General features: G+C 72.1%; 67 protein-coding genes and 3 pseudogenes. 29 read left to right on the plus strand and 41 right to left on the minus strand.

What is annotated here, in order from left to right:
• From DMB66_RS43685 to DMB66_RS43720, 8 genes and pseudogenes are all read right to left on the minus strand, one after another.
• Positions 1 to 490 (minus strand): annotated as a pseudogene (locus DMB66_RS43685) (sulfotransferase); the annotation flags it as partial.
• Entirely contained in the window at positions 487 to 1947 is a 1461-nt protein-coding gene (locus DMB66_RS43690) for a lipopolysaccharide biosynthesis protein (RefSeq protein WP_125810012.1), read from the minus strand. The pseudogene DMB66_RS43685 and the gene DMB66_RS43690, both read right to left, overlap by 4 nt.
• On the minus strand, positions 1944 to 3317 hold the full coding sequence (locus DMB66_RS43695) for an O-antigen ligase (protein ID WP_233625267.1): 1374 nt from the start codon (positions 3315 to 3317) through the stop codon (positions 1944 to 1946). The genes DMB66_RS43690 and DMB66_RS43695 overlap by 4 nt, the downstream gene beginning before the upstream one ends.
• On the minus strand, positions 3310 to 4302 hold the full coding sequence (locus DMB66_RS43700) for a glycosyltransferase family 2 protein (RefSeq protein WP_125810013.1): 993 nt from the start codon (positions 4300 to 4302) through the stop codon (positions 3310 to 3312). Before DMB66_RS43700 ends, DMB66_RS43695 begins: the two co-directional genes overlap by 8 nt.
• Positions 4295 to 5959 carry a hypothetical protein gene (locus tag DMB66_RS43705; protein ID WP_125810014.1) on the minus strand — a complete coding sequence of 555 codons (1665 nt, stop codon included), beginning with the start codon at positions 5957 to 5959 and terminating at the stop codon, positions 4295 to 4297. Before DMB66_RS43705 ends, DMB66_RS43700 begins: the two co-directional genes overlap by 8 nt.
• A gap of 115 nt (positions 5960 to 6074) precedes the next feature.
• On the minus strand, positions 6075 to 7016 hold the full coding sequence (locus DMB66_RS43710; RefSeq protein WP_125810015.1) for a glycosyltransferase: 942 nt from the start codon (positions 7014 to 7016) through the stop codon (positions 6075 to 6077).
• The gene (locus DMB66_RS43715) at positions 7013 to 7831 is read right to left on the minus strand and encodes a phosphatase PAP2 family protein (RefSeq protein WP_125810016.1); all 819 of its coding nucleotides are present in this window, start codon (positions 7829 to 7831) and stop codon (positions 7013 to 7015) included. Before DMB66_RS43715 ends, DMB66_RS43710 begins: the two co-directional genes overlap by 4 nt.
• A 50-nt stretch (positions 7832 to 7881) precedes the next feature.
• Positions 7882 to 8115 carry a hypothetical protein gene (locus DMB66_RS43720; protein ID WP_125810017.1) on the minus strand — a complete coding sequence of 78 codons (234 nt, stop codon included), beginning with the start codon at positions 8113 to 8115 and terminating at the stop codon, positions 7882 to 7884.
• Between the two features lie 687 nt (positions 8116 to 8802).
• Between DMB66_RS43720 and DMB66_RS43725 the strand changes: the two genes are divergently transcribed.
• The 4 genes from DMB66_RS43725 (at position 8803) to DMB66_RS43740 (ending at position 12714) form a co-directional block, all read left to right on the plus strand.
• The gene (locus DMB66_RS43725) at positions 8803 to 9996 is read left to right on the plus strand and encodes a serine hydrolase (protein ID WP_233625268.1); all 1194 of its coding nucleotides are present in this window, start codon (positions 8803 to 8805) and stop codon (positions 9994 to 9996) included.
• Between the two features lie 96 nt (positions 9997 to 10092).
• Positions 10093 to 11217: an FAD-dependent monooxygenase gene (locus DMB66_RS43730; RefSeq protein WP_125810018.1), complete on the plus strand. Its 1125-nt coding sequence runs from the start codon at positions 10093 to 10095 to the stop codon at positions 11215 to 11217.
• A 145-nt stretch (positions 11218 to 11362) separates the two neighbouring features.
• Positions 11363 to 11659 (plus strand): PadR family transcriptional regulator, encoded by a 297-nt coding sequence (locus tag DMB66_RS43735; protein ID WP_125810019.1) that lies wholly within the window; start codon positions 11363 to 11365, stop codon positions 11657 to 11659.
• Positions 11653 to 12714 carry a hypothetical protein gene (locus DMB66_RS43740; protein ID WP_125810020.1) on the plus strand — a complete coding sequence of 354 codons (1062 nt, stop codon included), beginning with the start codon at positions 11653 to 11655 and terminating at the stop codon, positions 12712 to 12714. Before DMB66_RS43735 ends, DMB66_RS43740 begins: the two co-directional genes overlap by 7 nt.
• 23 nt (positions 12715 to 12737) lie before the next feature.
• On the opposite strand, the gene speB is transcribed toward DMB66_RS43740, so the two are convergent.
• The 6 genes and pseudogenes from speB to DMB66_RS43770 form a co-directional block, all read right to left on the minus strand.
• A complete protein-coding gene (speB, locus tag DMB66_RS43745) occupies positions 12738 to 13775 on the minus strand; it encodes an agmatinase (RefSeq protein ID WP_125810021.1) in 1038 nt (345 codons plus the stop codon).
• Between the two features lie 134 nt (positions 13776 to 13909).
• Entirely contained in the window at positions 13910 to 15202 is a 1293-nt protein-coding gene (locus DMB66_RS43750) for a primary-amine oxidase (protein WP_233625269.1), read from the minus strand.
• A gap of 14 nt (positions 15203 to 15216) precedes the next feature.
• Positions 15217 to 15909: a hypothetical protein gene (locus DMB66_RS43755; protein WP_125810022.1), complete on the minus strand. Its 693-nt coding sequence runs from the start codon at positions 15907 to 15909 to the stop codon at positions 15217 to 15219.
• A gap of 173 nt (positions 15910 to 16082) precedes the next feature.
• A pseudogene (locus DMB66_RS66215) lies at positions 16083 to 16612 on the minus strand (DUF305 domain-containing protein).
• A gap of 85 nt (positions 16613 to 16697) precedes the next feature.
• Positions 16698 to 17153 carry a (2Fe-2S)-binding protein gene (locus tag DMB66_RS43765; protein ID WP_125810024.1) on the minus strand — a complete coding sequence of 152 codons (456 nt, stop codon included), beginning with the start codon at positions 17151 to 17153 and terminating at the stop codon, positions 16698 to 16700.
• An 11-nt stretch (positions 17154 to 17164) separates the two neighbouring features.
• Positions 17165 to 19159 carry a xanthine dehydrogenase family protein molybdopterin-binding subunit gene (locus DMB66_RS43770; RefSeq protein WP_199752971.1) on the minus strand — a complete coding sequence of 665 codons (1995 nt, stop codon included), beginning with the start codon at positions 19157 to 19159 and terminating at the stop codon, positions 17165 to 17167.
• 404 nt (positions 19160 to 19563) lie between these two features.
• Here DMB66_RS43770 and DMB66_RS43775 point away from each other — a divergent pair, with 404 nt between their 5' ends.
• From DMB66_RS43775 to DMB66_RS43800, 6 genes are all read left to right on the plus strand, one after another.
• Positions 19564 to 20031, plus strand: a complete 468-nt coding sequence (locus tag DMB66_RS43775) for a hypothetical protein (protein WP_125810025.1) — start codon at positions 19564 to 19566, stop codon at positions 20029 to 20031.
• Between the two features lie 57 nt (positions 20032 to 20088).
• Positions 20089 to 20598: a GNAT family N-acetyltransferase gene (locus tag DMB66_RS43780; RefSeq protein ID WP_233625270.1), complete on the plus strand. Its 510-nt coding sequence runs from the start codon at positions 20089 to 20091 to the stop codon at positions 20596 to 20598.
• Between the two features lie 440 nt (positions 20599 to 21038).
• Positions 21039 to 23390 carry an FAD-dependent oxidoreductase gene (locus DMB66_RS43785; protein ID WP_233625271.1) on the plus strand — a complete coding sequence of 784 codons (2352 nt, stop codon included), beginning with the start codon at positions 21039 to 21041 and terminating at the stop codon, positions 23388 to 23390.
• Between the two features lie 124 nt (positions 23391 to 23514).
• Entirely contained in the window at positions 23515 to 24636 is a 1122-nt protein-coding gene (locus DMB66_RS43790) for an aromatic ring-hydroxylating dioxygenase subunit alpha (protein ID WP_125810026.1), read from the plus strand.
• Between the two features lie 79 nt (positions 24637 to 24715).
• Complete coding sequence (locus tag DMB66_RS43795; RefSeq protein WP_125810027.1) at positions 24716 to 26887, plus strand: alpha-galactosidase; 2172 nt, start codon at positions 24716 to 24718, stop codon at positions 26885 to 26887.
• A 40-nt stretch (positions 26888 to 26927) separates the two neighbouring features.
• Positions 26928 to 27380, plus strand: a complete 453-nt coding sequence (locus tag DMB66_RS43800; protein ID WP_125810028.1) for a DUF5709 domain-containing protein — start codon at positions 26928 to 26930, stop codon at positions 27378 to 27380.
• A gap of 365 nt (positions 27381 to 27745) precedes the next feature.
• Here the strand turns inward: DMB66_RS43800 and DMB66_RS43805 are convergent, their stop codons facing one another.
• Both DMB66_RS43805 and DMB66_RS43810 read right to left on the minus strand, forming a co-directional pair.
• A complete protein-coding gene (locus DMB66_RS43805; RefSeq protein ID WP_125810029.1) occupies positions 27746 to 28159 on the minus strand; it encodes a nuclease-related domain-containing protein in 414 nt (137 codons plus the stop codon).
• Positions 28160 to 28181: 22 nt separating this feature from the next.
• The gene (locus DMB66_RS43810; RefSeq protein ID WP_125810030.1) at positions 28182 to 28760 is read right to left on the minus strand and encodes a hypothetical protein; all 579 of its coding nucleotides are present in this window, start codon (positions 28758 to 28760) and stop codon (positions 28182 to 28184) included.
• Positions 28761 to 29207: 447 nt separating this feature from the next.
• On the opposite strand from DMB66_RS43810, the gene DMB66_RS43815 reads away from it, so the two are divergent.
• From DMB66_RS43815 to DMB66_RS43830, 3 genes are all read left to right on the plus strand, one after another.
• Entirely contained in the window at positions 29208 to 29954 is a 747-nt protein-coding gene (locus DMB66_RS43815; protein WP_125810031.1) for a hypothetical protein, read from the plus strand.
• Positions 29955 to 30565: 611 nt separating this feature from the next.
• A complete protein-coding gene (locus tag DMB66_RS43820) occupies positions 30566 to 31471 on the plus strand; it encodes an NADP-dependent oxidoreductase (RefSeq protein ID WP_125810032.1) in 906 nt (301 codons plus the stop codon).
• Between the two features lie 559 nt (positions 31472 to 32030).
• Positions 32031 to 32396: a MarR family winged helix-turn-helix transcriptional regulator gene (locus tag DMB66_RS43830; protein WP_199752972.1), complete on the plus strand. Its 366-nt coding sequence runs from the start codon at positions 32031 to 32033 to the stop codon at positions 32394 to 32396.
• Positions 32397 to 32525: 129 nt separating this feature from the next.
• On the opposite strand, the gene DMB66_RS43835 is transcribed toward DMB66_RS43830, so the two are convergent.
• Entirely contained in the window at positions 32526 to 33242 is a 717-nt protein-coding gene (locus DMB66_RS43835) for a hypothetical protein (protein WP_125810034.1), read from the minus strand.
• 22 nt (positions 33243 to 33264) lie between these two features.
• Between DMB66_RS43835 and DMB66_RS65380 the strand changes: the two genes are divergently transcribed.
• Positions 33265 to 33387, plus strand: coding sequence for a hypothetical protein (locus DMB66_RS65380; protein WP_255441293.1), 123 nt, complete (start codon positions 33265 to 33267; stop codon positions 33385 to 33387).
• A 36-nt stretch (positions 33388 to 33423) separates the two neighbouring features.
• On the opposite strand, the gene DMB66_RS43840 is transcribed toward DMB66_RS65380, so the two are convergent.
• Positions 33424 to 37299 (minus strand): S8 family serine peptidase, encoded by a 3876-nt coding sequence (locus DMB66_RS43840; RefSeq protein ID WP_125810035.1) that lies wholly within the window; start codon positions 37297 to 37299, stop codon positions 33424 to 33426.
• Positions 37296 to 39845 carry a M4 family metallopeptidase gene (locus DMB66_RS43845; protein WP_125810036.1) on the minus strand — a complete coding sequence of 850 codons (2550 nt, stop codon included), beginning with the start codon at positions 39843 to 39845 and terminating at the stop codon, positions 37296 to 37298. Before DMB66_RS43845 ends, DMB66_RS43840 begins: the two co-directional genes overlap by 4 nt.
• Before the next feature lie 135 nt (positions 39846 to 39980).
• On the opposite strand from DMB66_RS43845, the gene DMB66_RS43850 reads away from it, so the two are divergent.
• On the plus strand, positions 39981 to 40427 hold the full coding sequence (locus DMB66_RS43850) for a hypothetical protein (RefSeq protein WP_125810037.1): 447 nt from the start codon (positions 39981 to 39983) through the stop codon (positions 40425 to 40427).
• A 90-nt stretch (positions 40428 to 40517) separates the two neighbouring features.
• On the opposite strand, the gene DMB66_RS43855 is transcribed toward DMB66_RS43850, so the two are convergent.
• The 8 genes and pseudogenes from DMB66_RS43855 to DMB66_RS43885 form a co-directional block, all read right to left on the minus strand.
• Complete coding sequence (locus tag DMB66_RS43855) at positions 40518 to 42584, minus strand: sorbosone dehydrogenase family protein (RefSeq protein ID WP_125810038.1); 2067 nt, start codon at positions 42582 to 42584, stop codon at positions 40518 to 40520.
• Positions 42585 to 42589: 5 nt separating this feature from the next.
• Positions 42590 to 43465 carry a LamG domain-containing protein gene (locus DMB66_RS43860; RefSeq protein WP_233625272.1) on the minus strand — a complete coding sequence of 292 codons (876 nt, stop codon included), beginning with the start codon at positions 43463 to 43465 and terminating at the stop codon, positions 42590 to 42592.
• 128 nt (positions 43466 to 43593) lie between these two features.
• Positions 43594 to 44343: an ABC transporter ATP-binding protein gene (locus DMB66_RS43865; protein WP_125810040.1), complete on the minus strand. Its 750-nt coding sequence runs from the start codon at positions 44341 to 44343 to the stop codon at positions 43594 to 43596.
• On the minus strand, positions 44333 to 44788 hold the full coding sequence (locus DMB66_RS64565) for an ATP-binding cassette domain-containing protein (RefSeq protein ID WP_233625273.1): 456 nt from the start codon (positions 44786 to 44788) through the stop codon (positions 44333 to 44335). Before DMB66_RS64565 ends, DMB66_RS43865 begins: the two co-directional genes overlap by 11 nt.
• Before the next feature lie 64 nt (positions 44789 to 44852).
• A pseudogene (locus tag DMB66_RS66220) lies at positions 44853 to 45062 on the minus strand (ATP-binding cassette domain-containing protein); the annotation flags it as partial.
• On the minus strand, positions 45059 to 46096 hold the full coding sequence (locus DMB66_RS43875) for a branched-chain amino acid ABC transporter permease (RefSeq protein ID WP_233625274.1): 1038 nt from the start codon (positions 46094 to 46096) through the stop codon (positions 45059 to 45061). The pseudogene DMB66_RS66220 and the gene DMB66_RS43875, both read right to left, overlap by 4 nt.
• Entirely contained in the window at positions 46080 to 46967 is an 888-nt protein-coding gene (locus tag DMB66_RS43880) for a branched-chain amino acid ABC transporter permease (RefSeq protein WP_125810041.1), read from the minus strand. Before DMB66_RS43880 ends, DMB66_RS43875 begins: the two co-directional genes overlap by 17 nt.
• A gap of 7 nt (positions 46968 to 46974) precedes the next feature.
• A complete protein-coding gene (locus DMB66_RS43885; RefSeq protein WP_125810042.1) occupies positions 46975 to 48195 on the minus strand; it encodes an amino acid ABC transporter substrate-binding protein in 1221 nt (406 codons plus the stop codon).
• Positions 48196 to 48327: 132 nt separating this feature from the next.
• Between DMB66_RS43885 and DMB66_RS43890 the strand changes: the two genes are divergently transcribed.
• Positions 48328 to 49362, plus strand: coding sequence for a LacI family DNA-binding transcriptional regulator (locus DMB66_RS43890; RefSeq protein WP_125810043.1), 1035 nt, complete (start codon positions 48328 to 48330; stop codon positions 49360 to 49362).
• A gap of 36 nt (positions 49363 to 49398) precedes the next feature.
• Here the strand turns inward: DMB66_RS43890 and DMB66_RS43895 are convergent, their stop codons facing one another.
• Genes DMB66_RS43895 through DMB66_RS43905 form a run of 3 tightly spaced genes read right to left on the minus strand, consistent with a single transcriptional unit; the run spans position 49399 to position 52504 of the window.
• Positions 49399 to 50202, minus strand: coding sequence for a sugar phosphate isomerase/epimerase (locus DMB66_RS43895; protein ID WP_125810044.1), 804 nt, complete (start codon positions 50200 to 50202; stop codon positions 49399 to 49401).
• Positions 50199 to 51353: a dihydrodipicolinate synthase family protein gene (locus tag DMB66_RS43900; RefSeq protein WP_125810045.1), complete on the minus strand. Its 1155-nt coding sequence runs from the start codon at positions 51351 to 51353 to the stop codon at positions 50199 to 50201. The genes DMB66_RS43895 and DMB66_RS43900 overlap by 4 nt, the downstream gene beginning before the upstream one ends.
• Positions 51350 to 52504 (minus strand): Gfo/Idh/MocA family protein, encoded by a 1155-nt coding sequence (locus DMB66_RS43905; RefSeq protein WP_125810046.1) that lies wholly within the window; start codon positions 52502 to 52504, stop codon positions 51350 to 51352. Before DMB66_RS43905 ends, DMB66_RS43900 begins: the two co-directional genes overlap by 4 nt.
• 100 nt (positions 52505 to 52604) lie before the next feature.
• Here DMB66_RS43905 and DMB66_RS43910 point away from each other — a divergent pair, with 100 nt between their 5' ends.
• Positions 52605 to 53633 carry a LacI family DNA-binding transcriptional regulator gene (locus tag DMB66_RS43910; RefSeq protein ID WP_125810047.1) on the plus strand — a complete coding sequence of 343 codons (1029 nt, stop codon included), beginning with the start codon at positions 52605 to 52607 and terminating at the stop codon, positions 53631 to 53633.
• Here the strand turns inward: DMB66_RS43910 and DMB66_RS43915 are convergent.
• Positions 53630 to 53863 (minus strand): zinc-ribbon domain-containing protein, encoded by a 234-nt coding sequence (locus DMB66_RS43915; RefSeq protein ID WP_125810048.1) that lies wholly within the window; start codon positions 53861 to 53863, stop codon positions 53630 to 53632. The genes DMB66_RS43910 and DMB66_RS43915 overlap by 4 nt on opposite strands.
• Positions 53864 to 53890: 27 nt before the next feature.
• On the opposite strand from DMB66_RS43915, the gene DMB66_RS61780 reads away from it, so the two are divergent.
• The 5 genes from DMB66_RS61780 to DMB66_RS43935 all read left to right on the plus strand — a co-directional run bounded on the left by DMB66_RS61780 (position 53891) and on the right by DMB66_RS43935 (position 60354).
• A complete protein-coding gene (locus DMB66_RS61780; protein WP_158647564.1) occupies positions 53891 to 54052 on the plus strand; it encodes a hypothetical protein in 162 nt (53 codons plus the stop codon).
• 2 nt (positions 54053 to 54054) lie between these two features.
• The gene (locus tag DMB66_RS43920; protein ID WP_125810070.1) at positions 54055 to 55023 is read left to right on the plus strand and encodes a hypothetical protein; all 969 of its coding nucleotides are present in this window, start codon (positions 54055 to 54057) and stop codon (positions 55021 to 55023) included.
• A 63-nt stretch (positions 55024 to 55086) separates the two neighbouring features.
• A complete protein-coding gene (locus DMB66_RS43925; protein ID WP_125810049.1) occupies positions 55087 to 56343 on the plus strand; it encodes a trans-acting enoyl reductase family protein in 1257 nt (418 codons plus the stop codon).
• Positions 56344 to 56435: 92 nt separating this feature from the next.
• Positions 56436 to 58544, plus strand: a complete 2109-nt coding sequence (locus tag DMB66_RS43930; protein WP_199752973.1) for a M1 family metallopeptidase — start codon at positions 56436 to 56438, stop codon at positions 58542 to 58544.
• A gap of 184 nt (positions 58545 to 58728) precedes the next feature.
• Positions 58729 to 60354, plus strand: a complete 1626-nt coding sequence (locus tag DMB66_RS43935) for a methyl-accepting chemotaxis protein (protein ID WP_125810050.1) — start codon at positions 58729 to 58731, stop codon at positions 60352 to 60354.
• Between the two features lie 23 nt (positions 60355 to 60377).
• Here DMB66_RS43935 and DMB66_RS43940 read toward each other — a convergent pair whose 3' ends face one another.
• Positions 60378 to 60707: a hypothetical protein gene (locus DMB66_RS43940; RefSeq protein ID WP_125810051.1), complete on the minus strand. Its 330-nt coding sequence runs from the start codon at positions 60705 to 60707 to the stop codon at positions 60378 to 60380.
• A 130-nt stretch (positions 60708 to 60837) separates the two neighbouring features.
• On the opposite strand from DMB66_RS43940, the gene DMB66_RS43945 reads away from it, so the two are divergent.
• From DMB66_RS43945 to DMB66_RS43955, 3 genes are all read left to right on the plus strand, one after another.
• Positions 60838 to 61026, plus strand: a complete 189-nt coding sequence (locus tag DMB66_RS43945) for a hypothetical protein (RefSeq protein WP_125810052.1) — start codon at positions 60838 to 60840, stop codon at positions 61024 to 61026.
• Positions 61027 to 61528: 502 nt separating this feature from the next.
• Positions 61529 to 63559, plus strand: a complete 2031-nt coding sequence (locus tag DMB66_RS43950) for a serine/threonine-protein kinase (protein WP_158647565.1) — start codon at positions 61529 to 61531, stop codon at positions 63557 to 63559.
• 17 nt (positions 63560 to 63576) lie between these two features.
• Positions 63577 to 64650: a DUF6461 domain-containing protein gene (locus tag DMB66_RS43955; RefSeq protein WP_125810054.1), complete on the plus strand. Its 1074-nt coding sequence runs from the start codon at positions 63577 to 63579 to the stop codon at positions 64648 to 64650.
• Here the strand turns inward: DMB66_RS43955 and DMB66_RS43960 are convergent.
• From DMB66_RS43960 to DMB66_RS43970, 4 genes are all read right to left on the minus strand, one after another.
• The gene (locus tag DMB66_RS43960; protein WP_125810055.1) at positions 64630 to 65820 is read right to left on the minus strand and encodes a serine hydrolase; all 1191 of its coding nucleotides are present in this window, start codon (positions 65818 to 65820) and stop codon (positions 64630 to 64632) included. The two genes, DMB66_RS43955 and DMB66_RS43960, sit on opposite strands and share 21 nt — an antisense overlap.
• A 112-nt stretch (positions 65821 to 65932) precedes the next feature.
• Positions 65933 to 67183, minus strand: a complete 1251-nt coding sequence (locus tag DMB66_RS65385) for a CocE/NonD family hydrolase C-terminal non-catalytic domain-containing protein (RefSeq protein ID WP_255441296.1) — start codon at positions 67181 to 67183, stop codon at positions 65933 to 65935.
• Positions 67180 to 67800: a CocE/NonD family hydrolase gene (locus DMB66_RS65390; protein WP_255441297.1), complete on the minus strand. Its 621-nt coding sequence runs from the start codon at positions 67798 to 67800 to the stop codon at positions 67180 to 67182. The genes DMB66_RS65385 and DMB66_RS65390 overlap by 4 nt, the downstream gene beginning before the upstream one ends.
• A gap of 78 nt (positions 67801 to 67878) precedes the next feature.
• Positions 67879 to 70092 carry a putative bifunctional diguanylate cyclase/phosphodiesterase gene (locus DMB66_RS43970; RefSeq protein ID WP_370320409.1) on the minus strand — a complete coding sequence of 738 codons (2214 nt, stop codon included), beginning with the start codon at positions 70090 to 70092 and terminating at the stop codon, positions 67879 to 67881.
• 142 nt (positions 70093 to 70234) lie between these two features.
• Between DMB66_RS43970 and DMB66_RS43975 the strand changes: the two genes are divergently transcribed.
• Positions 70235 to 71851, plus strand: a complete 1617-nt coding sequence (locus DMB66_RS43975) for a serine/threonine-protein kinase (RefSeq protein WP_233625275.1) — start codon at positions 70235 to 70237, stop codon at positions 71849 to 71851.
• Position 71852: 1 nt separating this feature from the next.
• On the opposite strand, the gene DMB66_RS43980 is transcribed toward DMB66_RS43975, so the two are convergent.
• The 4 genes from DMB66_RS43980 to DMB66_RS43995 form a co-directional block, all read right to left on the minus strand.
• Entirely contained in the window at positions 71853 to 72830 is a 978-nt protein-coding gene (locus DMB66_RS43980; RefSeq protein WP_125810074.1) for a LacI family DNA-binding transcriptional regulator, read from the minus strand.
• A gap of 112 nt (positions 72831 to 72942) precedes the next feature.
• Positions 72943 to 73842 (minus strand): carbohydrate ABC transporter permease, encoded by a 900-nt coding sequence (locus DMB66_RS43985; RefSeq protein WP_125810056.1) that lies wholly within the window; start codon positions 73840 to 73842, stop codon positions 72943 to 72945.
• Positions 73839 to 74774: a carbohydrate ABC transporter permease gene (locus DMB66_RS43990; protein WP_125810057.1), complete on the minus strand. Its 936-nt coding sequence runs from the start codon at positions 74772 to 74774 to the stop codon at positions 73839 to 73841. The genes DMB66_RS43985 and DMB66_RS43990 overlap by 4 nt, the downstream gene beginning before the upstream one ends.
• Before the next feature lie 11 nt (positions 74775 to 74785).
• Complete coding sequence (locus DMB66_RS43995; protein WP_125810058.1) at positions 74786 to 76093, minus strand: ABC transporter substrate-binding protein; 1308 nt, start codon at positions 76091 to 76093, stop codon at positions 74786 to 74788.
• A gap of 194 nt (positions 76094 to 76287) precedes the next feature.
• On the opposite strand from DMB66_RS43995, the gene DMB66_RS44000 reads away from it, so the two are divergent.
• Together DMB66_RS44000 and DMB66_RS44005 are read left to right on the plus strand one after the other, a co-directional pair.
• A complete protein-coding gene (locus DMB66_RS44000) occupies positions 76288 to 78282 on the plus strand; it encodes a beta-galactosidase (protein WP_125810059.1) in 1995 nt (664 codons plus the stop codon).
• Between the two features lie 26 nt (positions 78283 to 78308).
• On the plus strand, positions 78309 to 79838 hold the full coding sequence (locus DMB66_RS44005) for an arabinogalactan endo-1,4-beta-galactosidase (protein WP_125810060.1): 1530 nt from the start codon (positions 78309 to 78311) through the stop codon (positions 79836 to 79838).
• Positions 79839 to 79936: 98 nt separating this feature from the next.
• Here the strand turns inward: DMB66_RS44005 and DMB66_RS44010 are convergent, their stop codons facing one another.
• Positions 79937 to 81349 carry a S28 family serine protease gene (locus DMB66_RS44010; RefSeq protein WP_233625276.1) on the minus strand — a complete coding sequence of 471 codons (1413 nt, stop codon included), beginning with the start codon at positions 81347 to 81349 and terminating at the stop codon, positions 79937 to 79939.
• A gap of 132 nt (positions 81350 to 81481) precedes the next feature.
• Here DMB66_RS44010 and DMB66_RS44015 point away from each other — a divergent pair.
• The coding region (locus tag DMB66_RS44015) for an ImmA/IrrE family metallo-endopeptidase (protein WP_125810062.1) at positions 81482 to 82165 on the plus strand (684 nt) is incomplete at its 3' end.

Here is an 82165-nt window from a genome sequence, read left to right on the forward strand (position 1 = left end):
CGGCGAAGCTGAGCGGCTCCACCCCCTCGGTGCGCCGTTCCTCCAGTGCGAGTAGGCCCGCTCCACCGGATCCCGCAGCAGCACGATCATCCGGACCCGGGATCAGCGCGGCGACCCGCTCGGCGGCCAGCGGGTGGTACATGTACAGCGGCGCCGCCTCGCCCACTTTGGCCGGCCCACCGTGCTTGCGGGCCAGCGCGGCCCGCCGGCGCGAGGTCGGGAAATGCGAGCGGTACCAGGCCTCGCCGCGGCTGAAGTTGTCCTCGAAGTAGTGCGAGGTCTTGGTGTTCCAGGCCGGGAAGAGGCGCGGCACGAGCGGATGCCGGATCAGGTACCGCCAGAGCGAGGTGGTGCCGCCGCGCTTGGTGCCGAGGATCAGGAAGTCGGGCAGGGGCCGCCGGCCGCTCGTCCGCTCGCCGTAGCCGACCAGCAGGTCACGGAGTTGTTCGCGGGCCAGGCGGGGGGCCAGGTCCTTGAGGCGATCCTTCACGATGACCTCCCGGTCAGCACGGTGCCACGCACCCGGGCGAGCGCCACCCGGACCCGCCGGTCGGCGAGCGAGCCCAGCGAGCCGGCCAGCAGCAGGCCGAGCGCGATCGCCAGCCCCGCCGGCCCGCGCCCGGCTACCACGATGCCGAGCAGCGCAGCGAGCCCCGTCGCCGTGCCAGCCGCAGCGGCCACGCGCCACAGCGCGGCCGACAGCAGTGGCTCGCCGAGGGCCCGCCGGGCGAGCACCGCCGCGAGGACGTTCTCGCCGACGATGCCGAGCGACCAGGCGACCGCCGCGCCCAGTGCGCCGTACCCGGGGATCAGCAGCACGGCCGCGACCAGGTTGAGCGCCAGCCCGGCCGCCGTCGCCCGCAGATGGGCGCGGCTGTTGCCGCTCATCAGCAGCACGGTCTGGACCAGCCCGACGCCCACGTTGACGAGCATGGCCAGCGCCAGCACGGCCAGCGGCGCGGCCGCGCCGCGCAGCCCAGGCCCGAAAACCGCCAGGAACGCGGGCGCGTACACCGCCAACAGCAGGTAGGCGGGCCAGGACAGCAGCACGATGCCCAGGGTCGTGCGCCGGTACACCTGGGCGGCTTCGGCCCGGGACCCCGCGCCGAGCAGCCGGGACAGCTGCGGGGCGACGGCCACCCGCAAGCCCTGCATGACCAGCAGGCCGGCCAGGGCGTACCGGCCGGCGGCGGCGAACACGCCGGCCTCGGCCTGGGTCGCCAGTGCCCCGGTCAGCAGCACGCCGACCCACATGCTGCTGGCGTCGATCGCCGCCGAGGCGGCCCGCGGCAGCGCGAACGACCAGACTGTGCGCCAGTCGCCCGGCGCGGGCCTCGAGAGCGGCTGCGCGACCAGCACCAGGGCGAGCACCGCGGCGGCGGAGAGGGGCAGCAGCCAGCCCGCGAAGCCGAGCAGCACACCGCCGCCGGCGGCGACCGCGCCGATCACCGCCAGTGGCCGGGCGGCGGGCACGAAAACGAACTGCACCAGGACGTACGCGCCGACCGGCCGGCTCGCCCGCACGGCGGCGAGCAGCACGGTCGACACCACGACCACCGGTACGCCCACGAACGCGAGCCGGACCAGCCCGGTCGAGGACTCCCCGTCGAGCAACGCCCGGGCGATCGGCCCGGACCAGGCGACGCCGCCCAGGCAGACGGCCGACGACAACGCGACGGTCGGCAGCAGGGCGACCGGCACCAGCCGGCCACCCGAACCCGGCTGCCGCGGCAGCGCCCACACCAGCGCGGTGTCCGCCCCGGCACAGCAGATCGCCCCGGCGATCGTGACCAGAGCGATGACGCTGAACAGCGCGCCCGACTCGGCCGGGGTGAAGGCACGCAGGATGACCGTGGTGAGCACGAAACCGAACACGCCGTTGGCCGCCGCGCCCAGCAGCGCGGCGGTGCCGGCGCGGGTGCTGCGCCGCGGCTCGGTGACGGTCACCGCCACGCCACCCGCGCGATCCGGTTGACCGGGCCGTCGACCGCCGCCAGGCCCAACCCGACCGCGAAGAACAACACCGACATGTTCGGGTCGATGAACGCGTAGAACGGCGTCACCGCGACCGCGATGATCGGCAGCGAGCTCAGCAACAACCCGGTCGGCGTCACGGCCGCCGCCATCCGCCACGCGACCACCGCGAGCAGCAGGTAGAGGCAGAGCACCGCGGGTATGCCGTGGCTGTAGAGAACCTGCCAGGTCATGCCCTGGGTGCCCAGCGGCTCGGCGGCGTGCGTGGTGTCGACCGAGCCCGGCTGCCCGAAGCCGAGCAGCGGCGAGCGCAGCACCGCGGCCCAGGTCTGCCGGTACAGGTCGAAGCGGTCCGCGGTGGTGTCCGTCGTGGACGTGCGGTGGGTGATCAGGTCGACGACCGGGATGAACAGGGTGGCCAGCCAGCCGATCAGCAGGATCAGGGCGACCGGCAGCAGCAGCCGCACGCGGCCGCGCAGCATCTCCCGGCCGAGCAGGTAGAGCGCGCCGGCGCCGAGCCCGATGAACATGCCGCGGTTGAGCGTGAGAAACGCCGGCACTATCGACAGCGGCAGCGAGACGAGCAGCGCGATCCGCATCGGCCCGCTCCGCAGCGAGGTCAGGCAGGCGAGGACGAAGGGCACGAGGAACGCGTACGCGGTGCCCCAGTTGTTGGTGTACGGATACGGCGCGGCCGGCCGGTAGATCGGGTTGGCGCTGACCGGGTTGAACTCGGTCGCGTCGATCCGGGCGACGTCGGTGAGGAACCGCTCGTTCGCCATCCCGTCCGGCAGCGCCAGCAGGAACGGGCTGGGCAGGCTCAGCTTCGGCGCCAGCACCCCGAGCCAGCCCAGCATGACCATCGACAACCAGTAGAGGCAGAGCGGGTTGGCGATCCGCCCCCACGGCACCTGGTCGCGGGCCAGGTTGTAGACGTAGAGGCAGACCAGGAACGCGGTGCACAGATATCCGAACCGCAGGCCGAAGACGGAGACCTGGGTGACCTTCGCCAGCCGCACAGCGCTGATCAGCACGATGCCGAGCAGGATCAGCCAGGGTACGCCGCCCGCCGGGACCCGGACCTTGCCACGCGCGGTGAGCAGCACGAACAGCAGCAGACCGAAGAACGGCCAGGCGAAGTACCAGATGCCGAGCGACCACCAGACCGGCATCAGGCCGAACATGGCGGTCAACGGCCAGAGCGGCAGCCCGGTCTTCGCGGCGGGGAAGGCCTTGAGGTCCAGGACACCGGGGCCGACGGGCGCGACCGCTTTGGCCCGGCTCGGCGCGCTGGCCCGCGCGGACCAGCGCGCCCGCCGGCCACGCACGACCGTCTCAGACACCCCGCCCCCGCTTCTGCGCCATCCGCAGCACCCGCTCGCCGGTCACCAGACCGAGGATGACCAGCACCGTGACCGGCACCCGTACCTCGGCCGGGTTGAGCCGCAGCACCGCCGCCAGCTCGCGGACCGCCTCGGTGCGGCGCCCGCCGGAGGCCAGCGCGAAGGCGATCTGGCCGCGGATCCGGGCCAGCCCGGCGCGGCTGCTCGCCAGCGCGGGATGCTTGCGGATCAGATACCGCTGGGCCTCGACGACGGTCGTCCAGCGGCCGAAGTAGAACGAGCCGCCGTGCCAGTCCACGATGACCAGCGCCTGCGGGCAGACGGCGATCGGGGCCTGCGCGGCCACCCGCAGCAGCCAGTCGTAGTCCTCGCTGTAACCGCCGGGAATCTCCTCGTCGACCTCGCCCGCCGCGGACCAGGTCGACCGGCGGATCAGGATCGTGCTGGAGTGCACTTCCATGATCCGGTCACGGAGCAACTCGTCGAAGGTGACCCAGGACCGGTCCAGCACCCGTTCCGCGTCGATGCCGGGACCCCGCAGCCGCAGCCCGCAGCTGACCGCGCCGACCGCCGGATCGGCGAGCCGGGCGACCTGGCGGCTGAGCTTGGCCGGCAGCCAGACGTCATCGTCATCGCAGAAGGCGAGCAGTTCGCCGGTGGCCGCGTCCACGCCGCTGTTGCGGCCACCGGGCAGCCCCGGTCGCCGGGCATTCGCGATCACCTTGAGCGTACGGTTCGGCCCGGTCGGCAGGTCCAGCTCGCGCACCGGGACGTGGTCGTAGACGACGAGGCACTCGATCGTGCCGGGATAGTTCTGGCCGAGGATGCCGGCGACCGTCCGCTCCAGCAGGCCGGGCCGGTCGAGGGTCGCGACGATCACGCTGACCGGCGGGTAGACGCCGACCGCCTCGGCCGCGCCCGGGCCGCTCGACCTGGTGACCGTCCCCGAGGTCGCGGGCGGCGGGCACGCCGGAAGGTCAGCCATTGCGGCCTCCGGTCAGCACGAAGCCGACGGTTTGCGCGCCCGCCGACCGCAGCCGGTCGACCAGCCGGACCAGCTCCGCGCTGCGGGTGCGGTCGCGGGCCACCACCAGGATGGCCCCGCCCGACTGCGCGAGGCGAACGCCGGTCTCGTCGGCGTCCGAGGGCGGCGCGTCCACCACGACCACTCCCCGCGCGGGCTGTTCGCCCAGGCCGCAGAGCCGCACCACGCCGCTGCCGATCAGCACGGAGACCGGGCGGCGCTCCAGGCCGTACTCGTCCACGGTGACCGGCGACCCGGGCGCGGGGGCCGGCCGTAGGGCCGCCATCACCATCGTGGTGTCGAGGTCGGTGCCCGGGCCGAGGCCGGTGCCGCCGGCCCGGGTCACGCCGGCGGCTGGGCCGGCGACGGGCGAGCCCGGGCTGCCGCCGAGCCGGTGGGCGGCCGTGGAGCCGTTCAGCCGGTGGTCGGTGGGCACGCCGGATTCGGCGAGGGGCACCGCGCGGGGCCGGGGCGGCGTGCGGTGCTGGGCCGCGTACACGATGTCCTTCAACTCCCCGGCGGTGCCGGCGCCCGCGGCCAGCCAGACGTCGTGGCCGGCCGCGGCCAGCGCGACGGCCAGGTTGCCGGTCACCGTCGCCCGGCCCTCGTCGTCGCGGCCCGAGAGCACGACCAGGGGCTGGTCGGGGTGCCGGTCGATCCACTTGAGCGCGGCCAGCGACACGTACCGGGCGTCGGCGGCGACCGCGGCCTCGTTGCCCCGCTTGCCCGGGGAGCGCACCACGCCGAGCGGGCTCACGCCGATCAGGTCGGCCGCCTGGTCGATCGCGCGGATCCGGCGGTCCAGCGCCTCCCGGGCGTGCGCGGCGATCATCCCGAGCAGCATGCCGCCGAGCAGCGCGCCGATCAGGTAGAGCACCGCGGCGTCCCGGCTGGACGGCACGGGCGCGCGGGCCGCGGCGGTGATCGAACCCGGACTCAGATCGGCGGAGGCCACCTTCGCGCGGGCGTTCTCCAGCTGGGCGATCTGGTCGTTCAGCGCGCTGACCTGGTCGAGGATCGCCTGCGTGCGCGGCGAGGTCGGGTTCGCGCCGAAGCCGTTCTCCGGCAGGTCCTTCTGGGCGGCCTTACGCTGGTCGGTGACTTGCTTGATGGTGCTGTCGTAGGAGCGCAGCAGGGCGGCCCGCTGTTGTTTGTAGATGCCCTGGCGCACCTGCAGATAGGTCTGGGCGGCCGCGTTCGCGCCGGTGATGGAGGCGTCCTCGGCGTCGTCGGCGTAGCCGAAACGCAACACCTGGCCGCCGGTCGGCACCTCGACGGTGAGCGCGTCGCGCACCTCGTCGGCGCTGCGGACCAGCGTACGGGCGGTCGCATCGATGACGTCGTTGCCCTGCGCGATGCCGTTCTCGGCGGTCATGTTGATGGCCCGGTCGGCACCGCTGTTCGGCAGCGTGAACGGGTCGGTCACCACGGGCCGCAGCACGACGACGGCGACGGCCCGGTAGGTGGCCGGGAAGAAGACCAGATAGGCGCTGACCGCGAGCAGGACGACCTCGGCGACGGACAGCACGGTCCGCCACCGGCGCAGGGGAATCCGGACGACGTCGGCGAAGCCGACGACGCGCTGGCGGCTACCCGCACGGGAATCGGTCACATCCATTGGCGTTTCTCCCCTTGCTTCGGCCGGGCGCCGCTGTGCCAACGGTGGCCGGCCGGCTGGTGCGTGCGGTTGAGCGGTCCGCCGGAGGCCCGGCCTCCGGCGGCTCTGGATTCGGTCACGACGGACTCAGCCGAAACGGCGTGACCACGGGGCTGGCCCGGACGGTCCAGGCGGCGGCCTCGTCCAGGTCGGCAAGCGTGATCTCGGCCGCCTCGCGGGCGACGACCAGGTCTCGGCGGCTCAGTTCGCGGGCCATCTCGACCTGGTGGTCGTCGACGTGCTCGCCGTGCGCGCGGCGCCGCGGGACGACGAGCGCCCGGCGGCCGGCCTGCATCGCCGCCAGCGCCGAGCCGACGCCGGCATGGGCGATCACCACGTCGGCCTCCCGCATCGCCTGGTGCAACTCGGCGCTCGGCACCTGGTGGCGGGCGCCGGCCGGCATCTTGCCGATCACCGTGGCGCCGACCTGCCAGAGCACGTCGACCGCCGGGGGCAGGATCTCGACGAGCCGGGTGAGCAGCCGCGGGAACTGAAAACGGTCCTGCGTTCCCAGGGTCACCACCACCTTGCGTACGGGCCGCGGCTCGGCGATCGGCTCGGCGCCGAACGCGTCGAAGATCGACCCGCCGTACCGCCAGGTGTCGTCGGCCCAGGACGGATGCTGCGTGTAGAGACGGGCCCGTGGCATCCGGGCCGCCAGCCGGCCGGTCAGCGACGGGCCGCGGGTGCGGGTCGCGCTTTCGATGTAGGTGCACTCCAGGCCGGCCGCGGTCGCGGGCAGGAAGAACGACATGGCCACGCCGGCCCCGGTACTGATCACCCGGTCGTACTGGCGCCGGCCGAACATCCGGCGCGCGACCAGCAGGTCCTTGACCGCGCCGACGAGGTCCCGGCTGGTGGCCGGCGGCACGAACACGACGTCCTCGCCGGCCAGCAACGACCGGCTCTGCGGGCTGTCGAAGGTGACCCAGCGGCGGTCGCCGACGCCGAGCCGCGGCGCCAGGTCGTGCAACTCGGCGAGGTGCCCGCCGCTGGACGCGACCAGCAGGGCCGTCACAGCGCGGGTTCCAGCACGCGCTGAGCTTCTCCGCGTGCCCCTACCGCGCTGTTCACCAGCACCCCGACGGCCAGCGCGTACCCGAGGAACAGGGCAGGGCCGAACAACAGGCCGCCGATCACGTCCGTCAGCCAGTGCTTCTGGACGTAGATCCGGGAGTAGCCCTCGTAGGTCGCCAGTACCAGCACGACCGTGCCGAGCGCCACCTGCCACCCGCGGCCGAGCTGCCAGGTGTGCACCGCGAACAGCGCGAGCGCGCCGATCGTCATGACGATCCGGGCGACCCCGCCGGACGGATAGCTGCCCAGGCCGGTCGGCGGGTGGCCGCGGTCGACCATGGTCGTGAGGATGGCCTGGACATACTGCTCCAGAACGAAGGCACCCGGGATCGCCAGCAACGGGATCCAGCACCGCCGGCGCCAGAGCACCGCGAAGATCAGCGCGCCGGCGACCGTTATCACTTTCAGCGGTCCCCGGTCGCCGAGCGCGGTGTAGACCCAGTTGAACGACTCGAAGCCGGCGCTGCGGCGGCTCATCACCCAGGTCAGCACCGGGCGGTCCACAGTGTCTTCCAGCCAGTGCGCGATCTCGCCCAGCGGCCAGAACACGGCGACCACCGCCGCCGAGCACGCGAGCAGCACCGCGACCGCGGTCACCGGGCGGCCGAGCGCGCCGATCAGGCCGTCAACGGCCGTGCCCGTCCGGGCCGCTACCCGGCCGTACGCCAGCCGCCGCGCCGGGCCGTACGCCAGGACGGGCCCCGCGACCGCCGGCACGACCACCGCGAGTACGGCGACGAAGTAGAGCAGTACCATCCAACGTTCCCCATCCTCGACGTCCCCGTTCCCGAACAACCCGTGATCGCTCAGTACGCTCCGCCGGCCGGCTCGTGCTGCGCGCGCGTCGCCTCGACGCGCCGCACGGCGTCGAGGTGCACGGTGTGAAACCTGATGATCCGGAACAGCTCGCCGCCGCGACCGGCCCCGGGCGGGCCGTCAAGGTCGGGGCCGGAGAGCCCCAGGACCGTGCCGGCGCACGCCGCGCCGGCCGAGCCGGTCAACGGCGCCGTTGACCGGAGCCGCCGGCGTCCCCGCCGCACCGGGGATCCGGTCGGCGGGCGGAACCGTGCGCCGACCGCAGCCCGCGCTCGTATTCACCGGCCCGAGCGAAGTGCGTCCGGCGCTCGCCGGCGTGCGTCAGGGCAGGCACGGCGGCGGTGTCCCGGGCGGCTCGCCGGTGACCGTTCGGCCGCGTTTCTGGCCGCGGCTGTCGCCTTCGTGCCGCGTATCAGCGACACGCTGTGTGCCGATTGGTATTCGGCCCTGTGAAACCCCACGCCCACCCGGCATTTATCGGCATGACAACGGGGCGCACCGCTCCCCCGGCCGGCGCGCTCGTCGTCATCAATTGGCAACAAAACCCGCGGATGCCGACAAACAACACCCCTTGCTTAATTTCAGCTTAAGTCAGATCCACAGGGGACAAGCTAGCAGCGGCACGGCTCGCAACGGAAGACATCAACAGTGAGAAATTTCATGGCGTTTCCGGACATTGGCGAGGGCCGACACCGGCACGCGGACCCACGACGCGCGACGCGGAAAGCCAGCCTCGCGCGAGGACGGTGCCGAGCCCGGTTCGGCGGCCCGTTCCACCAGGGCGTGCGGGCCGTAGCGGTGCGGGTGACCACCCGTAGGGGATCGACCAGGGCGCCCGGACATTGACCCACGTCACTCAGAGTGCCAGCCTCGACAGGTGTCCGTAGTGACCGAACTCGGGGAGATTCACGATGCCAACCCGTCGATCCATGCTCGCCGGTTCCGCCGCCGCGACGCTCGTCGCGACCGTCGGTGCCCCGTCCCGCGCGCAAGCCGCTGCCGCCGTACCCGATGACCTGGACCGCACCGCGCTGCAGGCGGCGCTGGACCAGATCGTCGCCACCGGGGCCACCGCCGCGCTGGCCCGGGTGGACAGCCCGTCAGGCAGCTGGCGTGGCGCCAGCGGGGTGGCCCGGCTGGGGCGCCCGACTCCGGCGCCGGCCAACGGCCGGTTCCGGGCCGGCAGCATCACGAAGACCTTTGTCGCGACCGTGGTGCTCCAACTGGCCGGGGAGGGGCGGCTGCGCCTGGAGGACACGCTGGAGCGCTGGCTGCCTGGCGCGATCCCCAACGGCGCGCGGATCACCATCCGGCACCTCCTGCAGCACACCAGCGGGGTGTTCAACTACACCGATGTCCTGTTCGAGACCATCGAGGACGTCCTGGCGGCGCGATACCGCACGTTCCGGCCGGCGGAACTGGTCGCCCTCGCGGCCGCCCGGCCGCCGGTGTTCGAGCCCGGCACGTCCTGGGCGTACTCCAACACCAACTACATCCTGCTGGGCATGATCGTGCGGCGGGTCACCGGACGCCCGTACGCCGCCGAGGTCGCCAAGCGCATCCTGCGCCCGCTCCGCCTGCACGGCACCGAACTGCCGGGCACGGACATCGCGATCCACGGCCCGCACGCGCACGGATACGAGCCGATCGAGCGGAACGGCGAGGTCGTAGCGGTGGACTTCACCGAGATCAACCCGTCGATGGCGCACTCCGCGGGGGAGCTCATCGCCACCACCGCGGATCTCAACCGCTTCTACCGCTGCCTGCTGAGCGGACGGCTGCTGCGCCGGGCGCAGCTCGCCGAGATGCTCGGCAACCCCACCGGCGAGCTGAACTACGGCCTGGGCATCTACCAGGAGCAGCTGCCGGGCGGCCCGACCCTGTGGGGGCACACCGGCGGCATCTTCGGATACCTGAGCTACTCGTTCTCCACGCCCGACGCCGCCACCCAGCTCACCGTCTCGGTCAACCCGTGGCTCGGCGACTTCGGGCCGGCCCTGCTGAGCCTGGCGCTGACCGCGTTCGGGGTGACCGCGCCGGCCGGCACGGCCCGGACGGCGACGAAGGCGTTCCCGGCGCTGGGCATCCGCTTCCCGGCATCCTGACATCGGCGGAATCGCCGGACGGTCCGCTCGGGCCAGGCATCCTGGACCGAGAGGGCCGCGGGTGAGCGACCATGTCGACGAGATGAGGGCCCGGCGATGGCACGCGCGACAGTGATCGGCGCAGGCGTGGGCGGACTGGCCGCGGGCCTGGCGCTGCAGCGCCGCGGTTGGCAGGTCGAGATCATCGAACGCGCGGCGGCGTGTGAGAACGTCGGAGCCGGCCTGGCGATCGCGCCGAACGCCCTGAAGGTGCTCGATCTCCTCGGCGTCGGCCACCGCCTGCGAGAACTCGCCGCGCTGGAGGGCTCGGCCGGCGTCCAGCGCCGGAACGGCCGGTGGATCATCCGGGCCGACACCGCCGTCGCCGAGGCACGCTACGGCCATCCGACGATCGCGGTGCACCGGGCGGCGCTGGTCACCCTGCTGGCCGAGGCGCTCGAGCCGGGCACGCTCCGCCTCGGCCTTACGGCCTCGGACGTCGACGCGCCGGACGGGCGGGTGGTCACGGCGGACGGCGACCGCACGGCCGAGTTGGTGGTCGCGGCCGACGGACTGCATTCACCGGTACGCCGGAAGCTGTTCCCCGACCATCCGGGGCCGGTCTACACGGGGGTGACGAGCTGGCGGTTCGTGGTGCCGTGCCCGCCCCGCGCCCCGGCGCCGTCGGAGACCTGGGGCAACGGCCAGGTGTTCGGCGTGGCGCGGCTCGGCGACGGCCGGATCTACTGCTATGCCACGGCTCCGGCACCCGCCGGGCAGACCGCACCGGACGAGCAGGCTGACCTGGCCCGGCGGTTCGGCGGCTGGCACGATCCGATCCCCCAGCTGGTCGCGGCCGCCGGGGACGTGCTCCGCACCGACATCCGCTGCTTGGACCGGCCGCTGCCCCGGTTCCACGAGGGCAGAGTGGCGCTGCTCGGCGACGCGGCGCACGCGATGACGCCGAACCTGGGGCAGGGCGCGTGCCAGGCGATCGAGGACGCCCTGGTGCTGGCCGCCCGGGCGGGCTCGCCGGACGGGCTCGCCCGCTACTCCGCCGAGCGGCTGCCGCGCACGACCGCGATCGCGGCGGCGTCCCGGCGGGTCGCCCGGCTCGCCAATCTGGCCCACCCGGCGGTCGCCGGGCTCCGCGACACGGCCATGGCGGTGGCCCAGAAACTGGGACCGAACATGCTCCTGCGCCAGACGGATCCGATCTTCAACTGGCGGCCACCGTCCTGATCCGGTGGGTGACGGCGGAGCCCGGCGCCGCCATGGCCTTCTCGGCACCGTGGGACGGCGGCGTGCCCGACACGTGAGCCCGCGGCCATCGTGGTTGCCACGAGCACACCCCCCTATGCAGAATAAGCTAATGGGTGTTCGAAGGATGACCGTTCCCCGGCTGCTGATGCTGCGCGCGCTGCTCGATGATCCGGCCCGGGAACGGTACGGGCTCGACCTCGCGCTGCAGGCCGGTGTCGAGCCCGGCAGCGTCTACCCGATTCTGGTCGCCTTCGAGAACGCCGGCTGGCTGGAGAGCCGCCTCGAGGACATCGACGTGTCGGCGGCGGGCCGGCCGCGGCGGCGCTACTACCGGCTGACCGCCGACGGCATCGAGGCCGGCCGGGCCGCGCTCGCCCGCAAGCGCCCTTCCCGGGCCGCGGGCGGCGAGCTCGCGTGGTGACGTCCCTGGTCGCCGGGGCCCTCGCCCGGCTGCTTCCGGCCGGCTTCCGCGACCGCCAGCGCGCGGAATGGCTCGGCGATCTCGCCCAGCTCGACGGCCGGTCCCGGGCGCGTTACCTGCTGACGGCCTTCCTGACGTTGCCGTCGCTCTACCTGGTCGCGAGATCGGCTCCGGGTACGCACGGCGGATGGGCCGTCGCCCTGCCCCGGCGCGTCCGGGGATATCCGCTGATCGCCGCGTTCACGCTCGTCACGGCGCTGTTCGGCGCCGCCGTGGCGGGCCGGCTCGCCTGGGACCCGCCACCGCCGTTGCTGTCGGCGGCCGGGTCGCAGGCGCTGCAGGAGACGGTCTTCCCCGGCCTCGTGGTCACCGGCAGCCCCGACGCACCGGCGTTCGAGCAGGACGCCGACGGCGACTGGCGATCCGGCGGCGCACTGTTCACGGTGTCGTCGATGCCCGTCGACCGGGAGCTGAGGGCGGACACCGTCGCCGCCCGCGACCGGCTCGCCGAGGCCGGCTGGACCATCGACGAAGACGTACACTCCGTCCTCGTCCCCGGTGGCGTCGACAGCCGACCGACCGACGCCGCGTGGGGCTTCACCGCGCACACCGGCGGCCTGCTGCTGGAGTTCGGGGCGTCGCGCTACAGCGACCGCACGAGCGGCCGGTACGACGTGCGGCACACGACGTACCCGCATGCGCCGACGATGCTGCTCCTGGCCGCGGGAATGGTGGCCGGTGCGGCCGGGTGGCTCGCCGCGTGTTCGCTGTACCGGCGGGTCGGCGCACGCCGGGGCCGCGCCGCGGTGCGGGTGTCGGCGCCGACCGTCGTGCTGTTCGCCCTGGTGCCGGCGGCCTTCCTGCTGGTGGCACGGGAGCTCGCGGCCCCGCTGGCCGAGGAGGTCTGGCCCCCGGCGTGGTATTCGCTCTTCGTGCTGGGCGGCGAACGCCCGTACGTCTACGCGGCCCTGACCACGATCTTCGCGGTCTGGGTGGCGTTGCTGCCGACCATCCACGCGCCGGTCAAGCCACCCCACTGGGAGTACGCGGACTAGCCGCGCGGGCGTCGGCGGTCGGCTCAGCGACGGTCGTCCTCGGTGGGACGGCGCCCGGCGAGCAGCGGCCGGGCCGGATCCCAACGGGTGCCGTCGCGGGCGTCCCGACGCCGGCGGGCGATCGCCGACAGCGCCTCGAGCACGACGCGGTTGGCCAGGGCCGCGGTGATGTCGGCGTGGTCGTAGGGCGGGCTGACCTCGACCACGTCCATCCCGACGACCGGCAGCTCCAGGCAGATCCGGCGCACGGAGTCGAGCAGCTGGCGGGCGGTGAGCCCGCCCGGCTCGGGAGTGCCGGTGCCCGGGGCATGGCCGGGGTCACAGACGTCGATGTCGACGGAGAGGAACACCCCGTCGCAGTCGTCGGTGGCGATGCCGAACGCCTCGGTCAGGCACGCCTCGAGGCCACGGTGACCGAGCTCGGTCATCTCGTAGCAGCGCATCCGCTGGCCGGCCATCCAGTCGAGGGTCTCCGGCGGCGGCCAGTATCCACGCAGGCCGATCTGCAGGAAGCGGTCGCCGCGCACGGCCCCGGACTCGATGAGCCGGCGCATGGGCTGCCCGTGGCCCCACAGCGAACCGAACTCGATGTCGCCGGTGTCGGCGTGGGCGTCGAAGTGCAGCACCGACACCCGGCCGTGGCCCAGCACGTTGGCGACCCCCTTGGCATCGGGATACGCGATCGAGTGGTCGCCGCCGAGCACCACCGGCACGGCCCCGGCCCGGGCGACCGCCTCCACCGCCGCCTCCAGCGCGGGCAGCGCCGTCTCGATGTCACCGGAATACATCTCGACGTCACCGGCGTCGACCACGCGGAGGTCACGCAGACCATCGGTGCGCAGCGCCAGGCTCGGCCGGGAACCGTCGTGCGGCAGATAGTCGGTCATCCGGATGGCCTGCGGACCGAACCGGGTGCCGGGCCGATGCGACGTACCGCCGTCGAACGGCGCACCGACGATGACAGCATCGGCACCGGCGAACGACGGCGGGTCGCCGAGATCGCACCGACCGACCCCGAGGAACGTGACGTCGGGCCCGTACTGGGCGCCATAGCGAGCCATGCTCTCAAACTACCGGCGACGACGGCCGGCGCGATCGGCGTTCGGACCAGGTGCCCGGCCACCGGTGGCCGCGCAGGCGGGCCGCCGGTCGCGGCGAGGGGGCGTCGCGGCGACCGGCGGTTGCCCGGTGGTGCCTACGGGGCGCCGCTGGGCTGCCCGTTGACGCCGCCGCGTTCGGGCGGGGTGAGGGTGTTCGTCTCGGTGAAGTCGCGCGGCGTGAGGTCGAAGCCCTGCCAGTGCACGGGCATCGGGCTCTGGTCCTCGTCGCGGGGCACGTGGTGGAAGCCGACCCGGACCCACATGACCGGGTCGGTCAGCGTTTCGGAGTTCCGGACGTAGTCGAGGATCGTCTTGCTGGTGCGGCACTGCGGGTCGGCGTTGCCGGTGGCGAAGCGCTCGCAGGGCCGCTGCTGGGTGAAGGTGACGTCCGGGGTGGTCTCCGGGTGCGCCTCGTACGGGTCGTTGGCGCCGGTCTCCAGCTGGTAGGAGCGCGGGTGACCGTCCTTGTTCTTGCTGGTCGGGCTCACCACCCGCCACCACCGGCGGTTGGCCTTGGTGAAGGTGCCCTCCTTGCCGACGGCCGTCCTGGTGGTCTTGAGGATCGCCGATCCGGCACCGTTACCGGCCCGCTTGGTGTCGTACTGTTCGATCTTCTCCTTGCCCGCGCCGGCGATGTTGAAGTCGACCCGCCAGAACGCGCTGTGGTAGTGGTTCGAGGCATAGGCGCGAGCGCCCTTGCCGATCGGCCAGCCCTTGTCCGAGGTGGTGTAGTCGCCGGGCGACAGGTCACCGGTCGCGCCGAGCCGCGCGGTGATGCGGCCGTTGTCGCCGAAGCGGTATTCGGTGATGTATTCGTACCAGCCGACCTTGCTGATCGCCTTCAGGACCAGGTCGTGGCCCTGCTTGGCGAGCGGCGGCCGGTCCTGGTCGGGGTTCTCCAGCCGATAGGCGAGTCCGGAAGGCTCGGCGGAGACGCACAGCGCGGCGCGGCGTGCCGGTTCGGGGGCGTTGTCGGAGCCGACCCGGGCCGAGCCGCCCTTGCAGTCGTCCCCGCCCAGGGTCTGCAGGTATTCACCGCCGAACCCGTAGTCGGTGATGTCGTTGTACTCGGTCTCGCCGTTGTCGTAGGGCACGTTCAGCTGGGCCACGGTGATCGAGCCGAGCACCTGCACCGGCTGCGGGTAGCGGGGCGAGGAGACGAAGACCTTCTCCAGTATCAGGCCGTGCAACCGGTGGATCCGCCAGCACATCTGCCAGGTGGTGCCGCTGGGCAGGGTCTCCTTGACCAGCGAGTCGGCGTTGCACGGCGCGGCCGGTGCGGGCGGGGCGGGCGGCACGGACGGGGCGGCCTGCGCCGCCGGGGCGGCGACGGCGAGGGCGGCCAGCAGGGCTGCCGCACCGGTCAGGTAGGTGAATCGGGAGGTCACGTTCGCATACCTCGTCACTTCACGCGGACGACGGTGCGCCCGGACAGGTCGATGATGATGTCGTTGAGATCGACGAACGGGCCGTCGGTGACCCGGGCCACCAGTTGCACGCAGCGGTGCTCGCCGCACTCGCCGGCCTCGGTGTCCGCCGGTCGCGCGCGGTAGGTGTGCGCCTCCACCGCGAGCTTGTCCTTGCCGCTCCAGGGCTTGCCGGTCACCTGGGTGTAGACCGCGCGCACGTCCGCGCCGACCGGGTCGGCGAGCACCAGGTCCAGGGCGGTGGCGACCTCGCGGTCGGACGCGGGCAACTGCATGCCCTTGGCCCGGAACGAACCGGTCACCTTGCCGCCGGTCACGTCGACGACCTGCTTGACGAGTTCATCGGTGCGGTAGTCGTAGAAGTAGAACGCGGCGTCGCGTCCCGTTCCGCCCTCGATGATCTCCCACGACAGATACTCCGCGCCTTTCGCGCCGGTCACGTCCTGCGCCGACGCGAGCAGTCGCGGGTCCAGCGCGACCGCGCGGGCCCTGTCCACCTCCGGCCCGGTCAACGGATCGTCTCCCACCCCGGTCACCGGCGCCGGCCCGGGCGACGGGTTCGACACGGTGGCCGGTTCGGCGGCGGCCCGGGCACTGGGGCCGGGCGTCGGCGCCGCGGAGGCGTCCAGCGCGGCGACCACGATGACCGCCGACACCGCCGCTGTCATGGCGGCGCCCCAGATCAGTCGCCGCCTCCGAGAGGTGGCGGGTCTCGTTTCGTCCTGCTGGTCGTCCACTGTGCTCCTTTCTGTCTGGTCCCGGGCGCCGAGGATCCCGGCGCCCGGGCACGAGGGAAGGGTGCGTCCGCCCGAAGGGAGCGGATCGCGAGTCTGTGCGGATGTCAGCGGCGCTCGGCCAGGAGCCGGCTCATGGCCTCGTTCTCGGCGGACTGCTCGTTGACGATGTGTCCGGCGAGGCCGCGGATGTAGGCGTTGGTGCCGCCGTCGAGGGCCGACCGGGCCATGGTGATGGCGCCGAGGTGGTGCTCGATCATGTGGCGCAGGTACAGCACGGCCGCGGGCCCGGGGCCGCCTGAGCGAGCTCCGCGAGCTGCGCGTCGGTCAGCATGCCGTGCCCGGCGCCGGCGCCGTGCAGCCGGCCGACGGCGGGATCGGCGGGGTCGACCGGCGATCGGCCCCACGCCCGCAGCCACTCGTTCATCTCGTCGATCTCGCGCCGCTGGTCCCGCGCGATGAAGCCGGCGATGTTCCGGACCCGTTCCGGCAGGCCCGGTTTGGCGAGCACGCTCTGGCTCATCGACACCGCCTGCGCGTGGTGCGCCACCATCATCTTCGCGAACAGCAGGTCCACGCCGTTCGGTGCCGCGACCGCGGCGGGTGCGGAGCCGGGGGCCTCCACCTGTACGAGCATCGGCGCGGAGCCGGTCGGCCCGGCGTCGCATCCCGCCACGGCGGCGGCGACCAGCAGCAGGGCGGCGGCGAGCCGACGTCGGGGGTCAGCCACGGCCGGCGGCCCGCTTGATGGCGTTCCGGACGCGGGGGTAGGTGCCGCACCGGCACACGTTCTCGATCTTGTCGATGTCGGTGTCGGTCGGCCGCGGTGTGCGGTTCAGCAGGGCCACCGCGGCCATGATCTGTCCGGGCTGGCAGAAGCCGCACTGGGCGACGTCGCAGTCGAGCCAGGCCTGCTGCACGGGGTGCAGCCGGTCGCCGCAGGCCAGGCCCTCGATGGTGGTCACCCGGCGGCCGGCGCAGTCCTTCACGGGTACGACGCACGGCTGGATCTCGGCGCCGTCGAGGTGGCTGGTGCAGGAGCGGCAGACGCCGACGCCGCACCCGTACTTGGGGCCGGTGACCGCGAGCAGGTCGCGGAGCACCCACAGCAGCGGCATGTCGTCGGGTGCGTCCACAGTGACCGGTCTGCCGTTGAGCTCGAAGGAGTGCTGGGGCATGGGGTGGCTCCTCAGAAGACGATCGGGAAGCGGCGCGGACGGGTGCCGGTCGCCCGGGCGTACGCGTTGGCCACCGCGCCGGCCGCCGCCGGGACGGCCAGTTCACCGGCCCCGCCGGGAGGCCGCCGGGACGGCATGATGTGGGCGGCGAACCGCAGCGGGCTGTGCCGCTGGCGGGCGTACCGGAAGTCGGCGAAGCTGCCCTCCCGGACCGCCCCGCGGTCGATGTGCAGACCGGCGTAGAGGATGGTGGAGATGCCGTCCATGGTGGCCCCCATGAGCTGGGCCTCCAGCCCGCGCGGGTTGACGGCGGTGCCGACGTCGGCCGCCACCGTCACCGCGACCACCCGCGGGTCGCGCGGATCCGTGGCGTCGATCTCCGCGAGACAGGCCACAGTGGAGCCGTACTCCTCGTGCACGGCCACGCCCTGCCCCCAGCCGGCCGGCAGGGGGCGGCCCCACCGGCCGGCGGCGGCGACCTTGTCCAGCACGGCTCGCGGAGTGCCGCGCAGCAGGGCCCGCCGGTAGGCGACCGGGTCCTTGCCGAGGGCCTTGGCCGTCTCGTCGGTGATGATCTCGTCGGCCGTGCGCGACATGCCGGAATCCACCGACCGCCAGGCGCCCGTGGGTATCGGCAGGGCCAGCTCGTCCACCGAGGCCGAGTCGTGCGCCGACGCCACCACCCGGCCGCGGGCCAGGCTGGCCCGCACCCGGTGACAGGTCGCCGGGCGCATCCCACCGTGCCGCATGTCGTCGGTGCGGCTCCACATCAGCTTGACCGGCCGCCGCGCCGCCTTCGAGATCAGCGCCGCCTCGATTGCGGCCTCGTAGCTGAGCCGCCGCCCGAACGAGCCGCCGCCCCGCACGACGTGCACCTTGATCGAGCGCTCCGGCAGCCGCAGCGCCTCGGCGAGACTCCCCCGGGCGTCGGTCGGCGTCTGGGTGGAGAACCACAGCTCGGCCCGGTCGGCCCGGACATCCGCGACCGCGGTCAGCACCTCCATCGGGGCGTGGCTGACGAGGGCGAACTCGAACTCGCCCTGCACCTGCGTCGACCCGCGCGGCGGCGCGGCCGGCCTCGGCAGCGCCGCCCGCAGCCGGGACCGGATCTGAGCGTCGGACACCGCCGCCATCGGGCCCGGTTTCCAGGTGATCCGCAACGCCTCCCGGGCCTGCATGGCGTGGTGGAAGGTCTGGGCGAGCACGGCGACTCCGCTCGGGATCCGCACCACCGCCAGCACGCCCGGCATGCCCCGCGCCCGGGTGTCGTCGACCGTGGCGACCGTCCCGCCCAACGTCGGCGGCCGGGCCACCACGGTCGGCATCGCGCCGGGCACCGCGAGGTCACCGGCGTACTTCGCCGCGCCGGTGACCAGGTCACGGGCGTCGATCCGGGTGGCGGGGCGGCCGATGATCCGGTGCCGGCCGGCCGGCTTGGGCGCACTCGACACATCCGGGCGGCTGATCCGGGCGGCGGCCGCCGTCAGCGAGCCGAATGTCGCCGTCCGCCCGTCCGGCGCGATGACCATCGTGTTCTCGGTGCGCAAGGTCCTGGCGGGAACCCGCCACTGCCGGGCCGCCGCCGTGACCAGCCGGGCCCGCGCGACGGCCGCCACCTTGCGCGCCGGGTCGTACAGCGTGCGCACCGAACTCGAGCCGCCCGTGTACTGGTTACCCCCGTCGGTCCGGGCGTCCGCCAGCGGGATGTCGACATCCCGCAGCCGGGCGTCCAGCTCCTCGGCGATCAGCATCGCGGCGGCGGTCGTGATGCCCTGGCCGGTCTCGACCCGCGGCAACCGCACCACCACCCGGTTCGCCGGGGTCACCTCCAGCACCAGTTTCTCGGCGTCCGTCCCGACGGCCACCGCGGTGGGCGGCCGGGTGCCCGGCCGCCGCGGCGTGACCTCGGCGTCCGCGGTGGTCGGCACGCCGACGCCGAGGGGTACGGCCAGGGTCAGCGTCGACGCCGACACGGCGTAGACGATGACCTTCCTGCGCGTCGTCACGGCACATCCTCCAGAGGGTTCGGTGTCGCCGGCTCGCCGGCGGCGCACGTCATCGATCGCCGTGCCGCCATGGACAGAGACACCCCCACCACCGGCCGGGTTCCCGGTCCGGCGCCTACCTTCCGCGCGGCACCGGACAGGTGCGGGCATTCACCACTACAAGATCCCGCAACGGTGGACACGGGCGCATCTACCGCGATTCCGGCGCCACCCCGCCGCCCGGCCGGACCCACCCCCGCCGTCCGGCGGGGTCGATCAGGCCCGGACGGCAGATGCGCGAGCGGGTCAGCAGGTCCTCCTCCCCCGAAAGTCGTAGTCCAGCGCCCGCTTTGCGTCCTCAGGGCAGATGCCCATGGTCCCCCGGCAGGACAGACTCCACAGGCTTTCGGTGAAAGGGGAGTGGCATGTCGACAGTCATCGAGGAACGGGCGCCCACGGGGGCCGAGACGCGCACCGCGGCACCGCGGACGTGGTCGGCCCGGCCGCCCTCGGCCCGCCGGGCGGTCGCCCGGATGGTGCAGTTGGTCGGCCTGGTGAACGCGGTCCTGTCCGTGCTGCCCGCCGGGCGTCAGCAGTTTCCGCTGCTGGCCGGCCTGGTGCCGACCGCGAGCATGGTGACCGCGCGCGCCGCGACCGGGATCGTCGGAGTCCTGCTCATCTACCTCGGCGCGGGCCTGCGGCGCGGCAACTTCCGCGCCTGGCAGGTGGCCCTCGCGCTGTCCGCGCTCAGCGCCGTCCTCCACCTGGCGAAGGGCTGCCCCGCGCCGGCCGCGGTCGCCGGTGGGCGGAGCGCATCCCGGCTGACGTCGCGGTGGGCGGGCGGACGCGCCGGCGGAGGCACCCGCATCATCCGCTACGGCGCAGCCGCCTGATCACCGGCGGGACTCATCCCGATGCGGGGGCGGCGGCCGGCGGCCTACGCTTCGTCGGTGAGTTCCGCGCTGACCGTTCGCCCGGCTCGGGTCGAGGACGTCAAGCGGATGGCGCGCGTGAACGTACGGTGCTGGCAGGAGACGTACCGGGGACTCATGCCGGACGCGGTCCTCGACGACCCGGGCTTCCCCGCCGCCCGGGAGCGGTTCTGGACCGCCGCGCTGACCGATGAGCGCTATCGCGAAAACCGCGTGGCTGTCGCCGAGCGAGCCGGCGAGCTGATCGGAATCGCCATGTCAGGCCCGCCTCTGGACGCCGCGGCGACGTGGGCGAGGCAGCTGTACGTGCTCTACGTGCGGGCAGCCGATCACGGCACGGGTGCTGGGCCGGCGCTGCTGCAGGCGGTCGTCGATCCGGAGGAGTCGGCGGCGCTGTGGGTGGCCGACCCGAACCCTCGCGCACAGGCGTTCTACCGCAAACACGGCTTCATCGCCGACGGGACGGCCCAGATCGAGGGCGGGGTGCGGGAGATCCGCATGGTCCGCGGCATGCGGCACGGTCGGTAGCCCGGCTCGCCGGCGGGCCGGACCCGGCAGTCCACGTGTTGGTCATGCCCTAGACGCGGGGAATCCGGCCGGGCAGGCTCCATGAGCTGCACCGCAGCCGGCATCCGGGTAAGGCCGCGGAATGCGGATTGTTGCGTCACGGTAAAAGTCTCGATCCGCCATTGACCGGCGCCACCGAGGGTGTTGATCCTGTGACGACGGAGCGACGGAGAGGTGGCCCGCACTGGACGCAGACGGGTTTTACGTGGTCGTGGTCGCCACCGCGTTTCCCGCCATGGCCTCGGTCCACCCGCGGCCGCCGGCGCCGCTGTCCCGCGCGGCCCCGCCGCCGCGGGCCTGCCCGACGATCGTGCTCCCGCCGCTCGCCCCCGGGGTTTCGTTGATCGAAGGGAAACAGGCATGAGATGTCGCTATCGCTGCACGGGTAAGGCCGGCACGCCGTGACGATCGTCATCATCGGCGCCGGCATCGTCGGCTGTGCGCTGGCTGACGAGCTCACCCTGCGGGGCCGCACCGACGTGACCGTGCTCGAACAGGGACCGCTGTTCAGCACGGGCGGGTCCAGCTCGCACGCGCCGGGGCTGGTCTTCCAGACCAATCCGTCGCGGACGATGGCCCGGCTGGCGCAGTACACCGTGGCGAAGCTGACCGAGCTGGGCTGCTTCGACGCGGTGGGCAGCCTGGAGGTGGCGACGACGCCGGAGCGGCTGCGGGAGTTGCAGCGGCGGCACGGCTTCGCCACCGCCTGGGGCATCGAGGCGGAGTTGCTCGGCCCGGAGGCCTGCCGCCGGCACTATCCGCTGCTCGGCGACGTGCTGGGCGGGTTGCACGTGCCGAGCGACGGGCTGGCCCGGGCGGTGGACGCCGGCGAGGCCCAGGCCCGCCGGGCCATGGCCCGCGGCGCGCGGTTCCTGCCGCACCAGCGGGTGGTGGCGATCGAGCAGATCGACGGCCGGGTGACCGGGGTACGCACGGACGACGCCACCTACCCGGCCGACATCGTGGTCAGCTGCGCCGGTTTCTGGGGTCCCGCCGTCGGCGCCCTCGCCGGGGTGTCGGTGCCGCTGCTGCCCATGGCGCACCAGTACGTCCGCACCGGCGAACTGCCGGGCCCGCTGCCCGCCCCGATCCTGCGGCATCAGGACCGGGACCTGTACTTCCGCTCGCACGGCGACCGGCTCGGCATCGGCTCCTACCTGCACCGGCCGATGCCCGTCGCGCTCACCGACCTGGCCGAGGGCCCGCAGCCGTCGATGCTGGCCTTCACCCCGGCCGACTTCGCCGAGTCGTGGACGGCCGCGGCCGAACTGCTGCCCGCGCTGGGCGGCAGCACGGTGGCGGAGGGCTTCAACGGCGTCTTCTCGTTCACCGCCGACGGCTTCCCGCTGCTCGGCGAGTCGTTGCTGGTGCGCGGCTTCTGGACGGCCGAGGCGGTGTGGGTGACCCATTCCGCGGGCGTGGGCCGGGCGATGGCCGAGTGGCTGGTCGACGGGCGCCCGGGCGTCGATCTGCACGAGTGCGACCTGAACCGCTTCGACGTCTCTCAGCTGTCGCCGGCGTACGTGCGGGAACGCTCGGTGCGCAGCTTCGTCGAGGTGTACGACATCATCCACCCGCTCGATCCGCCCTCGGTCCGGGATCTGCGGGTGAGTCCGTTCCACACCCGGCAGCGCGAGCTGGGCGCCGTCTTCGGGGAGGCGGCCGGCTGGGAGCGCCCGCTCTGGTACGAGGCCAACGCCGGGCTCCCCCGGGTCGCCGCGCCGCGCGACGACTGGTCGGCCCGGCACTGGTCGCCGATCGCGGCGGCCGAGGCCCAGGCCACCCGCGAGCGCGTCGCCCTGTACGACATGACCCCGCTGACCCGCCTCGAGGTGACCGGCCCGGTCTCCTTCCTGCAGGGGCTCAGCAGCAACGACCTCGACCGGCCGGTCGGAACGGTGGTCTACACCCTGCTGCTGGACGCCGCCGGTGGGGTCCGCAGCGACGTGACCGTGGCCCGGCTCGCCACCGACCGCTTCCAGGTCGGCGTCAACGGGCCCCTCGATCTCGACTGGCTGCTGCGGCACAAGCCGGCCGACGTGGTGATCCGCGACATCACCGGCGCCACCTGCTGCGTCGGCGTGTGGGGGCCGCTGGCCCGGGAACTGGTCGCGCCGCTGGCCGACATCGACGTCTCGCACGGCGCTTTCGGCTACTTCAAGGCCCGGCGCGCGCATCTCGGCGCGGTGCCGGTCACCATGCTCCGGCTGTCGTACGTGGGCGAGCTGGGCTGGGAGATCTACACCACCGCCGAGCTGGGCCAGCGGCTGTGGGACACGCTGTGGGAGGCCGGCGCCGGGCTCGGGGTCGTCGCCGGGGGCCGGGCCGCGTTCAACAGCCTGCGGCTGGAGAAGGGTTACCGGGCCTGGGGCACCGACATGACCGCCGAGGACGACCCGTACGAGGCCGGGCTCGGCTTCGCCGTACGGCTCGACCGGGGTGACTTCCTCGGCCGGGCCGCCCTGCTGGACCGGCCCGCGCCCTCGCGGCTGCTCACCTGCCTGGTCCTCGCCGACGAGGGCTGCGTGCCGCTGGGCCGCGAACCGGTCTACGCGCAGGGCAAGCCGGCCGGCTTCGTCACGAGCGCGGCGTACGGGCACACCGTGGGCGCGCCGATCGCCTATGCCTGGCTGCCGGCCGAGGTCGCGGTGCCCGGCACAGCGGTGCAGGTCGGCTACTTCGACCGGCTTCTATCCGCCCGGGTGGCGGCCGAGCCGTTGTTCGACCCGAAGCACGAACGCATCCGGCGATAGGCGCCATCGTGACCGCATTCGACGTCATCGTGGTGGGGCCGGTCCGCGAGATCCCGGCCGGCCCGGCCACCACGGGGCACCTGATCGACCTCTTCGACCCACGCCGCCGCACAGGGGTGACCACATGACCATGACCGAGCTGCCCGCCAGCCTGCTGCGGACCCTGCCGGGTACCTACTACACCGATCCTGCGATCTTCGCCGCCGAGCAGGAGCGGATCTTCGAGCAGATGTGGTTCTGCGCGCTGCGCGGGGCGGACATCGGCACCCCGGGGGCGTTCCGGACCGTCCAGGTGGGCCGGGAGAGCGTGCTGCTGACCCGGAACCGGAACGGCGAGGCCCGGGCGTTCCTCAACGTCTGCCGGCATCGCGGGGCGCTGCTGTGCGCCGAGGACAGCGGGTCGGTCAAGCGCACGTTCCGGTGCACCTATCACGCGTGGGCGTACGATCTGGACGGCAAGCTGGTCGCGGCCCCGAACCTGGTGAAGATGCCCGACGTCGACCGGGTCGAATACGGCCTGAACCCGGTGCACGTGCGCGAGTGGCTCGGCTACGTCTGGGTCAGCCTGGCCGAGACGCCGCCGTCGTTCTCCGACACGGTGCAGGGCGCCTGCGAGGAACGGCTGGGCGACCTGGCGGCGGTCGAGCGCTACGGCATCGAGAACCTGACGGTGGGCCGGCGGATCCGCTACGACGTCCGGGCCAACTGGAAGCTCATCATCGAGAACTTCATGGAGTGCTACCACTGCGCGACGATCCACCCGGAGCTCGTACGGGTGCTGCCGGAGTTCGCCGGCGGCTACGCGGCCCAGTACTACGTGGGCCACGGCGCCGAGTTCGGGCCGAATGTCGAGGGCTTCACGGTGGACGGCGGCGCCGGGGTGACCCGGATCACCGGCCTCGACCAGGCCCAGGACCGGCGGTACTTCGCGATCACCATCAAGCCGCAGGTGTTCCTCAACCTGGTGCCGGACCACGTGATCCTGCACCGGATGTACCCGCTGGCGGCGGACCGGACCGTGGTCGAGTGCGACTGGCTGTACCTGCCCGAGGTGGTGGCCGAGGGCCGGGACCTGTCGCGCTCGGTGGAGCTCTTCGACCGGGTCAACCGGCAGGACTTCGACGCCTGCGAGCGCTGCCAGCCGGGAATGGCGTCGCGCGCGTACGCCCGCGGCGGCGTGCTGGTGCCGAGCGAGCACCACCTCGCCGGCTTCCACGACTGGCTCCGCACCCGCCTGGAAGGCTGAGCCGACACACAGCGTGCTTGATCGGGTGGCGGGCGGGCCGACCGCCACCACCCGATCATGCTGTCGTTAGGGTGGCGGGATGCAAACAGGCTCGCTCATCGCCCTGACCGCGGACGGGGTCACCGTCCTGATCGAGGCGACCGCCGGCCGGCTTCCCGCCCTCGCCTACTGGGGTGAGGCGCTTCCCGGCCTCGACGCCGGCCAGGCCGAGGCGCTTGTCGCGACCGCCGAGCCGGTGACCGGCTCCAACGACCCCGAGATCCGGCCGCGGGTGGCCCTGCTGCCCGGGCACGACACCGGCTGGACCGGCCGGCCCGGCCTGCGCGGCTCGTTCGCGGGCGCCGGCTGGTCCCCCGCGTTCCTGGTCACCGAGATCCTCGTCGACGGCGCCCCGGCACCCGCGTTCCACGCGGGCGGTGCCGGCCGGGTGGAGGTCCGGGCCGTGGACGACGCCGGCCGGCTGGAGCTGCGGCTGGTCCTCGAACTGCTGCCCACCGGGCTGCTCCGGGCCCGCGCGGCGGTCCGCAACCTCGCCGATCAGCCGTACGCGTGTGAGGATCTCGTCCTGGCGTTCCCGGTGCCGGCCGAGGCGGCCGAGGTGCTGGACTTCGCCGGCCGGCACAACCAGGAACGGGTCCCGGTGCGGGCGCCGTTCCCGGTCGGCACGCACCTGCGGGAGAACCGCAAGGGCCGCACCGGCGCGGACAGCGCCTACCTGCTGCACGCCGGCACCGCCGGGTTCGGCTTCGAGGCGGGCCGGATCTGGGCCGTGCACACCGCGTGGAGCGGCAACCACACGCACTACGCCGAGCAGGTGCACAGCGGTGAGCGGCTGCTCGGCGGCGGCGAGTTGCTGCTGCCCGGCGAGATCCGGCTGGCGACCGGGGAGAGCTACGAGAGCCCGTGGCTCTACGGCGCGTACGGCGACGGCCTCGACGAGGTCGCCCGCCGCTTCCACCGGCACCTGCGCGCGCGCAGCCCGCAGGTGTCCGCCCAGCGCCCGGTCACCATCAACGTCTGGGAAGCCGTCTACTTCGACCACGACACCGACCGGCTGATCGACCTGGCCGAGCGCGCGGCCGCCGCCGGCGTCGAACGCTACGTGCTGGACGACGGCTGGTTCGGCTCCCGCCGCGACGACACGTCCGGGCTCGGCGACTGGGTGGTCTCGCCGGAGGTCTGGCCGGGCGGCCTGCACCCGCTCGTCGACCGGGTCCGGGCACTGGGCATGCAGTTCGGCCTCTGGTTCGAGCCGGAGATGGTCAACCCGGACTCCGACGTGGCCCGCGCGCACCCGGAATGGATCATGGCGGCGCGCGCCGCGTGGCCGATCGAGTCGCGCACCCAGCAGGTGCTCAACCTGGGCATCCCGGAGGCCTACGAGCACGTCAAGACGCAGATCCTGGCGGTGCTCGACGAGTACGCGATCTCGTACATCAAGTGGGACCACAACCGGGACCTGATCGAGGCGGGCACCCAGACCGACCGGGGCCGGCCCGGGGTGCACGCCCAGACGCTGGCGTTCTACCGGCTGCTGGACGAGATCCGCGCCGCGCACCCGGGGCTGGAGATCGAGTCCTGCTCCTCCGGCGGTGCCCGGGTCGACCTGGCGGTGCTGGAGCGTACCGATCGGGTCTGGGTCTCGGACAACATCGACCCGCACGACCGGCAGCGGATGATGCGCTGGAGCACCCAGCTGGTGCCGCCGGAATACCTCGGCTCGCACATCGCCTCCGGCCGCTCGCACGTCACCGGGCGGCGCCACGACCTGGCCTTCCGGGCCGGCACCGCGATCTTCGGCCACCTCGGCATCGAGTGGGACCTGACCGAGGCCACCGCGGCCGAGACCGCCGAACTGCGCGAGTGGGTGACGTACTTCCAGCGGGAGCGCGACCTGCTGCTCGGCGGGGACCTCGTGCGGATGGACGGCTACCCCGACCGCATCCTGGTGCACGGCGTCGTCGCGCCGGACCGGTCCCGCGCCCTGTTCGCGATGGCGATCACCGACAGCGTCCTGCCCGACCCGGCGGTCCGGCTGCGGCTGCGCGGCCTGGACCCGGACGGCCGGTACCGGATCCGGCCGGTCCTGGTCGGCGCGGAACCCGCCGGGCTGATCGCCCCGCAGTGGTGGGGCGCGGACCGCTCGGGCCGGATCCTCACCGGCGCCGCGCTCGCCCGGGCCGGGGTGGCCTGTCCCCGGGTACACCCGGACCAGGTGGTTCTGTACCGGGCCGACCTGGCCAACGACTAATCTCGCGGCAGTGCACTCGCTAGATCACCCAGGAGAAGCGATGACCCAGTCTGACGACCAGTGGGACGCGATCGAGGACGAAGGCGTCCTCGACAACTCGGACACCCTGGACGGAAACCCGGCCGGTGACCCGTTGGACGTCGGCTACCAGGCGGCCGACCGGTGGTCCGGCGCCGACCGGTTCGGCACCACGGCGGCCGAGCAGCGGCAGGGCGAGTCGCTCGACCAGCTGCTGTCCGAGGAGGAGCCGGACATCGACCCGTACGCGGACCCCGACCCCTACGCCGACGAGGACGACATCGCCCGGCGCGGCGCGGAGCAGGACCCGCGCGCGGGCCGGCTGTTCGCCGAGGACCAGGGGCTCGGCCCGGACGAGGAACGCGACGCGGTCGCCTACGACGCGGGGATCGACTCCGGCGCGGCCAGCGCCGAGGAGGCTGCGATGCACATCACCTCCGACCCGAACGGCCCTGGCGAGGGTCCGCAGTTCTAAGCCGTGGGTTGGACTTGCTTGCGGTGGACGGCCGGGGCCGGGGGTGACCACGCACTGCTGGTGGATCGTTTCTATGCAGTGCGTGGTCACCCCCGGCCCCGTCCTTGCATGCTCGCCGGATGCGGCTGGGTGATGGGTCCCGCGCGCCCTGACTGCCAGCGCGGGCTGGGCGGTCACCGTGCGGATCTGGTCTGGCTGCCGCGCCGGGGTGGCGCCAGGGGATTCTTGTCGGGCAGGCCGGGCTGGGTGGTGGGTCGTGCGGACGCACCTCGCCGGTCACGGTGGCGGTCGGTTGCTGAAGCGCCGGAGGCCGGACACTTCGCCTGCACAATGCCAGCGATCATCAGAATGATGCTGGACATCCGTTAGGAGCCGTCGCCTGTTTTCCTGGTCAACTCATCCACCACGGATTTGGCGATTGCCTCCGCAGAGCCACCACTGAGAACCACCTTGACGCCAACGTCTCCGGCCATCTCCGTCATGGCTGCCGAGAACGGCGCATCGGTCACGAGGACGGGGATCACTTCTGACTTCTCGTCTATTCTTTCGACATCGGCAGCGAGTCTTTCCACCTGGGCGATTTCCGTGAAGTGAGGATCCGCCCGTCCAATTTTGGCTTCAATTACGTAGACACGCCCGTCGGGACTACTGACTACGAGGTCCGGTTCAGTCTTCGTGCGCAAGAGACGGCCAGCGAAGTTGGAGATGACATCCCAGCTTTGAGACTTGAGCGCGCTTGCTACCGCAGTCAACATCGAGGCGGCGATCAAAGGCTCCATGACTGCCCCTCCAAACTCGACGTTACTTCCACCGGAGCGTACCCTTCCTCACCTCAAGCACTGCGAACACTACGGAGGCAATGGCGCCAATAATGCCAGTAAGCGCACCGCCGATAAATTTACCCTGAGACTCGGCCGCGAAGGTGAAGAGCCCGACGCTAACATAAATGATCGTTGCCACACCTATTGCGATTGGCAAGATCGTTTCTTTCCTCTTGAATTCGATCTTGATGCCGGTCTCGCCGGTCAAGAATTCTTTACGAGACTGCTCATCGACCATCACCAAATGCGACAGCTTAGGCGACTTGTCGTGCAGGATCTTACGGACGCCTTTCCATGCCGACAGAGCGGCGTTCATCGCGTTACCCTCAACAGGCTCGACATATATTTGGAGTTCGCTACTGCTGCCTGGAGTGAACACCAATCGGCAATCCGGACTGTCAGTCGCAAAAAGCTTCTTGACTTTTGACCAAGCGCCCGTGCTCAGCAGCTGGCTCCTTGACAGCACGCTCCGGTCGTCCGTGCCGTAATGAGCGGCAAGGAGCGCTAACATCGCTGGCCAATCTACGGCGTCGTGATCGATCTTGAATCGCGAGTACACCCATCCTCCTTGGGACGGAGCCCTTACTGGGATTACCATAGCGCAGATTCACCCGACAGTCTGCACGCTCATGCTCAGCGACAGACCTAACGGCTCGGACGCCGATGCGATCCGAGAGGCGATGCGACCGATCCAGATACCTCGAAAGTGATCTACCGGGACCTCAAATGACAGGTGTGCATCTGGCTGCGGATACCTGTCCCCGATGCTCAGAACCGTGTATAACTCCTACATGTCTCGAGTGCCACACCGCAAAGCACGGAGTTCCCCCGTCAGGAAGAACGACGCTCTGTCGACACCCGCGGCCATTGTGAAGTCACAGTGACGGCGGGAGCAGGGCCCGTTGGCGATGCCTCTGGAGAGTTCGAGAGCAAGACGGCAGAGTCAGGTGGACGCATCGTCCGGCCACCCAAGCTGCAAAAAGCAGTCTTGATTGGGACGTTTGCCATGGGCGTCATCCTGCTCCTCAGTGGCCCCGCGCTGTTGATTATATTCCGGGCTTCCGATAAGTCGCCGGACACGATCACCTTGCTTCTTCCCAGCTTTCTCGGTTTCGCACTCATCGCGTTGCCGCTACGAAAGGACTCCACTTACCAGATCGGCGACTTCTCGGAGGACATCCGCGAGCGGGTGGAGTCCGAGGCACCCAGCTATCTTTTCAATGTGCAAGAGGGTGGCACGGTCCACTTCACCCCCAACGAGGACGACCTCGCCACAGTGCGGGCGTCACATGCACTCGAAAAGCAAGAGGCCATCCTGCGAGAGATCTACACCCAAGGACTCGGGCAAGCAAGACGCAGCTTTACTGTCAGCCTCATATTCGCCTCGCTCGGAGCTTTGGTACTCCTCAGTGGCATAGGCCTGGCGATCAGGAATGCGGAAACCAGCGGTGAGCAGTATGCATCAATCGTGACCGGAGCCGTAGGGGTAGTCATCAACCTCACTTCAAGCCTCTTTTTCGTTCAATCCAACCGCGCACGACGAAACATGGCCGAGCAGGGGATGATGCTTCGCGAGGAAAGCCGTGAGGACCGCAGGCTAAATGCGGCCCGGGAGTTGGTAGCGGCGATTGACGACGCGGCACTTAGAAGCGAAGTGCGAGCGGAACTGGCACGCAAGCTGCTTAATATAGGGGAAGCGAGTGCAGCCAGCGAGTCGCAAGACGGCACCGACGCCGCGGCGCAGGCGCAATAGTTCTAGGCGATTTGATGTACGAAGCGTGCAACGACTTAACCGGGCGCACGGTTCGATGGCATTGTAATCTGAGTCTGTGCCGCCTACACCGACGCAATAGCCACTCTGCAGCAAGCACGCTTCTAACCGCAACGTTCGCGCGGCGGCAGGCCGGCGTGCTTGCGCGGCGCACATGTCAGCCGGCATCCGCGCAGCCATCGGTTGACCGCGTTGCCGCCGGCTCACGGCGGGGTTCAACCGGGTGGCCTTCGGTGCCGTCAGGCCCCAGCGCCGGACCGCTGCGGTGTCCCCGGCGACGAGCCACTGGTTGCCGGCGCTGATCACGCAGCGCTTGCCGTCGGCATAGCTCCTTCACGCGTTGTGGACCACGCGAGTCGCGATTGCGGGCCACAGTTGCGATGTTCACCGCGTCCGGAACCGGTCTCTGCTGGGTGTTGGGCGACGTTCGTCATGAGCACGAAGGAGAGCTGTTGGTTCTTGTGCTGCCGCGCCCGGACGCCTGGCCGCCAGCACAGCGAGGGGCGCCACACCGAAATACCTGGCCAGCCACACATCTCCTGCTACTTTATGTGTCTAGCCACATAACTGCTGTCGAAGGCTGAGGAGTCCTCATGAAAGCCATCCTGTTCGATCGTTTCGGCGGTCCGGAAGTGCTGCACGAGGCGGATGTCGAGGTCCCCCGACCCGGTCCTGGGCAGGTCCGCTTGCGTGTCAAGGCGGCCGGCGTGAACGGTCTGGACGGCAAGATCCGTTCCGGGGCGATGGAGGCTGCGTTTCCGACGCCCCTGCCCGCTGTTCCCGGTCGCGAGGTCGCCGGCGTGGTGGACGCCCTGGGTGAGGGCGTGACGGGGGTGACGGTGGGCGACGAGGTGTTGGGCTGGTCGGACACGGGTTCGTACGCCGAGTACGCGCTGGCCACCACCGTGGCTCCCAAACCTGCCGACCTCGGCTGGCAGCGTGCGGCCGCACTACCGGTTGCGAGCGAGACTGCCGAGCGGGTGCTGAACCTACTCGGGATCGCCGCCGGCGAGACCGTGCTGATGCACGGTGCGGCCGGCGGGGTCGGAACCCTGGCGGTCCAGTTCGCCACGGCTCGCGGGGCGCGGGTCATCGCCACCGCAGGCCCCGCCAACCAGGAATATCTGGTCTCACTCGGCGCCACCGCGACTCCTTACGGGGAGGGCCTCGTCGAGCGGGTCCGCGCACTCGCGCCCGACGGCGTGGACGCGGTGTTCGACCTCGCCGGGAAGGGTGCCTTGGAGGACTCCATCGCTCTGCGCGGCGGCACCGAACGCATCGTCACCATCGCCGACTTCCGTGCCCACCAGCTCGGCATCACCTTCGCCAGCAGTTCTCAGGAACGCTCGGCCGTCCGCCTGGCCGCTGTGGCCCGGGAGGCCGCGGCCGGCGAGCTCGTCACCACCGTCGCCGCCTACCCGCTCGACCAGGCCGCCACGGCCCAGCAGGTCAGCGACGCCGGGCATGTCCGGGGCAAACTCGTCATCACCCTCGACTGAGTACGTCCGCTCCGCCCCTACCCCCGATCGTCACCTGCCAGCACCGAACTGAAGGCCCCCATGCTGAAATCCCTGTGGACACCGACCGCCGTCGGTGACATGTCCCTGCCGCACCGCCTGGTCACGGCCCCATGACCCGTGACCGTTCCACCCCTGAAGGCGTGCCGACCGAGCTGGGCGCAAGATCACCGAGCTCTGTCGACACAGGAGGTCGCGGAGACCGGCCTACGGATCTCCCCCGGAAACCCTTCCCGTCCGCGCCAAAGACATCGAGAACGGCACGGCCGATCTCGTCTCCGTCGGCGCCCACTCGCTCGCTAACCCGGATCTGGTCGAGCGACTACGCTCGGACGCGCCGCTCAACACCCGATCCGGCGACCTTCTACGGCGGCGGAGCGGTCGGCTAAACCGACTACCCCACCCACACCGCTTGAGGAACCGAACCATGCCTGTCCCCACACCCCACATCCCCACAACAGCCGGCGAGGGACAGGTGAGTTACGCGATCTTCCAGCTCGCCCGTGCCCACCGCGGTTACGCCGCCGCCATGCTCCGTGAGATGGACCTGCATCCCGGGCAGGAGTTGCTGCTGATGCACCTGCTCGACCGGGACGGTCAAACACAGTCCGAGCTGCTCGAAAGCGTTGGTCTGGATCACTCCACCGTCTCCAAGTCGCTGCGCCGCATGCAGGAGGCCGGTCTGGTCGTCCGCGAGCCAGCCCAACACGACCGGCGTGTCATGGTCGTCCACCTCACCGACAAAGGCCGTGCCATGCGCGAGCCCCTGGCGACCATGTGGCGGACCCTGGAGGAGGTCTCCGTGCGGAACCTGTCGGCACAGCGGGCAGAGTCCTTCGTCGGCACCGCCTGCGCCATCACCGACGCGATCAACAACCGCTCGTCTTCCGCAGACGAGTCCCGGTAACTCCGCCGAAGGCGAGCTCCGCCCGAAGAGCAGTGGCCTGCGGAGATGGCGGGAGCCACCGCCGACCTCCGTACAAGGTACTGGCCTTCAGGGGTCAGGCCGCCGGCAGCTCGTCCGCGAAGCCTGCGGCTAGATCTCCTCGGCCGGCCAGCGCCACGACGACTCCGGCCCTCGCCACGCCGGCTCCGGCCGCCACGACGGCTCCGGCTCCGGCCGCGCCGATCGGACAAGCGGGACCAGGGCAGGATCCGAGTCCCGCCGGGTGGCCGCCAGATACCAGGCGATGCGGTGCCGCGTCTCCGGTGCGTCATCGGTGAGCCAGCCGCCCGCCTCCGGTTCGCCGAGGCGCAGCCGTGCCTCGACCGCGCTCGCCCGGGCACGCCCGTCAGGCTCGGCGTCCGCCAGCATCTTCAGCAGTTCACGATCGGCGGCCGGCGCGCCGGAGACCCGGGCCAGCACCAGCGATGCCAGCGACCGGGTCTCCGGGTCCGGGTCGTCGAGCATGTCCCGGACCACCCGGTCGAACCCGCTCAGTGCCTGTTCGACCGCTTCCTCCTCGGCGATGCCCCAGTCCCACTCACCGCGGTAGGTACGAGCGCCGGCCCGCAGACCGCGATACACGTGTGCGTGATCCACAACGTAGTTCAGCACGGCGAAGGCGTCGGCCCGCCAGGGCGTGCCCGCTTCGACCAGCCCGCGCACCGCGGTCACCACCCGGCTCGCCGCACCGGGAGTGACAGCGACCGCGTCGTCCACGGCAACACGCGCCAGGTCATAGGCGGCAGAGCGGGCAGCCGCGCGATCGACAGCCTCGCGCAACTGCGCGACCACCTCGTAGTGCGTCACGTCGGCATCCTAGTAACGCCTTGTGAGAACTACTCGCGCGGCCGCGCAGCTGCACTGCTACCTGCCCGAGCAGGCCGGTGTGCATGGGCCCGGCGGCGTCACCTCGGCGCTCGCCGAACCCGGTGGTGCTGGACGCGGCCGGTGAACCGCTGGACCCCGCGACGTGCCGGGGTGCGGCGGTTCACCGAGGCGTCAGGGCGACATCGCGGGTGACGGTGGCGTACGGCGTGTCCGCGACTACCGGGGTGGTCCCGCTGGGGTAATGGTCGGCGTGCGTCACCGCCAGCGTGTACGAGCCCAGCGGCACCCGCACCGCATACGTCCCTGTCGCGTCCGTCGTCACCTCCTCCTCGACGTCGTCAAGGCGCAACAGCTGGACCGTCGCGCCGGCCACCGGGCCGCCCGTGCCGGAGGCGGTCACCCGCCCGCTGATCGTGCCTGGCGGTGCGTACGTGATGGCCCCGCCCGGCCGCAGCAGCCCGGTCTCGATGTTGTCGGAGGCGTAGTACCAGTACTCGTTCGCGTACCGGTCTTCCTGGCCCTCCAGTCCGACGGTGGCCGAGGAGCCGCGGGCGCGCGGGTCGTCCGGCAGCGACTGGTACTCGACGGCGATCCGGCCGTTCTCGTGCAGCACGATGTCGAAGCTGATTCGCGTGGCGGTGTCGCTGATCAGCACGTCCTGCCAAGCGACCGTGAAGCGGCGGTTCGGTGCGGTGCCGCTCGTGCCGGTCCGCACGCCGGCGGCCGCGTCGATGGTGAGATCGTCCCAGAACGCGTAGATGGCCGTGTCCGGGGAGCCGCCGTTGTCGGCCGGCAGGCTCTCGTTGGACGTGATCTGCCAGTCCTGTGGCTCGAACGTCAGGTATCCGTGGGTGGCCACGTACGCGGTCGAGTAGGTGTGGCCGTAGTACGGGAACGCGAACGGCAGCGCCACCGCGGCCGTCGGGCCGATCGCCGGGACGTCGAGCGGGGTGCCCGCGGTGACCTGGTTCGCCGCTGTGACCCGGCACTGGTAACCGTATCCATCCGCGCCGTCCACCACGCCGCCCGGCGAGATGACGGTGATGTCGCGGGTCACGTCGCCGCCGAGGATCTCGTCGATGTACTCGCGGCCGTCGCGCATGCACTTGGGCACGTCGGCGGAGAGGACCGCGGTCACGTCTGTCTCCGGGACCTTCTCGAACCGGTACGCCCCGTCGGGACCGGTGCGCGGGAAGGTCAAGTAGCCGCTGGTGCCCATCAGCACCAGCCGCACCACCGCGCCCTCGACCGGTGCGCCGAGGTCGTCTCGGACCACACCACTGACCGTCCGCTCATTGAACGCCAGGCGCACGTCTTGCACGACGGTGGCACCGTCGGTATCGAGGGTGAGCGTGGTCCGGTACAGGCCGAAGGTGACCAGCGACGCCTCGAAGGTGAACGTGCCGAGCGGTAGGTGCAGCACGTACGTGCCGTCGGCGGCGGTGGTCGTGGCGATGGCGGGCGCGTCGCCGGCTCGCACCCGCACGGTGGCGCCGGCCGCGGCCGAGCCGTCCGGCTTGGTGACGGTGCCGCGCAGCGTCGCCGAGGTGCGGAACGCGACGGCCGAGCCGGGGCTCAGCACCCGGGCGTCACGGGCGTACTCCAGGCCGGTGGTGGCGGGCAGGTTCTCGATGCCGATGGTGGCGCCGGCGCCGCGGGCCGCCGGATCGGCGCTAAGCTGTCCGAAGTGGATGGTGACCGCGCCGTGCTCGGACAACTCCGCGGCGAACGTGGCCCGGCCGGGCGCGTCGTAGAAGGCCACATTGCGCCACTCCACCACGAACCGGCGGTCGGGCGCCGTGCCGAGCGTCGCGGTGCGCACGCTGGCGGCGGCGTCCACGATCAGGTCGTCCCAGAACGCGAAGACAGCCGCGTTCGGATATGACGAGTTGGGCACCTCGCGGTTGATGGAGTTGTCCGCGGCCCGGTCGAAGGTGAGGAAGCCGTTGGTCGCGACCCACGCCTTGGTGTACCGGGCGCCGTAGAACGGCATCTCGAACGGGAGCGCGATTTCCAGCGACTCGTCGTCGCCGGCGAGCGGCAGCACCGCCGTGCCGCCCACGTACGGCGTGGTGACCCCGTGGCAGTGGTAGCCGGCGGCGTCCACCCGGGCGCTGGGACGCACGTCGACCACCTCGTCGCCGTCCACTGTGACCTGTCGCGAACCGGCGGTCAGGCACCGGCCGGCGCCGAACGACAGCGGGTACGTGCCGGCGGGCACGCCGTCGAGCCGGTATGCCCCGTCGGTGCCGGTGGTGACGGCCGCGAGTGGGGTACGCAGCAGCTGCAGCGTGATGCCGGCGGCCGGCACGTTGTTGGTGTCCAGCACCAGTCCGCTGACCGAGTGCCGGGCCAGTTCGGCCATGGCGAGGTCGACGGTGACGGTGGTGTCGGCGGCGACCGCCACCGGCCCCGCCGAGGCGGATGCGTATCCGAACGAGGACGCGGTGATCTGGTACGAGCCGACCGGCAACCGGGCGCTGTATCGCCCGTTGGCGTCGGTGATGGCCACCCGCTCCACCCGGTTGGCGCCGACGAGGCGCAGCCGGGCGCCGGCGACACCCGCTCCGCCGGAGCTGATGGTGCCGCTGACCGTCCCGAAGGGACCGAGCGGCGCTCGGCCGACGGCGGCGAGGATGTCGAGCTTGCCCTCGCCCCAGACCCTGTTGTCGTCGGTGGTGCCGCCGCAGGTGCCGTCCTGGACGTCGACCGCTGAGTCGTCGAGCAGCGCGCGGGTGCCGGCCACGTTGCCGATGAGGCTGGGCGCGGCCGACCACAGCAGCGCCACCGCGCCCGCCACGTGCGGTGTGGCCATCGAGGTGCCGCTGTAGGACTCGTACCGGTTGCCGGGCAGGCTGGAGCGCACCGCCACACCGGGCGCGGCGATGTCCGGCTTGACCAGGGAGCTGCTGGTCGAGCCCCGGCCGGAGAAGTCCGCGATCGCACCCGCGGAGTCGTAGGCGGCCACCGCGTACGTGGTCGGGTAGTCGGCCGGGGAGCCGATGGTGCCGCAGGACGGCCCGTCGTTGCCCGCGGCGAAGACCGGCATGATGCCCATCTGCACCCAGCGGTCGACCGCCTCGGTGTAGAACGGGTCGCTGTAGGCGGCGCCCCAGGAGTTGTTGACGACGTGCGGGGCGAGCTCGGGGCGAGGGTTCGACCAGTTCTCGTCGAACGGGGCGACGATCCACTGCGCTGCGAGGAGCAGGGCGAGGATGGCGCAGCCGTTGCCCTGGCAGCCGCGGGTGGCGATCCAGCGCGCGCCGGGGGCCACGCCGGTCCGGTTGCCGTCGCCGTCGTCGCCGACCATCGTGCCCATGGTGTGGGTGCCGTGGCCGTTGGTGTCGCACGGGCCGACGTCCAGTCCACACTGGGCGTAGGGGTCGTACCAGTTGTAGGTGTGGTCGAACGTCCCGTCGCCGTGGTTTCCGCGGTACTGCTCCACGAGCGCCGGGTGGTCGTACTGGACGCCGCTGTCGATGCTGGCGACCACGATGCCCTCGCCGCGCACGCCGTACCTGGACCAGACCTGGTCCGCGCCGGTGCTCGACACGTTCCACTCCACGCCGTCGGCGGCCGCGGCCACGGCGGCGGCCGGCCGCGGCGCCGGTTCCGGCAGGGCGTACGTGCGGGCCGGCGTGACCGACCGTACGTCAGGGCGGGCGGCCAGCTCGGCGGCGAGCTTGGCGTCGGCGCCGCTGACGTGGATGGCGTTGACGATCCACAGTGACCGGTGCCGCAGACCGCGCGCGGTGAGCAGGTCGCGCAGCCCGCGCTGGCTGCGCTCGGCCACCTCGACCAGCCGCTGCCGGCCGTACCCGGTGCGCTGCCCGTGCGTCTGGCGAGTGCGGGCGCCGCTCAGGTCGGCACGTTCCTTGAGGGCGACCACCAGATCCGCGCGGCGCCCGCCGGCGAGCACCCGCGCGACCTCCGGGGCGAGGCCGGGGCCCGGGGCCGCGGCCGCCGGTCGTGCCGGCACGGCGGCTCCGGCCGCCACGAGGAGCAGGGCGAGCAGGACCCGGCGCACCCCCGTCACCCGACCCGGGTGTCGAGGAACGCGAGCGCCTCGTTGACGGTCTTCCCGGCCATCTGGTCGAACGCCGCCCGGTCCAGCTCCTGGCCGATCCGCTCGGCGAAGCCTCCCCCGCCGGCGGCGACGTCGGCCGCGGCGTAGTTGTTCATGAGGCCGCTCAGCTCGTCCAGCATCGCCTGGCTGACCACTGTGGAGTCGCCGGCCGCCGTGCCGACCGTGCGCAGCGCCGGTTCCAGGGTCTGCATGGCATGCGCGGTGCGCCGCCGCAGGTCGTCGTCGGTGGCCATCAGTTCGATAGCGCGCTGGCCGTAGGTGACGTACACGACCTCGTAGTGCGCCAGGGCCGGCGTGCGCGCGGCCGAGAACAGGTCGCGCACGTGCAGCAGTGCGGCGAGCACCGCGTCGACGCCCGGCCCCTGCGGGTCGAGCCCGTCGACCCCGGCGCCGGCCAGCGACTCGTCCGCGAAGCACGCGCAGTCCTGGCGCGGCTGCTCGAAGGCGCCGTCCACGCCGACGGCCGTCCACGCGGCGGCGGCCTCCTTCGCCTCCGTGGAGCCCTTGCCGTAGAGCTTGTTCGCCGACTCGATGAAGCCGACCCGCGAGTCGGTGAAGCGAGCCCGCTCACCCAGGTAGGTGGTCAGCGTCCGGTATGCGATCGCCGCCGCCTTGGTGATGCCGATCTGCTGTGTCAGCAGGTAGAAGGCCTTGTTCTGAATGCCGCTGTTGGTATGCACGCCGCCCCAGTCCGAGCAGCTCGACTCGAAGTCCCGGTAGTGCGCGGGGTCGCCGTAGATCGTCGGGTCCGCCATGCTGCGCAGCGCGCCACCCGGGATCTGGCCGCCGACCAGCCAGTCGTGGGCGCCCTTCGAGTAGTTCTCGATGGCCTCGCCGAAGATGTCGGAGAAGCTCTCGTTCAGCGCACCGGACTGGTACATGTACCAGAGGCCGGCGCTGTTGAACGTCACGCCGTGGGTCAGCTCGTGGGCGACCACGTCCACCGTGGTCATGCCCTCGCCGAACACCATCGTGTCGATGTCGTCGGGGATGAACGCGGCGTTGCGCATCGGCTCGTCCTTCTTGCTCCGCACCCGCACGAACGCGCGCAGGTCGCCGCCCTTGCCGTCGTAGCTGTCGCGGCCGAACCGGGAGTGGTAGAAGTCGTAGGTGTCGCCGAGGTAGTCGTACGCGTCGTCCACGTCGTCGATCCCGGTCGCCCCTTCTCCCTCGGTGCGTTTGGGGACGATGGGCAGCTCGGTGAGCTTGTTCGCGTCGTAGATCCGGCGGTCCCTGGCGTGCGCCGTCTTCGGCAACGCGTACACCAGCCGGCCGCTGCGAGCGTCCACAAAGTACGCGTTGGACAGGCCACCGCTCAGGTCGGTCAGCCACACCTGCCAGGCCAGCACGGTGGGCGTGGCGCGGTTCGGCTCCGGGTTCGAGGGCAGCAGGTAGAGCTTCGCCGGCTCGACGAGGCGCCCGTTCGGCATCGCCAGCCGGGCAGTGCGCAGGGCGTCACCGGCCAGGACGGTCGCCTGCGTGCTCCGCACATCGAGCGCCGGCTCGGCGCCGTTGGTGACGAACTCGACGTACTGGCCGGTGCGGTCGAGGTGGATGCCCACCTGGGAGCCGTAGACGGGTACCCCGCCGACATGCTGTTGGAACCACAGGTGCCGCTCGCCGGTGGGCTCGCGCTGCTCGCGTACGGAGCGCAGGGACCCGACCGGGTCAGCGAGGCCGAAGATCCCGGCGTGCTGGCGCAGCCAGCCGGGCACACCGCCGGTCAGCTTGCTGCGAGTGCCCACCATGGACGGTGTGCCCCGCCAGAGATCGTTGGCCACCAACGGCTCCGCGCCCTGCTCCGCGCGCAGCCGGGTGAGTTCGGCGGTGACACCCGGCCGGTGGTAGCCGACTCGCGGCGCGCTCGCCCCACCCCCGAACGGCAGCACCCGGCCACCCGGCGACGGTTCGGCCGATGCCGGCACCGCGACCACCACTCCGGCCGCGACCACCGCGACGACCACGGCCGCCCGGTTCAGCCGGAACGTCCTCGCCGCCAGGATCCCGACCGATGCCCAGACCGTCGCCGCGCCCGCGACCAGCAGTGCGGGGGCGGCCAGGTGGACCAGCGGATCGGCGGCGAGCGCACCACCGGCGACGACGAAGCCGGTGAGCGTGATCGCGTAGCCGCCGGCCGCGACCGCGGCGCCGGCCACGGTCAGTCCTTTGCGGGTGCGCACACCGAGCACCACCATGCCCACCAGCGGCCCGGCGGCCAGCAGCGCCAGCGGCGAACCGCTCAGCAGCAGGGTGATCGGGTAGAGGCGCCCGTCGACCCCGGCCACGGTCCAGTCCAGCGGAACGCCCAGGCTGGCGGCCACCGCCGCGGCGGCACCGCCCGGGTCGGCGCCGAGGAGCCGGCCGATCAGTCCGGCGGTGCTCTGCTCGCCCGCGAGGAGGGCCAGGATCGCCCAGCACACCCCGGCGGTGAGGACGGCCGCGCCAACCGCTTCGGCGGCGAGCAGACCGAGACGGGACCAGCGACGAGCGGACATGGGCGCCCCTGTCGATCAGATCGAGTGATCCTGAGGGGCAGAATGTGCCACGTATCGATCTCCACGTGCAAGACTTGCCGTCCCCACCGCGACGTGCTAACTGTCCACTGTGATCGGAGCGACGTGTTACGCCGGTTGACGGGCCTGCTGCTGGTGTCGGCGCTGGTTTCGGCGCTGGCCGCCGGTTGCGGCGAGTCGGCCGGCGAGCAGGTCGACGTCGCGCTCGTGGCCGGTCAGCTACGCGTCTCGTTCACGACGCGGTGCGAGGTCAGCTATCTGCGAATGAACGCGGTCGACCCGGCCACCGGCCTGGCCGCGCCCGATCCGTGGTGGGAGATCCGGGCCGACCGCGGCGCCCGGGTTCTCGACGCGGTGACGACCGGCGCACCACCCGACGGCTTCACGGAGGTCACCGACCGTACGTCGGAGCCTCCGCCGGAGCGGCTGGACCTCATGGTCAAGGAAGCGCTGATCTTCGTGGGACGGATCGACACCGGCGCGCTCGCGGACGGCGGGCAGCACCGCGTCGAGCTGCGCGAGGCCATGTCCGAGCTGCGCCCGGCCGCGGCACACCGCTGCTGACCGGTCATCACCCGGCCGCGGCCCGCGTGAACGCGAGGCCGGGCCACCCCACGGGCCGGGCGGAGGTCTCCCCCGCCCAGCCCGCGGTGGTCAGGACGCCGCGGTGCCGGTGACCGACAGACCTCGCAGGCGGCCGATGTTGTCGAAGGAGCCGAAGCCCACCCGCCCCGACCCGAATGTGGTGTCCCGGGCCGTCATCAGCGGATCCCGGGAGCCGTCCAGGTAGACCGCGATCGACCCGGTAGCCGGCAGGTGCCGGACCACCACGCCGTGCCACTCCCGATCGACCACCGCCGGGTTGGCGCCCCGGGAACGGCCGTTCCACTGGTAGTCGATCCGCTCGCGGTCGGCGTTGTTGACCTTGAAGATGCCGTTGTGCGGGTAGATCGTGTTGTCCGTCGAGAGGTGGGCGTAGTAGAACTCCGTGTCCGAGCGATAGCCGAAGACGATGATCACGTCGCGGTTGATGATCTCGACCGGTTCGTCCAGCCGGACCTTCGCCCTGATCTCGACCGCGGACAGGGCCGGGCCCGCGGTCAGGATCGCGTACTCGAACGGGCGCCGCGGGCCGGGTCGTTGCGCGCCCGCCTCGGCCAGGATCACCTCGCGGCCGGTGAACAGCCACTTCGCCGGGGTTACCGGCGCCCAGTTCGCCGGCGTCATCGTGCCGCGGACCCGCGTGTGGCCCACCGGCCCCGCCGCGTAGGTGCGGGTGCCGGTCACCTTCCAGATCTTGCCGTTCGCCTTCGCCAGCAGGTAGAGCTCGCCCCGGGAGTCGGTGCCGAACCGCAGGTCCACCCGGTTCGGGTCGCCGGGCGCGCCCGGCGCCGACAGGTCACGCATCCGGACCGGGACGCCGGCCGCGTCGAACAGGTTGAGCCGGTGGACGGTGGCCGCGGTGCGGCCCCGGCGCATCTCACTCGCCTCGGTGTAGAGGACCGACCCGTCGACCAGGTCACCGAAGATGTACTTGCCGCGCAGCGCGGGCACCTCCCGGCCGCGGTAGACGAAGCCGCCGGCCACGGCCACGCCGACGTCGGCCGTGCAGTTCCAGTTCGGCGCCGGGTTGTGGTCGTACGCCGCCACCGGGTACGTGTAGCCCGCGTCGTCGGCCGGCAGCGGCAGCAGGCGGTCACACGGGTTGGTGGCCGTCTTGTCGTAGACGTAGTCGCCCTCGCGCTCGCTCCAGCCGAGATTGTCGCCGGCGCGCACCTCGTAGATCGCCTCGACGGCGTGCTCGCCGATGTGACCCAGGTACAGCCTGCCGGTGGCCCGGTCCCAGCTGAACCGGTGCGGGTCGCGCATGCCGTACGCGTAGATCTCGCCCAGCCGGCCCGCCTGCCCCGCGTACGGGTTCGACGCCGGGATGCCGTACCGGCCGTTGGGGGCGTTCGTGCCGCGCGGGTCGATCCGCAGCAGCTTGCCGTGCGGCAGCGCCAGGTTCTGCGGGTCGGTGTTGCCCGCGCCCTGGCCGCCGTCGCCGACGGCCAGGTAGAGCAGGCCGTAGTCGGCGTCGCCGGGCCGGGCGGCCGGGTTGAAGTTGATCTCCTGGATGCCGTGGACCTGGCCGCCGAAGCCGATCCGCAGCAGTTCGCGGCGGGTGCCGGAGAAGGTGTCGGCCGCCGGGTCGGTGGCCTTCCACTCGTTGACCACCCCGTGGAAGACCGGGTTGTTCTGCCGGTAGTCCGGCACCGCGGTGGTGCGGCTGGCCTGCTCGGTGTGGATCGTGTAGAAGGTGCCGTTGCGCCGGAAGTCCGGGTGGAAGGTGACGTAGCCGAAGCCCTGGCCCAGGCCGCGCCCGGAGAAGAACTGCGGCGCGAAGGTCGCGGCCAGGTCCAGGTAGACGTGCGGCACGCCGTTCTTCACCAGATAGAGGCCGCCGTTGAGGTCGGGCACCGCGCGGCGCCCGGAGCCGTCCGGCACCTCCATGATCGTGTTGATCCGGGCCTTGCGCATGAGCCGGGGGTCGGTCGGCGCCGGGGTCGGCTGGGACTGCGGGAAGCTCGCGTACTCGGTGAGGACCAGGCCGAGCCGCGAGGTCACCGGCTCGGTCGGGATCGGGTCGTAGACCGCGCCGGCGGCGGCGCGGGCCGGAGTAGCGACCAATGTGGACAGTAAGAGCGTGGCGGTGGCGAGGACGGCGGTACGGATACGCATGCGGGTCACCTCGAACCGGTCTGGTAGCGGTACTGCTTCGCGACGTCGCGGGACGACAGGGAGCTGTCGAGGAAGGTCAGGGAGTCCATCCGGCAGTCACAGGGGTTGTTCTCCCGGTTGTTCAGCGGGAAGCTGCCACCGATCTTGATGCCGCGCGGGTCGGTGGCGGTGCTGAGGTGCGGGCCGGGACCGGACAGCAGCCACGGATCATCGGTACGGGTGTAGAACCCCTCCACCGGCTGCCCGTTGCGGTAGAGCGCCATCACACCGGTGTCGAAGTCGAAGGTCGCGGTCAGGTGCACCCACTCGCCGCGGGGCAGCAACGTCCGCCAGTCCGCCGCGGCGGCGAACGTCTGCGAGTTGCCGCCGTCCAGCCGCCGGCCCAGGGCGACCAGCCGCAGCTGACCGTTGACGTCGATCAGTTCGAGCAGGGCCCGGACGGCGTGCCCGTCGGAGTCGCCGGTGAGCACCCCGGCCAGCCCGATGGCGTTGTACCGGTCGGCCGGGGCGGCGGTGTTGGAGTTGAGCGCGGGGGCGTCCATCTGGGCCTTGAACCAGCCCATCACCGTCGTGCCCGCGACGGCGTTGAAGGCGCGCAGCGTGCGCACGCCGCTGGCCGAATAGATGCCGGCCTTCCAGTCGTCGTTGCCGGCCGTACCCGGGTTGACCTGCCGGGTCTGCAGGGACCGGCCGCTGCCCCGGTAGGCGCGGTCCCGGACCCGGGCGCCGGCGCCGCCGTTGACCAGCTCGATCTCGGTGCCGGAGCGGCCCTGATCGGCCTCCAGCGCGGGATCGCCGGGCATCGGATGGTCGAAGTCGTAGAACGCGACCACGTCGGATCGCAGGGACGGATGGATGTCACGCGGACCGGTGCTGCCCAACTGAGTCCCACCCGCGGCGGAAAACCCAGGCGAATTCGCTATTGAAGCAGGTGCCGTGGCGGCGCCGGTCGCGAGGACCGCGGCGACGGCGATGAGCGCACGGCTGGTTCTTCTCATCGGTGCCCCTCTCAGCGTTTCGGTGCGACGGGTGGCTCGGCGGGACGGCCGCCGAGATAGAGCTCGCCGAGTTGCGGGTCGGCCAGCAGGTCCGCGGCCGGCCCGGAGATGTGCACCCGGCCGAGGTCGAGCACGCAGCCGATGTCGGCGGTCCGCAGCGCCCGCCGGGCGTTCTGCTCGACGAGCAGCACGGCGGTGCCCGCGTCGCGCATCCGCGCGACCTGGTCGAAGATGATGCTGGTGGCCTTCGGGTCCAGGCCCATCGACGGCTCGTCGAGCAGCACGACCTTCGGGTCGACCATCAGCGAGCGGCCGAATTCCACCTGCTTCTGCTGGCCGCCGGAGAGCAGGCCGGCCAGCGATCCCCAGCGCTCGGCGACCACCGGGAAGAGGTCCTTGACGAAGGCGGCCCGCTCGGCGACCTTGGCCTTGTCCCGCAGGGTGTAGCCGCCGAGCAGGACGTTCTCCTCGACGGTCATCTCCCGGAAGACGCTGTGCCCCTGCAGCACCAGGGCGACCCCGGCGGCCAGCATCCGCTGCGGGCCGATGCCGGTGACGTCCCGGCCGCCGACCAGCACGCGCCCGGATCGCGGCGGCAGCAGCCCGGCGGCCACCTTGAGCACTGTGGACTTGCCGGCGCCGTTGGGGCCGACCAGGCAGACCACCGACCCGGCGGGCACCGCCACGCTGAAGCCGCGCAGCACCGGGGCGGCCCGGCCGTAGCCGGCCTGCACATCGACGAGTTCGATCTCAGACGCCAAGGTATGCCCCCAACACGCGCTCGTCGGTGCGGATCAGCGACGGCGGGCCCTCGGCGATCGGCCGGCCGCGGTCGAAGACCACGATGTGGTCGCTGATGCTCATCACCAGGTCCATGTTGTGCTCCACGATCACGAAGGTGCGGCCCTCCGCGTTGAGCTCGCGCACCAGGGTGCCGATCCGGTCGAGCAGCGCCGGGTTGACGCCGCCGGCCGGCTCGTCGAGCAGGATCGTGGCGGGCTCGCCCATCAGCACCCCGGCGAGTTCGAGCAGCTTCTGCTGGCCCCAGGACATGGTCCGGGCCTCGACGTCGCCGAGATGCTCGATGCCGAGCCGGGTCAGCCAGCCGCGGGCCCGGTCGACCTCGGCCCGGTGCCGCGCGCCGCGCAGCCCGCCGGCCAGACCACCCGGGCGTACGGCGGCCAGCACGTTGTCCAGCGCCGTCATCCGGGGGGAAGACCCGGCAGAGCTGGAACGTGCGGCCGACGCCGGCCCGGGCGATCGCGTGGGGCGCCTTGCGGGTGATGTCGGCGCCGCGGTAGGTGACCCGGCCGCTGTCGGCCCGGATCATCCCGGTGACGCAGTTGAAGAAGGTCGTCTTGCCCGAGCCGTTGGGCCCGATCAGCGCGTTGACCTCGCCCTCGTGGAAGGACACCGTGGCGCCGTCGAGCGCCACCACTCCCCCGAACGCCTTGCGCAACTCCACTGTCTCAAGACTCATGGCTTGGCCTCCGCCCGTTCCCGCTCGGTCCGCAACTCGGCGGCGGTGACCTCACGGATGGAGCTCTCCGGCTGCTGGCGCAGCCGCCGCCACCGGCCGGTGATCGCGGGCAGCACGCCGTCGGGCATGAACATCACGACCACGCCCAGCAGGATCCCGGTGGCGACCAGGTGCAGCGGCGTGTTGCCGAACTGGCCCTTGAAGTACTCCAGCGCGGTGCCCACGATCAGCGCCCCGGCCAGCGGGCCGAACAGGTTGCGCACCCCGCCGAGCAGCGCCATCAGCACCAGGTAGGAGCCGGTGAGGATGGAGAACTGGAAGACCGGGTCCAGGTCGCCGAACCAGAGCGCGTACAGGCCGCCGGCCAGCGCGGTGAGGGCGGCCGACACCACGAAGACGATCAGCTTGTACGTGAAGGTCGGGGTGCCCAGCGCCTCCGCCTTGTCCTCGTCCTCGCGGATCGCCTTGAGGCCCAGCCCGAAGCGGGACCGGTCGATCACCCACCAGGCCAGCAGCGCGACCGCCAGCAGGCCGGCGAACAGGTAGTAGAAGACCCGGTGGTGCTCCGGGCGCAGCATGCCCGGGAAGGGCCGGGGCACCACCAGCCCGCGCGAGCCGCCGGTCACCGACGCCCAGCTCTGGAAGACCAGCAGCAGGATCAGCACCAGGGCGATGGAGACGATCACGAAGGACGCGCCGCGTACCCGCAGCGCGGCCAGGCCGATCGGCACCGCCAGGGCCGCGACGGCGAGCGCGGCCACCGCCAGGGCCACGAAGCTGGGCAGGCCCGCCCGGGTGACCAGCAGCGCGGTGCCGTAGCCGCCGAGCCCGGCGAGCGCGCCGTGCCCGAGCGAGATGTAGCCGGTGAAGCCGCCGACGAAGTTCCACGAGGTGGACAGCACCGCGTAGTTCAGCACCACGATGCCGGCCGACAGGATGTACGGGTTCGGCGCCAGCGCCGGGAACGAGAGCACCGCTGCCGCGAGCACGAGCAGGCCGGCGACGGGCAGGACGCGCTTAGAAACGCTGGGCAAGACGACCTCCGAAGAATCCCTGCGGCCGGAACGCCAGCGTGGCGAAGAGCGCCAGGTAGAAGATCGTCTGCGCCCAGGTGGTGCCGAGCGGGATCTGCAGCAGGCTCTGGATCAGCCCGAGCAGCACCGCTGCCGCCGCCGCCCCCGGCACGCTGCCGAGGCCGCCGACCACGATGATGGCCATCAGCGGGCCGATCCAGTGCCAGTGCAGCGACGGATAGATGGTGGTGTCCAGCGACAGGGCCGTGCCGCCGATCGCGGCCGTCGCCAGCCCCAGGCCGAAGCCGTAGCCGGCGACCTTGTCGGTGTCGATGCCGACGAGCCGGGCGGCGTCGCGGTGCTGGATCGTGGCCCGCAGCGCCCACCCGAAGGTGGTCTTCTTCATCAGCAGGTACAGCGCCGCGAGGGCCACCACGGCCAGCCCGAAGGCGATCAGCTTGACCACGGCGATGCGCGCGCCGAACAGCCCGAGGCTCGCCGAGCCGTAGCCGAGCTGGACGCGGCGCTGGGTGCCGGTGAACGCGTACCCGAGCAGGCCCTCGATGATCAGCGCGACGGCGAAGGTGAGCAGCACCGACATCATGGTCAGCGTGATCGCCCGCAGCCGGGACAGCAGCGCCCGCTGCAGCAGCACCCCGGCGCCGAAGAACAGCGGCACCGTGACGATCATCGACAGCAGCGGGTCGACGCCGAACCTGCTGTGCGACCACCAGGCCAGGTAGGCCGCGAGGATCAGGAACGCCGAGTGGGCGATCATGACCACCCGCATGATGCCGAAGTAGAGGGTCAGGCCCGCCGCCAGGAGGGCGTAGAGCCCACCCAGCAGCAGTCCCAGGATCACGCTCTGGAGCAGCAGCCCGGCCGACGGCATCGGCGCCTCACCAGGCCGGTTTCGGGTAGACGAAGTCGGCCTCCTTGACCGGCTCCGGCAGCACGATCTTGATCTTGCCGCCGATCCACTGCTGGATCATGTGCGCGCCCTGCGGTTTGCCGGTCTGGTCCCAGCTGAGCGGGCCGACGACGGTCTCCACCTTGTTGGCGTGCACCCAGTCGACCAGCTTCTGCTGGCAGTCGCCCTGCTCGGCGCAGCCGACCGCGGTCACCGCGGCCGCGACGACCTGGCCGGTGGTGTACGCGTTCGCCTGGTCCTCGTCGGGCGCCGCACCGAACTGCGCCGTGTACTTCTCGACGAACTCCTTGTTGCTCTCGTACGGCGCGTCCACGCTGTAGCCGGTCGGCGAGAGCACGCCCTCGGTCTTGTTGCCGATCGCCTTGGCGAACTCGGGGTTGGTCGGCGCCCCGGAGAAGGCCGCGAGCTTGGGCTGGTAGTTCAGCTGCTGCAGGGCGACGATCAGGTTCACGCCGTCCTGGTACTGCGAGCCGCCCACCAGCATGTCCGCCTTCGTCGCGGCGATCTTGGCGGCGACGCCGCTGAAGTCGGTGGTGTTCGGCGGGTAGACCTCGTTGGCGACCGTCTTGATCCCGCCCGCCTCCAGCTTGTCCTTGAGCCCGTACGCCGTGCCCTGCGCGAACGGGTCGTCCATGGCCGCGTAGGCGGCGGTCTTGGGCCGCTTGTCGGCCGGCAGCGCCAGGATGTACTCGGCCAGGAGGTTGTAGTGGTCGTTCGCCACCGCCGGGGCCGCGTAGAACAGGTTCTTGAAGCCCTGGGAGAAGACCTCCTTGGCGGCGCCGGCCGGCTCGACGAAGAGCATGCCGTACTCCTCCGCGACCCGGGCGGCGGGCACCACGAGCCGGGTGGAGAACGGGCCGACCACCAGGTCGGCCTTGTCGCTGCCGATCAACTGCTCGTAGTCCGCGACGACCCGGTCCGCGTTGGACTGGTCGTCCAGGATCTTCAGCTCGATCTGGCGGCCGAGCAGGCCGCCCTTGTCGTTGGTGATCTTGGCCCAGGCCTCGTAGCCCTGCTGCACGCCCTTGCCGGGCTCGGAGAAGTCCCCGGTCAGCGGCAGCGAGATGCCGACCAGGATCGGGTCGTCCGTGCCGGACTCGCCGTCGTCGCCGCTGCACGCGCCGAGGGCGAGGATCGTGGTCACGCCGAGGGCGGTGGCCCATCGGGTACGCCTAAGTGGTGATCGCATCCTCGGAAGCTCCTTTGCCCGGGACGTAAGCGCTTGCGAAAGCGCTTACGTAGCCTAGAGTGTGTGTCAGGTGACTGGCAATAGTTAAGAAACTAAAGCCTTACACTCGGTGATCATCTGGAGAGTGGACGGATGCCCAAGCCCGGCCCGAGGCTGCGCCTCGTCGACGTCGCGGAACGTGCCGGCGTCTCCCTGGCGACCGCCTCCCGGGCGCTCGCCGGGCGCGACGGGGTCAGCGAGGAGGTGGCCGACCGGATCCGGCAGATCTCCCGCGAGCTGGGCTACGTGGCCAACCCGTACGCGCGCACCCTGGCCGGCGGGGTCAGCTCCACTGTGGGCCTGGTCGTGCACCAGGTCGACGACCCGTACTTCTCCGAGATCGCCGGCGGGGTCATCCAGGTCGCCGACGAGCAGAACCTGCTGGTGCAGATCTGCCACTCCGGCCGGGACCCCGACTACGAGCTGCGCCAGATCCGCAACCTCATCGCCCAGCGGGTCGGCATCATCATCGTCGCGGGTTCGGGCTTCGACGACCCGCGCATCGAGGCCGAGGCGAAGGCCGACCTGTCGGCGTTCCAGGGCCTGGGCGGCCGGGTCGCGGTGATCGGCCGGCACTCGCTGGGTGTCGACGCCGTGCTGCCCGACAACGAGGCCGGCGGCCGGGCCCTCGGCGACCACCTGGTCGAGCTGGGGCACCGCCGGATCGCGGTCGCTGCGGGCACCCCGGGCCTGACCACGGTGGCCGACCGGCTCGCCGGGGTGGCGGCCGGGCTGCGCGCGCACGGGCTGTCGCTCGCGGACCTGCCGGTGGTGCACACCGACTTCACCCGCGACGGCGGCCGGGACGCGGCGGACCGGATCATCGACGAGCATCCGGAGACGACGGCGATCGTGGCGCTCAACGACGCGATGGCCATGGGCGTGCTGTCGGCGCTGCGCAGCCGGCGGATCGCGGTGCCGGACCGGATGTCGGTGGTCGGCTTCGACGACGTCTCGGTGGCGGCGGACCTGGCGCCGAGCCTGACCACGGTCCGCCTGCCGATGACCGACATGGGCCGGATGGCGCTGGAACTGGCGCTCAAGCCGCGCGCGGCCCGCGCCCGGCGCCGCTCGACCGGCCACAAGCTGATCGTCCGCGACTCCACCGGCCCGGCCCCGGCCCGCTGACTCACGAGCGGGGCCGGCTCACCCCTCGCCGCTCGCTCAGACGACGTGGGTGCGGTAGAGCTCCAGGGTCTCGTCGAGGACCTCGCGACCCGGGCGGGCCCAGACCTCCTCGGCGAAGACCTCCACCTCGATCGGCCCGGTGTAGCCGGCCGCGTCCACCGCCTCGCGGAAGCGGCGCAGCTCGACACAGCCCGTACCCGGCAGGCCCCGGCCGAGCAGCACCCCGGCCGGCAGCGGCGTGAGCCAGTCGGCCACCTGGAAGCAGGCGATCCGCCGTTCGCGACCGGCCCGGGCGATCTGCTCCCACACCGCGTCGTCCCACCACAGGTGGTACGTGTCGATCACGACGCCGACCGCCTCGGCCGGGTATGGCGCCGCCAGGTCGAGCGCCTGCTTGAGGTTCGACACCACGCACCGGTCCGAGGCGAACATCGGGTGCAGCGGCTCGATCGCGAGTTGCACGCCCGCGTCCAGCGCGTACGGCACCAGCGTCCCGATCGCCGCGCCGACGTGGGCCCGGGCCGCGTCGATGTCCCGGCTGCCGGGCGGCAGGCCGCCGGAGACCAGCACCAGCGCGGGGGCGCCCAGGGTGGCGGCCTCGTCGATCGCCCGCTTGTTCTCCTCCTCCCAGCCGGGTTGCTGGAAGAAGCCGCTGCGGCACAGCGACGTGACGGCCAGCCCCGCGTCGCGGGCCAGCGCCGCCGACTTCTCCACGCCGTACGCCTGGATGTCCTCGCGCCACAGGCCGACGCCGGTCACGCCGGCCTCGACGCAGCCGGCGACGAGCTCGGGCAGCGGCCAGTGCTTGGTGGTCGCCTGGTTGAGGGAGAAGCGTTTCATCGCTGCTCCACCCCCGCCGTCGTCAGCCAGGCCCGGGCCCGGTGGGCGGCGAGATCCGCGTCCGGCAGCAGCCCCGCGGCGTCGGCCAGGCGCAGCAGCTTCGCCAGGTGCCGCGGCGACCGGCCGCTCTGCACGCCGCCGACCATCGTGAAGTGGTCCTGGTGACCGGCCAGCCAGGACAGGAACACGATCCCGGTCTTGTAGTACCAGGTCGGCGTCTCGAACAGGTGCCGGGACAACGTCACGGTCGGCGCGAGGATGCGGTCGTACTCGCCGAAGTCGCTCGCGTCCAGGGCCCGCAGCGCCGCGGCGGCCGGGGCCGCGATCGCGGCGAAGATGCCCAGCAGCGCGTCGGAATAGCCCTGCTCGTCACCGCGGATCAGGATCGGATAGTTGAAGTCGTCGCCGGTGTAGAGCCGGACGCCGGCCGGCAGCCGGCGCCGCATCGCCACCTCGAAGTCCTCGTCCAGCAGCGACAGCTTGATCCCGTCGACCTTGCCGGGGTGCGCCGCGATGAGCTCGGCGACCGTGTCGGCGGCCCGGCCCTGCTCGTCGGCTCCCCAGTAGCCGGCGAGCAGGGGGTCGAAGGCCGGGCCGAGCCAGTGCAGCACCACCGGCGCGTCCGAGTCGTCGATCAGCTGGCCGTAGATGTCCAGGTAGTCCCGGGCCGACCGGGCCGCGGCGGCCAGGTGACGGCTGCACATCAGCACCGGCGCGGCGCCGGCCTCCTGCACGTCGGCGAGCTGTTCGCCGTAGGCCTTGCGGATCTCGTCCAGGGTCGCCGGGCCGGCCGGGAGCTGGTCGGTGGCGACGCCGGCGGCGATCGTGCCGCCCACCGCGGCCGCCTCCCGCGCCGAGCGGCGGATCAGCTCGCGGGCCGCCGGATAGTCCAGGCCCATGCCGCGCTGCGCGGTGTCCATCGCCTCGGCCACGCCGAAGCCGTGCGCCCACAGGTGCCGCCGGAAGGCCAGGGTGGCCTCCCAGTCCACCGCGGGCGGCGCGCCGGGCACGTTCTCCGCGCCCGGGTCCGCCACCACGTGGGCGGCGGCGTAGGCCACCCGGCCGGTGAAGCGGGCGCCGGGCGTGGCCCACTGCGCGCCGGCGCCGGAGAGCGTCAGCGGCCCGTCAGGCAGGTGCAGGGTGCGGGTCACTGCTCGAGCTCCGGCACCTCGACGCGGCGGCCCTCGCGGGCCGACCGCAGGCCGAGCTCGGCCAGTTGCACGCCGCGCGCGCCGGCCCACAGATCCCAGGTGTACGGGGCGTCCTCGGCGACGTGCCGCAGGAACATCTCCCACTGCGCCTTGAAGCCGTTGTCGAACTCCTCGTTGTCCGGCACCTCCTGCCACTGGTCCCGGAAGGAGTGGGTCAGCGGCAGGTCGGGGTTCCAGACCGGCTTGGGGGTGGTGGACCGGTGCTGGATCCGGCAGTTGCGCAGGCCCGCGACGGCGCTGCCCTCGGTGCCGTCGACCTGGAACTCCACCAGCTCGTCGCGGTTGACCCGGACGGCCCAGGAGGAGTTGATCTGCGCGACCACGCCGCCGTCGAGCTCGAAGATGCCGTAGGCGGAGTCGTCGGCGGTGGCCTCGTACGGCTCACCCCGCTCGTCCCAGCGCTGCGGGATGTGGGTGGTGACGTGCGCCGTGACCGCCCGGACCGGGGCGAAGAGCTGTTCCAGCACGTAGTGCCAGTGCGGGAACATGTCCACCACGATGCCGCCGCCGTCCGCGGCCCGGTAGTTCCAGCTCGGGCGCTGCGCGGCCTGCCAGTCGCCCTCGAAGACCCAGTAGCCGAACTCGCCGCGGATCGACAGGATCCGGCCGAAGAAGCCGCCGCTGATCAACCGCTCCAGCTTGCGCAGGCCGGGCAGGAACAGCTTGTCCTGCACCACGCCGTGCTTCACCCCGGCGGCGTCCGCGGCGCGGGCCAGCTCGACCGCGCCGTGCAGCGTGGTGGCCAGCGGCTTCTCGGTGTAGATGTGCTTACCGGCGTCGATCGCGAGGCCGATGGCCTTCTCCCGCTCGCTGGTCACCTGAGCGTCGAAATAGATCCGCATGTCGGGACGGGCCAGGGCCGCGCCGAGATCGGTGGTCCACTCCGTGAGACCATGGCGCGTGGCCACGTCCCGAAGTTTGGCCTCGTTGCGGCCGACGAGCAGCAGCTCCGGCCAGAGCACCGAACCGTCCCGCAGCGGCAGCCCGCCGCTCTCCCGGATGGCCAGCAGGGAGCGGACCAGGTGCTGGCGATAGCCCATCCTTCCGGTGACACCGTTCATGACGATCCCGATCGGGACGCGAGCGGACATGGGCCAACCCCCTAGGTAAGCGCTTTCCTGGAAGGCTACCGGCGCACGGTCGCCACAGGCAAGCGGTTGCCCCCAGCGGCTGATGGGTTAGTCTTCAGCCGTGGCGACTCTGGCGGACGTCGCGCGGCGGGCGGGGGTCTCGACCGCGACCGTGTCCCGCATCATCAACAACAGCCCCAAGCCGGTCGCCGAGGCGCTGCGTGAGCGCGTTCTCGCGGCCGTCGCCGAGCTGCAGTTCGTCCCGAATGCCAACGCGCAACAGCTGGCCAGGGCGGACCGCACCGCCGTGGGCGTGATCGTCCACGACGTCTCGGACCCGTACTTCGCCGAGATCACCCGGGGCCTGCAGCGGGTCGCCACCGACCACGGCCGGCTGGTCATCATCTGCAACAGCTACCGCGACCCGGAACGCGAGCTGGCGTACGTCGACCTGCTGCACGCCCACCAGACCGCGGCGATCGTGCTGGCCGGCTCGGGCTACGTCGACGCGCCGATCACCGCGCGGCTGGACGGCAAGCTGCGGCTCTACCAGAGCACCGGCGGGCGGGTCTCGGTGATCGGCCGGCACGAGCACGCCGGCGACGCCGTGGTGCCGGAGAACGAGCCCGGCGGCTTCCTGGCCGCCGACGCGCTCTACCGGCTCGGGCACACCGCCATCGGGGTCATCGCCGGGCCGCGGCACCTGACCACCACCACCGACCGCCTCGCCGGGCTGCGCCGCGCGGCGAAGGAGCACGGGCAGCGGCTGAGCGCCCGGCAGGTGGTCTACGCCGACTTCGACCGCAACGGCGGCGCCGCGGCGGCCGGGATCCTGCTGGAGCAGAATCCGGGCCTGACCGCCATCGCCGCGCTGAACGACTCCATGGCCGTGGGCGCCCTGGCCTGCCTGCGCGAGCGGGGCATCAGCGTGCCGGGCCAGGTGAGCCTGATCGGCTTCGACGACATGCCGATCTCCGTCGACGTGACGCCGCCGCTGAGCACCGTGCGGTTGCCGCTGGAGGAGATCGGCGTACGCGCGATGTCGCTGGCGCTGCGCGACCGCGACCGTGACCACGACGGCCCGCTGGTGGAGCACGCGGAGGCGCAGTTGGTGCTGCGGGGCACCACCGCCGCCCCGCCACCGCGTTAGACGGCCAGCCGTTCCGCCTCCCGGGCGTCGACGAACCGGGTGTTGGCACAATTCGTGCACTGCGTGAAGTGGCGGGCCGCGCGCACCGGGAACAGCGGGATGAAGAAGAGGCTGAACTTCGTGGTGCGCCTGACCAGCACCTGGGCCGCGGTGACGCCGCAGTAGGCGCAGAGCAGGACGGGAGCCGCGAGCCGGCGGTCCGAGGACTTGAAGCCGAAGATGAGGAACACACCACCGACGGTACCCAGCCCGCGCCCGTGGTGCCGTGGCACGCGACGATCATCGTCGAGCACGCGGTTGTCGTGACGATCTCCCTGATCGCCATCTCCGCGGGGTACGACATCCTGGTCCGGCGGACGAGGATCACCCGGTTCCTGTTCGGCATGCGCGCGGAGCGGGTCCGCGCGGAGAGGACGTGACGATGCGGATCCAGGTCGAGCGGGAGACCGCGCTGTGGTTCGGTCCCGAGTCGCCGGTCCGGGCCGCCTCGGCGATCGCGGCCTTCGGCGACGGCTGGCTGGTCGCCCAGGACGACGCGACGCACGCCGCCTGGCTGCGCCCGGGCGGCGTCACGGCGGTCCGGGTCGTCGAGCCGGTCGAGGGGCACGACACGTTCGGCTCGGCCGAGGGCACCAAGCACCTGAAGCCGGACTTCGAGGCGGCTGTCGCCGTGGTCGCCGGCGGCCATGACGGCGTGTTGCTGCTGGGCTCCGGCTCCACCACCGCGCGGATGCGAGCCTCGCTGGTGACCGGGCCGGATGCCTTCACCACCGCCGACCTGACGCCGGTCTACCGGCGGGTCGCCGAGGCGCTCGGCCTTCCGCTGGAGCGGCTCAACCTGGAGGGCGCCGCCCGGATCGGCGACCGGTTGCGCTGGTTCCAGCGGGGCAACTCGGCCGCCGGGGTGCCGTCCGCGGCGGTCGACGTGCACCTGTCCGCGCTCCTCACGCTCCTCGCTGCCGGGTCGACCGCGCGAGCCGAGCCGGCCGGGCAGCCCGAGCCGGCTACGCGCGCCGAACCAGCCGCGCGGGCCGGACTCGCCGAGGTGGGCAGGCCGCGCCGGTATGACCTCGGCGCGGTCCGCGGCGTGGCGCTGGCGGTCACCGACGCGGTCGCGCTGTCCGACGGCAGGCTGCTGGTCGCCGCCGCCGCGGAGGACACCCCCAACGCCGTCGACGACGGGCCGGTGGTCGGTGCCGCGCTCGCCCTGCTGGACGACGATCGGGTGCTCGCGGTCGCGGCGGTGCCCGACGGCCCGTCCGGGCCGTACAAGATCGAGGGTCTTGCCGTCCGCGGCCCGGTGCCGGGCGGGGTTTCCGTGATCGCGGTCGTGGACGCCGACGACCCGCTCGCCGCCTCCAGCCGGCTCGATCTGCGGGTGAGCTGGTGACGCAGCGGGGTCCCGGCCGCCCTGCCGCGCGGTCCGGGAACCGGTGACGGACAATCATCGACCATGAGTGATCAAGCCGCCCCCCGGGTCCGCGACCTCGACATCGTCGTCTACGGCGCCACCGGCTTCGTCGGCGTGCTGGTGGCCGGATATCTCGCCGGGCACGCGCCCGCCGGCACCCGGATCGCGCTGGCCGGGCGGTCCGCCGAGCGACTGGCGGCGGTCCGGTCCCGGCTCGGCGTGGAGTGGCCGGTGATCGTGGCGGACTCCGACGACGTCCCGGCGATGGAGCGGCTCGCCGCCGCCGCGCACGTCGTGGTCACCACCGTCGGGCCGTACGCCAAATACGGCCATGCCCTGGCGCACGCCTGCGCCGCCGCCGGCACCGACTACGCCGACCTGACCGGCGAGGTGCTCTTCGCCCGGGCCAGCGCGGACGCCAACCACGAGCTGGCCCGGTCGACCGGCGCCCGGATCGTGCACTCCTGCGGCTTCGACTCGATCCCGTCGGACATCGGCGTGCACGTGCTGTGGCAGCAGGCCCAGGCCGACGGCGCGGGCGAGCTGACCGACACCACGCTCGTGGTGACCAGCATGCGGGGCGGGCCCAGCGGCGGCACCATCGACTCGCTGCGCCACCAGATCGACACGGTCAAGCAGGACACTACGCTGCGGCGGCTGGCCGCGAGCCCGTACTCGCTGAGCCCGGCGCGGTCCGAGGAGCCGGACCTGGGCCGGCAGGAGGACATGGTCGTGCTGCGCGGCTCGGAGGTCGACCCGTCGCTGCGCGGCAGCCTGGCCCCGTTCGTGATGGCGACCTACAACACCCGGGTGGTGCGGCGCACCAACGCGCTGCGCGGCTACGCGTACGGCCGGGCCTTCCGGTATCGCGAGGCCCTGAGCGTCGGCACGTCGCCGCTGGCGCCGGTGGTCGCCGCGGTCACCAAGCTCGGCCTCGGCGCGCTGGTCGTGGGCCTGTCGCTGCCGCCGACCCGGTTCGTGCTCGACCGGATCCTGCCCAAGCCCGGCGAGGGCCCGGACCAGCAGGCCCGGGAACGGGGGCACTTCACCATGGACCTGTTCGCCACGACCAGCACCGGCGCGCGCTACACCGCCCGGTTCCGGGCCAAGGGCGATCCCGGCTACGCGGCCACCGCGGTCATGCTCGGCGAGTCCGCGCTGGCGCTGGCGCTGGACCGGGCGGAGCTGCCGGCCTCGGACGGCGGCGTGCTCACCCCGGCGACCGGGATCGGCGACGCCCTGGTCAAGCGGCTCCGCACGGCGGGCCTGGAGATCTCCGTACGGGCCCTGCCCCGGTAGGCACTGTGCGAAATGGGCACCACGGGGTCGCACGGCCGGCCCGGTCGGGGTTACCGTGCCGGGATCGCCCGCATCGCCGCGTGGAGGTCCGGATGCGCAGAGCTGTGCTTGTCCTCGCCGTCGTCCTCACTCTGCTGCCGGCGGCGGCCACGCCGGCCGGCGCCCTGGCCGGCCCGTTCCGGCCGGGCGCCCCGGGCATCGGTGACCCCTACTTCCCGCTGGCCGGCAACGGCGGATACGACGTGCGCCACTACGGCCTGGACATCAGATACACCCCGGCCACCGACGTGCTCGCCGGCACCGCCACGATCACCGCACGCGCGACGCAGCACCTGTCCGCGTTCAACCTCGACTTCGACGGCCTGACCCTGCGGTCGCTGACCGTGGACGGCCGCCCGGCCGGCTGGCAGCGGGCGGACGGCGAGCTCACCGTCACCCCGCGCCGCGGCCTGCGGAAGGGCCGCACCTTCACCGTGGTGGCCCGCTACGACGGCGTGCCCCAGGTCATCGCGGATCCGAACCTCGGCTCGTCCGGGGTGTTCGCCACCGACGACGGCATGGTCATCGTCGGGCAGCCGGAGGTCGCCTCGACCTGGTTCCCGGTCAACGACCACCCGCTCGACAAGGCGTCCTTCACGACCCGGATCACCGCCCCGCAGAGCCTGGAGTCGCTGTCGAACGGGGTGCTGGTCAGCAGCAGCACCCGGCACGGCTGGACCACCACCACCTGGCACGCCCGCGAGCCGATGGCGCCCTACCTGGCCACCGCCACGGTCGGCGAATACCGGGTGAAGAAGTACAAGAAGGCCGGGGTCGCCTACTGGGACGCCCTCGACCCGAAGCTGTTCGCGCCGCCCGCGACGCCGCGCACCGGCTCCCGGCTGGCCCTCACCCAGGCCGGCGAGCCGTCGTACAAGCGGCTCACGCACACCGTCGACGTGCCGGCCGGCGGGGCGAGTCTCAGCTTCCACGTCACCCGCGACACCGAGCCGCAGTGGGACTTCTTCTTCGTCGAGGCGCACACCGCCGGGGCCGACGACTGGACCACCCTGCCGGACGCCAACGGGCACAGCGAGTCGGCGACCGGTGCGCTCTGCGCCTACGGGCCGCAGACGCATCCGTTCCTCGCCCACTATGTGACGCCCGGCGCCGACGACGCCTGCTCGCCGGCGGGCAGCACCGGCAGCTGGTCGGCGGCGAGCGGCCGGAGCGCGGGCTACGAGCAGTGGTCCGTCGACCTGTCCGCGTGGGCGGGCCGGCGGGTCGAGGTCTCGCTGTCCGCGGTGAACGACCGGGTCTTCACCTTCGCGGGCGCCTTCGTCGACGACGTGGTCGTCTCCACCGGCCAGGGCACAACGTCTTTCGAGGACGACGGCGACCCGCTGGACGGCTGGGTGCCCGGTGGTCCCCCGCCCGGCAGCCCGGCCAACCCGAACACCTGGACCGTGGGCACGGTGGACGACTTCCCGCCGAGCACGGGCGACCGGGCCGCGGGGTCGCTGGCCCGCGAGCCGGAGATCATCGACTTCCTGTCCGACAACTTCGGGCCTTACCCGTTCACCGCCGCCGGCGGCATCGTGGACAGCACGGACGCCTTCGGCTTCGCGCTGGAAAACCAGACCAGGCCGGTGTACGCGCAGGCCTTCTTCAGCACCCCGCAGGCCGGCGACGCCGTCGTGGTGCACGAGCTGGCCCACCAGTGGTACGGCGACAGCCTGGCGGTGGCCAGGTGGCAGGACATCTGGCTCAACGAGGGCTTCGCGACCTACGCGGAGTGGCTGTGGAGCGCCCGGGAGAAGCTCGGCACGGAGCAGGAGATCTTCAACCAGTACTACCACGGCTTCGACAACCCGGAGTTCTGGGCGCTGCCGATCGGCGATCCGGGTCCGGACCGCCTGTTCGACTTTCAGGTCTACGTCCGCGGCGCGATGACGTTGCACGCGCTCCGGATGGCCGTGGGCGACCAGGCGTTCTTCACGATCCTGCGGAGCTGGGCGTCGACCCGGCGCGGCGGCACGGTGACCACGCCGGAGTTCATCGACCTCGCCGAGCGGATCTCCGGCAGGTCCCTGGACGCCCTGTTCCAGGCCTGGCTGTTCAGTCCCACCCGCCCGGAGGCGGCGACGCCCGCGGCCACCGCGGTCAGCGGGCTCAAGCTCAGGGTGCCGTCCCCGCTGGTCGACGGCCGGTCGCGCCGCTGAGCCGGTCGCGGGCGCATGGTCCAGCGCGGGCGCTTGGTCCAGCGTTTGGCCAAAATCACCAAGTCCGCCCCCACGCCGAGTCGCGGAGATGATAGTGGAAGGGCGGACGGCTGAGGCCGGCCGTGAGGCATACCCGGTCACAGGCCGGGTCATGCCTGTCCTGCGCCGCGAAGGAAGACCCGGAATGACGACGCTGCCCGCCTCGACCAAGCCCGCCCGCGGACGGCGGTCGTTCGCTGACCTCGGCGTCAACGTCAAGGTGCTCGCGGCCATCTCCATCGCCGCCCTCGTGGCCGTGATCGTCGGGATCAACGGCATCCGGTCGCTCAGCGACGCCAGCGCCAGCGCGCAGCACATTTACCGCGACAACCTGGCCAGCGTCAAGGCGGTGGGCGACATCCAGACGACGGTGACGCAGACCCGCACCGACCTCGCGAACCAGGTCCTGTCACCCGATGCCGCCTCGACCGCCAAGTTCACCCAGGCCGTCGAGACGGACCTGGCCGCCTTCGACGCTGCGATGGCGGCCTACCGCAGCAGCGCGTCGAGCGAGGACCACACCCTCATCGACAAGGTGGAGACGACGTGGGCGGCGTACGTCAAGATCGTCAAAGAGGAGATGCTACCGACCGGGGCGACGCACGACGCGGTCGCCTGGACCAAGCTCCGCGACACCAAGACCCTCCCGCTGCTCAAGGTGATCTACCAGGACGTGGACACCCTGAAGACGGCGGAGACGACCGACGCGGCCGACAGCGCCGCCCATGCCCAGTCGAGCTACGAGTCCAGCCGGCTGACCGCGATCCTCGTGTTGATCGTCGGGGTGCTGCTCGCCATGGGCCTGGGTGCGCTGGTGGCCCGCCGGATCGTCCAGTCACTGACCCAGGTCAAGGTCGTCTGCGAGGCCCTCGCGGCCGGTGACCTGACCAAGACCAGCAACCTCACCTCCGGCGACGAACCGGGCCAGATGGGCCGGGCGCTCGACGCCGCCGTGGGCCGGCTGCGCCAGACGGTGACGACGATCGACGGCTCCGCCGCCTCCCTGGCCAGTGCCTCCGAGCAGATGACCAGCACCGCGACCCAGATCGCCACCTCGGCCGAGGAGACCTCCGCGCAGGCCCAGGCCGTCTCGGCAGCGGCCGAGGAGGTCTCCCGCAGCGTCGACACGGTCTCCGCCGGCAGCGAGGAGATGGGCGCCTCCATCCGGGAGATCTCGCAGAACGCGACCGAGGCGGCCCGGGTCGCCGAGGAAGCGGTCACCGTCACCGCCGCGACCTCGGCCACCATGGGCAAGCTCGGCGAGTCCTCGGCCGAGATCGGCAACGTCATCAAGGTCATCACCTCGATCGCCGAGCAGACCAACCTGCTCGCCCTCAACGCCACCATCGAGGCCGCCCGCGCCGGCGACGCCGGCAAGGGCTTCGCGGTGGTCGCCTCCGAGGTCAAGGACCTCGCTCAGGAGACCGCCCGAGCCACCGAGGACATCTCCCGCCGGGTGCAGGCCATCCAGTCCGACACCAGCGGGGCGGTCGCGGCGATCGAGGGGATCTCCGCGGTGATCGCCCGGATCAGCGACTTCCAGACCACCATCGCCTCCGCGGTGGAGGAGCAGACCGCGACCACCGCGGAGATGAACCGCAGCGTGGCCGAGGCGGCCGGCGGCACCGGCGAGATCGCCCAGAACATCACCGGCGTCGCCGACGCCGCCCGGCTCACCAGCCAGGGTGTCTCCGAGACCCAGCAGGCGACCTCCGAGATCGCCCGGATGTCGAGCGAGCTCAGCGGCCTGGTCGCCACCTTCCGCTTCTGAGCGGCCGGCCGACCCGCCAGGCGTCAATTGCCCGGTTTCTCCCCACCCAGGAAGCCGACGACAAGGCCCAGGATGGTGCCGGCGAGGCCGTACAGCGCCTCCGGCGACGTTTCCAGCTTCAGCGCGTCCGTGATGACTGCCGCCAGGACGATAGCCACGAACACGGCCAGCGCGAGCAGGAACCGTCCGGACTGGAACTTCGTTCCCTGACGGATATCGTCCGTGACGGTGTTCGCGCGCCTGGCCGCTTCAGCGGCTGTGTCCTGCACCTGCCCCGGATCCGTTTCCAGGGCATCGCGAATGGCTTCGCGCACCTTCGGCTGCGCCAACTCAGCCTCGAAGAAGACGCCCATCAGTCCCTCCAGCCCTCATCGAACCGAACGGTGCCGGCGGCGCAAGCCACCGACAGGCGCGGTCCGAGTGCTCCACACCGACGTGGTAAACCGAGTCCAGCACTCGAGGCAGCCGAAGGCAGTCCGGTCCGTGACACTCGACCGAGATCGTGCGCTGGGCAAGCGCTGCCGTCACCGCCCGCCGCGACATCCGTACCCCGCAGCACCACACCGCCTCACCTTCGCCTTCACCTTCGCCATCGCCGCCCAATTCCACGGCTCGTTCTCCGGCGACGAGGCCAACGCCTGCTGCTCGGCCCGCCCAGCCGCGGGCCCCTGAAGGGCAGAAGCGCCTGACCCGGATCAGCGGGGTTTGGGCCCGGCCCGCCAAGTGGTCCTGGGCCGCCGTGCCAGCCCCGAACGGGCACCGACAATTTCGCTTTGCTCTGCTTCTATATAGGAAACACCGGATGGAGATGTGTAGGCTTCTGCCTTTTCGGTTGATACTGGGCGTCGACCGATGGGGTGTTTCCGATGGGGAAGCAGAGCAAAGTAGGTTTATTGGAGCCCCTTCGGGGCGCCATTGGGCGGTGCAAATCGGTCCGAAAGGCATAGAAGCCGTCTGCCTATGAGAGGCACCGGGTGGGGCTCCATCGTTGGGCGGCGAGACCCCGACGGAGACGGGCCGAGACGGCCGAGACGGCCGAGGTCCGTACGGCTCGGGATCGCGTCCGCGGCATCGGCAACCTGGTCGGATGCCGCGCAGCTGGGACCGGCCGGTTGATCGTCCGGAGTGGAATCCGTGGCCGCCGCTGTCGCACGTTCCCGGTAGATTGTCCGGCATGACCGAGGGGATGGCGAGGGTGGTCGCCAGCCGCTATCAGTTGCTGCGGCTGCTCGGACGGGGCGGGATGGGCGCGGTCTGGCACGCGCACGACACCCTGCTGGACCGGGACGTGGCCATCAAGGAGATCTGGCACCCCTCCGCCGGCAGCGGGCCGGTCGACCCCGCGGATCCGTTCATCGCGCGGGCGCTGCGGGAGGCTCGGGCCGCCGCCCGGCTGCGGCACCCCGGCATCGTCACCGTGCACGACGTGGTCACCGACGAGGGCCGGCCGTGGATCGTCATGGAACTGATCAGCGGGCGTTCCCTGGCGCAGGCCATCCAGGAGCACGGCCTGCTGCCCGAGCGGCAGACCGCGGAGATCGGGTTGCAGGTCCTGGAGGCGCTCAGCGCCGCGCATCGCGAGGGCGTCGCCCATCGCGACGTCAAGCCCGCCAACATCCTGCTCGGCACCGACCGGGTGGTGCTCACCGATTTTGGCATCGCCGCGATCGACGACGCCACCGCGCTCACCGCTACCGGGCAGATGGTCGGCTCCCCGGCCTACCTGGCGCCGGAGCGGATCAACGGCCTGCCCGCGACCGCCGCCACCGACCTGTGGGCCGTCGGCGTCACCCTCTACGCGGCGGTGACCGGCCGCTCCCCGTTCCAGCGCGACGACACCCAGGCCACCTTCGCCGCGATTCTGACCAGCCGGCCCACCCCGCCGGCGCACGCCGGCCGGCTCTGGCCGGTCATCAAGGACCTGCTGGTCAAGGATCCGGCCCGCCGGCTCACCACCGAGCGGGCCCGGCAACTCCTGGCCAACGTCGCCTATCCGGCCGGTTCGCCCGGGGCCGGCACACCGGCGCCGGGACAGCGCCGGCCCGCCTGGTGGCCCGGCGGGCCCCGACGGCGACGATCCTCTCCGGACGGCGTGCCGGGCACCCTCCTGGCGCCGCCGCCCACCCTCGCCGCGCCCACCGCTCATCAGGAGCCGCCAGGGAAACGGGGACCCGGTGCGGCTCCCCCGGCACCGAGACGGACCAAACCGGAGCCTGCCATCGCGGAGCCGCATCCACCCGGCGCTGCAACGGGCGAGCCGGCCGGTGCCGCGGCGGGCGAGCCGGCCGTCACCATCGAGCGGGCCGCGGCGGAGACAGCCACGCAAAGCGCAGCGGCAGAAACAGCCACGCAAAGCGCAGCGGCAGAAACAGCCACGCAAAGCGCAGCGGCAGAAACAGCCACGGAGGGCGCCGGGGTGGGGACGGCGAGCACTGTCGCGGCGGAGACGGCCGGCCTGGTGCCTGTCCCGCGAATCCCGTTCGATGCGCTGTGGCTGCCGGGTGCGCAGGCCGTCGGCACCGCGCCGCCGGTCCCGCTTCCCGAGGTGGCGCGCCGGCCCCGGATCCGGACGGTGTGGTTCGCCGCCCTCGCCGTCGGCTCGTTGTTGCTGGCCGGTGGGATCCTACGGGTCACCTGGCCCGAAGCCGGCGACGGCCGCGGCACGGGCCGCGGGGTCGCCGCCGCACCGTCCGGTGGGAGCTCTGCTCCCGCCGGCAGCGGGCCGGTCAAACCGGTGGCCTCGCGCCCGGCCGCCGCGCCGGTCAACCCGTCGCTGGACTCCTGCCTGGTGGGGACGTGGCGGATGACGTCGATACAGGTTGTCAACCATTACGCCGGGGTCGACGCGCGATTCACCGGTTCCGGTGGCGTGCTGACGCGGATCTGGCCGAACGGCAAGGCGATCGACGACTACAGCAAGTCCCTGCCGCTGAAGGCGACCATCAAGGGCGCACGGTACGCCGAGGTGCTCCGCGGCGTCGAGACCTCGCACGTGGAGACGCGGAAGGGACGGCTCTACTCCAGCGAGTTCTCCGGCGGCCGGACGTTCAAGGTGACCCGGAACGGCAAGAAGGTGGACGGCGGGGAGATGATCAGCCCGGCCGAGGACCTGGCCTACATCTGCTCCGAGACCAGGATGACGATCTACGGCAACAAGAACGCCTCCACGCAGAGCTTCCAGCGGATCAGCCACCAGCCGGGATAGGCCTATGCTGCACTGCTGTGGATGACCTTGCGCACGCCCGGGCGCTGTGTGACCAGCTCGGTGGGACCTTCTGCCTCACCTACCTCAAGGGTGTCGGCGCCGCCGAGGCGCTGCGCCGGCTGGGCGGCTGTCCGGACACCTTCCGGGAACGGTCCGCCGCGGAGCTGTCCGAGCAGCGCCGGTCCTTCGACGCCGGCTTCCCGGAGCTCGCCGTGGCGCTGGAGGTCGGCGCCTGGTCGGTGGTGATCGAGCCCGGCGGCTTCCTGGGCGCCGGCCACCCGCTGCTGGAGGCGGCGTCCCGGGGCACCGAGGCGGTCTCGGTGTCCCGCCATGACTCCGCCTCCGCGCACTTCGGGTACGTGGTCGACGGCACCACGATGACCGCCTTCGACCCGGGCTATCCGGCCGCGGAGACCACCTGGGGCGCCGAGCCCGGGATGCTGCGCCACCTGACGGACGCCCTCGGCCTGCGGCCGCAGTCCGACGAGTCCGAGAACACTTGGCAGGACGCCGAGGCCCGGGCGATCGTGCTCGCCCAGCGGCTCACCGGGGCCCGGCTTCCCGCCCAGCCGCTGCTGACCCCGCGGGTGTCGGCCCAGCTGGAACCGTGGTTCGTGGTCCCCGCCGCCGGCGGCGACCTGCTGCGGGCCGACCGGCGCGCCCCGTTCGCCGCGGAGCTGGTCGCCGCCTCGGAGGCCGCCGACCCCGGCCTGCGGCGCGAGGTCGCTGTGGCGGAGGTACGCCGGCAGGCGGCGGTCCTGGGCGTCGCGGACTCCCCCGGCCTCGCGGAGACCCTGGCCGCCGGGACGCCGGTGGCCGTGGACTCGCCGCTCGGCGGGCAGGTGCGCGGCTGGCTCGCGACCGTCCGGCGGGCGAGCCGGGCCGGCGAGGAGCACCGGTTGACCGACGACGAACGCCGGCACGCCGCCGGGCTCGGCTGGTTTCTCGGCGCGCTGCGCGGCGTGCGGGACGCGGACACCCGGGTGGCGCTGCTCGCCGCCCTCAAGCCGTACCGGTCGGGTCTGGCCGGCCTCGCCGACGACCAGGCCCGCGCCGCGGTCCTCGGCGCGCTACGCGACCAGGCTGGCTGACCTGCCGCTCAGCCGGGCGGTGATCGCGCGCAGCGCCGCGATCGTCTCCCGGTCCCGCTCCGGGTCGTCCTCGGTCGGCCAGGCGGCGCACTTGACGATCACCACGTCGGCCGCCGGATCGACGAACAGGTACTGGCCGTGCACACCGAGGCCGGTGAACGCGCCGCCGTCCAGGGTCCACCACTGGTTGGCGTAGCCGTAGTGGTCGTAGCCGCTGGGGCCGAGCGCGCCGATCGCGAGCCCGGGGACGTCGCGGACCTCGGTGCGGCGCACCCAGTCGCTCGGGACGATCTGCCGGCCGTCCAGCATGCCGTCGTGGGCCATCAGCAGCCCGAGGCGGGCCACGTCCCGGGCCGTCGCGTTGAACGAGCCACCGCCGATCGCGGTGCGCGGGCGCGAGCGGGAGAGCCAGTAGTAGGCGTCGCGGTCCGCCCCGATCCGGCTCCACAGCCGGTCGGCGGCGTACCGGGCCAGGGACCGGCCGGTGGCGGCCTCGAGCACCCAGCCGATGAGCTGCGCGTCGAGCGTCGAGTAGTTGAACCGCTCACCCGGCGCCGCGGTGCGGCGGGCGGAGCGCAGCACGTCCGCCACGCTGCCCCGGCCCAGGCAGGCCTCCTCGAAGCGCTTGATGTCCGTGCCGGGCACGTCCCACTGCTCGATGTCACCGACCCCGCTGCTCATCGCGAGCAGGTCGGCGAGGGTCGCGGCCTCGTAGGCCGTGCCGGCGAAGTCGGGCCGGTAGTCGGTGACCCGGTCGGTCACGCTGCCGATCGCCCCCTCGGCCAGCGCGATGCCGACGAGCATCGAGGTCAGCGACTTCGACAGGGAGAAGAGCTGGAACCGGGCGCGCGGGCCGGCGAACCTGCCCGGGTATGCCTCGTGCACCACCCTGCCGCGGTGCAGCACGACGAAGGCCGTGGTGAAGGTCCGGCGGTGCAGATCGTCGAGGCTCAGGTCGCGGCCGTCGAAGGTGTAGGTCAGCTCCAGCGGGCCGGGCCGCCCCGGCAGCGGCCGGTGCACCGCGCCGCGGGCCACCCGCTCGGTGGGCAGCAGCCAGTTCATGTGGGTGAAGGTCCACTCGTTGAACGGGCGCCGCATGATCAGGTCGCCCTGGCGTTCCCACCAGGACGAAGTCGGCTGAACGTGGTTCCGGTCGATCACACTGGTCATAGCAGCCCCCGCTGTCCGATCTACGGTGCGTACGCGACTCGTTACGCCTCGGATAGGACTACGGAGTGGATCGGCGAATCGTTCGGCCCTGTCGAAATACTTTTCGCCGGACTCAGCGGGACAGCGGCAGCACCACCCGGGACGCGCCGAGCCGCACGCCGACCTTCGTGCCGGCCGGATAGCGCAGGGTGTGGTCGCGCTCGGTGGAGATCAGCACCAGGCCGATCCGGTGGCCGGGCGCGAAGACGTGGTCCTCGGTCTGCAGCTTCCAGCTGAACGTGTACGTCTTCCCGGCCCGGATCGGCGTGGTGTGCGCCTTCGACAGCCGGTTGCGCACGTCCAGCCAGCCCCGGGAGACGATCTCCGACGCGGTGCGCGTGGTCACGTACTCCCGGCGGTTGAAGCAGCCCGGATCCCCCGGGATGCCGGGGCCGACGCAGTCCTGCACCGGCAGCGTGCGGACGCCGGCGAACCGGTCGGCGGGACCGTAGTCGACCAGCAGGGCGGTCAGGTAGGGCGAGGCGCCGTCCAGATCGGCCCGGACGGTCACCGTCGGTGTGCCGGAGAGCCGGGTCTCGCGGGTCAGCGGCGCGGACAGGTATGCCAGCCGGTTCGGATCGGCGGTCAGCTCGGCGTCGGCCAGCTGCTCGGCGGTCTGGGTGGGGTCGTCCACGAATGACTCCCGCGTGCCGAAGCCGGACGGGGCGGTTCGCAGCGTGCCCCCCGTACCGAAGAACATCGGGGTCTGCCGCGTGCCCGGCACCGGCCAGGAGCGCGCGGTGCGCCAGACGGTCGGCGCGACCTCGACGTCGGCCATCGGCTCCCGCATGATCCCGGTATCGATCCGGTAGAGCCACTGGTCGAACCAGCGGTGCAGGGTGCTGAGCCACTCGGCGCGCCGGATGTTGAACGGGTCGGTGTGCCCGGCCTGGTGCAGCCAGATCTTGCGCGGCACGTGCCGCTTCGCCAGCGCGTCCCACCACTGCCCGGCCTGCCCGGTCCGCACGTTGTCGTCGTGCAGCCCGTGCACGAGCAGCACGCTGGCGCGCACCTTGGCCACGTCGCGCAGGTAGTCACGCTCGGCCCAGAAGGCGTTGTAGTCGCCGGTGACCCGGTCCTGATCGCGCTCCAGCGCCGCCATGACATCGGCGCAGACCTCCGGATTCGCCCGGGTCAGCACCGCCTTGGCGAGCACGTCGGTGTCCTCGCCCTGGAACCCGCCCGGCGCGACGACCCCGCCGTTGGCCCGGTAGTAGTCGTACCAGCTGGAGATGGCGGCGATGGGCACGATCGTCTCCAGCCCGCGCACCCCGGTGGCGGCGACCGCGTTGGGCAGCGTGCCGTTGTAGGAGACACCGATCATGCCGGTGCGCCCGGTGGACCAGCCGGCCCGCGACGGGCCGCCCCGGCCTCGTCGAAGGCCGCCGCGCGCCCGTTGAGCCAGTCGACGACGGCCTTCATGCCGAGCGTCTCGTTGCGCCCGCCGGAGGTGGGGCATCCGTCGGACCCGCCGCTGCCGAGGCTGTCGGCGAAGACCACGGCGTAGCCGCGTGGCACGAAGTAGTTGTCGAGGTAGCCGGCGAAGGTCACGGTCTCGGCCGCCCGGTCGGCGTCGCTCCCGCCGCTGCGGCGGGCGCCGGCGGCGTCGCGGTCGATGTCGTCGTGATTCGGTACGTCGTTGAGCCCCGCGTAGTAGGGGCTGGCCTGGAAGATCACCGGCACCTTGCGGCCGTCCTCGGTCCGCGGCCGGATGATGCGTACGGCCACCCGGTCGGGCGCGCCGTCGGCGTCACTGTCCACCGTGGTCCGCACCCACACCCGCTCGCGGACGGCCTGGGTGTAGTCGTAGACCGGCTCGGTGCCGGCGGCGGGCGCGGGAACGGGAACGGGAGCGGCCTGCGCGACCGCCGCACCGGCGACCGTGATGAGCAGGGCGGTGCCGGCAGTCAGAGCCCGCAGGAGAATTCGGACTGATCGCATCGGGGACGCCTCCGGCACTCGGGACCAGATGTCGAGCTGACCCTATCGCCTGGCGTCGATGTGCGGGGGGCAGCGCCGCTACCCGGCCACCGTGCTGCGGGCCCTCCGGAAGTCGGGCTCCGCTACCGGCCGGCCGAAGTGGTAGCCCTGGGCGAGGCGGTAGCCGAGGCGGTGGAGTTCGGTGGCTTGTTCGGCGGTTTCGACGCCTTCGGCGACGGCGGTGAGGCCGAGGCCGTCGGCGACCTGGATCAGGGCGGTGGCGATGACGGCGTGCCGGCCGGCCTTGGTGATGGTGTCGACGAAGGTCTTGTCGACTTTGATGGTGTCGACCGGGACGGTCTGCAGCAGGCCGAGGGAGGAGTGGCCCGTGCCGAAGTCGTCCAGGGCGATGCAGACGCCGAGGTGGCGGAGGTCTTTGACGGTCTGGACGCTTTGGCCGCCGCCGAAGACGGCGGTTTCGGTGACTTCGATGACCAGGTGGTGTGCGGGTAGTCCGGTGGTGGTGAGGGTGTGTGCGACCAGGTCGGTGAAGCCGGGTTCGGCGAGTTGGCGGGCGGAGACGTTGACGCCGATGCGGCCGGGTGCGTGGGTGCCGTGGGTGTGTTGCCAGGTGACGGCCTGGGTGCAGGCGGTGTGCAGGATCCAGGCGCCGAGTTCGACGATGAAGCCGTTCTGTTCGGCGACGGGGATGAAGTCGGTGGGGTTGATGAGGCCGCGTTCGGGGTGGTGCCAGCGGATGAGGGCTTCGACGGCGACGAGGTGGGCGTCGGGCAGGGCGACGATGGGCTGGTAGACGAGCCGGAACTGGCCGGTGTCCAGCGCGGTGCGCATCTCGGCGCCCAACCGCGCGTCCGCGCCGGCCTCGGCGTCCAGGCAGGGGGTGTAGCGGTGCTGGCGGCCGCTCGCCTTGGCCGCGTACATGGCGACGTCGGCTCGGCGCAGCAGTTCCCCCGGGTCGTCGGTGCCGTCCGTGCCCGCGATGCCGACGCCGGCGCCGATCAGCAACTTGTGCGCGCCGACCTGGATCGGGACCCGCAGCGCCGCGCAGATCCGGGCCACCATCGCGTCCCCGTCGGCGTCCGAGGCGTCCGGCGCCAGCACCGCGAACTCGTCACCGCCCATCCGGGCCACCAGGGCACCCGGGCGCAGCCCGGACCGGAGCCGGCCGGCCACCGCGATCAGCACCTGGTCGCCGACGGCGTGCCCGAGGCGGTCGTTCACCGCCTTGAAGCCGGTCAGGTCCAGCATCGCCACCTGCGGCTCGCCGGTGCGCAGGGCCGCGCGCACCCGCTGCTCGAACAGCCGGCGGTTGGCCAGCCCGGTCAGGTCGTCGTGCATGGCCAGCACCTCGAGCTGCTCGGCCTGGGTCTGCACCTGCGCCACGAAACCCGACATCCGCGCCAGCACGAGCAGGAACAGCACCACGGCACCGAGCCCGATCGCCAGCCAGCTCACCGGCCGCGTCCCGGCGCCGCCCTGGACGAACAGCACACCCGGGACGACCATCGTCGAGAGGGTCAGCACGGCGAGCCGGCTCTTGCCGAAGCGTTCCGTGGCCCTCGGCACCGGGGGCGCGCTCACCGAGGGGTGCAGGGCCGCGCCGGCCCAGAAGACGTAGGCGATCAGGAACCCGACGTACACGACGTCGCCCATGAGCGCCGGGAACAGCGTGTAGACGACGTTGGACGCCAGGGTCATCCCGCTGCCGGCGATGAGCAACCAGGCGCTGGGCGTGGGGTGGGCGGCCCGGGTGGCGAGCCGGGCCACGACCGCGATCATCAGCACGCTGGCGGTCGGGTAGCCGACGGTGGCCAGGCGGGCGAGCAGCGGTGTCGCCCGGTCCGCGAGGATCGGGCCGATCACGAAGATCCAGTAGACCAGGCCCAGGCCGGCCGCGATGATCGCCGTGTCGACCAGCCCGGCCAGCGGGCGCTGCCGCCGGCTGCGGGCAAGCCCGTAGAGGCCGGCGATCAGCGGCGGAAAGGCGGTCAGGTAGCAGGCGTCGGCCCAGGACGGGTACGGATGCCCGGTGTGCGCCAGGCCGTCCAGCCAGTACAGGAGGTCACCCAGCACCCAGAAGATCTGGCTGACCAGCACGAGGTACCACCAGCGGGCGCCCGCTGGCCGGTGCCGGCGGATGCCGGCGAGCGTGACCAGCACCGCCGCGCTGCCGACCAGCCAGGAGAGCATGGCCTGGGCGGAGTCGGACGGCACGAACGGATAGCCGACGCACACCAGGCCGCCGAGCCCCATCCAGAGCGACCACCCGCGGTTGAACCGTCCCGTCAGCACGCTCGGTCAATCGGTCGGCACCGGCCCGACTTGAGCTTCCCGCCCGGGCGTACCGCCGATCCCGGCGGCCGGGCACAGCGGGCTGGCCGGCGCGCGATAGTGTGCCCCTCGGCGTGTCGGGAAGCGTGTGGGGAGAAAGACCTTGTCGAGTCAGCCCCTGCGCCCGGGCGACCCGGTCCGCCTCGGCGGATACGAGCTGCAGGGCAGGCTCGGCGCCGGCGGGATGGGCACGGTGTTCCTGGGCCGCTCGCCGCAGCACCGGCTGGTCGCCGTCAAGGTGGTGCGCACCGAGTTCATCCGCGACGAGGAGTTCCTCGGCCGCTTCCGCAGCGAGGTCAACCGGGCCCGGCAGGTGCCGCCGTTCTGCACCGCCGAGGTGCTCGACGCCGACCTGGACCACGAGCCGCCGTATCTGGTGGTCGAGTACGTCGACGGCCCGACCCTGACCGACGTCGTCCGTGGGAACGGCCCGCTCTCCCCCGCCGCCCTGCAGAGCGCGGCGGTCGGCATCGCCACCGCGCTGACCGCGATCCACGGCGCCGGGGTCATCCACCGCGACCTCAAGCCCGGCAACGTGCTCTTCGCGCTGGGCGGGCTCAAGGTGATCGACTTCGGCATCGCCCGGCCGCTGGACGCGACCAGCCAGCACACCCGTACCGATCAGATGGTCGGCACCGTCGCCTACATGGCGCCGGAGCGCTTCGACGAGCACCCCGGCCTGCGGGTGAGCCCGGCGGCCGACATCTTCGCGTGGGGCGCGGTGGTGGCGTTCGCGGCCACCGGCCGGACGCCGTTCCAGGGTGACTCGGCGCCGGCCACCGCGATGCGGATCCTGACCCAGCAGCCGGATCTCTCCGGGCTGCCCGCGCCGCTGCGCGGGATCGTCGCCCGGGCCCTGGCCAAGGACCCCGCCGACCGGCCCACCGCCCGTGAGCTGCTCGACCTGCTGCTCGCGACCGGCGAACGGACCATGGCACTGCCGGTCTACCCGGTCCCGGACGACGCCGACCGGCCGGCGTCCGCGCCGCCCGACGCCGGGCCACCGTCCGCGCGGTCCGCGCCGGTGGCGCCGCCGGTGCGCTCCGGGACCGTGGCGAGCGGCGGGCTCGTGGCGACCCGCCCGCGGCGCCGGCTCCGGGTGCTCCTCGCCGCCCTGGCCGCCTTCGCCGTGCTCGCCGGCGCTGGTTGGGCCCTGTCCCGGAGCGCGTTTGTGGAGACGAGCGACGGCGCCGCGCGGCAGCCGGCACCGGGCGCCGGCCCGGCGAGCGGCGCCGCGTCGTCCGCGCCGGCGGCCGCCCCGAGGCCGACCGGGACGGCCGCCATCATGAGCGGGAGCCGGCGCATCCTGATCCACTTCGTGGAGATCGACCGGGACCTCGCCATGCCGTTCCCCGACGAGGTGGTGACGTCCGACGGCACCGGCAAGGACGCGCTGTTCGCCCTCGTGCCGGCCGGGGTGGACTTCATGATCAAGTCGATGAAGCCGACCGACGGGGAGCCGCCCTGCCTCGGGGTCAAGGTGATCCCGGACGACGCGGCGGAACTGGTCGCCACGGAATGCGCGAACACGAGGGCGACCCTGTTCGCCATCTCGCCGACGGGTAAGAAGGACGACAAGGGCCGGCCGACGTTCACGATCCACAACGACGCCCACGGCTCGCTGCAGTGGCAAACCGAGAAGCCCCAGGTCTACGTGCAGTTCTACGGCGACGCCGAGCCCGACACCACCTTCAGCTTCGTCGACCGGGGCGCGCTCTAGCTCAGGCCGAGTCGCGGACGACCAGGTCGGTCGGCAGGATCACGGCCGAGTGCTCCGCGCCGTCGATGTGCGCCAGCAGCAGCCGGACCATCTCGGTGCTCTGCCGGGCCCACGGCTGGCGGATCGTGGTCAGCAGCGGCGTGGTCGTGGTGGCGATCCGGTTGTCGTCGAAGCCGCCGACCGCCACGTCCGCCGGGATGCGCTTGCCGGCGCGCTGCAGCGCGGTGATCGCGCCGGCCGCCATCAGGTCGGAGCAGACGAACACCGCGTCCAGGTCCGGCGCCTGCGCCAGCAGCCGGGTCATCGCCGCCTCGCCCGAGGCCTGGGTGTAGTCGCCGGTGGCGATCAGGTGCGGGTCGCCGTGCCCGACGACGTCGCGGTAGCCGGCCAGCCGGTCGACGCCGCCCGGGGTGTCCAGCGGGCCGGTGACGATGGCGATCCGCCGGCGCCCGGTCGAGCGCAGGTATTCCGTCATCTGCCGGGCGCCGTCGCGGTCGTCGGAGGCCACATAGGTCACGTCACGCTCGTGCCCCAGCGGCCGTCCGCAGACCACGAACGGCAGCCCGCGCTCCTTGAGCTCGGCGATCAGCGGGCTGCCCAGGTGGTTGGAGATCAGCAACGCGCCGTCGACGTGCCCGGCGGTGACCCAGCGGCCGATCCGCTGCCGGTCCTCGCCGGTGGCCGCCACGGTCAGCAGCAGGGTGATGTCGTGCTCGGCGAGCACCTGGGTGCAGCCGCGCAGCTGGTTGCTGAAGTTCGGGTCCTCGAAGAGCCGGTCCTGCGGCTCGGAGAGGATGAACGCGACCGAGCCCGAGCGCTGGGTGACCAGGCTGCGGGCGTGCTGGTTGACGACGTATCCGGTTTTGCTGATCGCGCGCTCGACCGCCGCGAGGGCCTGCCGGCTGACGTTGTGGCCGCCGTTGAGCACCCGGGAGACCGTGCCCCGGGAGACACCGGCCACCGCCGCGACGTCGTCCATGGTCGGGCGGGCACGGAGTCGGCTGGGCTCGGTCACGGTGACATTCTCCCGCCCGGCCACACCCACGCGCAGCCGGGTCGGTGGTCTTCAGCCCAGCCGGACGGGGCGGCCATCAGCCTTTCACCGCCCCGGAGACCAGGTCCAGGCGCCAGTAGCGTTGCAGCGTCAGGAACAGCGCGATCAGCGGCACGATCGAGATCAATACCCCGATGATCACCACGCTGTACAGCGCGGGCACCGTCTGGCCCTGGTTCAGCAGGGTGAACAGGCCCACGGTGACCGGGAACTTGTCGTCGTCGGAGAGCATCACGAAGGGCAGCAGGAAGTTGTTCCAGATCGCCACGAACTGGAACAGGAAGACCGTGACCAGCCCGGGCAGCATCATCGGCAGCGCGACCCGGCCGAAGATCCGGCCCTCGGAGGCGCCGTCGGTGCGGGCGGCCTCGATCACGGTGTCCGGCACGGCCGCGGCCGCGTAGATCCGGGCCAGATAGATCCCGTACGGGCTGAGGATGCTGGGCAGCAGCACCGACCAGTAGGTGTCGGTCATGCCGACCTTCGCCAGCAGCAGGTACTGCGGGATCGCCAGCGTCACGCCGGGCACCAGCACCCCGGCGAGCAGCACGTTGAAGATGGCGTCGCGCCCGGGGAAGCGGAACTTGGCCAGCGTGTAGCCGGACAGCCCGGAGACGAACGCGGACAGCAGGCCGCCGGCCCCGGCGAAGATGAGGCTGTTGATCAGCCACTTCCAGTACACGCCGCCGCCGTAGGAGGACAGGTCGCCGAAGTTGGCGAACAGGTCCCCGCCCGGGGCGAAGGTGAACGTGGTGAACAGCGACGACCCGCTCTTGGTGGCCGCCGCGACCACCCAGGCCAGCGGCAGCAGGCAGTACACCGCCCCGATCAGCAGCAGCGCGGTGGGCAGCCAGGCGGTCCGCCGCCGGTCGCGGCGCCGGCCCGGCGCCGGGGCGCGACCGTCGGTCGCCGGTGCGGAGGTGGCCAGCGCCGTCATCGGTTCTCACCGCCGAAGGCCTGCCGCTGCACCAGGCGCAGGAAGCCGAACGAGACCACGAGGGTGACCCCGGCGATCAGCACCGAACTGGCGGCGGCGGAGTAGATGTCGTTCTGCGCGAACGCGTCGCGGTAGATCTTCATGAGCGGGGTCCACGTCGACGAGATGGAGTTGGTCAGCGAGCGCACGGTCAGCGGCTCGGTGAAGACCTGCAGGGTGGCGATCAGGGAGAAGACCGTTGTCATGATCAACGAGGGCAGCAACAGCGGGATCTTGATCCGGACCGCGAGCTGGAACTCGGTGCAGCCGTCCAGCCGGGCCGACTCGTAGATCTCCGCCGGGATGGCCCGCAGCGAGGTGAACAGCACGATCATGTTGAAGCCGACGCCGCCCCAGACCGCGATGTTGACGATGGCGAAGAACACCGAGCCGCCGGTGAGCGGGTCGGGGGCGGGCAGCCCCAGCCACTCGGCCAGGTCGGTGAACGGGCTGACCGCCGGCAGGTACAGGAAGCCCCAGAGCATGCTGGCGATCAGGCCCGGCACCGCGTACGGCAGGAAGATCGCCAGGCGCGAGAAGCGCGCCAGCCGGACCCGCGGCCGGTCCAGCAGCAGCGCGAAGAGCAGCGCCAGGCCGAGCATGATCGGCAGCAGGGTCAGGCCGTAGGCGACCACCCGGCCGGCGCTGCCCCACAGCTCCGGATCCGACAGCGCGGTGCGGTAGTTCTCCAGCCCGGCGAAGATCTCCGTGCGGGAGTTGCGGCCCAGGCCCAGGCCGCTCACCTTGACCTTGCGCAGGCTCAGGTAGACGGCGTACCCGACGGGCAGCGCCAGGAAGAGGATGAAGAGCACGATGGCCGGAGCGAGGAAGAGGTACGGCACCCCGCGGGATGCCGCACCTCGCCGCGACCGGCCGGTGACGGCCGATGACATGACGAAACCTCTCAGCTCGTGACCTTGAAGCCGTTCTTCTGCATGTCGGCCACGGTGGCCGACTGCATGGTGTCGACGGCACCCGAGAACGGCGTCTTGGCGGTGATCGCCTTACCGAAGGCGTCCTTGTAGGTGTCGTAGGCGACGTTCACGTTCGGTCCCCAGACGAAGCCGGACGCGGTCTCCGCGATCGCCTTGGCGGAGGTGTAGAAGTCCTTCTGCTCGGCGAAGAAGGCCGGCGGCTGCTGCAGCAGCGGGCTGGACTGCGCCTCCCGGGCGGCCGGATAGATCGCGCTCTCCTTGATGAGCAGCTCGGTGGCGGCCGGGTCGGCGTTCATCCAGGCGGCGAACTTGACCGCGGCGGCCTTGTTCTTGCTGCCCGAGGTGACGCCGGTGGAGGAGCCACCCCAGCTGCCGGTCTTGTTCTCGCCGGCGGCCCACTGCGGCATCGGCGCCATCGCCCACTTGCCCTTGGTGGCGGGCGCGTTGCCCTCCAGCACGCCGGGCGCCCAGATGGCGCTCGGCCAGGCGATGAGCGTGCCGTCGTTGAGCGCCTTGTTCCAGGCCGGGGTGTACATCGGCTTGTTGTCGATGGCGCCCTCGCCGACCAGGCCACCCCAGTAGTCGGCGACCTTCTTGGTGGCCGCGTCGTTGACGCTGACCTTCCAGGTCTCGCCGTTGATGCCCCACCAGGAGGCGCCGGCCTGCTGCGCCAGGCCGGTGAACCAGCCCGGGTCGTTGGCCGAGAAGGTGGTCAGGTACTTCTTCGGGGCCTTCTGCCGGACGGTACGGGCGACCTGGGCGAACTCGTCCCAGGTCTTCGGCACGGTCAGGCCCAGCTTGGTGAACTCGTCGGCGCGGTAGTAGAGCATCATCGGGCCGGAGTCCTGCGGGATGGCGTACACCGCGTCGGTGCCCAGGGTGACCTGCTGCCAGACCCCCTCGGCGAACTTGTCCTTGACCGGCGCCGCCTCCTTGGCGATGTCGGCCAGCACGTCGTTGCTGACCAGGGTGGGCAGCGCCTGGTATTCGACCTGGGCGAGGTCCGGCGGGTTGCCCGCCTTGGACGCGGTCAGCAGCTTGGTGACGATGTCGCCGCCGCCGGCCTGCTTGCTGAGCGTGACGTGGATGTCGGGGTTCGCGGCGTTCCAGGCGTCGACGGTCTTGTCGATGTTCGGCGCCCAGGACCAGAACGAAAGGTCGACCTTGCCGCCGGGCTGCGCGGTCTGGTCGGTGTCACCGGAATCGCTGGTGCAGGCGGCGCTCAGGCCGGCGGCCAGCACTACCGCGAGCAGCTTGGCGCCGAACTTGGCTCTCATGGTCGCTACCTCTCCTCGAGATGTCTATGGCTGTGCAGATGTCATGGCTGTAGAGATGTCTATGGCTGTGAGCGCTCACAGCCTTAACCCACATTGCCGCAGTGTCAAGAGTTGCCATCACGTTAACTACGCAGGTAGAAGGTGTGTAATCATGCCTGTGCAAGGTTGGGAGCGCTCACAGAACGGAGCCGTACATGCCGCTCATCCCGGGGATGGACCGGATCGCCTACGGCGGGGACTACAACCCCGAGCAGTGGCCGGAGGAGGTCTGGACCGCCGACGTGGCGCTGATGCGCGAGGCCGGGGTCAACCTGGTCAGCCTCGGGATCTTCGCGTGGGCGATGCTCGAACCGGCGCCGGGCGAGTACGAGTTCGGCTGGCTCGACCGCAACCTCGCCCTGCTGCACGACGCGGGCATCGCGGTCGACCTGGCCACCCCGACCGCCGCCCCGCCGCCGTGGTTCCGGCACCGGCACCCCGACTCCGCCCCGGTCACCCGCGAGGGCGTGCGGCTGGGCGGCGGCGGCCGGCAGTCGTTCTGCCCCAGCTCGCCGGCGTACGCCGCGGCCTCGGCGGGGATCACCGAGCAGCTCGCCCGCCGCTACGCGGATCACCCGGCGCTGGTGCTCTGGCACTCCCACAACGAGTACGGCGGCGTGAACGCGTTCTGCTACTGCGAGACCTCGGCCGCGGCCTTCCGCAACTGGCTGCGCGACCGCTACGGCGACCTGGGCAAGCTCAACGAGGCCTGGGGCAGCACGTTCTGGAGCCACCGGTTCGGCGACTGGGACGAGATCGAGCCGCCGATCATCACGGCGACCACCGCCAACCCCGCCCACGAGCTGGACTTCTTCCGCTTCTCCTCGGACGCGCACCTGGCCAACTTCCGGCGCGAGCGCGACATCCTGCACCGGCTGTCACCGGGCGTCCCGGTCACCACCAACTTCATGCTGGCCAACTGCAAGAACATCGACTACTGGAAGTGGGGCGCCGAGGTCGACGTGGTCTCCAACGACCACTACCTGCAGGCCGAGCGCGCCGACAACCACATCGAGCTGGCCATGTGCGCCGACCTGACCCGGTCCGTCGCGCACGGCCGGCCCTGGCTGCTGATGGAGCACTCCACCAACGCGGTCAACTGGCAGCCCCGCAACCTCGCCAAGGGACCGGGCGAGATGCGCCGCAACAGCATGCAGCACCTGGCCCGCGGCGCCGACGGCATCCTGTTCTTCCAGTGGCGCGCCTCGCGGTTCGGCGCGGAGAAGTTCCACTCGGCGATGCTGCCGCACGGCGGCACCGGCACCCGCACCTGGCGGGACGTGGTGGCGCTCGGCGCCTCCCTCGGCGATCTGGCCGAGCTGCGCGACAGCCGGGTCACCGCCGAGGTCGCCCTGCTCTGGGACTGGGAGTCGTGGTGGGGGCTGGAGCTGCCCTGGCGCCCGTCGCAGGAGCTGAGCTTCCGGGAGCGGCAGGAGGCGTTCTACGAACCGCTGTGGCGGGCGCACCGCACGGTGGACTTCGCCCACCCGGAGGCCGCGCTGGGGGCGTACCCGCTGGTCGTGGCGCCGAGCAGCTATCTGCTCACGCCCGGCGCGGCGGACAACCTGCGGAGCTACGTCGACGCCGGCGGGACGCTGCTGGTCTCGTACTTCTCCGGGATCGTCGACGCGCACGACGCCGTGCACCCCGGTGGGTATCCCGGCGCGCTGCGTGACCTGCTCGGTCTCGGCGTCGAGGAGTTCGAGCCGCTCGCCGCCGGCCGCACCGTCCGGCTGGACGACGGCCGGACCGCCGACGCCTGGGCGGAGCGCCTGGAACTGCGGGGCGCGACGGCGCTCGCGTCCTACGCCGACGGGCCGGCGGCCGGGCTGCCCGCGATCACCCGGCACGAGTACGGCAAGGGCCAGGCGTTCTACGTCTCCACCCGGCTGTCCGGTGCGGGCACCGCGGCGCTGCTGGCGACCGTCTCCGCGGCCGCCGGCCTGCCCGCGCCGGTGGACCTGCCCGCGTCCCTGGAGATCGTCAGGCGGCATTCCGCCGGCCAGGAGTACCTCATCGCGATCAACCACGGGCAGCAGGACGTCGTCGTGCCCGGCGACGGCGTCGACCTGCTCACCGGTGACCCGGTGGCCGACGGCCTCCCGGTCCCCGCCGGAAGCGTCCGCGTCATGCGACGCGGCAGTCGATAATCCCCCGTCCCTCCCGAGGAGCTCCTATGCTTCGCACACCCCTGGTCCTCACCGCTGCTGCGGCCTTGTTGATCGCAGCGGCCCCCGCGCAGGCCGCCCCCGCCGGCGACGTGCGCAACCCCGGCTTCGAGTCCGGCCTCACCGACTGGTCGGAGAGCGGCGCACGATCGGCCGGCTTCACCGAGGCCGGCGGCTACACCGGCGGTTACCAGCTCACCCACTACGCCGACACGGCGTACCGGATCACCACCAGCCAGCCGGTCACCGGGCTCAAGCGCGGCACGTACACGCTGAGCCTGCGGGTGCGCTCCGGCGGCAACCAGCCTTCGGCGTACGTGGGGCTGAACAGTTGCGGCTCGGCCGAGGAACGGGCCGCGATCCCGCGCACCGGCGCCGAGTGGGTCCGGCTCGCGGTGACGGTCAAGGTGACCGGCGGGCGCTGCACGATCGTGCTGCACTCCGACGCCACCGCCGGGCAGTGGACCAACTTCGACGACGTCACCTTCGCGCCGACCGGCACCGCGCCGGGCACCCCGCTGGCGCTCACCGGCGCGGACGTCTCGCACGTGACCAAGAACGAGGACCACGGCGCGGTCTACCGCACCGCCGCCGGGCAGCGCCGGGACCCGTTCCGGCTGCTGGCCGACAACGGCGTCAACGCCATCCGGCTGAAGGTCTGGGTGCACCCGGCCGACGGCTACAACGACCGCGAGGACGTGCTGGCCCAGGCCCGCCGGGCGAAGGCGGCCGGGCAGCAGCTGCTGATCGACTTCCACTACTCCGACGCCTGGGCCGACCCCGGCAAGCAGAACAAGCCGGCCGCGTGGGCCGCGCTCAACTTCGCGGAGCTGAAGCAGGCCGTCTACGACCACACCTACCGGGTGCTGCACGACCTGCGGGCGCAGGGCACCCCGGCGGCCATGGCCCAGGTGGGCAACGAGATCAACGGCGGCATGCTCTGGCCGGACGGCCGCTGGGACAACTGGGACGGCCTGGCCGCCCTGCTCACCGCCGGCAGCACGGCGGTCACTGCGGCGTCGCCCGGCACCAAGGTCGTGCTGCACCTGGCCGAGGGCGGCAACAACGGCGGGCACCGCTGGTGGTTCGACCAGGCGACGGCCCGCGACGTGCCGTTCGACGTGATCGCGGTGTCGCACTACGTCTACTGGCACGGTTCGCTCGGCGCGCTGCAGGCCAACCTCATGGACCTGGCGGCCCGCTACGGCAAGCCGGTGATGGTCGCGGAGACGGCGTACGGCTTCACCACCGCCGAGAACGACCACGAGACGAACATCTTCAACCCGGCGCTGGCGACCGCCGGCGGCTACCCCGCGACGCCGCGCGGCCAGTCCGACGCGCTGCGCGACATCCTGACCGTGGTCGCCGGGGTGCCGAACGCGCTCGGCGTCTACTACTGGGAGCCGACGTGGACGGCGGCGCGGGGAGCTGGCTGGGACCCGGCCGACCCGGCGTCGGGTGACGGCTGGGAGAACCAGGCGCTGTTCGGCTACGACGACCGTGCCCTGCCCGCCCTGTCGGTGTTCAAGAGATTCTGAACGGCACAGACCGGCCGGTCACCGCGCCCCCGCGGTGACCGGCCGGCGGCTCATCCGATGGTGATCGGACTGACGATCTCGGCGGTCGTTCTCCAGGGTCAGCGGTTGTAGCGGCGGTCCAGGGCGGGGTTGTAGGCGTCGAGGGCCGCGTCGTACGGCGCCACGGCCGGGGCAGCGGCGCGGGCGGTGGCGGTCGTCGCGGTCAGGCCGGCCCAGCGCTGCACAGCGGCGGTCGCGGTGGCCGCCTCCGGGGGCGTCAGCAGGCCGATGTTCGCGCCGTGGTTGGCACCCGGCGCCACGTAGGACAGCGAGTCCCGGGTGCCGCGGCCCAGATGGAACGGTTCGGCGCCCCACGGGTCGTTCTGGCCGTACACGAAGAGCAGTTGGCCCGCCGAATGCCGGACCCAGAGGTCGATGTCGGCCATCGCCAGGGGCTGGAAGCGCGGGTGCAGTTCGCGCGGCAGGTACGACTCGGCGCGGTCCTGGCCGCGGTAGCGCTGCAGTTTCGCCAGGTGCGGCAGCTTGATCACCGGGTAGCCGAGCTGGGTCGACGCCTGGAAGTAGTAGGGCACGTAGCCGGTGATGCCCTGGTCGGTGTTGGAGTCCAGCCCGTAGACGGCGTCCAGCCAGCCGAAGATCTGCTCGTCGGAGGCGGTCGCCGCCGGCACCGACCCGCACTGGCTCAGGCCGCTGTACTGCCAGAAGGCCCAGGTCGTGCCGTTCACCATGAACTCGAACGCCCGGTCGGCGGTGCGCACGATGGTGAACGTGCGCCCGTTCTCGGTGGCCCAGGCCTGATAGCGCGCGACCAGCGCGGTGCGCCGGCGCAGGGCCTCGACCTGCACGGCGTCCAGGGCGGCCCGGCAGGCCGGGTCGGTGCCGACGGTGGTGAAGAACCGGTCGTACGCCGAGTCCTCGAAGTTGACCACGTCCTGGGGCGCGACGTAGGCGACGGTGCCGTCCACGTCGGCGGGGTAGAACCGGCGGTGGTAGATCGAGGTCATGCCGCCCTTGCTGGCCCCGGTGGAGATCCAGTTGGCCGGGTAGAGCGGCGCCAGCGCCCGCACGATGCGGTGGTGGTCGGTCGCCGCCTGCCAGATGGTCAGGTCGGACCAGTCGGCCGGCTCGGGCCGCGACGGGGTGAAGAACCGCTGCTCCACGGAGATCTGGTTGCCGTCGATGAGCCGGGTGGGCTCGGCGCGGAAGATCGAGGCGGGCACGCCGTACCCGGTGGTGTGCAGGACCGTCGGCCGGTCCGTGCCGCGGTGCAGCAGCGTCAGGCGCTGCTGGAACGTCCCGGCGGCGGGGTGCCGGTGATCGGCGGCCTGGGTGATGGTCAGGACGAAGAACCGGTACGGCGCGGGCGCGACCCGCTCCTCGACCACGGTCAATCCGGGCACCGCCCGCAGCCGGGCCAGGATGTCCTCGTCGGCGGCCACCGCCGGGCCCGCCACCACCACCGGGGTCGCCAGGATCACCAGCGCCGCCAGCGCTGTCCACAGTCGCCTCACGTCATCCCCCATCGCCGCGCGTGCATCGACGCCCGACCATATCGCGTCTCGCCCGGCGGGTGCAGACTGGTTGCCCGGCGGGTGCAGACTGGCGATGCCGGAATCCCGGCGCCAGCACAGGAGGCCCGCCCGATGCCCGACGGCACCCTTCCCCGCGGGGCGGTCCGCGCCTACGTCGAGGGCCTCAGCGAGCGGGACCGCGCCGACATCGGCGCGGACGTGCTGGCCCGGATCCGCGACGACGGCTACACCCTGGCGAATCCGTACGACGCGGTCGACGCGGGGATCCGCCGCACGCTCGCGGCCAGCGGTGTCGACGTGCCGGGCGGCATCCACGCCGGCGGGTTCCCGCACCGGTCGCCGCACGCCCGGGCCCACGGCGTCGGCGACGGCATGCTGATCCTGCTCGACACCGGGCTGCGGCCGCTGCTGGACCGGGTGGCCGGCATCCTCGTCACGTCCCAGCTGACGCCCGCGCGGGACGCCGACGGCGCGGCCCGCTACGAGGCGGCCGTCCTGCAGCAACGACAGCGGCGCGCCGCGGCCGACGAGGCGTTCGCCGAGGCCGTGGTCGCCTATCTGGGCCGCGACGCCGGCGGGCCGGCGGAGGCGCCGGGCACCCTCGGCTTCCTGATGGCCCGCTCGGCGGAGCGTTTCGTGCTCGGCCACGAGTACGGCCACCTGCTGGCCGGCCACCAGCACACCCCGCCGGGCGGGGACGCCCGCAGCTCGCGCCGGGAGTACGAGGCCGACGAACTCGCGGCGATGCTGATCCTGCGCGGCGTGGACCCGGCGGCGGAGTTCCGCTGGCGGGCC

It is taken from the genome of Actinoplanes sp. ATCC 53533, from assembly GCF_003947245.1.

Bases quoted from the DNA above. Each gene is read 5' to 3' on its own strand.
- DMB66_RS43700 (WP_125810013.1), bottom strand. From the start codon at position 4,302: ATGGCTGACCTTCCGGCGTGCCCGCCGCCCGCGACCTCGGGGACGGTC.
- DMB66_RS43705 (WP_125810014.1), bottom strand. From the start codon at position 5,959: ATGGATGTGACCGATTCCCGTGCGGGTAGCCGCCAGCGCGTCGTCGGC.
- DMB66_RS43715 (WP_125810016.1), bottom strand. From the start codon at position 7,831: ATGGTACTGCTCTACTTCGTCGCCGTACTCGCGGTGGTCGTGCCGGCG.
- DMB66_RS43725 (WP_233625268.1), top strand. From the start codon at position 8,803: ATGCCAACCCGTCGATCCATGCTCGCCGGTTCCGCCGCCGCGACGCTC.
- DMB66_RS43730 (WP_125810018.1), top strand. From the start codon at position 10,093: ATGGCACGCGCGACAGTGATCGGCGCAGGCGTGGGCGGACTGGCCGCG.
- DMB66_RS43735 (WP_125810019.1), top strand. From the start codon at position 11,363: ATGACCGTTCCCCGGCTGCTGATGCTGCGCGCGCTGCTCGATGATCCG.
- speB (WP_125810021.1), bottom strand. From the start codon at position 13,775: ATGGCTCGCTATGGCGCCCAGTACGGGCCCGACGTCACGTTCCTCGGG.
- DMB66_RS43755 (WP_125810022.1), bottom strand. From the start codon at position 15,909: ATGACAGCGGCGGTGTCGGCGGTCATCGTGGTCGCCGCGCTGGACGCC.
- DMB66_RS43765 (WP_125810024.1), bottom strand. From the start codon at position 17,153: ATGCCCCAGCACTCCTTCGAGCTCAACGGCAGACCGGTCACTGTGGAC.
- DMB66_RS43775 (WP_125810025.1), top strand. From the start codon at position 19,564: ATGTCGACAGTCATCGAGGAACGGGCGCCCACGGGGGCCGAGACGCGC.
- DMB66_RS43790 (WP_125810026.1), top strand. From the start codon at position 23,515: ATGACCATGACCGAGCTGCCCGCCAGCCTGCTGCGGACCCTGCCGGGT.
- DMB66_RS43795 (WP_125810027.1), top strand. From the start codon at position 24,716: ATGCAAACAGGCTCGCTCATCGCCCTGACCGCGGACGGGGTCACCGTC.
- DMB66_RS43800 (WP_125810028.1), top strand. From the start codon at position 26,928: ATGACCCAGTCTGACGACCAGTGGGACGCGATCGAGGACGAAGGCGTC.
- DMB66_RS43805 (WP_125810029.1), bottom strand. From the start codon at position 28,159: ATGGAGCCTTTGATCGCCGCCTCGATGTTGACTGCGGTAGCAAGCGCG.
- DMB66_RS43815 (WP_125810031.1), top strand. From the start codon at position 29,208: ATGGGCGTCATCCTGCTCCTCAGTGGCCCCGCGCTGTTGATTATATTC.
- DMB66_RS43820 (WP_125810032.1), top strand. From the start codon at position 30,566: ATGAAAGCCATCCTGTTCGATCGTTTCGGCGGTCCGGAAGTGCTGCAC.
- DMB66_RS43830 (WP_199752972.1), top strand. From the start codon at position 32,031: ATGGACCTGCATCCCGGGCAGGAGTTGCTGCTGATGCACCTGCTCGAC.
- DMB66_RS43845 (WP_125810036.1), bottom strand. From the start codon at position 39,845: ATGTCCGCTCGTCGCTGGTCCCGTCTCGGTCTGCTCGCCGCCGAAGCG.
- DMB66_RS43855 (WP_125810038.1), bottom strand. From the start codon at position 42,584: ATGCGTATCCGTACCGCCGTCCTCGCCACCGCCACGCTCTTACTGTCC.
- DMB66_RS64565 (WP_233625273.1), bottom strand. From the start codon at position 44,788: ATGACGGCGCTGGACAACGTGCTGGCCGCCGTACGCCCGGGTGGTCTG.
- DMB66_RS43880 (WP_125810041.1), bottom strand. From the start codon at position 46,967: ATGCCGTCGGCCGGGCTGCTGCTCCAGAGCGTGATCCTGGGACTGCTG.
- DMB66_RS43885 (WP_125810042.1), bottom strand. From the start codon at position 48,195: ATGCGATCACCACTTAGGCGTACCCGATGGGCCACCGCCCTCGGCGTG.
- DMB66_RS43890 (WP_125810043.1), top strand. From the start codon at position 48,328: ATGCCCAAGCCCGGCCCGAGGCTGCGCCTCGTCGACGTCGCGGAACGT.
- DMB66_RS43895 (WP_125810044.1), bottom strand. From the start codon at position 50,202: ATGAAACGCTTCTCCCTCAACCAGGCGACCACCAAGCACTGGCCGCTG.
- DMB66_RS43905 (WP_125810046.1), bottom strand. From the start codon at position 52,504: ATGTCCGCTCGCGTCCCGATCGGGATCGTCATGAACGGTGTCACCGGA.
- DMB66_RS43920 (WP_125810070.1), top strand. From the start codon at position 54,055: ATGCGGATCCAGGTCGAGCGGGAGACCGCGCTGTGGTTCGGTCCCGAG.
- DMB66_RS43925 (WP_125810049.1), top strand. From the start codon at position 55,087: ATGAGTGATCAAGCCGCCCCCCGGGTCCGCGACCTCGACATCGTCGTC.
- DMB66_RS43930 (WP_199752973.1), top strand. From the start codon at position 56,436: ATGCGCAGAGCTGTGCTTGTCCTCGCCGTCGTCCTCACTCTGCTGCCG.
- DMB66_RS43935 (WP_125810050.1), top strand. From the start codon at position 58,729: ATGACGACGCTGCCCGCCTCGACCAAGCCCGCCCGCGGACGGCGGTCG.
- DMB66_RS43940 (WP_125810051.1), bottom strand. From the start codon at position 60,707: ATGGGCGTCTTCTTCGAGGCTGAGTTGGCGCAGCCGAAGGTGCGCGAA.
- DMB66_RS43950 (WP_158647565.1), top strand. From the start codon at position 61,529: ATGACCGAGGGGATGGCGAGGGTGGTCGCCAGCCGCTATCAGTTGCTG.
- DMB66_RS43960 (WP_125810055.1), bottom strand. From the start codon at position 65,820: ATGACCAGTGTGATCGACCGGAACCACGTTCAGCCGACTTCGTCCTGG.
- DMB66_RS65385 (WP_255441296.1), bottom strand. From the start codon at position 67,183: ATGATCGGTGTCTCCTACAACGGCACGCTGCCCAACGCGGTCGCCGCC.
- DMB66_RS65390 (WP_255441297.1), bottom strand. From the start codon at position 67,800: ATGCGATCAGTCCGAATTCTCCTGCGGGCTCTGACTGCCGGCACCGCC.
- DMB66_RS43980 (WP_125810074.1), bottom strand. From the start codon at position 72,830: ATGGACGACGTCGCGGCGGTGGCCGGTGTCTCCCGGGGCACGGTCTCC.
- DMB66_RS43985 (WP_125810056.1), bottom strand. From the start codon at position 73,842: ATGACGGCGCTGGCCACCTCCGCACCGGCGACCGACGGTCGCGCCCCG.
- DMB66_RS43990 (WP_125810057.1), bottom strand. From the start codon at position 74,774: ATGTCATCGGCCGTCACCGGCCGGTCGCGGCGAGGTGCGGCATCCCGC.
- DMB66_RS43995 (WP_125810058.1), bottom strand. From the start codon at position 76,093: ATGAGAGCCAAGTTCGGCGCCAAGCTGCTCGCGGTAGTGCTGGCCGCC.
- DMB66_RS44000 (WP_125810059.1), top strand. From the start codon at position 76,288: ATGCCGCTCATCCCGGGGATGGACCGGATCGCCTACGGCGGGGACTAC.
- DMB66_RS44005 (WP_125810060.1), top strand. From the start codon at position 78,309: ATGCTTCGCACACCCCTGGTCCTCACCGCTGCTGCGGCCTTGTTGATC.